Origin of the sequence: Candidatus Nanosynbacter sp. TM7-076 (assembly GCF_022828325.1) — a bacterium.
GTDB lineage: Bacteria > Patescibacteriota > Saccharimonadia > Saccharimonadales > Saccharimonadaceae > Nanosynbacter.
The window spans coordinates 57,672-170,979 of the sequence record NZ_JAJQJS010000004.1 but is presented as its reverse complement, the minus strand read 5'-3'; the positions used below and the strand labels follow the sequence as shown (position 1 = coordinate 170,979).

The window sequence follows — 113,308 nt, the reverse complement described above, 5'->3', positions numbered from 1 at the left end:
CGAGTCCGACTCCAACCGCGACTCCGACCCCGGAGCCGACACCGTCGACACCTAGCGTGACACCCGCACCGAGTCCGACTCCAACCGCGACTCCGACCCCGGAGCCGACACCGTCGACACCTAGTGTGACACCGGAACCGACTCCGAGTCCGAGCCCATCGACGACTCCTGAACCGAGTCCGTCGGCACCAAGCCCGGCACCGAGTCAGACGCCCGTGCCACACCGGCACCGACTGCCAGTGACCGGCGGCACTACCGTAAGTGTGGCCACTAGCGCAATCGCGCTTCTGGCCATCGGGGGTGTTGCCATTTGGTGGGCGCGCCGCCGCCAGGCAGCGCGCTCGGAGAACTGAGATCTCGTCGAGGGGTGTTAGTTTAATCGACTAGCGCCCCTCGACAGAGGTGCATAGATACAGAAAAGTTAGGAGGTCTTACACCCGCTCCACCACGGAGCGGGTTTTCTCTTTGATTAGACATAGACGCCTATTGATTTTATTACGTTATTATTGTAAAATAATCGGCTGGAAAATAATCGCCATAACTCTTGTTTTTCGTTGTCATTTCTGCTACAATAGTCTGGAACATTACCAAAGACAGTGGCGACTTGACGTAAAACAAGTATAAAAATGCCACCGAGGGATGAAACTAACAGTTTTATTTGACGTCTTTGGTAGTGCGAGAATCAAAGACGTTTTTTTGATTCTCCATTACCGCACGTTAACAAATTGGCACATAACAAATTAACTCAATCAAAGAAAGGATTTTTATGGCAATTTCACGCGATAAAAAACAAACTTTGGTTGCTGAACTGACAGAGCTATTAAAAGACGCTAAGGGTACGGCTTTTGCTCGATACCAAACCCTTACCGTTGCCGACCTACAAGAACTACGCAAGGCAGCTCGCGAAGCGGGCGTTACCATCAAGGTTGTTAAAAACCGATTGGTACGCGTAGCTCTTCAGGAAATCGATACTTACAAAGAAACCGACACCAGCTTATTGGTTGGTCAATTGGTTTACGCTGTAAGCACCGAAGATGAAGTTATGCCAGCAAAGGTATTGGACACGTTTGCAAAAACACATCCAGCATTACAACTTGCAGGTGGCTTCTCAGGCGAAGGCTTGGCAATTAGCGAAGCTGACGTTAAAGCATTGGCAGGTCTACCAAGCAAAGACCAACTCGTTGCTCAAGTGGTATCACAATTGCTATCACCAGTACACGACACAGTCAACGCGCTTGGCGGCAATTTGCACGGACTTTTGGACGGCATCGAAGCCAAAGCTGCTGCTTAAGTTTAGCAATCAACACTAGTAACGTTGCATTCATCGCAACAATATAATAATAAAGGAGAATATCAATGGCTGATATTAAGAAATTGGCTGAAGAACTTGTAAAATTGACAGTTCTAGAAGTTAACGAATTGAAAAATCATCTTAAAGAAGAATACGGCATCGAGCCAGCTGCTGCAGCTGTCGCTGTTGCTGGTCCAGCTGCTGGTGGTGACGCCGCTGCTGCTGACGAAAAAACTGAGTTCACAGTTACTTTGAAAGACGCTGGTTCTCAGAAGGTTGCAGTCATCAAGGCTGTTAAAGAAATCACTGGCCTAGGTCTAGGTGAAGCAAAAGCTATCGTTGACGGCGCTCCAGCACCAGTCAAGGAAAAAGTTTCTAAAGACGAAGCTGAAGCTGCAAAGAAAACTTTGGAAGACGCTGGCGCTACTGTTGAGCTTTCATAATTTGTTATATAACGCCAATTTGTTTCGTTTAATCACCGTCCGCCCTGGGCGGTGATTTTTATGTCGCCAATCTTAATATCACGAACCACACGTCAATTTCAAGAGTAAAATTTGCAACACTTTTTTATTCATATCTTATAGTGCTGTGGAAAATTGGATAAAAATAGATAACGCAACTTGATATAAATGTAAGGATATGCTATATATTAGTTAAGTATTATAAAAATAGACAAAGGAATTGCGAGAACCATGTCTGAATTACCAGAAAAGCAAATTAAGCGTCTGAGGACACTTATTCAAGAGGCGGAGACCAATTTAGCTGCCGCAAAAGAATTATTGATTAGTATTATTGGCGACGATGGTCAAGTTGTCACGCCAAAAACTTCGTCAGATAATGTAGCAGGAAAGATTATCGAAGGCGTGTTTGACGGGCAAATGATGCTCAGCCCTGATGGCAAAAATTACCCAATCCCAGCCAACTACGCTTCAAAATCGAAGCTGGTTGAGGGTGACTTGATGAAATTAACAATCGCTGAAGACGGTAGCTTTATTTATAAGCAAATTGGTCCTGTACCACGAAAGCAAGTTATCGGAACGCTCGTCCAGCACGACGGAATTTACTACGTCGAGGCTTCTGGTCGCGAATATCGTATTTTGCTTGCTAGCGTAACTTACTTCCGAATTAACGTTGGCGACCAAGTTACAATCATCATCCCTGAAGACAATCCTGACGCAACTTGGGCTGCAGTCGAAGCTGCATTGTAAGGAAGCTCTATGCTACCGAGCGAGTTTTTGCTCAGCTACGCCAGTTTTAACGCTGACAATAAGCCATTCGTCGAATGTCAAGTTGGTGATAAAATTGAGCGTTATGAATTGTTCGAACAAGATTTGTCTCTTGAGTTTGATTTTTCCGTCAAATATTGCACGGGTTGGGTGGATTTTGAGAATCGCTGTAGCCAAATCTGCCCAGATCAAGCCACAGTTGATGAAAAGTATGAAAATTGCCTAAAATGCCGCGATAAAACCGGCTTCAATCCAGCTTTTTACAACGCCAATTCGGTTTCCGCTCAACAAGAAAAAATCAATCAAAATCCGCACTTTGTTTACTTGGCGTACTTCGCGCCGAACGTCATAAAAGTTGGAATCTCGCAAGAAGAGCGCGGAATTCGGAGATTATTGGAGCAGGGAGCGCGATTAGCCATAAAATTAGAAACGTTTTCTTCGGCATTAATCGCCAGGCAGTACGAGGCGAAAATTTCCAAGCTGGACGGAATAGTTGAAACTCTGCCAGCACACAAAAAGATGGAATTGATAAAACTACCTTTTGACCGTGCAGCCGGCGAAATGGAATTGCGACAAAAATTACTTGAAATTGAGCAGAAAATTGGCGTATCGTTTCCGAAATCCGAGCTAATTCCTTGCGAAGATTATTTTCAAACCGCTGGTGTTGATTTGTCACGTGTCGTTTTAATGAAGGATTACAGTCAATTAGTCGGACACGTACGCAGCGTCATCGGCTCAATTGTCATTACTGATTACGGCGGTCAGCTGCTGGCTTACAACATCAAAAAGCTTATTGGCTATCGGACGCAAAAAGTTGACGGAGAAATTGAACTGGATTTACCAACAGAGCAATTAACGTTATTTTAAAGCCTTATTTTTACAATATATTTTTGATGAAATAGCTTGACATTTTACTCTATTATTGATATATACATTAGCTTTCACAACGTGTGTTAGCTTGCGTCAAATCGACGCACCGTTTTGCGGAGGATTTATTTTCTTCGCCCGACTCCAGAAGGAGTTATCATGGGAAAGAGCAGCTGGAGCGAGCCGATGGGCGGTTGCGACTCCGCAAGCAACCCCATCACCGTGTCGTTCGGTAGCGGCAACGCCGAGGGAGAGACTCGGCTCGGTGACGGTGACCGCAGCGGTGGTGTGGGTATCGGCGGCGGACTCGCCGACGGTGCGACGCACTACTCGTTCCTCGAGAGCGACAACCACGACCACTACGGACCCGGCAACGGATCCAACAACAACGGCACCCACCGCGGCCAGTACACCACCGGCCCCGGCCACTAGACCCATCGCCCTGGACATGACCTGAAAAATGTCTTATCCTGAGTATGATATAAAACTACTCACTTACCTAGAGGATTCACTATGTCAGAATGGACAGAAAAAGATTTTGAGTCGTACACCCAATCTGATTGGGAACTTATTAAAACAGTCAAGCAGCTTGCCGATGAAAATCTTGATAATGTTAAGATTTTAACACGTGCCAATGATATAGCATTGGCAATTTTTGGTATGTTGTGCGTACGGCTGCGCGATAATGGAGAAGAGGGTGCGGACGACCTCGGTATGTCGTTACAAGAATATATAGGAACAGTCCTAGCCAACGCAAAGAGAAAGAAAGAAGATGACGGCTGGGCCGCTGAATACGCTAAGCCGATCGATCAATTTATCGAATACGGTAAAAATAAATTTGGCGAATAAATTATCACCTATAGACATGAACAATTACTCAAATTTTGTATTTCCGTCTGTAGTTTTTGAAGCATTTCCAATTCTGAAAAAATTGGTCTATGTTCGACAATTCGCACCACTGATACCGCTTAGTCCAGATACGACTTTTCATCTATTCGGCGGTAAGGATGGATACTTTCTTATACTAGTTATGACCGACTATGCCGACCCAATAGATCAGAGTCGAGAACTAAAGAATATTTCTGGTGAATATGCGTTTGAATTTACTAAGCTTATCAAGCCGTACAGTAACAATGAGCATATTAAAATAAGAGAAAACGACGAGATACTCGAAGATCCAACCGTGTCAGACCCTAATAGTTACTACCGTTTTTATGTCGCCGAAACAAAACACAAAATCGATCTGCGCTATCCATAAAAAATGCCGTTTTCTGCTATAATTATCTCATGAGGAGCATGAGGGGATGAGTCAGGCGCTATATCGTAAATATCGCAGTCGCAGTTTGGATGAAGTTTTAGGTCAAGATCACGTGACTAGTATTTTACGTCGAGCGTTAGAGCAGGGAAAAATTGCTCATGCGTACTTGTTGACCGGACCGCGTGGCGTGGGAAAAACATCGGTGGCGCGAATTCTGGCGCACGAGATTAACCACTTGCCGTATGATGACGATTCTTCAAACTTAGACATCATTGAAATTGACGCAGCCAGCAATAACGGCGTTGACGACATTCGAGCTTTAAGGGAAAAGGCTCAAGTCGCGCCTGTTTCTGCGCCGAAAAAAGTTTATATCATCGACGAAGTTCACATGCTGTCAAAATCAGCATTTAACGCGCTATTAAAAACCCTGGAAGAACCACCAGAGCACGTGGTGTTTATTTTAGCTACAACTGACGCCGACAAACTTCCAGCCACCATTCTTAGCCGTGTCCAGCAATTTTTCTTCCACCCAATTCCGACGGAAATTATGACGCGCCAGTTAATGAATATAGCGAAAAAAGAGGGATTTGCAATTGAAGAGGATGCCGCCAGGTTAATCGCTGAACGTTCCCATGGCGGATTCCGTGACGGCATTAGTACGCTTGACCAATTGTCGATTTTAGCAACATCAGACCAGCCACTGACGGCGAATATGGTTACCGAATATTTGGGACTGAGCGACGCGACAATGCTCGGCAATTTACTGGATTCATATCCATCCGACGACAACGAGAAAGTCTTAAACATCTTCCAGGAATTAGAAAATAGCGGCGCGAATTCAGTTGTTGTGTCGCATCAATTATTGTCGATTGCTCGTAATAGGTTACGAAAAAATCCGAATCTTATTGGGTTGGTTCAGCAACTGATCGAGGTAGATCGACACCCGCACCCAGACTTGAAATTATTGACGATATTTATGAATAGCAATTCTCAGCAGACAGAAAAGCCAGTCGCGACAAAGAAAAATATAGCTCAAGCCACGACTCAAAAACCTGCCGAAAAACCAACGCCAATTAAGTCCGCTGAACCAACCAAACCGACAGAAAAGCCGATTGAAAAAGAAGAAAAACCAGTCGAGCCAGCGAAAAAACCCGCCGCAAAACCAAAGAAAACCGACGCGCCGCTAGAGCTAAATTGGGAAAAAGTCATTGAAAGAACGAAGGAAAAATCCCTCGGGCTAGCGTCATTGTTGCAGAAAAGCCAGTGGTCGTTTGACGGTGAAAAATTGACAATTTACGCAGGTTCCGCGTTTTACAAGAAAAAGCTGGACGACGCGAAAAACAAACCGTTAATTTCAGAAATTATCTCAGAAGAAACCGCGATGGATTTGGAAATTGATATAATTGGAGAGAAGAAACCGCCAGAGGACGAAAAATTGGCGGAAATTGCAGAATTAATGGGTGGCGGCGAAGAAGTTAAGCTGGAGGATATTTAATGGCAGATAAAAGTGAAGAAGTAAAAGGAAAGATACCGCCACAAAATTTGGACGCGGAAAAGAGTTTGCTTGGGGCGGTTCTAATTGACGAGGAAGTTTTGGCGGATGCCGCAGAAATTACTCACCCTAGCGATTTTTACGACAAGAATCACGGATTGATTTTTGCCGGAATGATGCGGCTATTTGAAAAACACAAGCCTGTCGACCTTCTGACCTTAACCGACGAGTTGAAACGTAAGGATGAGCTGGAATTGGTTGGCGGCTCGGCATATCTGACAGAGCTAACGAACTACGTCCCAACGGCGGCGCACGCATCGGCTTACGCGGAGATGATCGCGCAAGCAGCGGTTCGCAGGCGTCTGATAAAAGCGAGTGGCGACATTTCAGAGCTTGGATATGACGAATCGACGACCACGCAGGAATTATTAGAGAAAGCCGAAGCCGAGCTTTTCAGCGTATCAGACCAATCAACCAAGCAAGATTTGGTCAGTCTGGAAAGTATTCTGACGGATAGCTTTGATCGAATTGAAGAGCTCAGCAAGAATAAAGGTTCTCTCAGAGGAGTCCGCACTGGCTATCGCGATCTGGACAATATGACCGCTGGCTTGCAAAAATCAGATTTGATCATTCTGGCGGCGCGTCCGGCCATGGGTAAGACGACGCTGGTGACAAATTTGGCTTATAATGTGGCGACTATTGAGAAAAATCCAGTTCTATTTTTTAGTCTAGAGATGAGTAAGGAGCAGCTGGTCGACCGTATGTTGGCGGATGCGTCGGGAGTTGATAGCTGGAATATTCGCACCGGAAACCTGAGTGATGAAGATTTTGCGAAGCTGTCTGAGGCTATGGGTGAAATGGCTGAGGCACCAATTTACATCGATGACACGCCAGGATTGTCAGTTTTGGAAATGCGCACTAAAGCGCGCCGAATTGCCCATGAGAATCCATTAGGACTAATCATCGTCGACTATTTGCAGCTTATGCAGGCCAACGGAAACCACAACGGGAACCGCGTTCAGGAAGTTTCGGAAATTTCCCGTGGATTGAAGCTTATTGCTCGCGAGCTGAATGTGCCGCTAATTGCCCTGAGTCAGTTGAGTCGTTCTGTCGAATCGCGCACGCCGCCAATTCCGCAACTAGCCGACCTGCGTGAATCCGGTTCTATTGAGCAGGACGCCGACATCGTGAGCTTTATTTATCGCCCTGGATATTATGAGCCAGACAACCCAGAAGTTCAGAATATTACAGACCTCATCATCGCTAAGCACCGTAACGGTCCAGTCGGTAAAGTTCAATTATACTTCCACCCAGAGCGCCTACGCTTTATGAGTCTGGATCGCAAGCATGAATAGAATTGTGTTATAATCATACCAATGAAAAAGCAAAAAGTTACCGATATATTCCTTTACCGATGGCGCTACGTTTTCGGCTATACGTTGCTGGCGCTGTTGTATGTAGGGGCTATTATAATTTCCGCGTTGCACGTGCCGGGAGGTTTGTCGCAAGCAGAAATCAACATGGTCAATACGACAAATCACTTGAATTTTAGCGTCGAGGGAATCGCCGTCACAAATCTTCCATTTCACCTTCTTCAATTACTATTCTTTAAGCTATTCGGCGTCAGTTTATTAACAATTAAAGCGCCCGCCGTAATCCTTTCAATCGCCAGCTCCGTCGCAATTTTCTTCCTCTTAAAGCGCTGGTTTAAGCCATCCACAACGATTCTATCGCTATTAATTATGGCAACAACTGGACAATTCTTATTCATCGGTCAAAGCGCAACTGTCGGCATTTTATACATTTTCTACACCGCGCTAACTTTGCTTTTTGCCACGTTAATTCTCCAAAAAGCCCAGAACGCTTCCATTTGGCGAATCAGTTTGGCCATCACCACGGCACTCAGTTTCTTCACTCCGTATTTTTGGTATATCAATCTGGGACTTCTGATCATCGCCTTTTTACATCCGCATCCACGCTATTTCCTCGTCTCCCGAAAACATCGCAAGTCTTGGATTGTGCCGTCCGCTATTTTATTCGCGATTGGTTGTGTGATCGGTTTTCTTTGCTATAAATCGCACACGCTATTTTACAACCTCATCGGCATCAACAGCCTAAGTTTTGACATCGTTGCAAACCTCAGGACTTTATACTACACATACATCCGCATTTTCCCATCAGTCGTAGGTAATCAGATCACACCAATCATGGACGTCAACGCAATGGTGTTGATCGGACTAGGGCTATTCCGCAGCTTTCAAAAAATCTCCAGCGCCCGCTCGTTTATGATTTGGTCGTGGCTAATCTTAGCATTGGTGCTACTCATCTTCCAGCCAAGCCTCACCCCGATAATCATCATCCCGCTATTCATTCTCTTGGCGGTCGGATTGGAATACCTAATGAACATGTGGTACGGACTTTTCCCGCGCAATCCATACGCTCGCGGTACCGGACTGGTTCTTATATCAATGCTAATCATCGTTATGGTAGCAGGCGGCAGCTTCCGCTATATCGATAGTTATCGCTATTTCCCAGAAGCAGCCTCACGCTTCAATAAAGATTTGTCTCTACTCCGTAAGAATACTGCGCCAACCGATTCATTCTCGTTATTGGTCAGTAAAGAAGAATCGCCGATTTACGAAGCGCTTAAAAAACACAATTATCACCAGATATCAATTATCCACGCAGCCCCAGCAAACGTCGGACAGACTTTATGCGTTAGCCACAGCGCAAAGTCTCAAATTCCGCAGACTTACTATGGACACCTGTCGTCAGTAATTGTCAATGATCATAAAGACGGCGACCGCTTCTACATCTACACATCCGACCGCAAATAGGGTATAATTGTAAGTGTTAAATAAGGAGGAATATGGCGTTTGATCAGGTAAAAATGCTGCAACAATTACGCAAAGCACAGAAACAATTAGGTAAAGAAATCATCGAAGTTGAGGCTGGCGATGGCGCTGTGATCGTACAAATCACTGGCGAATTAAAGATTAAGTCTGTAAAGATTGACCCAGAAATGGTTGACTTGGAGAATATCGAAGAGTTGGAGCACTGGATCGAAATCGCAGTTCGCGACGGTATGACAAAGGCTCAGGAAGTCGCTGCTGAAACTATGAAGCCATTGATGGGCGGCCTAGGCAACTTGCCATTCTAAAGTCATGTCAATCGACATTTTACCAAAAGCTCTAACTGCTTTAATTGATGATTTTGGTAATCTACCTGGAGTTGGACCGCGTACGGCTGAAAGATATGCCTATGCGGTTTTACGCCGCAATCCCAAATCCGCAAAGCAATTAGCGCATTCATTAGACCAATTGCACGACCGAGTAAAAACCTGCCCGAAGACGTTTGCGTTGATCGACTCAGATGACGACGTGTCGCCTTTATACGCAGATTCGAACAGGAATAAGAAAGTCGTTTGTGTAGTCGAGGAGCCGCTAGACATCGTTGCTATAGAAAGAACAGGACAATTCCTAGGTACATACCACGTGCTGGGAGGCGTTATTTCACCAATTGACAATATTGGACCAGAGCAATTGCATATCCCAGAACTAATTGAGCGTATAAAAACAGATGACGTTCAAGAGATTATCATCGCTACGAACGCTTCAGTTGAGGGCGAGTCGACCGCGCTATTCCTACAGCGCTACATCCAAGAAGCTGGATTAAATACGACCATCACACGCTTAGCTAGAGGTATTCCAGTCGGCGTTGACCTTGAGTACGCAGACCAAATCACACTGACGCACGCACTAGAAGGTCGAAAACAATTATAGGCTCAACGGCTTCATTGCCAATAAAAAATACCCGCCATCTCGGCGGGTATTTCGTTGCTAGCTTAGCTGATTACATTTGGCGGCGGCTAGCGATGTAAGCGATAGTAGCTGTAGTTAGTCCACCTAGGCCTAGTGCTGACATGATCGCGTCACTTGCACCAGTCTTTGGCAATTCTGGGCTAGGTGTTGGCGTTGAAGGAGTGTTTGGTGTAGGAGCAGGAGTTTCCTTACATTCGTCCAAGTTGGTCTTGTGAATCTTTTCGTTAAACTCTTCCTTTTTAATCTCCTTAGTGTACTTCTTACCACCTTCTTCAATTACACAGACTGTGATCTTAGCAGGAGTTTCCTTACATTCGTCCAAGTTGGTCTTGTGAATCTTTTCGTTAAACTCTTCCTTTTTAATCTCCTTAGTGTACTTCTTACCACCTTCTTCAATTACACAAACGACCATTTTTGGCTCTGGCTTAACTGTAACAGTTTTTTGACAGTTAGGGTTTTGCCTCTTAACTTCACCAGTTTCTTTACCGTTTACAGTAATAGTAACTGTGTAGTTGCCTTCTTTTGCGTAAGTGTATTGAATTTCTGATGAGTTAGTTGTCTTGATGTTGTTATCACCGAAGTTGTATGTGTAGCTGGTGATAGATGCGCCACCCTTGGCAGTTGCCTTAACGCTGAACTTAAAGGTGTTACGAGAAATTTCAGTTACTTGCAAAGCGTCACATGTTAGAGCAGGCTTTGCTGGAGGTGTTGTTGGGTTACCCCAAACTGGGTTACCACAGTCTTTAATCACACCAGTGATAAATGAGCCGTTATTGTCAAACCATGCGTAAATATTGTAGCTCTTAGGTCCGTCAACGAAGCTCTGACCAGTTGTGTATTGGTAGTAAGTATATCCGTTTGAGGTCTTGTAGCTACGTTGTGGCTGAGGTTGACGAGTACCAGCTTTAGACTGTACGGTTATAGCGTTTGTAGCTACAACACGACCGTCAACTGTAATGTTACCATTTGCGTCAACTACGCCTTCGCGCATATTTGATCCGCCCTGAACCATAGTCTCAGTAACGTACCACTCTTTGTATAGCTCTTTAATTTCTGTACGGCTGTATGCTGTTTGCAATTCTGACATAGAATGTGTACCACAGTATACAACGTTAAAGCTGTTACAGCCGGCAGCCTGTGAAGGTGATGCCAACCAGATTCCACCGAGCATAGCAAACCCCAAAGAGATAGCAATGCCGATTTTCTTAAATTTGTTCATAAAAACTCCTCTTTTCCAGCCCTATCTTCAGGCTTTATGTCCTCATACTAGCACAATCTTTATATTTTGTCAATAATAATTTATAAAAATGTTTATGTTTTTCGATTGCGCAGTATTTTTAATAGTCCACCACATATTATACCACTTATGTAATTAAAAACAATGTATATTATATTAGAGTAAAAATCATTTGTTATAATAAATAATATGCTAGATTCAGCTAAACAATTCATTCAATCCGCAAACAATATAGTTATTATTCAAGCCGAAAATCCCGACGGCGACAGCCTAGGTTCAAGCTTGGCGCTAGAAGAAGTCTTAAGCGACCTAGGGAAGACTGTCACTTTATATTGTCCAGTAGACATACCGAAATATCTTCATTACATTCGCGGTTGGAATCGAGTGCAGAACGACTTTCCGTTTCAAGCCGACGCCGCAATAATTGTCGATACAAGCGCGGACGTACTTCTCAGTAAGGTATTAGAAACTCCTGGAGCGCGACATTTCTTGGAAACTCACCCGACTCTGGTTATCGATCATCACACAGCTGAATCGACACTTAGCTTTGATCATATTATGCTATCAGAAACCGTCGTGGCGACCGGAGAATTGCTATATAAACTGTTCAAGCATTCCGACTGGAAGATAAATCCTCAGGCGGCCGAAGATTTATTGATAGCTATTATGAGCGATAGCCTGGGGCTTACTACGCCAAACACTACGGCTCAGACTTTTCATACGGCAGGAGAACTTACAGAACTGGGCGCGTCTAATGCGGAAATTGAAGAGCGACGACGTGAATTTATGAAGAAATCGCCAGAAATTTTGGCGTACAAGGGAAAATTGATCGAGCGAATCGAATATTTATTAGACGGACAATTGGCGCTAGTACACGTGCCGTTTGAGGAAATCCAAGCCTACAGCGACGCTTATAATCCTGGCGCGTTGATTGGTGACGAGTTGAGGCTGGTTGAAGGCGTGGCGCTTAGTTGCGTTATTAAGACTTACCCTGACGGCAAATTGACTGCGCGGCTACGAGGTAATTTACCAATTGCTGACACCGTAGCTGGATACTTCGGTGGCGGCGGTCATCCGTACGCGGCAGGATTCCGCGTATATGAAAGCTATGACGAAATCGTAAGGGAATTAGTTACGGCGACGGATAAGGCTCTACGAGAAGCAGAATAGTATTGACATTTTATTCTATTAGTGATATAAATGAATACAGCTTTTGTTGACGAGTAAATCCTTGTCCGAAAGCGAACCTTGACAAGCAGCCTAGCACAGGATGAGGTTTTATTCCTTTTTTGAGGAGAAAATATAAAGAGGAATGGAATCTCATCCTGTGTTGAAAAGAGCAACGCTTAACCACATTCACGTGGGGATGAGAAGAGAGGTAGAACGATGGAACTCATCGATGCTCGAACGGGTGAGTGCAGGGGAAATATCCTGATTCTAGGCAACCCAGCCGAGAGCCCAAGCCGACGCCTGCTCACGATCCACGTAGATCAAGAGAATTGGGAAATGCTAGAGGCTATCACTAATTTCCGAAAGGAATTAGTCAAGGCCTTTAGGGACGATTATGGCTATGAATCTCAGAGGCTACTAGATGTACTAAACTCTGTCGACGAATGCATAATCACCATTGCAGCCTATGGACGCACAGATCGGCAACTCTCGAAAGATAACGAGAGAGTTTCCACGAGAAACCTATCCGCTATTACAGATAGGCTCAGCAATATGATTGTTGGAGATTTTTCTCCGCTAATCGTACATGCCGAAGGTGAAAGAGTAAAAAAGGAACATTCCATGAGTATGGTTCCACTCTACTCCTTTGCTTACGTCAACGCTGTATGGCACTATGCGCTGAATAGCACTAGCTATGCGCTGAGGGTGCAGGACTTCAGAAATACTCTCCTCGTGATGGCAGACAGCTTAAGACCAGATGCCAACTGAGAGAGCCTGGCTCACAATAGCGACAAGTTGTTCTTTTTTATAAAGGCTGCTTGTCGCTATTCCTTGGAAATTATTAGGTCCCGAATGGGGCTGTTTTTTATACCAATTTTGAAAAACTGACCAGAGTGCCGTACAATAGAACTAATGATAAAGCTCTATAACACGCTCACTAGACGGAAAGATGAACTGACGCCGCTTGACGGAGAAACGGTCAAATTTTACACCTGTGGTCTAACAGTTTATTCGCAACCGCACATCGGCAATTGGGTTGGCTATATTTACTGGGATGTGTTGGTGCGATTGCTACGCTGGCAAGATATTCCCGTTATTCGAACGCAAAACATCACTGATGTTGGACATTTGACCAGCGATGACGATAACGGCGAGGACAAAATGGAAAAAGGTGCGCGCCGTGAAGGGAAGACTGCCTGGGATGTGGCGGAAAGATATATTTCCGTTGCAAATCATGAAGCCTACGACGTACTGAAATTGATAAAACCAGATTACTTGGTGCGGGCGACGGATTATATTCAGCAGCAGATTGACTTCGCAAAAGGACTGGACGAAAAAGGATTTTTATATAAAATCGACGGCGACGGCATGTATTTTGATACGTCGCTTTTGAAGGATTACGGTAAATTAGCGCGGCTGAACGTAGCTGGGCTGGAGGCTGGCGCCAGAGTGAGCGTTAAAGGAAAGCGCAATATTACCGACTTCGCCGTGTGGAAGTTTTCACCAAAAGACGCCAAACGCGATATGGAATGGGATAGTCCGTGGGGAGTCGGTTTTCCTGGATGGCATTTGGAATGTTCGACAATTGCCCGTGAAACGCTCGGCGACTCCATCGATATTCACGCAGGCGGGATTGATCATATTCCAGTTCATCACACGAATGAAATTGCCCAGAGCGAAAGTCTGACTGGAAAACAATTTTCTCAGATTTGGCTACACAATAATCACATAAAAGTCGACGGTCGAAAGATGAGTAAATCTCTGGGAAATATTATTACGCTGGAAGATATTATTTCGCGAGGGTTTAGTCCGATGGCGTTTAAGCTAGCGATTCTCAGCAAGCATTATCAAACGGAGGGAAATTTTACCTGGGAAATCCTGGAAGCAGCGCAGGCGCGATTAAATCATTGGCGAGATTATGCGGTTCTGAGACATCAGACTCACGACACACTGGAAGATGACGACGATAAAGACGAGCAGGACGATTCAGTTTCGTTGCTAGCGGGACGTCAGGCGTTGGTCGAGAAATTGAACGACGATTTGGATACTCCAGGCGCACTGGCGTTGATTGATGAAGTATTTTCAAAGTTGGATCATACGCCACTCGATAAAATTCATCGGCAGAGTTTGGTGCAGTTTATTGATGAGATTGACGAGATTTTAGGGCTGGATTTGGGCGAGTCCACGCCTGATATTACTGACGATTTGAAGAGGTTGATTATTCAGCGACGTCAAGCACGCGCAGAGAAAAACTGGGAAGAATCCGACAGAATTCGCGATGAACTTCTTCGGGCTGGCGTTGCCGTTCGTGATACGCCAAGCGGCAGCGTTTGGACATGGAAATAGCCCGCTAGATTCAACGGGCTATAATTTTTTCTGCGTCAACTAATCTTCGTTTTTCAACTTTTTAACTAATTTATTAAGCGGTTTTTCGTTCTCAACACGCTTAGACTTGACCTGCTCTAAGTAATTGTCCAGCAAAACTTTCACGACGCCAGCGGCTGGAATAGCAACCAAACCGCCCAATAGACCGCCGACATATAAACCAATTGTCACCGCAACCAAGACAGTCAGAGCCGACAGCTCAACCTTCTTTGATTGGATAGAAGGAGAAACGAAGTTATTCTCAATCTGTTGGTAAATCACGAAATAAATCGCGTAAATAACGCCAGCTGTCATATTATTGAAGAACAGCAGTAACGATATCAACGCGCCAGCAATCGTTGCGCCAAACATCGGAATTAACGTCAACACAAATGTCGCCATAACGGTGAGCATTGCCAAATTGGAATTTATGACAGGGAATGTCAAACTCAGCACAAACACCACGAAACCTGATAATATCGCATCAATTCCAGAAACCGTCAATTGTCCAGAAACATAACCTGTGACCACGTTATACATTCGACCAACCAGCTTCTTATGACGCTCCATTTTTTCTTCATCGTTGTATAGTCCCCACAAACGCTTCACCCAAGTTGGACCCTCGAGAAGCATCAGGAATGACAGCACCAACACCAAGAATAGCGAGCCTAAGAACGACGCCAAAGAACCAACGCTGGATAATAAATTCGTGCCGACGCTCGTAGCCCAAGACGAAGATTGCTGCTTGATGTTTTCCATCATCGAATCGACCTGCGGGCGCAAATTGTTCTTATCAATGAAATCATTGACGCCACGCCACTGTGAGCTTGCTTGGTCGATTATACTCGGAATGCTCTCGACGAATTTGGCAGATTGTTGGACAATTGGCGGAATAACAAACCAGACCACACAACCCAAAAGCAAAACCAGCGTCGTGTACGCCAGCGCCGTGCCGCCTAATCGGCTTTTTCCAGGCAATTTTTTAGCAATTGCTGCAACTGGACGATTCAGCGCCAACGCCAAGAACAGGGAAATACCCAATAAAACCAGCGCATCCTTCGCGGAATAAATTGCCAAACCAGCCAGACCAAAGCCCATCACGACCAGCCAAAATCGTACAAATGTTTTCGTGTCTATCTCTATACGTACTTTCATAATTAAACTTTACCAGCTTTCCGGCGTGTTCGCAACGCCGACAGAGATAATTTACTATCATAAGACATCGCGCCGTAGCGGAAAACGCGCACCGATAGCCACATAACAAACACCGCCGTAGCAACCAAAATTGCCGTACCGAGCAAAGCTTCCCAAATTGGCAGGTTTCCTATTGCGTTTCGTAATAACAATGGAATCGGCGCGGTGAATGGAAATAGCGACAAGAACTTAACGAAGAAATAATCAGGGAAGGAAACAAACGCCGTGATTCCGTAAAATGGACCAATGAATAGCATAATCACAATTCCAAACCACTGGCTAGCTTCTTTGGCGGTCGGCATCATCGCACCCAAAGTCACCAACATTCCCGTGAATAAAGTGAAGCTGGCGGAGAAAATTATGATCGCCAGGCCAATTCTCACAGGATCAAACACGAGCGTACTCAAGTCCAGATTAGGCAATTGCAACTTCGACCCAAATGCCAAATAGCCCGCCAAAACCGGCAAAACAATCACCAAAATCTGAATCAAAGCCAACACCATCAAAGACAGAATTTTACCCGTAATCAAAGTGTCGGTTTTAACGGTCGTAAGCAGCATTTCCACCGTGCGATTTTCTTTTTCCTCGGTAGTGCTAATAAGCATTTGATTGCCAAAAATACTGATGAGAATGAACAAAATAACCAAAAACATTCCCGGCACAATCATCTCATTAATGCCGCCGTGCTCTTTTCCGTCCAGATATGTGGTTGATGACAATTGGACTTTGTCGCGTAAAATTGCGACCTGAGCCGGGCTGACGCCGCTTGCTACTGATTGACTCAATAAACTCTGTGCCACCGCGCTGTATTTTCCGTTTTGAAATAACCCGACATCTTTACCGTAAACTTCAACCTTTTGCTTGCTTAAATCTTTTGGAAAATAAACATACGCGTCAACTTTATTATTTTTTACGTCATCAATTCCAGATTCTTTCGATTTGGCGGTTTTAGCTTTAATCGCTGCCAGCAATTCTGGCTTTACTAACTTCGAATCGTCCGTGACTTCCAATGAAAATTCTTGCTTTTCCAGATTTTTTGACGCTTCAATAGTCGTGCTTTGTGACCAAAACATAATGCCATACAGCACGCCAATCAACAGAGGAAAACCCAAAGCCGTCAGCCAAAATGTCGGTTTTTTCAGTGTTCTAAGTGTTTCAAATTTGAAAACCGTCCCTAAATTATGCATTTTACTCATCGCTCAACTCCTTCGCTTCGCCGCCGTAAACTTGAACAAAAATATCGTCCATTGAAGCGCCGCCAAATTGACTTTTTACTTCTTCCAACGTGCCGTATGCCGCCGCTTGACCGTCTTTCAATAAAATCAGACGATCGCACAATCTTTCAACTTCCTCCATCTGGTGCGTAACGTAAATAATTGTTGCGCCAGCTTTTCGCTGCTCCTCAATTATATTCATCAGCAATCGGCGATTCACCGGATCAAATCCTTTGGCCGGCTCGTCCATAATCAACAGTTCGGGATCACCCATAATTGTTACGCCGAGCTGGATTTTCTGCTGCTGTCCGCCAGATAATTTATCAAGTTGCGTATTAGCCTTATCACTCAAATTGACGCGCTCCAAAAACTTCAGAGAGAAATCCTTAGCTTCTTTGCGACTCAAGCCTTTCAATTGACCAAAGTAGAGCATCACGTCTAAGACTTTTTCTTTCTTATACAAACCGCGCTCCTCAGGAAGATATCCGAGGCGAATTTGGCTCTCCACCGAATATGGCTTGCCGTTTATCAATAAATCGCCCGCGGTCGGCTGATATAGTCCAAGCAGTGCGCGCAACGTCGTAGTTTTTCCCGAGCCATTACTTCCCAAAAAACCAAAAACTTCGCCGCGAAAAACATCAAAACTCAGATCTTTAATAACAGTTTTATCACCGAAACTCATCTTAAAATGACGGATCTCAACCATTTTTTTATTATCTGGCATACGCCTCCTTTTCTTTAAATAAAATTATAACACTTAGCGCGGGAAAAAAGATATAATATAAATATGCGACTGCTAGTAATTGAGGACGAACGAAAAATTGCAAGGGTCATAATCGAATCTTTGAAGCGCGAAAAATACGCGGTTGATGCGGCGTACGACGGAGAAGAGGGATTTAATTTGGCGGATAGTCAGCCGTATGATTTGTTGATTGTTGATCGAATGTTGCCGGGTTTAGAGGGCACGGAAATTGTTAAAAAATTGCGCGAAAATGGAAAAAATCTGCCAATTCTGTTTCTGACAGCGCTGAGCACGACCGAAGATAAAACGCTCGGGCTGGACGTGGGAGCCGATGATTATTTGACTAAGCCTTTTGCAATTGATGAATTGTTGGCGCGCGTGCGAGCCTTGCTCCGTCGGCCGCCAATTCAGCAACCAGACATCTTAAAAATTGACGATTTGAAAATTGACAAGCAGCAGCAAGCCGTAACGCGAGCTGGAAATAATATCGACCTCACGAGCAAAGAATATGCGCTGCTGGAATATTTGATGCAACATCCGAATCAGATTCTCAGTAAAGAAACACTGATTGATCACGTTTGGGATTTTGACGCTGATATTTTGCCAAATAATGTCGAGGCGTACATAAAAAATCTGCGCCAAAAAATCGACAAACCATTCAAAAAACAATTGATAAAAACCGTGCGCGGCTTCGGTTATAGGATTGAATCATGAAAATTTTTACTTCAGCAACAATTAAGTTGGCGGGCTGGTATTTGATGATTTTGATGATCGTTAGTCTGCTATTTAGTAGCATTATTTTTCAGGTAGCGCGCTCGGAAGTTGATGCACAAATCCATAAAATTATCGTTCAAAGGAAGGGCGATTTTCCTGCAATCAATTTGTCGGAAAGAATAGATAATTCAACTCGAAATCTTTTGATTAGTTTGGGCTATATAAATCTTATTGTTCTGCTCGCTGGCGGTTGGTGTTCATATTTATTGGCGAAAATCACTTTGCGGCCGATAGAAACCGCTCACAAAGCCCAATCGCGATTTGTTGCCAATGCCAGCCATCAACTCCGAACACCTTTGGCAATTATGAAAGCAGAAACTGAATTTGCGCTAAAAAATCGGAAGGCGAATAAGGCGGAACTTACAGAAACTCTGGAAAGCAATTTGGAGGAAATAAATAAATTGACCGAACTCACGGCGATGCTTCTGGAACTGTCGCGAACGGAAAATAAGTTGGCGCTGGAAGATAAAAGTTTTAATTTGACGGAATTGATATCCGAACTCGTTCGCGAACGAAAAGCCGAAGCGCGAGTTAAAATGAATTGCCCAGAACACATAAATATTCCGCTTCATCACACTGCGACGCGAGAATTGTGCGCGATTTTACTCGACAATTCATTGAAACATAGCCCGAAAAATTCTGTGGTAAAAATTCGCATTATCCCATCAAAACAAAACATTACCGTCAACTTCATCAACGACGGCACAATCTCGCAACAAACTCTGCCGCACGTCTTTGAGCGATTTTTCCGCGGCAACCAACATACGAAAGGCTACGGATTAGGATTGCCATTAGCGGAGCAATTGACAAAAGCACTGGGCGGACAAATCTCTGTTAGTACCTCGAAAAACTCAACCATTTTCACAATTTCCTTGCCGATTCTGTAAATTTTCAGCTATTTTTCAGAATTAGATGTTGTAATAGGATTGTTGATTGGCAAATTGCCGATCCGAAAGGGGAAGTATGAGTACAACATTTTTAAGCAAAAAAGGATTTAAGGAACTTCAGAAAGAAATTTCTGGGCTAGAGATTTCAGAGAAAGCACTCACGTTGGAATTGAAGGAAATTGGGCGCGCCAAATCGCGTGATGACAAATTACACCGCAACGATGTAATTACGCAGCTGGAAAATATTCAATCAAAAATCTTTATGAAGAAGGATATTTTGCGTCACGCCAAGCCACTACCAAGGAAACGCGATCGATTGAAAATTGCTATCGGCTCAGTCGTGGACTTGGTGGATCAACAGGGAAAGATTTTCCGATATACGCTAGTTCATAGCCTGGAAGCCAACCCTCTGGACGGGCGAATTTCCGTGGATAGCCCGCTGGGAAAAAGTCTGCTAAATCACAAAAAATCTGAAACTGTTTCCTGGAAAAATGGCTTGGCAACCAAGCAGCTACAGGTTATCAATATTAGCTAATCTCAATTGTCCACCACGACAGTTTAGCTCTCACTGGCAAGTGGGAGCTTTTTTATATTTTTAATAGTATTTTATTTTCGTTTCTGGCAGGATTCGAACCTATTTCCAGACTATGACACAGCATTGAAAGATAAATCAGAGCAAAGCCCTGTTTGGCGGGTTGCTCGCGTCCCGACCCGCCGAAGGTCGCTGCTGAGATTTTAGTGATTTCCATTTAAATCTTGCACTTAATAAATAGCATTACCCCTATAGTGATACTTATGTTATTGCAATATAATAAAATCATGAGTAAACTCCACCTACACATCGCTAACGCCAACCAAATTTTCACCGATGCCGAAATTGCCATATTCAAAAATACAGCGCAACAAGCCGAGACTTTTATTTCGAGCGAGTTCGCGCAGTTCGATTACGAAGTTGATGTAATTATCACTACACCTTCGTTTACGCTGCCAACTATCGCCGAGGATGGAATCGCTGGCAAAACGCTTCATTCGCGCTTGATTATGATTTCTGTCGATAAAAGCCAGCACGGAGTTAGCGAGGATTTTATTTTCGAAACGATTTGCCACGAAATGTCACATTCGCTGCGTTGGGAAAAACTGCCTGAATATGCCGAAACTATGTTTGATGGGATGATTTTGGAGGGCTTGGCGGTCGCGCTAGAAGAGGAAGCAATGATTAAACTCGGACGGCGAAACCAACAATTTTTCTTGAGAGAAATACAGAAAACTACTTCTCAAGCTGAAATTGATAAGATAATTACCGCACTACAAGACAATTTTGAAGACAAGGTTTACGATTATACCAAAATATTTTTCACCGGCGATGGTGTTTTACCGCGCTGGGCGGGATATAAACTTGGGTATTACTTTGTGAAGCAACACCTACATCAAACTAGTCAGACTATCGCACAGGCGACTTTGGCAAGTTACAAGGATTTTATCCTATAAATTGAAGAATCCCCGTCGCGATATGTGTAACAACGGGGATGAGACGTAGTTTCAAACTACGCTTTTTGTGATCGCACTATCCGCGATGCGAAGGCTACCCGCCGCAGCCGATGCTGCGACATGCTATAATTACACCAAGAATATTCATAAATTTAGCGACAAAAAATAAACGGGGGATATTATGTCAAAGCTAAACGTAGACCAGAAAAGCATCCATGCACTCTTATCAGATAGAAAGGCGGACTACATCATACCAGATTACCAGCGTCCATATGCGTGGGATGAGGATAGTTGTCAGACTCTCTGGGATGATATATTTTCTTTCGCAATACCAGATAATGACGCCACAAAGTTTGACACGAACGACGAGTATTTTCTTGGCTCGATTGTGACTTTTGAAAACGACAAGAAACAGAAAGAAGTGATCGACGGTCAGCAGCGCCTAACCACATTCATGCTTCTCCTTCGAGCTTTTTACGATCGATTCACCAAAATGCAAGACCAAGGATCAAAAGACTTTTCTGAACGTATCGCCAGCTGTATATGGAAAACAGATGAAATGGGCAAACCAGATAAAGATCACCTGAAAATAGATTCTGTTGTCGCCACCGATAAAGATAAGGAAGAATTTCTGTCAATCCTAAGAACAGGCATCGTTACCGACAACCAAACTAGCCGATACGCCAACAACTTTAGATTTTTCCTTGAAAAAGTCGAGGAATTCATCAATAGCTTCCCAACTTTTGCAAAGAACTTGCCAGCAAGAATTCTTAATAACTGCATCTTAATGCCAATTGAAGCCGAATCTCAAGACACCGCTCTTCGCATTTTCTCAACATTAAATGATAGAGGTCTTCCGCTTTCGGATTCCGATATCTTTAAGGCTCAATTCTATCAATATTACAAGCAGAAAAGTGAAGACGACAGAAACGAGTTCATTAAAGACTGGAAAAAGCTCGAAGAAACCTGCGAAAAAATCTTCCACCCAACTACTGGCACGCCTATGGATGATTTATTTACGAGATATATGTATTTTATTCGCGCCAAGCGAGACAATAACAAATCTTCCACGACTGAGTCGCTCAGAAGATTCTATGAGCGTGATAAATATTCCGTACTTAAACAAGATGACACTTTTGAGAATCTTAAAGATCTTGCTCAATTTTGGGAAGATATTACCGATCAAAATCGTGAACGTTTCAGCGAAGAGGTTTTAAAGAAATTATTCATATTAAACTATGCGCCAAATAGCATGTGGAATTATTTCATATCTGTATATTATTTAACAAATCGCGATGAGGATGGAAAATTAAATAACGAAGAGTTTAAGGCATTTCTCGATCGTACAATTGTATTTATATGGGGATATGCAATGGTACATCCCGGAGTGAACGCATTAAGAACTCCTATTTTTGCCGAGATGCTAAATATAGTCAATTTGAATAAAGTTACATTTTCAGATTTTAAATTCGACAAGGAGCAAATACACAGAACATTTTCCGAGTATACCTTCAAGAACGGCAGACCAATCACCAAATCTATGCTGACGCTCCGCATGATGCTTAATGAAAAGCAGTCATTGCCGCTTCTTTCTCAGCAGTTTGACATTGAGCATATTTATTCCAGAAAGCGACAGGAAAACGAGAAAGGATTGTCTAATAATCGACAAATCGACCTCCTTGGTAATAAATCTCTTTTAGAAAAACGAGTCAATATTCGCGCATCCGACTATAGGTTCGAAGATAAAATTAAATATTACCAGGGTTTTGACAATAGTAGAGGACAGCGCATAGGCGGAACAGAAAATCTTGAACTCAAGAATATAAGCAATGTTTATAAAAAATTCGGAGAAAAAGAAATTGTTGAGAGGACTAATTTGTTTATTGACGATTTTATGAATTTACTAGATAAAAATGGCTTGATTGCTTAAAAACAAAAAATCGCCCAAAAGAGCGATAATTTATGTCTGTCAAATTTGGCTGGGACGGCAGGATTCGAACCTGCGAATGCTGGGACCAAAACCCAGTGCCTTACCACTTGGCGACGTCCCACTATTGCCAGGACAATGACGATTATAGCACGCCAGCCAGAAAAAATCCACACATCCTGATATAATATAACCTAATGAGAAAGCAAATTTTTGAGACTTTAAGATTGGAAAAAATCGTTGGCGGCGGGCAAGCTATCGGAACACTTGACGATGGTCGCAAAGCGTTCGTCTGGGGAGGACTGCCGAAAGAGCTTGTAACGATTCGCGTGACAAAGAAAAAATCACACTTCGTCGAAGGAATAGTGACGGAAATTATCGAGAAAAGTCCAGAGCGAATTACGCCGAAGGATGAAAATAGCTATTTAAGCACCAGTCCTTGGCAAATAATGCCGATGTCCAGCGAGCAGTCGCACAAGGCATCGCTAATCGAAGAAGCTTTCCGGCTTCATAGTGTTACGTTGCCAGGTAAAATTGACATCTTTACCGACGGCGTAGAATTTAATTATCGCAATAAAGTCGAGTTCAGTTGGTTCGGTGACAAAACGGACGACGACGAAAAAGAAACTTTGGACTTGGCGTTTTTCAAGCGTGGCGGCAAAGGGAAAGTCATCGTTGACGGAACCAGCTTGGCGCATCCGAGCATAAATAAATTGGCAATTGAAATCCGTGACCTCTTACGAGAAAAACCAATCGTCGCGCGCCAATTAAAAACACTCCTGATTCGCTCAGATCAACAGGGAAACGCCGTCTGGCAATTGTACGTAAAAGATAAGATAGAAAACCTGATTTCCGACGATGAAGCCAAATTACTATCAGCCGCGGGCGGCGAAATAATCTATTCCGACCCCAAAAGCCCAGCCAGCAGAATTACCGAACGCTTAAACAAATTCGGCGACACGACACTGAGCGACACGATTTTAGGCGTCGCCTTCAACTACGCTTGCGAAGGATTTTTCCAAGTCAACATTCCCGTCTACGAAAAAGCCCTGAGCGATATGAAAGCGTGGATTAATTGCAATGAAAAAATGCCGACGCTCGATCTTTATTCTGGAGTTGGGACAATTGGCTTGACGATTGGAGGCGATGACGTGACGCTCGTGGAGATTAACGAGCATGCCGTTGCGGAGATGCAGAGGAATATTGCCAAACTGAATCGACCGAATGCCAAGGCGATTTTGGCGCCGAGCGAAAAATCTCTGGAATATATAACGGGCGAGCAAATTGTCATCGTTGATCCGCCGCGCGCTGGACTTCACGCGGACGTTACTAATAGACTGCTGGAAACTGAGCCGCCTCGGATTATTTATCTGAGCTGCAATCCTGTCACGCAAGCGCGAGACGTCAGTTTGCTTCAAGAAAAATACGAAATCGTGCATCATCAAGGCTACAATTTCTTCCCGAGGACGCCGCACATTGAGCACCTTGTGGTTTTGGATAAGAAAGCGTAATCTATAGCCATGAAGACTAGAATATTAAAGCAAGCTACGTTTAGAGGAATTATTCCTTTTGTTATAATGTCGGCATTAGCTCTCATAATGACATATCAAAAAATTGACCCGTCACAGATTAAGGGGACATTCTTATCTGGCATCATAATATCCATAGTCGCAGCCGCATCTGTAATATACGACATTGAAAAATGGTCATTACTCAAACAATCTGCCATACATTTTATCGTCATGATATTGACAATTTTCCCTTGTTTGTTGATAAGCGGATGGTACGAATTGAGTTCGTTCACAGACTATTTGAAAGTATTCGGAATATTTTTACTATGCGGTTGCGTTTTCTGGACTATAGGATATCTCGTTTTTGGCAAATTACTGAATAGATAGACAAATTCCTACCGAACAATTCGCCGACCAGCCCAGCGAGCAATGAATAGCTGGGATAACATCGCTACGACAATTGCGCCAGCAGCTGGCCACATTATAAACAAATTCGGCACGGTAAAGTCGAAGAAATCTCTCAGAAAGCCAAATCCAAAACTACCAGCCGCCACAATAATCACCGACAGAAGATAAAGCAGACGAGCACGCTTAGCGGATTTATCGATGGTTACGTCAAGCATAATCCCCACCAAGAACACCAAATATACACCAAACAAAGTTGCAGTAAGCACCGTCATCGTTGCGACTTCTGCTGCGTGGCCAGGGAACATAACAGAGGTAATCCAATAGGTGAACGCGACAGCCACGCCAGTAATCAAGGCAATCGGCGTAACAGCCAGCAAAGTATCATGCCAAAATCGCTTCGGATTTATTCGATGCTTCGGAACGGGCGGAAACAACGTCCACATAAGAGTCGGCATCGTCACCAGAAAAATATTCATAAACGTAATGTGGCGCGGCGAATACGGATAATTCATGTCAATAAGAATCGTTGCAAGAAGAAGCGTCACGCCGTAAATAATTTTATGGAAAAATAGAACAGCGATGACTTCGATTGCTTGCATAATTTGATTGCCAAGCTTCATTCCCATCGGCAGAGAAGTGAACGAATTGTTGAGCAATATAATGTCAGAAACTCGGCGCGAAGCTGGGGCGCCCGCGTACATTGCCACACCGAGGTCAGCCTTTTTCAGAGCCAGAGCGTCATTCACGCCGTCGCCAACCATACCGGTGAATTTTCCGGATTGCTGGAATCGATTGATCAAGCGCTCTTTTTGGTCTGGCAAAACTCTGGCGAAAATCGTGTAAGTATCGGCAGCCTTATTAAATTCATCTTCGCTAAGCGCCGCCAAATCCTCACCTAAAATCGCCTTTTCTGGATGTTTAATTCCAGCTTCCTTAGCGATGTATTGAACTGTGCGCGGGTTATCACCAGAGATTACACGAATAGTTACGCCTTGGCTCTGCAAAAAATCCACCGTTTCAACAACGCCATGACGCAGGGAATTACGCAGAACAACCGCACCAATTGCCGTTCCAGAGCCGTTTTTCAAGTCTTTCAATTTGGTTTTATCATCCGAAAATTCAGCCAGCATCAGCACGCGCAAGCCATTGTCAGCCCAATCATTCAGCTTCTTCTGGATCTCCTCATCTACCGGCGCCAACTTCGACACAAACTCTGGAGCGCCCATCATTAACGTTCGAATTTCGCCATTAATATTCGCCCTCACGCCAGCCATTTTACGCGCCGACGAAAACGCCATCACTTCCAAAACTTTCGTATTTTTTGGCGACGTAGCTTCCGCCAAAATTGCACGACCAGTGATATTTCCGCCGCTGGCTTCATGAGCAATTAACGCCGCAAAACTGGCGATGCCAGAGTCTGAATAGTCATTTTCATCATCAAAAGCCTCGACCCGCTCCAACGTAACTTCATCGCTAGTCAAAGTGCCTGTTTTATCTACAGCCAGCAAATTCAAAAGCGCCATCGCTTCAATTGCTGACAATTTTTGCGGCAAGACTTTCGCCTGGGCTAATCGCAATGAGCCGAACGCCAAAAGCAGAGAACTCGCCAACAATAAACCTTCCGGCACAACTGTAACCGCTGCTGAAGTTATGGTTTTTAAGATGACGACGACATTATCGCCAGAGAAATAATAGACGATAGCGATAAGTAGCGACAGAACAATTGCGCCGTAAGTCAAGAAGTAAATTGCGCGCCAAATCGCTAATTGCAGAGGTGTGAGTTCTGGTTTGTAACGCTTCAGGACTTGACTAATCGCGCCAGCTTTCGTGTCGTCACCAATCGCAATTACTCGCGCCGTACCTTCACCAGCCAAAACCGTCGTCGCCGCCAGCACAACATCGCCGTCCTTTTTCTCAATCGACGCGGACTCGCCAGTCAACATACTTTCATTCAGCTCCAAGCCTTTCGACTCGATAACTTTCGCGTCCGCCGGTAGTTCATCGCCAGCCTGAATAAGAATCTCATCGCCAATTTTAAGCTCATCATAACCGACCTCGACAACATTTCCATCTTTCAACAATCGAGCTTTCGGCGCGCTCATCAGTTCCAATTGACGTAAAACTCGCTTAGCCCTTAGCTCCTGAATAATTCCAATCGTCGAGTTCACGACAATCACCACCGAAATAAACCACGCATCACGATATTCGCGAACATAAACCAGCGCGCCAGCCAGCAAAAAAATCACCACGACGATAGGGGAAAGCAGATTCCGCTTAATAATATCCAAGTAGTCGCGCATTAGCTTGTCCGAATCCTTCTGTAACTGAACCTTGCGCCGACTCGCCAATTTCCGTACGCGTCAGAATCGAATTGATATATCTCGCCATTTTTCACTTCAGAAATCAAAACCAAGGCAGGATTATACGGCGCCAAAGTTTTATAAAAATGTAAATCTTCATCCGTAACGTGCCTTCTTCCAGGAAAAACCTCGCGGAATTTGCGTTTGCCAATGTCTTCAAAATATCGCGGCTGACCTTTTGGTGGAAGAAACAATTCCGCACGCATACCCATTCGCGAGATTATCTTTTTAACGTCAGATAAAATCAACGGCGACGTCGCCTCTAAATACATCATCAGCTGCTTTTTATTCGTCAAAAACACCGACGCCTTAGCCGTGCGACTAACATCGGCGTGCCACAAAATTATCGATTGAACATCAATTGGAAAACCAAATTCTTCCTTAGCAATTCGCTCCAGCGCCAGCTCGTCATACGTCGCCTTATTCATAGATAATATTTTACCATTTTTTTATGAGGTGCGCGAGATGGCAAAGATGTGAAATCTAATAGCCAACCTGTCTGACCGATTCGACTGATTGACGGGAAATATCCAAGTGGCTTTTACCCTTAAACGCGTCTTCTGGATGTTTTTCATTCCAAGCGTCGACATTTTCTTCAGTACAATCTTTAATGGCGTGATTAACACAAAACTCAAGTCGCTTAATACTTTGGGCATTTTCAAGATAATCAATAGAGGACTGGACTGATCTTCGATATTCTTTTTCATTCAGCCAGTAGACTTGATAACTCAGAAAGATCAACGCAATTGTCAGCACAAACATATATATATGACTAAATCTTATCTTTTTTAAGTTTTTCATTTACGCCCTCCTTAAAAAATATTATAAATCTTAGCCTCAGAGTCGCTCCAAAGAGCGACTCTGAGGCTCATCTCAGGGATTTCTCCTCTCGAGGAACGCGTAATAGCGAGCCTGTCCAGCAGGCTTCCACAGCCACGCTCCAGGAGGACACGACGCCCAGGCTTCGTCATTCCTGGACCCTACGGCAACCCAGGGGCTATACACCCCAAAGGCATATCCAAACGTCCAGACTGCTGCGCAACTGACACTAACACGGTAATACCCCGTGCCGGAATGACAGCTAGCGTGCCCTCTGAGGTCAGGCGTCACTTCCGCATAGCAGTTGCCAGGATATGCCTTGGCGCTACTCTGAGTCACGAATAGCGACCCAGCGGCGAGCATGACGATGGCAAGTACGGAAATAATCCTCTTGCTCATGATTCTCCTTCCAGGATAGAAATCGCTAAGGTACTGTGCGTCCCTTAGCTAACTGAAACGCGCAAGGAACTAGCACGATACCCTAATATTACACGCTCTATTAAAACTAGTCAACATGGTAAAATAAAACTATGGATTTCAATACTCGTTACGCTAAATTAAACGATAATCAACGACAAGCAGTCGACTACATTCACGGATCGCTTTTGGTAATTGCTGGGCCAGGAACGGGGAAAACCGAGCTTCTAAGTATGCGCACTGCCCAAATCCTGAAACAGACCGACACTTTACCTAACAGTATTTTGTGCTTGACGTTTACTGAAAGCGGCGCCACGAATATGCGCCAACGACTTCGCCAGATTATCGGTGAGGACGCGTATAAAATTGCGATTCACACGTTCCACAGCTTCGGCGCAGAAATCATCAATCAACATCGCGAGTATTTTTTCCGTGGCGCCGACGCTCAGCCGGTTGACGAATTGACGCAATATCAAATTATCTCTGGAATACTCGAAGGACTTGATTGGCGAAATCCATTAAGCGCGAAAAATAACGGGGAATTCGTTTACATTAAAGACCTCATCCGCATTATTTCCGAGTTCAAGCAAAGCGGCTTAACGCCGTCAGAATTACGGGCAATTATTGAGGACAATCAAAGCACAATCGCTGAAATCGCGCCAGATATTCAGCAAGTATTTTCCGCCAAAATATCGAAAAAGACAATCGAAATGTTTGCGCCGATAGCTGAGAAAATTGCCAATTTAGCCGCCAAAAATCCTGACGAGAAAAACTCAAAATTGCCAGCCTCAATCACGCCATACGCCAACGTTTTGGCGCTGAGTATCGTGCACACCACCCAGGAAGCACTTGACGAAAACTCAACCAAGCCACTGACTGCTTGGAAAAATAAATGGTGCGAAAAAAATGCCAATGGCGAATTTGTCCTGAAAGATTTTACCGCCGCAGAAAAATTATCCGCCGCAATTGACGTTTACGAAAAATACGTAAATATTTTATCCGAGCGCTCGCTATTTGATTACGACGACATGATTTTATCAGTTATTCAAGCCTGCGAATCTCACCCAGAACTGCGCGCAAATCTCCAAGAGCAATTCCAATTCATCATGGTCGACGAGTTCCAGGACACAAACTTGGCGCAATTACGATTGCTGTTCAATTTGACCAGCGAGAACGACGACAATCCAAACATCATGGCGGTTGGTGACGACGACCAAGCAATCTTCAGCTTCCAAGGCGCAGACGTGGGCAACATCCAGCGTTTCCGCCAGCATTATCACGACCCAAAAATCATCGTTTTGACCGACAATTATCGTTCCGCCGAGAACATTTTATCCTCAGCGCGGGACGTCATCACTCAAGGCGCAGATCGACTGGAAAACACAATTGACGGGCTATCAAAACAATTGACCGCACACGCAAATAGCGAAGGCTCAAAAGTCGAAATCCAAGAATTCTCATCTGTTAGCGAAGAGCGAGCGGGAATTGCCAAACAAATTGCCGAGCTGATAAAAAATGGCGAGAAACCAGAAAACATCACGATTATTGCGCGCCACCATAAGGAACTCATTGAAATTCTTCCGCATCTTTATAAGGAAAATCTTTTTGTCAATTACGAGCGTCACGACGACATTCTGGAGCAAGACATAATTCAGATTCTGGACAAATTAGCGCGAACTGTCGTGGCGATTAGCCAGAATAATTTGGACGTCGCCAATAGCTTATTGCCGGAAATTACGGCTCATCCAGCGTTTGGATTTTCTGCGCTGGACATCTGGAAATTGAGCCTTCAAGCTTACAAAAATCGGCAATTGTGGCTGGAAAGTATGCTGGCGAACAGCGTATTTAAGGAATTTGCGGAGTGGCTTTTGGAGCGCGCTAAGGACGTGCCGAATCTACCATTGGAAGAGCAATTGGACAATTTATTAGGCTTAACTAACGATGAAAGCGGCGACCTTCAGGTCAATTCTCTCGCCAATTTCTATTTCTCGCCAGAAAAGCTAGATAAAAACCCAGAAGCGTATCTGACAATTCTGGAAAGTTTGCGTACTTTGCGCCAAAAACTTCGCGATCGAATCACCGATAAAAATCCAACACTGGAAGACTTTTTGGAGTTTATTGACCTGCATATTTCGACAAAGACTCGCTTAACACAAATTCGCACGCACGCAAGTTCACTCAGCGGCGCTATAAATTTGATGACCGCGCACAAATCCAAAGGCCTGGAATTTCCGCACGTTTTTGTGATTGGGGCAATTGACAGCGCTTGGGGCGAAAAAGTTCGTTCACGTAGCCGAGCTATCCGATATCCCGCAAATCTCCAACTTCAGCCAGCTGGCGCTACTTATGACGAGCGACTTCGGCTGTTTTTCGTGGCGATGACTCGCGCCAAAACCACATTGACCATGACTTATTCCCAAACCAACGATTCCGGCAGCGACACGATAATTGCCAGTTTCTTGACGAATTGCACACCAACCATCATTCCAACCAGCGACGATCCGGCTGAACAAATTGAACTCGCTGAAACCGACTGGACGACGCGACTAACTTCACCGATTGTTCCGGAATTAAAGGACTTATTGGCGCCAGCACTGGAAACATACAAACTTTCTGCGACACATTTGAATAACTTCCTCGACGTTTCACGTGGCGGACCGCAGAATTTCTTATTGAACAATTTGCTGCATTTTCCATCCGCCAAAAATTCCGCCGCGGCTTACGGAACCGCAATTCACAGCAGCCTTCAGCAAGCACATTGCTCATTCAGCGCCGATCATCAATTGCCAAGCACCGAACAAATTCTCCAATTTTTCCAAAAATCCCTCGAGAGCCAACATTTGCCAGCCGACGATTTTCAATTGTATTTGGATAAAGGGAAGTCGGCTTTGACCGCATTCTTAAACGCCAAATCTTCAGATTTTCACGACACGGACTTGGCGGAATTGGACTTTTCAAACCAAGGCGTAATTATAAATAGCGCCAGATTGACTGGTAAACTTGACGTCGCGGACATCGACAAGCAAAATAAAACCATCTTCGTAACGGATTATAAAACTGGCAAGCCGTCACATTCCTGGAAAGGTTCGGCCGATTACGAGAAAATCAAACTTCATAAATATCGTCAGCAATTGATGTTCTATCAGCTGCTGGTCGAGCATTCACGCGATTATAGCAATTTCACGTTTACTGGCGGGCGATTACAATTTGTCGAGCCAGACATGAAGACCGGCGATATCCTCAGCCTGGAAGACATGTTCTCCAGAGAAGAACTGTCTGAATTTACGCAACTGATTGAGATTATTTGGCAAAAAATCACCACGTTAGATCTGCCGGATATTTCTGGCTATTCGGCGGATTATAAGGGAATGTTGCAATTCGAAAAAGACCTGTTAGCAGGCGAAATATAAAAATTATTCTAGTACATTGTTGCATTTTTTTATAATTAGTGTTATTATAATAAACGCTTTTGTTGACGGAGATAACTTCTCGGCTTGGTGTCGCGAATGACACCAAACCCAGGTCATGCTTCGCACAAAAGCATGGCTTGAAAGAGGGGTTAGTTCCTTTCTATTGCCGCAACCGCGGCGGGAAGGGGGTGAAACCCTTGTCTTGTGTGAAATGTGCCCACATGGGGTACACTGGCACGAAGACGTGCCCGAGCTGCAATGGGACCGGGAAGCGGTCCCTCGGGTATTCTTGCCACACTTGTGGCGGTAGTGGACAAGTCTGCCTCCAGTGCGGAGGAAGAAACACTTGACAAGACGGTCGCAGATCTTGATCTGCGAAACCGCTGACTCCGCGTCAGCAAGAGGGCGTCCGTCCGCCCCTGGCATGATTCAGCCAGCCGGTAATCCGGAAAAGAATCAAAGGGTATGTGGACCGAGAGTCCCTCTCTCTCGCACGAGAGAGAGGAGAGGGTTCGACTCCCTCCATGCCCGCCATCCGGCAATTAAAAAACCTAACGCTGTCGAGCGCCTCAATGGCGGCGTTCAGGTTCATCAATATTTCCTGCTAGACAATGACGCCTAGCAACGTGAGCCGGCACGTGGAAGTATTGATGTTTTCTAATTTTCGGGCTCGCGAGATTCACTCGTGGTAGTCGATTTCAGCGTTGAAATCAATTCCGAGCAGAACCGCTTGAGCCCGCCATCCCCCTCATTCTCAAAGACGAGAGTGAGGGGTTTTCTCCTTTTTGTGATAAAATAACAGAGATGACATCGTTTTGGAATGATTTACCGCAGCCATTTTTCATATTGGCACCAATGGAAGCCGTCACCGACGTCGTGTTTCGTCATGTCGTGAAACAGGCTGGCGCGCCAGATATATTTTTCACCGAGTTCGCAAATGCCACCGGTTGGGTTCACGCTGGCGACAAAGCCATAGCTGGGCGACTAATTAAGACCGACGATGAGCAGCCACTGATTGCGCAAATCTGGGGTGGCGAGCCAGGGGACATGGAAGCTTTCGCGAAGCACTGCGCGGAACTTGGTTTTAACGGAATTGATATCAATATGGGTTGTCCCGCCAAATCTGCCATTAAAAGCGGTGGCGCGGCTCTGATTCGTCGGCCCGACATAGCGATAGCTGCAATTGATGCCGCCAAAAAATCTGGATTGCCTGTTAGCGTAAAAACTCGGCTGGGCTATACTTATGTCGATGAATGGCGAGAGTGGCTGACGACAATTCTCAAACAAGACATCGTGAATCTGACGATTCATCTGCGCACCAAAAAAGAGATGAGTAAAGTTGCGGCGCATTACGAATTGATTGACGAGATTGTTAAGCTGCGCGATGAAATTGCCCCACAAACGCTCCTGACTATCAACGGCGACATTCGCGACCGAGAGCATGGGCTGGAAATTGCCAGAAAACATCCTGGCGTGAATGGAATTATGATCGGGCGGGGCGTTTTCAGCGATCCGTTTTGCTTCCGTGAATCGAAAACTGACGCAGATAATCATAAAGAAGAACTGTTGGCGCTTCTTAATTATCACTTGGATTTGTTTGATTCTTACCAGCCGATTTTAGGGCGACCTTTTGAAACTCTAAAACGTTTTTTCAAGATTTATATTCGCGATTTTGACGGAGCAAAGGAACTTCGGGAGAAATTGATGCACACCACAACGACCGACGAGGTACGATCAATACTTGCACACAACGATCATCCACATTATACTTATTGACATGACAACAAAAAAACAAAAACTACAAAAACAACAGGCCATAGACACATGGATTGTCATAGCATTATGGGTAAGTGCTATCTGGTTCTCGCTCGCACGCGGATTCATTACTGGCATCGGCGGTTGGGTACTAGCACTACTTGGCCCGTGGGCGCTTATCGTTAGCTGTATCTGTCTTGCAATCATCTCCCGACAAATGAAAAAACGCCATGCATCAAAAGACCATCTCACCACAATAGTACGTGTTTCCTTTATCGTCATGTCAATCTCATTATTTATCTGCGGCCTTGCAATGCCTGATTTTAGCGACATGGAGACCTTTTCAACATTATCCGTGTATACAAATAACGCTATTTCATTTAAAACATCAAAAACTATCGCCATTATCTCAGGGTTTGTAGTGGTTCTGTCTCTATTCGTGGCTGTTACTTTTGGTATCGCTGAAGATAAAGAATAGACGACGGAAGACGTCGCTATTTAGATTAGTATTAATTAGAGTCTTAGTACTATACGCAAATTGATTGAAAAAGTATAGTTATTATGATATAATATAGGTATGTCTGAATATCTAGAAAGTAAACTATCTTATATTCACCCTTCAGATGTTACAACATCTAACCTGAAAAATAGTCCGGAAGGTATAATACTCTTATCGGATGTTTCAAAACCAAATCAAACTCCCCTCGATGTCCGAGTGGATAAGGTACCAAAATATGCAGAAGGTAGGGAAGATAGTGTTTACCAAGTCCAGTTCGGAGACATGACAATATCAGGACAAACAGATAGTTCTCCAAAAATAATTCAACCAGTAGCGATAAAGGCGGTCGACTCATTAAGTCGCGCTATCCGCGAATATAATACAACAAAGTATCTTAATAGCAGAGAAGAAGGAAGACGACTAACATTCCAGACTCTAGGTTTTACTAGATAGGGGAGTAATTATAGCGTTATTACCGAATTTGAATCAGGGGTTGTCACCTACGACAACACTATTCTAAATGAAACTTACAAACCTACTGAGTCAGAAATATCAGAAGCTCTGACCACAGCAGCCTTGACGTTAGTGACATTAAACGATTTCGGTCTAATGCACGGAGATTTTCAGGTAAAAAATACCGCGAGAGATATCAATAATAGAGTTCGCATAGTAGATTTAACAGAAATGCGAAAATTTAATAGTCCAGATGACGCGCTCAACGACATTATGTTATATATGGAATCGCTCTCTAAGTTTGGTACTAGATTTTCTCCCGTAAGCCCTCAGCAATTTGACGAGTACTTCTTAAAAACATATGAGAAGAATACACCTGACGTCTTCCCGGAGAGTAAACGCCTAGAAGTGAAGATGGCAATTCACGCCCTACGCGACATGCTAGACGTCACGCTTATTACGCCCCAGTAGTAGAATATTAGCGTCGTCGCTTACGCCTATGAAGATCCGCCACCTTCAATCGCACCATATGACGATCGATAAGCTGCTTGGCTTTCTCGCGCTCAACTTGATCGCCAGCCTCATCACGCGCCTTAATAGCACGCTCCAGAGCCTTCTGAGTTTCCGCCTCGATGATGTCATCGCCGTGATCAGCTTCATCAACCAAAATTTGCACCGAAGAATAGTCAATTTTTACCACACCACCAGAGATTGCGAAATATTCCAACTGATTATCAGAATCTTCTTTATGTCGACGCACGGTAATCACGCCGTCCCGTGCAATCGTCACTAGCGGCTCGTGGCTTGGGAAAACGGAAATTTCGCCGTCAGTAGTCGGAATTGACACCGAATAAACTTCTTCGTCAACCTTCGTACCGACAAGTGTGACTAATGACAATTTCATGGCTATTTAGCTTTCTTTTCAGAATGTTTTTTAGCCTCGGCAGATTCAGCTTCAGCGTCGCGAGCAACTTGGTTAGCCAACGTACCCTGAACCATATAGAACCAGTTTTCAGGCTTATCATCGTATTTACCAGCCAAAATGTCGGAAGCGTCGCGAATAGTATCTTCCAATTTAACGTAAACACCCGGATTTCCAGTAAACTTCTCAGCCACGTGGAACGGCTGTGCCAAGAATCGCTGAATACGACGAGCGCGAGCAACAATCTGCTTCTGATCATCTGACAATTCTTCCATACCCAAAATAGCGATGATATCCTGAAGCTCTTTGTATTGCTGCAAAATTCGCTGAACCTCGCGCGCCACGCGGTAATGCTCTTCACCGACAATTTCCGGATCAAGTGAGTTTGAACTCGAATCCAAAACGTCAACCGCTGGATAAATACCGATTTCCGTCAATGCGCGGTTCATCACAATTGTAGCGTCAAGGTGAGCAAAGGTCGTCGCAGGAGCTGGGTCGGTCAAGTCGTCAGCTGGCACATAAACAGCCTGAACAGAGGTAATCGAGCCTTTCTTCGTTGAGGTAATTCGCTCTTGCAAAGCACCCATTTCCTGCTGGAGGTTTGGCTGATAACCAACCGCACTTGGCAAACGACCAAGCAATGCCGACACCTCAGCACCAGCTTGAGTATAACGATAAATATTGTCGATAAATAGCAAGACGTCTTTACCTTCGTCACGGAAAGCTTCAGCCATCGCCAGACCCGACAATGCCACGCGCAAACGTGCTCCAGGCGGCTCGTTCATTTGCCCGAAGACTAGCGAAGTCTTATCCAAAACGCCAGCCTCTTCCATTTCATAGTAAAGGTCATTACCTTCACGCGTTCGCTCACCAACACCAGCGAAAACAGAGTTTCCAGAGTGGAACTTAGCGATATTGTTAATCAACTCAGTGATAAGAACAGTTTTACCGACACCAGCACCAGCAAATAGACCGGCCTTTCCACCCTTAGCAAGTGGCGCAATCAAGTCGACAACCTTAATACCAGTTTCCAAAATTTCAGTCTTATTTGACTGCTCAGAAAGCGCTGGAGCAGGGCGGTGAATTGGGGCGGTTTTGCCTTTTGGTTGTGGCTTTTCGTCAATCGCTTCACCAACAACATTAAACATTCGTCCTTGGGTTTCCGCGCCGACTGGAACGGAAATTGGAGCGCCAGTCGCAACAACTTCTGCACCACGACTCAATCCATCTGTCGAAGACAGGGCAATTGCTCGAACGGTGTGCTCATCCAGGTGCTGAGCTACCTCCAGCACCAAATTCTTATTGCCGTTTTTAACGTGCAACGCGTCGTAAATCGCTGGAAGTTCAACGTCTCGCGGAAATTCCACATCAACGACAACGCCAACGATCTGAATAATTTTACCTAGATTTTTACTCATTTACAGCTCCTGTTGTATTATCAGTGATATTACCTTGTGCAGTTAAGAAGCCATCAACAAATTGACGAAGGTGTTCTGGAGACTGAATATCATCAATTGACTTAATGCCTAGTTTTTTGCATTGTTCATTCATTCTCTCAAGAGCAGCCATTGTGCCTGGAAGTCTATAATACACACCAGTCTCTCGATCAATTTGCAGACCACCTTCACCAGGTATAGTTGGTCGGTATGTGGAGCTAGTGTAATACTCATCAGGGACTAGACTTACCAACCATCCATACAAGGTTGGTGTTATGCGCTTATCTAAAACTTTAAATGCAAAATGCTTTGCAAGAAATTGTTTCACTTGTTCAATTGTAACCATTGCAGCTCCTTCATTTTTACTCATAATTGCTCCTTTACTTCAAGATCTCCTTTATCATTGTTCCATCGCCTCCACGCCACCAGAAATTTCAGCAAGTTCCTGAGTAATCGCCCCTTGACGAGCCTTGTTCATAGCTAGCGTCAAATCGTCAACCAAATCGCTGGCATTATCCGTAGCATTCTTCATCGCCATCATACGCATAGAATGCTCACTGGCTCGAGCGTCAAGTAACGCCTGCAACAGTCGCGCACCAACCAGGCGATACGCTACCGCGTCCAAAACCTCTGGAATACTCGGCTCATATTTGGCGTCAGAAATCGTGTTAGAAACTTCACTCGGATCAACCAAGATTTTCGTTCCTGCTGGCAATAATCTATCCAATTCAGCAGTCTGAACCATACTATTCACAAAACGCGTATAGACAAGCGTAACGGCGTCAACTTCGCCATTTTCAAACATATTTACTGCCGTATTCAAAATCGTATGGAACGTCAATCCAGACGGCTGATCTGGCAAATCTTCATACGTACCGATGATTTTCGTATCTTTAAGACGCGTTGCGAATTGCGAAGCTCGCCGACCAATCGTCAGGGTTAAGTTCTCAATTCCGCGCTCGTCATCACGCTTTAACAGCTCCAAATACTTCTTCAAAACGTTGGTGTTGTATGCGCCAGCCAGACCTTTGTCGCTGGCCACCACGATAATCAATCGCTTATTTATCTTTCGCCTAACGAACAGCGGGTGATTGTCGGTTGCGCCTTGGCTCGCCAAATAAGACAGCAATTCTTCCGCCGCCATTGTGTACGGCGCAGAAGCTTTGTCCGCCTCTTGAGCCCGACGCATTTTACTAGCCGCCACCAATTGCATAGCCTTGGTGATCTGCTTGGTTGAGTCCACCGAACGAATGCGATTTTTCAGCGCGCGAGTGCTCGGCATGAATTACTCCTCAAATCCTTTCGCTATTTCTTTTGTAGCTTCATCAATCAGCTTCAATTGCTCATCCGAAGGCTTGTCGCCCTTGTTCAACTCACGCATAGCATCTTTAGAATTTTTCCAGAGATAAGTCAATAGAGCAGACTGCGCATCCTTAATCTTAGAAACTGGAACTTCGTCAAACATACCGCCAGTCACCGCGTGAATGCTGACAAATTGTTCCCAAACGCTCATTGGTTGATATTGTGGCTGCTTCAGAAGTTCAGTGAGTCGCTGACCGCGGTCAATTTGAGCCTTTGTTGCGTCATCAAGATCTGAGCCGAATTGAGCAAATGACGCCAATTCGCGGAACTGAGAAAGACCAAGCTTCAAGTTTCCGCCGACAGATTTAACGGCTTTCGTCTGAGCTGCGCCACCAACACGAGAAACTGATAGACCGGCTGAGATGGCTGGACGAATGCCTTGATAGAACAAGTCGGTTTCCAGGAAAATCTGACCGTCGGTAATAGAAATCACGTTGGTTGGAATGTAAGCGGAAATGTCGCCAGCCTGCGTTTCAATGATTGGCAGAGCCGTCAAGCTTCCCGCGCCAAGTTCATCTGACAATTTAGCCGAGCGCTCCAACAAGCGTGAGTGCAAATAGAAGACGTCACCTGGGTAAGCTTCGCGTCCTGGTGGACGGCGCAACAATAGCGACATCTGTCGATAAGCCACCGCGTGCTTTGTCAAATCGTCATAAATCATCAATGCGTGACCACCGTTATCGCGGAAATATTCACCCATGGCTGTACCAGCGTAAGGCGCCAAATAAAGTAGAGAAGCCGCGTCAGACGGACTGGTCGCAACGATAATCGTCTGATCCATCACGCCTTCTTCTTTCAATCGATCGACCAATCGAGCAATCTTCGACAATTTCTGACCAATCGCCACATAAACGTTCACCACGCCAGTCTTTTGACGAGCCTGGTTGATCATCGTATCGATAGCAATTGCCGTCTTACCAGTTTGACGGTCACCAATGATAAGCTCACGCTGACCACGACCGATCGGGAACATCGCGTCAATCGACATAATACCAGTCATCAGAGGCTCGTGAACTGACTTACGACCCATCACGCCAATAGCAGGACGCTCAATTAAACCACGTTTCTTCGTTTTAATCGCTGGACCGTCGTCAAGAGGTCGACCTAGCGGGTCAACCACTCGCCCTAATAGTTCTTCGCCGACAGGAACGTCTAGCACCGAACCTTTGCGGCGAACGCTAGCGCCAGCCTTGACCTTATCTTCACCACCAAGAATCACCGCGCCAATTTCATCTTCCATCAAGTTCAGGGCAAACGCTTCAACCGTGCCGCCGTCAGTTTCAATTTCCAGCACTTCGCTATAACCAGCACTACTTAAGCCATGCACCCAAGCCACGCCGTCGCCAACGCGAATAACCACGCCGGCATCTTCCAAACCTTCTGTCGCCTCCAGCTGCGCGATTTTTTCCCGCAGGCTTTTGGCTAATTCTGTCACATCAATCTTGCTCATTTTTCCTCCTAGATTTTCTTCGCCCGCAAGTCGTTTAACTTCTTCGAAACCGTTGCGTCCAGTGTTGCGGTCGGCGTTTGTAGCTTAAATCCGCCAATCAACGTCGGGTCAATTGATTCTCTTAGCGACACTTTTGGCTTTCTATTTTTATCGCTCGCCGCAGTCGCCAGAAATTGCTCTATTTTACGCCTTGTGTTGTCATCAAGCGCTCTCACACTCTCGACCGACGCCACAATCTCACCGTTATCAGCCAATTCTGCCTCAATATCTCGCACCAACAAATCAACTTCACGTTCGTGCTTTTCGTAAATCAAAAGACCAGCAATTTCTTCCAACACCGCGTCATTGCCAGCTAAAATTTGTTCAGCTGCGTACTTTGCCAACTTTCTCCTGGACACTAATCTCATCTATTCAGCCTCCTCAAGTGCTTCCGAAATCAGCTTCGTATCTTTCTTCGCATCAATTTTCTCGCCCAAAACCTTGCCAGTCGCTTCAGCCACCAACTCTAATGTCGAATTGTGCAGATCTTTCTTAGCGTTTTCAATCTCTTGAGCAATCGTATTATGCGCTTCTTTAATCAAAGCTTCAGATTTGGCGGTCGCTTTTTTAGCCGCTTCTTCAACAACTTCGGTCGCTTCTTCTCGAGCAGACGCCACGATGTCGCTAGCTTGCGCTCGCGCTTTTCGCATCATTTCGGCGGTCATTTCTTCGGCTCGGTCGGCATTTTCCTTGGCAGATTTTGCTGCCGCGTCAGCCGCTTTCAGGTCTTTTTCTCGCTTGACGAGCATTTCCATCATTGGCGGATAGACAAACTTGCGAAGAACAAATAGCAAGATTAAAAATGCTACCGTCTGAAACGCCAACAGCGCCCAATCAATACCTAGCGAATCAAACAGACCAGCTTTTTCCGACGCGCCAGAATTGGCAAATTGTGTTAATATTTTCTCCACAATTTACTCCCGAAAACTACATAACTTTGCCGACGATTGCTGCGACGAAACCGATAATAGCAATAGCGTCGATGAATGAAATACCCAAGATCATCATTGTGCGTAGGTCGTTGATTTTTTCTGGGTTACGACCAGCGGCGTTCATAGCTGCTGCGCCAACGATTGCAGCGCCGATTGCAGCAAATGCAGCTGGGATTGCGTAGGTAAGTGCAAATGATAATGCTTCCATTGTTAATATTCTCCTTTTAGTTAATTATTACCTAATTTAATCACTCTCTGATATCGCTAATTTATTAGTTTCAACAGAGGAGTGAACTTCATCAATTGGCTCGTGCGAATCATGGTGAGCCAGCCCCAGAGAAATAAACACAGTTGATAGCATAAAGAAAATATACGCCTGAATACCGCCAATAAATAATTCAAAGAGATAGAACGGCTGCAGAGCCACAGGTGACAAAAACTTCGTCATGTAAGCGATGATTGCCAAGAGAATTTCGCCAGCTAAAACGTTACCAAACAGACGGAAACTCAGCCCCAGCATTCGCGAAAACTCAGCCACTAACTCCAAAATGCCGACAAATGACATAATTGGATCACGCAGCGGGTTGATGAAATATCGCCCCAAATTGCCCTTAAAGCCCAAATACTTAAACGCGTAAATCTGAGCCGCGACAATCGTTACAATTGCCAAGCCGAAAGTCATATTAAGATCCGCCACACCACCGCGGAATAGAGGAGTGTGATGCTCGCCAATTGTAATTGGACCAACGATCGGCAAAAGCCCCAGCCAGTACTGCGCGACGATAAAGAAAAACAACGTAATACAAAGCGGAGCAACCTTACGCGCCCATTTTTGGTCTGGAATGACTTGGCAAACCGTATTATAAAGTCCGTCGAACGTCCACTGAATTAGTCTTGTAATAAAATTATGCTTCTTTTTACCTAAAACCGCCGCACGAGTACGGAACATTACCCACAACAGTACGATCAATCCCAAGAATCCCATCAAGTGTGAATTCGTAATAGATACGCCAGCGACATTGAAAACTTCGTCAACCTTTACTGAAATATGCGGACCCGCGCTTGCCATATAATCGATCATTTTTTCAACTCCTGCTGTTTAATTTTAGCAATTTGCAAAGCTACGAGAATCACCGAGATAATCGCGCCAGAAATAATTCCAGCAAGCAACCACCTCATCTTCATTCCGCTGACATTATCCAGCCACAATCCCAACAAAGTCAAACCAATTGTCGGCAAAAACATTCGCCACATTGTACCAATCATCGTCCTTGCCAAAATCATCATCGCGCCAGAATCGCCTGTATCATTAGCCGAAATGTCAGTTTCTTTTACCATTACTTTCCACTATATCAATCTGTTATACTATTTTGCAAGATGCCACGACGAAATTATTCAAAAAATAGTCAAAAAACCCAAAAAACATCATTGATGTCAATTTCAGGACTGACTAATTGCCAGAAAAAACGTCGCTTCTCAACAGAGATAAAAGCGCGCCAAGCAGCAGAAATCCAAGAATTAGCGAACCCGAATTTGTCGATCGATATATATCACTGCGAATGGTGCAAAAATTGGCATTTGACATCGAAGAATTCTAAATAGACGTAACCGTTATGTTATAATTGGAAGTGTTATTAAATAGGGGAATATATGAGCGAAGACACAACGAACAACCATCAAGACACAAAAGTTGTCGTATACAACACTAGCTGGTGTGCGTTTTGCCACACGGAAATGGAATGGCTGAAGAAGCTGGGAATTGACTTTGTTTCCAAAGATATCGAGGCTGATCCTGGCGCAAAAGAGGAATTGCTAAATAAAAATGGCGGCAATTTCCAAGGCGTGCCAGTAACAGATATCAACGGGGAATTAGTGCTTGGTTTTGATCGACCGAAACTACAAGATTTGCTACGAAAAAACGGCTTGCTGTCCGACTAATTTTCTTAAAACGATTCAAGATTTTCCGTCAAATTCTGGCGGAAAATTTTTATTCTGTGCCAATTTGCACAACTTTTCCGCCAAGTTTTTCGCGGAAATAATTATCGTGGCTGACGTAAAGAATCGCGCCGGAATACTTGACCAACGCCGTTTCCAACTCTTCAATACTCGGCAAATCCAAGTGATTCGTCGGCTCGTCTAAAATCAGCAGCTGCGGGTCGTTCGCCAGCATGGCAATAATCTGAAAACGCGCCTTTTGACCGCCAGACAAGCGAGCCAGCGGCGTCATCCGATCAGCGTCCGTGAACAAATAGTCAGCCAAAAGTTGCCGAATTTTCGTATCAGAAATCGACAAATCACGACTCATATACAATTTTTCAATCGCTTTTTCTAGCGGATCAGACAAATATCGCTCGTCAATTTCTTGCTCATAAACACCAATTCGAACCTGCGGATCAAGGAAAATATCGCCAGAATAAAGAACAGGACCGCCGTCAAAACTCTTGCCCGACGCCAGAATCATCCGAATCAACGTAGTTTTACCGGCGCCATTGCGACCTCTAATTTCAATCGCTTCACCTTCGCGCAAATCAATATTCACATCTTCAAACAATATCCGCTCACCAATCCCAACCGCCACATTTTCCGCACGAACCAACACGTGCTGACTGCGACTGGATGCGTCTTTCATACTCAGGCGAATATTACGCGACTTGAACTTTCCGTAACGCTCGGCCGATTTATAATCCAATTGACCAACAGATTCTTTGTCAATCCAAAACGTCGGCTTTTCCATTTCTGACAATTCCTCCAGCTCCGCTCGCGCCTCATTTTCCAAGCGCTTAAACTTCTGAATCGTGCCAGGATTACGCGACTTTTCCTTAAGCCTTTGATAGTCCAAAACTTTTTGTTTCAGGTTAACAATTCGCTTCTCAATCTGCTCAAAATTGTTCATTCCAGCTGTCGTCGCTTGAGCGTTCTGCTTCAAGTACGCGTCGTAATTTCCGCGGTAACTCACGGCTTGACCATCTTTGATCTCAACTATTCGATCAACTTGCCCAAGTACATCACGATCATGCGTAATGATTAGCATCGCTTGATGCGGCTGCGAATTCATCCAATCAATAAACTGCTGTTTCGCCACATAATCCATGTGGTTTGTCGGCTCATCAATCAGCGCCAAATGCGCCTCCGAGTGCATAATTTTAACAATTTCCACCAGCCTTTTTTGACCGCCAGACAGGGAAGAAATCTTCCGATCACCAAAACCGTCTAATTGAAAATTGCTAAGCTCTCGTTCAATTTTTTCTTCAATTTGATAAAATCCTTTTTGGTCAAATCGCTCCAGAGCCTGTGTATATTCCTCAATTTTTCGCATATTATCGCCCATAGTCAGCGGATATTCATCGATAATTTTCTTTAGCTTGGAATATTCTGGAAGTCCGCTAAGAATATACGCCATGACCGTTTGATCACCCAAACCGTGATGCTCCTGAGCTGTAGTCGCAACCGTAATGCCACGGCGAAAAATAACCTCGCCAGTATAATCAGTGTCTTTTCCGCTCAATATTCCAAACAGCGTCGACTTGCCAACACCGTTACGACCAACCACACCAACTTTCTCGCCATCGTCCACACTGAACTTGACGTCTTTCATTAACGTCTTATCGCCAAAACTTTTCTCAGCAATGTGAATGTCGGCTATCATGCTTGAGATATTGTAACATAAGTCATATTTCAGCCGCACAAAACTAGCCTAAATATACTGTCGCGTTAAGTTTTGCTATAATATAATCCATGTCAAAGCCAAAAGCTAAAAAACCAGCCACACAGAACATTGTCAATCGTCGTGCACGGTTTGATTATGAACTTGGCGAAGAAATTGTAGCTGGCTTGGTTTTAACTGGAATGGAAGTACGAGCCGCCAGAGAAGGCCACGTCCAGCTTAAAGGCTCATTTGTTAGCTTAAGAAACGGCGAATTGTGGCTAAATAACGCCAGCTTTTCACTGCGATTAAACGTTCGCGGAGAAGCGAATAGTCGCTCAATCGATACTTCGGCGCGGAAATTGCTAGTCAGCAAAAAACAGCTAGCCAACTTCACCGAAGCAAAAAAACAGGGAATGACAATCGTCCCGACCAAATTGTTGACCAATGGAAAGTTTATTAAAGTTGTAATTGCGCTCGGAAAAGGTAAGAAAAATTACGACAAGCGCCAAACCATCAAACGCCGCGACCAAGATAGGGAAACTAAAAGACTTATCTCTAATAGATAGCCGCACCGATTACAAAATCAGCCTGAGATTTATTGATTTTCGCGCGCGTCAATTAGCTTTTGATAGAGCTTTTCAAGCTTCTTCACTTGGCTTCGCTCCGTAAACTTGTTGGCTAATTTTTTACTTTCAGTGCTAAATTCTGCTTGTTTTTTCGGACTTTTTAGAATTGCAATTACTTTTTCCGCTACACTTTCTGGATTATTTTCTGCAAAATAGCCGTTAACTCCGTCCTTCACGACCTCTGAGACTTCCTTGTCAATAATAACAATTGGCTTTCCGGCGTGAGCAGCTTCGTGAAGAACCCAGCCCTGCGTATCTTTAAGCGAAGGAAAAGTAAACACATTCATCACTTTATACGCCACGCCCAAATCTTCTCGTGGCATAGCGCCAGTAAATATAATCCTATCCGCAAAATCCGTCTCGGCTGCCATTTTTTCCAAAGTTTTTCGATATTCAAAATCACCGACAAACAGCAGCTTTGATTTCGGACGAGCTTCGGCAATAAACTCGCTAAACGCCTGAATCAAAATTGGCAAATTCTTTTCCTCGCCCAAGCGCCCCACAAAGCCAAACACTTCATCTTTTTCGTCAAGACCCCATTGTTCGCGGAACTCTGCGACTCGTTTAGCGCTCGCCCGCGGAAGAGCATTCACGCCGTTTGGCATTAAAGTAACATCGTAGGTGTAATCTTCGGTCTGCCAAGATTCCAATTGATCGCGGCTTTTACGTGACAGAGCAATCACCGCATCCGCCTTGCTGTATAAAATAGTTATGACGCGCTCAATAATATCTTTATTCCATTTCGTTACGCCATTACGCGGACGATATAATTTGGCAACTTCCAGCAAATCCTGCCCATTCAATTTTACCGACAACGGAAAAACCACTCCCGCCAACGCCAAAACTCCTGGCAAAACCGCAGGATAATGATCGACGAATTCATATAGATCCGTACAATGCTGAATAATCAAAGGAATATTATTTTTCTTCGCTGCCTTCACGCCCAATAGCCCAATTTGCGACGGCGTAAAAATATGAACAACGTCCAGATGCATATTGGCAATTTGACGCTGCACCACAGGAGGGAAGAACACCGACGTGTCGTAATCATCAAAGAACGCGCCCGTAATTGAGCGGAAACGAATTATTCGACTATTTTCATCTTCGTGAAGAAGTTCGGCTTGCTTGGACGGACTAATAGACTTTGCTGGGCAAAAAACATAGACCTCATGCCCCAAAGCTTCCAGCTCGCGCTTTAATGATTCAACAACGTAAACGATACCGTTAATGGACGGTCTGTAACTGTCCGTAAAAAGTCCTATCCTCATAATAGCCCCATTATACCATTTATATCAGCGATCGATAAAATTCGACTAATCGCTCGGCGCCAGCACTGCTGTCAAAACGCTCAGCAATTTTCTCAGCCGATTGACACTGCTGGCTATAAAATTTCTCATTTCGCCTCAGTTTATCTACTTGATTCACAAAGTCACCATCAGACGAAGCCATTACCGCCCCATCTCTAAATGTCGTGTCATAATCAGAAATATCTCGCAAGACAACAGGTAATCCTGCGGCAGCGGCCTCAACAACAACCAAACCGAAGGTTTCCTGCTCGCTCGGCAATACAAACACATCTGCCGCACGGTAATAGTCAGCAACCTCATCGAGCGGTATCACACCAGTAAATTTCAAATTCTTTGGCGGATTATTCATCATTCTTTGCATAGCACCACTCTCAGCCGCAATCACTCCAAACGGCACGCCGCCGACCCATACAAACTCCACATCAGGCATCTTTTCTGCCATATCAAAAAACACATCGATACGTTTACGTGGCTGCACTTGACCACTTCCAACGACCACAAAAGCATCATTGCTAATGCCAAGCTTTTGTCTAGCAGATTTCTTCTTCGCCGGTGAATTGGCATATTTTGCCGTATCTATAGTGTTATATAATATAGAAATTGGCTTCTTGACACCAATTTTTTCCAGTTCATTCTTTGTATAATCAGATACCGCTAAGACCAAATCAGCTTTATTGTAAAACCATCGTAAATACGCGCGAGCAAGTGGCTCTAGCAACTTCGCGCCCTTAATACTGCCTATAAAAGAAGCTGGTACAACATGAGCAGACACGACCTTCTTTCCGCCAGATTGACGCATTTTTTTCATCGAATACAGTCCAGTAGTTTGTACATGGACGATATCCGCGTCTAACCGCGCCTTATTCACCGCAATATCAATATCATCACGATCTTTAAGTGCATTTGTCATCTCTACAAAGGCCGTATGCACACCGTGACCCTGAACGGTGAATTCGCTCTCAGAAATCATATCAACAATTAGTTTTTTATCGTCTTTCTTACTCATACCTACAGTATAGCAAATAATTATTCCGCCAATATCAATTCGGCAACCAATTCTGGGCTATCCAACACCGACAAATGTCCCGTATCAAGCTCCACAAATTTATCAATTTTTACGCCATCGGCGGCGTTCACAGGAAGCGAAATCTTGTCCCGTCGCCCAACTATCAATCCCGTAAATTCGCGCTCAGAAATAATAATTTTATTGTCTCGAGAAATGTCCCGCGCAATTTTCGATTGCCCCAAATATTGCCACCGCGTTACTCGCGTATTTTTCGTCAGCCACCGTATCAAATCCACGACATTTTTTCGTCTATTATTCACCAAACACAGCCCACGGAACACCGAAAAGTAATAGTTCAAATAAATATATTGATTCATCCGACGAGTGCGGTAAAAGAACGACGAGGAAATTCTCGACATAACCGAAGTTTTCATCGGAGGGCTGATGTACCAAATTTTCTGGCATCGCATTTTATTTGCCGCCAAACATCCCAGCGAATGAGCAACAACCTCGTCAATTGACACGCCTTTACCGCCAAAAGCCGACATCAAATTCATCGCCCAATTTTCAACGTCGCTCATTTTCATATTTTTTATCAATTGACTTCTGCCGTGAGAAGGCAAGTCAACAAACACCAAATTCGCGTCATTTTTCAGATGATAAGCCAGCGGAATCATCCCGTGAAAATCGCCACCAATGCCGTGAATTAGCAAAATAGTTTTATTCGAGCCACCTTGATAAAAATAGCAAGCAGTTTTCACGCCTCTGACATCCATAAAGTCGCTTGATATTTCGCCCAAAAACTTATCGTACATTGGTAGCATATTCATTAAATTATATCATCACGGTATAATAAAATTATGAAGCTTTTCTCTTGGAACGTAAACGGCATTCGTGCAGTTATAAATAAGGGTGAATTCGCGAAGTTCATCGACACGTACAATCCAGATATTCTATGCCTACAAGAAACCAAAGCCACCAGAGATCAGGTTGAAATTGACCTACCGAATTATCACGAGCATTTCTATTCCGCCGCCAAAAAAGGTTACTCTGGCACGGCAATTTTCTCTAAAATCCCGCCCTTAAGCTGGCGTGACGGTTTTCCGCCGAACATCATTGAGCAATTTGACTTGACGGGTGACGAGTACGGCAATCCAGCTGACGAAGGACGAATTATTACCGCCGAGTTTGACGATTTTTGGGTTGTCAATTGCTACACTCCGAACTCAAAAGGGGATTTAAGTCGATTAGATTTGCGATATAAAAAATGGGACAAGGCGGTGTTGGCTTATCTGGAAGAATTGGAATTGTCAAAGCCAGTCCTTTATTGTGGCGATATGAACGTAGCGCATCAGGAAATTGACTTGGCAAATCCGAAACCTAACGTCGGCAAGCATGGCTTCACCGACGAAGAAAGGGAAGGTTTTCAGAACTATTTGGACGCTGGGTTTATCGACACTTTCCGGGCAGCTTTCCCCGAAAAAACTGGCGCGTACAGTTGGTGGACACACTGGGCGAATGCCAGGGCGCGAAATGTTGGTTGGCGGATTGACTATTGGCTAGCGTCGCGTGAAATCGCAAATCGCGTTACTAATCCGCAAATTTATCCAGAACAAATGGGCAGCGATCATTGTCCGGTGAGCATTGAGGTAAATCTATAATGGATATGAAATTTTGGCAAAAACAAGAGCCAGGGAAACCGCTTTTTCCAGATGTCGAATGGAATAAGCCAGAACGACGCGACCAAGCGGGAAAATTAGGAATTATCGGCGGCAACAAATTAGGCTTTTTGGCGGTGGCAGAAAGTTACCAAGAATCCCTTAAAACTGGCGTGGGCGAGGCTCGCGTTTTACTGCCTGACGCCTTGAAAAAAAATGTTCCCGCGAATATGACAGACGTTTTATTCGCGCCGACAAACCAATCAGGAAGCCTGGCAAACGAAGCGCTCACTGAAACTTTGGCACTGGAAAGATGGGCGGACGTATTGCTATTATGCGGCGACGCTGGACGGAATAGTCAAACGGCAATCGTCTACGAAGAATTGATCAAAAAGTCAGAAATTCCCGTCGTGCTGACGCGAGATGCGATTGACCTTGTACAAAATAGTTTTCAGGAAATTCTGGACAATCCGCACGTGGTTTTCATAGCAAGTCTGGCGCAAGTCCAAAAAATATTCCGCGCAATTTTTTATCCAAAAATGATTACGTTCAGCATTCAATTGTCGCAACTCGTCGAAGCGCTTCACAAATTCACCATCACATATCCCGTAGCCATTTGCGTTTTTCATGCCGACAATTTAATAATCGCCCACAGCGGAGAAGTCGTCACCCAAAAATGGGACGCACCAATGGCAATTTGGCGGGGAACCGTCGGTGCCCGCGCCGCAAGCTACTTGATTTGGTCGCCGAAAGCGCCGCTAGCAGCAATCAGCACCGCTATTTGCAAAATGTAGCCTCGCATAAATATCCGCTTGACATTACGTACAATTAGTTGTATCATACTATCAAGCTTTCACCCATGACTTGTCAAAGGGTGAAAGTAGCCCTTGGTTATGAGTAAAGCACTTCTCGAGAGGAAGTGAGTGCCGTGAAGATTGGACCTCTAATCATCATGGTTACAGCATTAGTGGCGGTCGTCGCCCTTTCCGCCGCAATCGGAGCGGCAGCTGGGATGCTAATCGCATTCCTGCTTGCCGCAGACATGTCCTCCGCGGCGCCCATTGGGGCGTTGGCCGGAGGCTTCGCTAGCCTTATGTTCCTGCTTAACGCTAAAGAGAACGGAGGGAAAGGGCTGTCGTAAAAAGCCCGCAGAGAAGACAGCTCGCCTGGAAGGCTACAAAGCCTCGGTAGCGCCTTTCTGCGGGCTGTTTTCTTTGCATAAAAAAATCGCCCAAAATGGACGATTATCACCTGAAGCTGCCTCTGGTACCGCGGGCCGGACTTGAACCGGCACGAGCTATTGCTCACCAGATTTTGAGTCTAGCGCGTCTACCAATTCCGCCACCGCGGCACAAGAGAACGCTCCAAGCTACCGTATTATTGTAACACAACCAGCGATTTCTCACAAGCACGACTTTTATTTGATATCAATTTGACGTATAATGAAATAAGTTATGTATCCGACGGATGATCAATCAAACGGTCGAGTGGGCATGCCGGTATCAGATCAGCGCCGATCTCTCACGCCGCCAACTCGCGATTCAGCAGCCTCACGAAATGCCGCTGCTGATGTTATTCGTGGGCAACTTGACGCTATTTATTCCAGAACAGAAGAACAGAATCCAGCGCCAGAAAAACCTCAGCCGCAACCATTTTCCGCTCAATTGCAATCAAAACCCGAAGTCAGGTCAGAACAGCTCAAGGCACAAATATCCAAACCTCAGCAAATTCCAACAGCACCACAGCCAGAGCTGAAAAAAGACACCGTCAATCACGCTATGCGGACGGCGCCAATTGCCCAAACCCAGATTCAGCCAGAGCCGCAAATTAGCAATTCCGCTCCCGCAAACCAAACCGCTCAAACTCAAAATTCAGCCATTCACACTCAAGTTTCAGCCGACCAATGGAAGCAATACCACAGCGCTTGGCAGAAATATTATCAGATGTATTACGAGCGTTACTACGCGGGCGACATCGCGGCAAAAAACCGTGAAATTTCTCGATTGACGAAGGAAAGTCAGACTGTCACGCCAGTAGTCAGCGAAGACGAGCCTCTGGACCCACAAAAAGCAGCCATAAAAGAACTCCGCAGTCAGATTCAGCAAAAGGTTCGCGACTCCGCAAATAAAGTGAAAAAATCCCGACATTTTGTTCCGGCGATTGCTGGATTGTCGGTGCTATTAGTCTTCATGTTTTTGCAATATAACCGCGTTATTTTCGGCGCGGTCGCAGCTTACACAACACCTGGCGCAATTAACCCACAAAACATCATCGTTGACGCCTCCACTGACGTAACCGTCGGACCTGAACCTAGGATTATCATCCCAAAGATTAACGTTGACGCGCCAGTTATTTACGGCGCCGCCAGCGACACAAAATCGCAATCAAAAGCCATGGAGAAGGGAGTAGCTCACTTTTCAATTCCTGGCGCTAGTGCCGTGCCAGGCGAAGTCGGAAATGCCGTATTTGCCGCGCACTCCAGCAACGACGCTTTTGCTGGTGGCGATTATAAATTCGTCTTCGCTCAGAATGAAAAGCTAGTCAAGGGCGATATTATTTACATGAATTACAACGGGAAACGCTACACTTATAAAATAACATCAACAGAAGTTGTTATGCCGACCGAAGTTTCAAAAGTTCAGATTAACACGGATAAACCAATGCTAACACTTGTAAGCTGTGTGCCTTTAGGAACTGCAGAGAAACGACTTCTTATCTTCGCAGAACAAATCAACCCAGACCCAAGCAAAGCCACTGCGACGTCAGAATCCAGCTCAAATCAGCAGCAAAGCAACAACTCAAATATCCCAGGAAAACCCGAGCCGACTTTGCTTGAGAAATTATTCGGCGGTCGATAAATTATCTATTAATTGAACAACCCAATCGAACCATTGTCCATATTCATTTTACTCAGGACAATTTTTCCAGAAGCGTTGGTCGTCAATCCGTAAACGTATCGCTGATTCGAGGACAAAACAGAATCCAAACCAGGCTTAACGTCTATCAACGTATGAGCGTTCGTGCCGTCAAACTCACGAATCTCCATTTTTCCCGACGCAGAAACGCTACGAATATAGAAATTGTCAAGCCACTTCACTTCCTGTGCCATACCGATATTAAACGCGCTAGACAATTCTTTACGCTCCAAATCATAAGTCTGCAATGTCGCACCGCTTTGCGCCACGATAAATCGCCCAGCATTGTCCATCGTCACGCTCGTAATCGCATTATCAGTCTTAATAATCTTTGCTGTTTTTAAGAACTCTTTTTGGCGATCCTTAGAATCTGAAATCTCACCTCTATAAATTGTCATATTTTTACCATCGGTCAAAACCACCGTGTCTTTATTGAAATAGCGAGAAATTCGAATTACTGGGGTAGAATCAGTAGCAAAAGTGCCAATCACAAACGGCTCTTTCCAATCTCGTTTCCAAATTCCTGCCACTTTTTTACCGTCAACAACAGCCGCGTAGGACAAACGGTCGTCGCCGTAAAGCTTGAAAGATTCGACGCCAGTCAAGATTGGGCTAGAAATTGTCGAGCTATCAAGGTCAACTCGCCTCAATTCGCCAGTTTCCTGCAAAGTGTAAACCGTGTGCGCGCCAGTTCCCGCAAAGCCAATTTGCTTAATTCCAAAACCGGTCATCGCCGTTACGTCGGTAATTTTCTCTGGATTTTCTCTATCAAAAACCAACCACTGCACGTTAGTAGTATTATTTTCCGCTGGATACGAATGTTTCACTAGCGCATAACGAGAATCGCGGTCCCACTCCGACACGGTAAACGTATGATTGTCAGAAGACAGGGAATAGCCAGACAGAACGCTTGTGCTTAATGCATGTTCCGTGAACTTTTCCTTATCTTTGTTTGTGTCGCGAATATCGCCAATTGTCAAAATCGGAGTTTTATCTTTAACACCAAATCCCATCAAGAAATTACCAGCTGGCGACAGAGAAACGGATTGTAATGAGTCGAACGTTTTTACTTCGGTAGTTTCGCGTTTTGTCGGAATCAATCTGGCGTAATTCAAATTCGTAACAGTATCAGATTTGATATTTAGCGTTTTTTGCCACGGTTCGTATTTATCCAATTTCATCGAAAAAGTGTGCTTGCCAGGAAGAACGGTGCTTTTCGTCGGAGTGCGGCGCAGCTCCATATCGTCAACATAAACCAGCGCTCCGCCAGGATGTGATTCGTATTGGACAAGTCCAGTTTGTTGCAATTCTTTCGTGTTTGGATCAAACGTATAGCCGAGCATCCTAAACGTCAAAAACGTAAGAAGAATTATAAGTGATAATGTCATCAGCGTGTACACAAAGGTCCGCCGCGCGAGCTCTTTAGTGCGATTCTTTTTCTGGTACATAATTACGAAAATTATAACATATTTTTACACTTGAAAAAACCTTAGGCGATTTGTACTATAATATATAGGAATAAACATTAGGGGGATTAATGGCAAGTAAAAACTACGTAGTTATCAATGGACGAGCTTACAATACCATTACCGGAATGGTGATGGATGATATTAAGATTGAAAAATCTGAAATAGAAAAAGAACAATCAATCAGTAGGCGCGGCACATCTGTGTCAAATATTCACGCCGCACACGTTCAGAAATCCAGCACATTGAATCGTCGGCACGTTAAAATGCCGCAGCGCACGCCATTGGCCGCCAAACCCCAGAAAGCTCGCGTCGACGTGAAGCAACATGTCGCCGTGAAGAAGTTTTCTACGCCAATTGTCAGCAAGCCAGCTCCTCAGAAAATTGCAATTAACCGCCCAGCCGAAACTCACCCCGTTACTCGTCGCGCTCAACAAAGACCTCTTAGTGTGGATACTAAATTGCGAAAAGAACGCCAGCCTCTGGCCATGAATAATAATCCGCTTGTCGCCGTCGCTCCGCAAAAAATAGAAAAGCCAGTCGCAAAAACCGCTCATCAATTGAAAAACGAAGCAATTGAGAAAGCTTTGTCGAATGAGATTATCAGCAATAAAAAAGCACGTCGACGCCAGAAAAAGGGCGGTGCATTACGTTGGTTGAATACGTTTTCTGTTGGATTTGCAGTGATGCTACTCGGTGGCTATTTAACATACCTGAGTATGCCAAATATCTCCATAAAAATGGCAGCCGTTCAATCAGGAATTGATGCCAAATACCCAGGTTACAAGCCAGACGGCTACGCCCTAAACGGCCCTATCAAATTCAAATCAGGCGAAGTCTCTATGAAATATGCCTACGCCGACGGAAGCTCAGGGTACACCATAACTCAGCAAAAAAGCGGCTGGAATTCGTCAGCAGTGAAAGAATTCTTCTCTGAAAAGCACAAGAATCCAAACACCACGATGATTGACGGATTGACAATTTACAGTGGCGGGAAAGAAGCGGCTTGGGTAAACGGCGGAATCCTATATCAAATCAGCGGCGACGCAAACCTCTCAAGTAGCCAAATTGAAAAAATTGCCACTAGTCTGTAACTCATCAGATAACGTGCTATAATTTACTCATGACTATTAGAACTCGTTTTGCGCCAAGTCCGACTGGCTATATTCACTTAGGCAACGTTCGCACCGCGCTATACACATACCTTGTTGCCAGAGCACATCAGGGAGATTTCATCTTACGCATTGAAGATACAGACCAAGCTCGGTTCGTCGAAGGCGCGGAAGAAATGATTCTGGAAACCTTAAATTGGCTAGGGCTAAATTGGGATGAAGGACCAATTCTTAACAATCCAAAAGAAGAGTCTGGCAATTTTGGTCCATATCACCAAACAGATCGCCGCGACATTTACATAAAGTGGGCAAAGAAAATGATTAGCGAAGGGCTAGCTTACGCCGATCCGTACACGCCTGAAGAAGTGCAAGTTTTCCGCGACAAAGCCAAGGCTGAAAAACGAGCATTTTTATATCGCGACCATCGTCCAGAAAATCCGCCAGAGTGGCGACTTGGAATGCCGCTGCGCTTCAAAGTTCCGGAAATTAAGCGATATTCTTGGAAGGACGCCGTTATGGGCGAGTTGTCGGCTGGCCCAGAAGCTTTGGATGATTTCATTCTGATCAAAGCGGACGGACTACCAACTTACAATTTTGCGCACATCATTGACGATTTCGAAATGCAAGTCACGCACGTGATTCGTGGCTCGGAATATATTGCCAGTACGCCTAAATATCTCTCGCTTTACGAAGCGCTTAAAATTACGCCGCCGATTCTGGCGCACGTGCCACACATTATGGCACCATCGGGAAATAAAAAACTTGGCAAGCGTGACGGCGCTAAAAGCGTAACCGAATATCGATCAGAGGGAATTTTGCCAGAAGCGATGCTTAATTTCTTAGCGCAACTTGGCTGGAATGACGGCACGGAGCAGGAAATTTTCAGTAAAGCCGAACTGATTGAAAAGTTCTCACTCGACCGCGTTCAAAAATCTGGCGCGAGATTTGACGAACAGCGACTCATTTGGCTGAATGGTCAATGGATCCGATCGCTTAGCCTGGACGATCTTTATTCTCGCTGCCAACCGTTCTGGGGTGAAGAAGCCAAAAACGCCGACGAATCGTATAAAAAGCGCGTTCTGGAATTGGCGCAAGATCGCTTAAAGACACTGCAAGATTTGCCAAAATTAACAAGCTATTTCTTCGTCGAGCCTGAAATTGACACAGAATTAATTGACGGAAACAAGCAACTTCGCAAATTGACCGACGACGAACGACGAGATTTACTGACAATTGCGCGCCAAGAATTCGAGAAAATTACAGATTGGACGCCAGAAACAATTCAGAATTGCCTTAACCAATTACTAGAAACGACAGGGCAGAAGCCGGGGATTTTGTTTAGTCTGGTGAGAATTGTGACAACGTGGGCGCCGTTTAGTCCGCAGCTTAACGACACACTGGCGCTAATTGGCAAGAAAAAAACTCTGCAAAGAATCGATAATTATCTACAAAAATAGTTTATTCGTGCGCCGAAAATGCTATACTAAGCATAAGCATGAATGTTGAAAAAATAGATAAATCAGGACAAAAAAAGAACGCTCGCTGGGAGTCGTTCAAAGAATGGGTAAAAAAGCATATTCTGGCGATTGTGCTCGTGGTGAGCGCGATGGTTATTGCTGGAGTTTTCATAATTGCAATTCACTCCATAAAATACGAGCAGACCGCTAGCGTGGAACTGAAATTGCCAACTAAAAAACCCGCGCCGAAGAAGTTTTATTCGCCATTGACTGGAATGGAAATCGCGAGCGAAGCCGCCGCGAAGTTGCCTGTAACTGGCGTGATGATCGAGAATAGTCCAGCCGCCAGACCGCAGTCAGGACTGAAGAAAGCTGGCGTGGTTTATGAAGCTGTAGCGGAAGGCGGAATTACTAGGTTTTTGGCTCTGTACCAGGGAGAAAAGCCGGCGCTAATTGGTCCAGTTCGAAGCTTAAGATTATACTATTTGAGCTGGGCGGCGCCGTATCAAGCATCAATAGCGCACGTTGGCGGAAGCCCCAACGCTTTATCTCAATTCAGAAACGGCAATTATCGCGACATCGACCAGTTCTTTAACGACGGATCATATTGGCGATCTCGCGACCGCTACGCGCCGCACAACGTCTACACCTCAGGAGAGAAGCTTGACCAATTGAACAGCGCAAAAGGCTATAACAATTCCAAATTCACCAGCTTCGCGCGAGCAGACGGCAAGCCAGTCGAATCACCAAACGCCACATCTGTAAGCATAAACCTCAGCGGCTCACTCTACAATACCTCATACGCTTACGACAAGGCGTCGAATTCTTACCTCAGGAGCATGGCTGGCGCGCCACATGCCGATAGGGAAGATGGGCAAATTGCCCCAAATACCGTTGTGGCTATGGAAGTGGGCGTTGAAGCTCGGGCTCAAAATTACGATGGCTACGAAGACGTCAAAACGACAGGATCCGGCAAAGCTTACATTTTCCAAAACGGCACAGTCGCCACTGCCACTTGGTCAAAAGCGGACATAAATTCGCCGCTTAAATTGACAGACGAATCTGGAAAAGACATTGCCTTAAATCGTGGACAAACATGGATTGCAGCCTTCACGCCAGGAAGGGGAAGTGTTTCATGGCAATAGATCCAGCATCTAAAACCTTGCGCGAGTACAAACAATATTATTACCGAAAAGTCATATTAGTCCTATTGTCAGCGAGCGCCTGCATCATATTAGGACTGGGAATTACACTCCACTTCACGGCAATTTCTATATTCCAGATAAATTTTTGGATTATCATTTTAATTACCGCCATCTTGCAAATCCTATTTTCAATTTCTATCGTTAAAATTATCACCGCTCCGCTTAATAAAATTCTGGCGGCACTTTCTCATAAAATTGGCGAACCAACCACCGACACTCCGCCAAATCCTAACGATAAACGCTACGAAAAAACTGGATTTAAGACGGCGCTTCAGGCAATTTATGGCGATTATCAGCCAGAGCAAAAACCAACTAGCGACAACGACAAGCCAAAAATCCCGCTCACTCAGGCCCTAAATCAAGCCAGCACCGGCGTAGTAATTCTTAATTCCAATCAGAAGATTATCTTCGCCAATTCCGCCGCCCCGATTTCCAGGAACGCAAAAGGCGAGGATTTTCTGGCGCTTGATTTTCTAAACGAACCGAGCATTTCCGATTGGCTTCACGAAATCTCCAATGAGAAAATTAAAGCTGAGCGCCGTTGGCAGCGCATTAGCACAGACCCTGACATCATCCAAAAAACGCGGATTTTTGATATCGTGGTTTCATTCGAGAAAGGCGCCGCCGCCGAAACTGTCATTTTTCTTATCGACAAGTCTGAAGGATATTTGCCAGAAGAAGAGGACCTCAATTTCATCTCATTTGCCGCCCACGAACTTCGCGGACCGATTACAGTTATTCGTGGATATCTGGACATTATCAATGAAGAGTTTGCTGGACGCTTGCAGGGCGATGAAAGGCAACTTCTTGATAGGTTGGTCGTTTCGTCCAATCGCTTGTCTAGCTACATCGACAATATTCTTAACGTCGCTAGATATGATAGGCACCACTTGAAGGTTTATCTGTTGGAAGACACTGTCGCTAATATTTACGCCTCGATTGCTGATGATATGCAGCTTCGCGCCTCGACTCAACACAGAATGCTCAGCGTAAATATTCCAGACGACCTCCCAACCGTAGCCGCTGACCACGGAAGCATCGGGGAAGTGATTGGTAATCTAATTGACAATGCCATCAAATACAGTTTTGAGGGCGGGTCCGTAACCGTTTCCGCAGAGAAAAAAGGCGACTTCGTGGAAGTGTCCGTCGCCGATAATGGAATTGGGATGCCGGCGAACGTCGTGGACAATTTGTTCCACAAGTTCTATCGATCACACCGATCACGCGAGGCTGTGGCTGGGACGGGAATCGGGCTTTACATCTGCAAAGCTTTTGTCGAATCTCACGGTGGCTCGATAATCGCTCGATCCCGCGAAAACGAAGGCTCGGTATTCTCGTTCACTTTGCCAATTTATGCTACAGTTAAAGATAAATTGCTAGAAGACGGGCAGCTGAATAATCAATTGATACGAAAGGGCGGCGGCTGGATAAAAAATCACGCTATGTATAAGGGCTAGGAGGAATTATGATAAAGACAATTTTATGCGTGGAAGATGACCGTTTTATTGGCGAAATGTACGTCAGGAGTCTGCAAAAAGCGGGATATGACGTGACGTGGGTGGTTGACGGGAATGACGGGCTAGTGGCAGCGCGCAACCAGAACTTTGACTTGATAATCTTAGATTTGATGCTACCAGAGCAACGCGGCGACCAGATTTTAGACGCGCTGAGAAACAACAATGTCGATTTGGTTCCGAATAGTAAGATTTTAATTATGACCAATTTTGAGCAGGACGAGGCTTCGCGTAAATCTGTCATGAGTCGTGTTGACGGATATCTAATTAAGGCTGACATTACGCCGCGGAATTTGATAGATGTCGTCAAACAGATGAGTAGTGATAACTAAATATTTTGACATGACGAAAAATGAAGCTTAGGATATTCACACAGAATATCTGAACTGTAAATGATTCAAGACAATAAAAAAGAGCCTCTTACGGACTCTAAAATGACATTCTTGGTGACCCCACCGGGAATCGAACCCGGGTTGCCAGGATGAGAACCTGGTGTCCTAACCGCTAGACGATAGGGCCGTAACTCCATGGATTATACCATGAAAAGGAAAGACTTGTCTACTTTTTCTCTATGTTAGACGTCGACTTTTTATGATAAGACAGTACAGCCCAAGAACAGTAAATTACAGACACAACAATAAGTAAAGGGATAAACACAACAAACGAAACCATCACAGCGCCACCAAGTGCAAGTATAGTATATTGTATATTGTAGATAAAGTAAATCAATGCGAACATCAGAGCAATCCCTATACATGTCAACGGAATAATTGTCATCCCTCCCATAACTCTATCTGTTACCCAATATTGCCTAAATATACACATTTTAATCATAACAATCGACAACACTAAGCTATAGACTATAAAAGCAATACGTATAAACTCAGGCAAGATATAATAGATAACATTAAGTATAACATCCCTAGAATTAGGGTCATCTTCTATCATTACACTTACTAATGCAATACAAAACGTCACGAAAGCAATTGTAATTCCGATGGTCCTTTCTTTATCTGCTTTCACAGTAGGCAAGGGCTCTGCAACAACTGGAGCTTCCGTAAAAGTTAATTGCTTCTTCATATCTTCAGCTCCAGGTGAAGCAATAGGCGCGTTATCCGTAAGATTACTTTGATTATTATATTGATCGTTATTCATAGAATTATTCTCCTGACTATTATATTTTCAAATTATTATCCTATCGCAATTAATAAAGGAATCAGTATTATTAAGGTTCATTATTTTTTTATTTATGCCTATTATATCCATATAATGTCACATCAATTATCGGCAATAAATAGATAGTCAATAACGCAACAGGGAAGATGATTACAGGAAAAAGTATTAGAATATCTATCGACACAAGTTTACCATATACCCAAAGCGCCGCAAAAATTATTGCCGATAGTACAGAAGAGTGGATTACCGCTTTTGGACTATCCTTTACTATCTTGTTAATGTTCTGATAATAACCCCTCTTGTACCACCTAATCATAAAAATAATTAGCAACGGAGAGAGCATCATCGATGCATTTGAAATGGCTGATATCAAAAAAGAAACGTGTATGTTATACGGTCCTGTCGATCCTCGCATTGAAACGTAATTTCCTACTAGCGTAATAATGGTAAACATTAAAGAAAAGAGCATAACACGCTTAAAGACTCTCTTTTTCTCTGTGCTGTCATAGACTGGCGCATTGCTTACGTCGGGATTGTTACTTTGGTCGTTATGTCGATCATCGTTCATAGAATTAGTATACCACGTTTATCACTTGAGATTTTCCTGAAAATTCGCCATAATAAAAGCATGAAAAAGGGCGGGATTTACTTTAAGCCTCACGCAATTTCCAGATTTTGGCTAAGGAGATTGTGTGAAGTGGCATTACTGAGCTGTTTCACAATCATTCTTTTGTACGCATGGGCGCGATTTATACCGACCGGTTATCAATTGCCAATCGGATTATCTGTCTCAGATTTGGCGGCTGGCATGGCAGGAATCGGCAGCTTAATTGTGCTGATTTTATGTTTTTGGCTTCCTAGAAAACACGAAACTGGAATCGGAATTTTCGTATATTTGTTAACCGTCGCTGTCGCCGCAATCACCATAATTACCAGTGGCGGAGTCGTTTCGCCATTCCTAGTTATGTGGATTATCGTGGCAATTTTCGCAGGATTTTTCGGCGCAATAATCTTAGGAATGATGGGACTTTTGGTTATTTTACAGATTATAGCCACCAGCGTTCAACAGGGAGTAAACATACAATTCATCATCGGCTACCTATTCTTCGGATTTTTACCTTTGATTTTTAGCCTCGTTCTATGGATTCGCCGCCAAAAAACCGACGACAACACATCCAATCTGGAGAATAGACTTTCCGCGGTTGAGAGCAAATCTGATGTAGTGATCAATGCCATCGACGACGGCGTTTTGGCTATTTCCAAAGACGGCAACATCGAACTGATCAATCCATCCGCCCAACAAATCATCGGCTGGGACCAAGGCGACGCGCTCGGACTTAACTGGAAAAGCGTCTTAAAACTCGTCACTTCAGACGGAAAAGACGTAGAGGACCTCGAGAATCCAATTTCCCAATCTTTATCAAAAAACCAGCCAACGCACAACGATAAATTATTCCTATTGACCAGCTCTGAAAAACGCATTTTAGTGTCAATCGTCAGCTCTCCAGTCGGCACAGATGGCGAAGGAATCATCGTAGTTTTCCGCGACATCACCAAAGAAAAAGCCGAGGAGCGCGAGCAAGCCGAGTTCATCTCCACCGCCAGCCACGAGATGCGTACGCCAGTTGCGTCAATTGAGGGATATTTGGGACTGGCATTAAATCCAGCCACCGCTCACATCGATGAGAAAGCCCGCGACTTCATCACCAAAGCTCACGAATCGGCGCAACATCTGGGGCGGTTATTCCAAGATCTCCTCGACATTAGCAAAGTTGAAGACGGGCGAATGAAAAATAACCCGAAAATCATCAACGTAAACGAATTTTTGAAGGATATTTTTGATGGTTTGGCGACAAAAGCTAATGAAAAGCAGCTCAATTATATCTTCATGCCAGACATAATTGATGAGGGTAAAGAGAAGTCGCTGCAACCGATTTTTTATGCCAATATTGATCCTGACCATTTTAGGGAAGTCGTCAGTAATTTGATTGAGAATGCCATCAAGTACACGCCATCGGGCGAAGTTGTCGTCAATATTACCGGCGACGATAAGCAGATTTCTGTAAGCGTGAAAGATAGCGGCATTGGCATTCCCGCCGAAGATATTCCGCATTTATTCCAGAAATTTTATCGAGTGGACAATTCTGACACGCGAGAAATTGGCGGAACTGGCTTGGGGTTATATTTGAGCCGCCGCTTAGCCGAGGCGATGTCTGGAAACTTGCGAGTTGAAAGCAAATATAAAGAGGGAAGTACTTTCTATCTGGAAATTCCTCGCATGAGTAGTTCGGAAGCCAAGCAGCGATTAGAATCTACGGAAGCTGAAAAGCCTGAAGATAATCTGGATTCGGAAAAAATTGAAATTGCCACAGAAGAGAAGACGGAAGATATCGCAATTGAAAATAATAGCGAGATTGTCGATTCAAATCCAGCCGCAATCGCAACTCCAGAGAATCCAGCTCCAGCCATACCGACCACTCCAGCAGTCCAGCCAGAAATTCCACAACCAGCCAGGAATTCTTCCGAGCCGACGCTAGCTGAAATTGAGGAAGAATTGCGAAAAAAACGCCAGCAGCTATCAATTCCTGGTCGCGAATAATAGCCATAAGAACTATGGATTTTTTGTCAAAACTTCAGTATAGTATAAATATATGACAAAAATTTTATTGGTTGAGGACGACAAAAGTTTACGCGAGATTTACGGTGTACGACTTTTGGCGGAGGGCTACGATATCGTTTCGGCGGGCGACGGCGAAGAAGCTCTAGCCATGGCAATTAAAGAACGTCCGCGATTAATCTTAAGCGATGTGATGATGCCAAAAATCTCTGGCTTTGATATGCTGGATATTTTACGCTCAACGACAGAGACAAAAGACGTTAAAGTTATTATTATGACCGCGCTGTCCTCGGAGGATCAGAGAAAGCGTGGCGAGCAACTTGGCGCTGATAAATACTTGGTGAAGTCTCAGGTAGGAATAGAGGACGTCGTTAGAGCAGTCCACGAAGCCCTGGGCGACCTTCCGGGAGTCGGCACAAATCCAGTGCCAGTTTCACAGCCAGCTCATGCATATGAGCCAGCCACTCCAACACCTCAGCCAACTCCAGCAGCGCCGCAGCCAGTTACTAGACCTGATATTTCTTCATTGTCGCCGCAACCAGCCGCCCCCGCTGCAACGCCAACGACTCCTGCAGTGAATCCGCTCATACAACAACATCCGCAACAAGTATTCGCTCCAGCGCCACAATCAATTCCAGCGCCGCAGCCTCAGCCGACAACTCTGCCGCAGCCTATGGCGCCATTTTCATCGCCCGCACCACGACCGTCAGGGCTTGGTGATCGTGTAATTCAACCTTTGCCAGCTGACGACTCTCAGAATTCTGTAGATATTTCCAAGCTTATGGCGCAAGAATTGGACAATACGCAGACTATTTCTCAACCAACTCCAGCACCTCAGCCAGCGCAAGCTCCAGCGCCACAATCAATTCCAGCGCCGCAGCCAACACCGAACCCTATTGAGCAAGCTAGCGCAATACCTCCAGTCCAAGTGCAGCCTCAAGAGCAAAGCATCCCGCATCAACCATCAGAAACTTCTCAGTCGACACAATTTCCATCGATAAATCCGCAACAATGATAAACCCAGACACAAAGCAAGAATCTTGGCGCCTCAACAAATTCGTGGCGCTTTGCTTGGGCGTTTCCAGGCGGAAGGCTGACGAATTGATAGAGAAGGGGAAGATTACTATTGACGGTCAGCCCGCCAGATTGGGTCAACAAATCTCTGACGCAAATAAAATTTCCTACAACGGCAAATTACTAGAATTGCAGTCCAAACAGCTCATCATCCTACACAAGCCAACTGGATATCTTTGTTCGCGCGCTTCTCAGGGCGACGTTCCGACAATCTACAAATTGCTACCAAAAAACCTTCACCACTTAAAACCCGTTGGTCGCCTGGATAAAGACAGTTCTGGGCTGATTCTCATGACGAACGACGGCGATTTTGCGCACACCATGACACATCCGTCGTTTTATAAAATTAAGCGATATCTCGTCACGATCGACCAGCCATTGCAACCTCTACATCGCCAAATGATCAATGATTTTGGCGTGCAGCTTCCTGACGGACGCAGTCAATTGACGCTAGAAAGACAACACGAAGGTGATGATTATCGCTGGATAGTGGAAATGAGCGAGGGAAGAAATCGTCAAATTCGGCGAACTTTCGATGCGTTAGGTTACACTGTTAAAAAACTCCACAGAACAAACTTTGGCAATTATTCGCTCGGCGACCTCAAGAGAGGCGAGTGGAGAGAAGAGAAATTCACGAATTCATAATTTACTCCGCGGCTCTTTACATTTTACGTTAAATATTGTAATATAGCTTTTATGTTAAATTTGACAGAAGGTGTAATTGTAAAATGGAAACACTAAACACACGTGATAAATTAGAATTGTCAAGGAAATTAGCCAGAATATCCCTAAACGGAATATGCGCAGATCTTAAAGCTGATACTGAGTATGGACATGACAAGATAACCGAAGTATATTCAGGAAAAAAGAGAGAACTCCCCATAGACATCACCGAGAAGCAAATATCAGATTATGCAAAATTAGTTGTTAAGCTAGAAGAAATAGCAGAATCTCTAGATCTGAAAACTTTACCCACAATAGACGGCAGTAACTACTGTCTGCATGACCTAGAAAAAGGCGGTGGCATAGTCATATTTAAAAGACAGACAGAAGGTTCTCGTGTATATATCGCAGAACAAACTAGTACTTAAAGCCGACGGAACTGTTAATACAGAATACCTTCAGCTTCGACCGTTTAATAAAGACGGTCAGATTGCTCCATTAGATTATACAAAGATAGCACGCTTATGCAATAATCGTATCAATTATCATCTCAATAACCCCAAAGGAGTTAGAGCTGTTGCATTTAATAAAAATAGAAGAGACCTCCAATATAGTTCTAAATAGCTAAAAAATGCTATAATATATAATCATGTCTAAATTACCAACAGTCGCCATCATCGGGCAGGCCAACGTCGGCAAAAGCTCATTATTCAATCGCTTGACGCGCTCTCGCACGGCCATCGTCGCCAGGGAAGCTGGAACAACTCGCGACAATGTCGTTGGTAAAGTCTCATACAAACGACGCAACGTAGATTCTGCGCCGTCAGATGACTATTCGCAATTTTGGCTCATCGACACGGCTGGACTGAAAACTGCCGAGGACGAATTTGAGGCGACCATTCAGGACCAAATCGCTGACGCGTCTGCTGCTGCCGACGTAATCCTCGTAACCGTCGATTCCACTGTTTATCCTTCTGACGCTGATCGACAATTGGCCAAAAAAGCCCTAAAAAGCGGCAAGCCAGTCATTTTAATCGCCAATAAAGCAGACTTAAAAGGCTCTCTTTCTATCGACGAATTCAAACGGCTCGGCATTAAAAACATCATAAAAACCTCCGCCGAGCATAGTATCGGCATTTCAGAGCTTCTTGATAGTATTGCCGAACTTATTCCGCCAGCCACCGAAACCGCACCTGACGATATCATCCGCGTCGCGCTAATCGGCCGCCCGAATGTTGGAAAGAGTAATCTATTCAATACCTTAGCGGGCAAGCAGCAAGCCATCGTCGCCAACGTTGCGGGTACAACTCGTGATGTAAACCGCGTTCAAGTTCGTTATCACGGTCAGACGATTGAACTGCTCGACACCGCTGGAGTTCGCCGCCAAGGAAAGCAAGAAACGGGAATTGAGAAGTTCTCAGTTCTTCGCACCATGCAAGCCATCAACGAAGCCGACGTCTGTCTGCTTCTTATGGATGTCAATGAGCTTAATGTCCAATTGGATCAGCGCCTAGCTGGAATTATTGACGAGGCGGGTAAGGGGCTTGTTCTGGTCGTCAGCAAATGGGACTCCGTCGAAGGTAAGGACGCTTACACGCACGATGAAATCGCACCACAAATCAGCTATAACTTCAAGTTCACGCCGTACGCGCCGTTAATATTCACCTCTTCCGTCACAGGGCAGAATGTTGCCAAATTGTTTGACCTGGCGCTTGATATCTATAAGCGTCGTCGTCAAGAATGTAAAACTCGCGCCTTAAACGACATTTTGCAGAAAGCCATCGCCGCACATCCGCCAGCTGGTCTGAAAAATTCACACCCGAAGCTGCGCTACATTGTCCAGACTGACGTTGCTCCGCCATGGTTTGTTATTTACGGTAGCAATCTGAAATTTGTCCACTGGAGCTATAAACGTTATCTGGAGCGAACTTTACGCGAGGCTTTCAATTTTGCAGGAACACCAATTAAAATGTCTTTCCGCGACGAAAAGCAATTAAAAGCCAATCGTGAACGCGTTGCGCGCGGTCTGGCGCCAGTCACGAAAGCCTACAAGCAGGCCAAGAACGCTGAAAAAGGCATATAATACCACATTTTTGACAAATTCTCTTGACATTTTATTCTATTACTGATATATATATATTAGCTTTCACAATGTGTTAGCTTGCGTCAAATTCGACACATCGTTGGAGGAAAATAAATCCTCCGCCCAACTGGAAGGACAGTCCCATGCTGGAAGGATTCCTCAAACTCATGCTGCTCACAGCCATTGGCGTGGCTCTCGGGTCCGCCGTGATAGGAGGAATTGCAGGAGCCTTCGTAGGAGGACTCATTGGTGAGGCGGCGGGAGTTCCCGTTACCACAACTGCTCCAATCGGAGCAGTTGTCGGAGCTGTAACAGCCGGAGCCGCTGCGTGGCGGCGCATCTGGTGCAACGGCAAGAGGGACAACCCTCCTACTGATAGTCAGGCGTAAGCCTGCTCGAAAATAGCTCGCTCGAAAATAGACTCAATTCGGTTAGAAATGCATATTTTGCATTTCCTGGATTGAATCCAGTTTTCGGCTTGAGTACGTTTTCGAGCGGGCTATTTTCTTTTATAACGAATCTTAGCTGTATTCGCTCCATAGATGTGTATCTATGCTGATGAGTCGGAAACGACGAAAGCGAACTTTTATTCAAACATCATCAATTGCGCCGACAAAACCTCACGCGTAATTTCGTCTGCATGTTCACCAATTAGCACAATTTTTGCTGGCTCTTCCGCCGCAGAATTAGCTATTTGAATCTGATTTTCCGTTGCCTCCAAATGATGCCGCGCGCCATTATCGTCAATAAAACAGCCCTTCATTCGCCTGAGTTTATAAGCACCAAAAAGTTCCGGCCAAATTTTTTCCAGAGTCGCCGCAGCAATTTTCATACCAGAAACATCCAGCACGGCATACGTCGGATTGTCTGGCACGACCAACTCGCCGTCATACTTATCAAAAAACGTTAGTAGTCCCGACGGCGTGGTTAATTTACTTAGATCAAACCGACCGTGTGGTGCGCTGAGCACCTTAGCGTAGGGTAGGGTGCGCAATTTCTCCTCGTACTCGGCGCGTTCATTTTCACCTAGCAAATCTTCTTTGGTCACTAAAATCATATCAGCCGCTTGCAACTCAATTTCATGTGCCGGCTCAATTCCACGTAAAATCTCATGTGCGTCAATAACATAAAAACTCTGCGCCAACTCGTACTTATTGAATATTTGTGCATTAATCAATTTCTCAACCAAATTCATCGTTAGCGCCACGCCAGTCGCCTCAATAAATACTGGGGCGGGGGAATTGCGACAAAAGTCAAGTAACATTCGCGTTAATGCGTGCTTCGACGAACAGCAAACACAATCGCCAGCCAAGGTCGTCACAATATCCGCCAGCTTTTCCAATCGATAACCGTCAACGTTTTCATTAGCATATTCATTCTCAATCACCCGAGAACCCTTATAGTCACTTTGTTGCAATAAGAACTCAAGAACACTAGTTTTCCCAGCGCCCAACGAGCCATTCACCAAATACAACGGAACTTTATCGACAATCGCTCGCCCATCATCAAACGGCGCATTAATGCTAAATTCCAAATCATCGTCGCGTTTTGCCATATGCTTATTATACGTCATTTTCACAAGGTGATATACTAAGTCTATGAAAGTCATCTTAGCGTTGGGAAATCCAGGCGAAAAATACACAAACACGCGGCATAATGCTGGGTTTTTGGCTATTGATAAATTTGCGTCAGAGCAGGGGAAAACCTTTTCGAACAAGCCAAAGTTTTCCGCGGATATCGCCGAGCTGAATATTTCTGGAGAAAAAATCCTGCTAGTTAAGCCAACTACTTTTTACAACGAGGTTGGAATTTCCGCCCGAGCAATCTTAGATTTTTACAAATTGACATTGGATGATTTACTAATTATTCACGACGACACGGCGCTGGATTTTGGTAAAATTCGAACCCGCAAAGGCGGACGAGACGCGGGCAGCAATGGATTAAAATCCCTTCACGCTCACGTCGGATCAGACTTTTGGCATATTCGCATTGGTACAGATAATTTGCTCAGACGTCAAGTTGGTGACGTAGATTTTGTCCTGGGTAAATTCAACTCAGACGAGCAAAAGATTCTCCAAAGCTGGATATTGCCCGAGTCAATTAACTTGATCGAGAAATTCATCAACGGAACTATCGAGCCGTTCAGTATAAAATATTAAACCAGATTCTAGCGTCGTTTTCGCGGCACAATTTTTGAAGCGCTGTTCTTCAATTGCTCTTCGGCTTGATGTAACTTTGTAGTCGCAGCTTCTTGTAGATTGATCGATCGGGCTTCCAATATGCTGCTACCAACCGCCAAACTCACGAACAACAAGCCCAAGCCACCCGTCGCCCATTCCGGCAATTCCAAGTGGAATAATTTGGCAATCATCATCACGCCGAGCGCCATAATTGCCCAGTGAGCACCATTTTCCAGATATTTATATTTGCTAAGCGCGCCTGTTCGCAACAAATATACGGTTAGCGATCTGACCCAAATTGCTCCAGCGCCCAGTCCAGCCACGATTAGTAGCACGCTGTTGGTGATGGCAAACGCACCAATCACACCGTCAAAACTAAAGCTGGCGTCCAGAACTTCCAAATATAACAAGCTAGCAAACGCCGCCCAACCAGTTTTAATCTTAACGGATTTTGCGTCATCTTCATGGAAAAATGAACCAAATAGTTCCAATCCAATATGCAGCACAATTCCAAGCACTGCCGAAATCAACACCAAAGATTTATGCGGCGCCTCGACCGTAAAATACAAAACAGCCGCCACGCTAAGCATTATACACACCTTAAAATTCTCAAATCGCCCAGCCTTCGCCAAAATCGGCTCAACATGTCGCATCCAGTGAACACGCTTGTTGTAATCGATAAAATAGCTAAGCCCAATCATAATCAAAAACGCACCGCCAAATGCGTCAATCATCGGCGACGCCTCGTGCAGGATTTTGCCGTACTCAACAGGTTTATGTAGCGCCAGATTAACAACATCCATAAATCCGTGGCCGCTCGCAATCATCACAATAGCAATTGGCAATATAAATCGAACAACAAACACCGCCACAAATATACCAGCCGTCAGGAAGACTTTCTGCCAGATTTGACTCATTCCCGCCAAAACCTTGCTATTTATCACCGCGTTGTCGAAGCTAAACGTAACTTCCAAAACCACCAAAATAGTGAATAGCCAAAGACCGCTAACGCCCATATGGCTAAAAATCAAACTGCCCAGACCTAAGGTCAATAGGACTGAAAACCAGAAAATCCGAAACGGATGATGTGAATGTAAAAGATGTTTCATATTGATTTAGTATAGCATAAGCATGGAGTATAATTTTATATATGGCACAAAAATCGCCAGATAGTCGCATAAAAAAGTTTTTATCAGCCAACAGCGAATTGATCGGTTGGGTAGTTTTTGGCGTCCTTATAATTTCTATTTATCAATTCAGCTCGCGATTCGGCGTTATGTTATTAAACGGAGAATTTGCAGAATGGTGCAATAAATTACTTCCGTCATTACAAGATTTCATCACACTGACGTTAAGCGTAATTGTCGAGGCGGCCCCGTTTTTAATTTTAGGAATTATCATATCCGCGCTTATCAGGTACTTTTTATCATCAAAAGATGTCTTCAAAATATTGCCAAAAAACGCCTTTCTTCGACGAGTTACACTCTCTATGATCGGGCTAATTTTACCCGTATGTGAATGCGGCAACGTGCCAATTGCACGCAGCTTAATAGCAAATGGACTGAAACCCGCCGACGTTATTAGCTTTCTTTTCGCCGCGCCAATCTTAAACCCGATAACCATAATCTCAACCATGACCGCCTTCAGTTTTGACACCCGAATGGTTTGGTGGCGAATTATTTTTGCGCTAATTATCGTACAAATAACCGCTTTTATCGTCAGCTTTTTAAAGGAAGATTCCGTTATTAATCCAGAGTTCGAGAAACTTTGTGACTCTCATAATCACAGTTCAAAATTGTCAAACATATTCAGCTCATCACGTAATGAATTCTGGCAATTATTTACTATGTTGGTCTTAGGTGCTAGCATCGCATCCGCCACACAAATCTTCGTTCCGCGATTCATCATAAACGCCGTCGGCGGCGACATTTTCCTATCAGTCATATCCATGATCACGCTAAGTTTCATCATTTCGATATGCTCCAGCATCGACGCATTCTTCGCACTGGCTTACGTGCGGAATTTCACGACAGGCTCAATTTTATCTTTCTTACTATTCGGACCGATGATAGACATTAAAATGATTACGCTGTTAAAAACAACTTTTCGCTGGAAATTTATTGCAACAATTACCTTAACTGTATTCATCTTATCTATAATTGTCGGGCTGGGAGTCAACTTATATGTACGCTAACCTTGCAAAATCAATTGGCGGAATTGTCGTTTGTGTATATATTTTGCTATTAGCTTGGCGCGATCAACTCGGCTTTTACGTTCATCCACGCTATCACACATTCGCGATCGTAATTAGCGTAATCGGCGTTATACTTTTGCTTATTGATATAATGTTGCAATTAAAAAATAAGTCCGCTAAAAACAAACCTAGAATTAGCTTGAAAAAAATTGCCCCGATATCTTATTTTGCGATAATTATATTATCAGTCGGATATATATTACCACCAAAGCCACTCTCTCCAAGCAGCCTCGCGCAAAAAGAAAGTCCTGCGATTATTGAGCCCGAAAGTCGCTGCGAAACACCTCAGACGAAAGAGAACTCTTCTACAATCTCAATAAATCGCTGGAAAACCGCAATAAATTCCTGCAAAGAAGCCGCTTATTTTAACGGCAAAGATATCACCGTTACCGGATTCGTTTCAAATGATCTGTTAAAAAACTATGGCTATAATTACTTCAATATTGCCAGATACGTTATAAGTTGTTGCACTGTTGACAGCGTGCCTATGAAAATCCTGGTCGAGAAAAACTTTTCGACAGACTACACAGATGGAACATGGCTAATCGTCAAGGGTAAATTGTCACAAAAAATCGTTAATAGCCAAGCCGAATACGTCATAACCGACGCACACATCACAAAAATCAACCAACCCAAATATCCTTATGAATTGCTCGGAATATAAGCCTATTGCACACTTGTTGCAATAAGTTATAAACTATTGATAGCACTATGCTAAATGAAATATTTGAACGTCACAATCTTCGCCTGACAAAACCTCGCCAGCAAGTATTTGATATCCTGCGAAATTCAGACGTACCTCTTACGGTCGGTGATATTGCGAAAAACTGCAAAAACATTAACCGTGCCAGCATTTACCGCACACTGCTAATGTTCGATAATCTAAACATTATAAACACCATAACTATTAGCTGGAAGAATTATTACGAGTTAGCGGAACCGTTTATACCACATCATCACCATCTATACTGCATCAATTGTCAAAATGCCGAGCCCATACAATCACAAGAACTCGAAAAACTCATAGATCTCATCGGTAAAAAACATAATTTCATAGTCACAAAACACCACTTTGAGCTGGAAGGTATTTGCGGAAAGTGCCGACATATTATAGAAAATAAATAATTTTTCCCAACAAAAAAGCGCCAGGTAAGGGTGGGCATCACCTGACGCTTTTTTACCCTTCAACCCACCCGAGCTACCGTATCAGCGAAGCGTCGCGACTAAAACTCCAAAAGTCCGCGCCTGACTATTGTCAACACCAATTAGTGCTCGCCTCAACGGATGTCGCCTTTGAAAAAGGGCAGTTAAAGGGGTTAGTATGCGCGTAACGTTGAACCGCAAAAAGTGGAGGGTAAGAATACTTAATGCCATTGCGCGCAACCTAACATATAGTTAGAATAGGGGGTATAAGGTGCGTTTGGTTAATGATTACTTAACCAATCGTCCTTGATTATAGCAAACATTTGACAAAGTGTCAATACTTTTTACCACATTTTTTATGGAAATCAATAGAATTACACCAGATGAGCATATTTTCTCCCAGAGATTAGCGCATATTGCCAATCCACCAAAAAGCTTATGTTATATGGGAAAATTGCCAGAAGCAAGCGCACCCGTCGTATCAATCGTCGGATCTCGCAAGCCGTCTGCCTACGGAAAAGAAGTCACCGAGCGATTAGCAACAGATCTGGCAAAAGCCGGATGTGTAATCGTGAGTGGGTTGGCGCTAGGCGTGGATTGCATTGCCCAAAAAGCTGCGATTGAAGCTGGCGGAACGGTCGTGGCGGTCGTCCCAAACGAGCTTCCTGATATTTCACCGCGGACCAATTATCAACTAGCCATGAGCATCATAGAGCGGGGCGGCGCGGTCGTTTCAGAATGGATGAAGGGCGATAATAAAATAGTCAATCGTTGGAGTTTTTTGGAGCGCAATCGGCTGGTTAGCGGGCTAGCTGACGGAATTATTATCACCGAAGCCGCCGAGCGAAGCGGCACACTAAACACCGCCTCTCACGCACTGAACCAGGGAAGAGATTTGTTTGTAGTTCCCGGAAACATAACCAGCCCACTGTCGGCGGGTTGTAATACTTTATTAAAACAAGGGGCGTATTTGGTGACGGACGCCGACGATGTTTTGTCAATCATCGCGCCAGAAAAATTACAAAAAAACAACGATCAAGAGTTAGCAGCCAGCGCAACAATTGAAGAAGCGATTATCATAAAACTCATCTCAGAAGGACTTCGTGACGGCGATGAAATTCAACAAAAATCAGGATTATCCACATCAGATTTCGCCACGGCGTTAACTATGCTGGAAATCAACGGTGTTATCAAGCCTCTCGGGGCGAACAACTGGACATTACGATAGTTTTATTATATAATGCTAATTTATGAGAAGCCCCGACAATTTACATCCAGAAAGTGACATTACAGACAAAAAAAGAGAAGAGCCATTTTTTAGCATAGAAGGCATACCCCCAACACTACTTAGCCTCATCGGAACTGCCGCTGCGTGCATTGGAATAAAGGACCCCACTACATTTAAAGGATTTGCCGCTTTCGTTATTGGCAGTGTGATGGATGCGCTAGACGGCAAACTAGCCAGAGCAACTGGAGGAGAAACTAAACTAGGTAAAATTGTTGACCATACTGGAGATAAAATCAAAGTATTCTATACGATATGGAAGATGTATGAAGCAGACACAGCCCCAAGATCGATACTTGGTGGCATTGCCGCATTTAACGCTATCAATGCAGCGTGTTCAATAAAAACTCATATAGACAACCCCGACATGTCACAGGCGCCTGAAAAAAGTGGCAAGATAGCCATGGCCATGGAGGTTGTATCTCTAATATTATATTCTGCCGGTAAATTTGCTGAGCTGCACGGCTTAAGAAAAACTAGCAACACAGCCAGGGCACTAGGTGGGCTGGCAGCAGCAACTGCTATAATTCCTGCAACACTATCGACAGCAAGCTATATCAGACGAGCAAGCGGCAATAACCACAACCCAGAAAAGCACCAAAATACGGCAGTTAATCGCAGTCTTGGAATAGCGGCACTACTTGGTCGCATTGGAGAACCTAGCCGTCAATAGAGATTGTTATTGTAGCTACATAGTGATTTGTTATAATATAAAGTTATGAAAAATCTCGTTATCGTCGAGTCACCAGCCAAAGCTAAAACCATCGAGAAATATCTCGGCAAGGATTTTCACGTCCTGTCCAGCGTGGGGCATATTCGCTCGATTGTTAAAAAGACGAAGGATGGAACGCCGCCGATTGACGTGGCTAACGATTTTTTTGCAATTTATGAAGTTGATCCTGAGAAAAAGAAAGTTATCACCGAACTAAAGAGAAATGTCAAGGCAGTTGGCAAGGAAAATGTTTGGCTCGCAACCGATGAAGACCGCGAAGGAGAGGCCATTGCTTGGCATTTGTGCAAGGTGCTGGATCTTCCTATTGAGACGACTAAGCGAATTGTCTTTCACGAGATCACCAAAGATGCCATAACTAATGCAATTAAGAATCCGCGAACCGTGGATATGAATTTGGTTCAGGCGCAACAAGCCCGACAAATTCTTGACCGACTGGTTGGCTTTGAACTTAGTCCAGTCGTCTGGCAAAAAGTTCCTGGCGGAAAGTCGGCTGGTCGCGTTCAGAGTCCGGCAGTGCGATTACTAGTCGAGCGCGAACGAGAAATTATGAAGTTTGAGGGCAATTCTCAGTTCAAAGTTACCGCCATTTTTATTCACGACAATCAAGAATTCAAGGCCGAGCTTAATCAAAAATTCGACACAGAAGAAGCGGCGAACGAGTTCTTAAATAGTCTGAAACCCGCCGAATTTGTTGTTAGCGATATCTCAAAAACCCCCGGAACGCGCAATCCAGCGGCGCCATTTACCACGTCAACCTTGCAGCAGGAAGCCAACTCTAAGCTTGGCTTCAGCTCCAAAGCAACCATGGCTTCGGCGCAAAAATTATACCAAGACGGAAAAATCACCTATATGCGTACCGACTCCGTAAATTTGAGCGGTCAAGCCATCGCGGCGGCTACCGATTTTATCAAGCGTCTTTACGGTCCAGATTACTCAACGGTTCGCAAATTTAAGACCAAATCCGCGTCCGCCCAAGAAGCCCACGAAGCCATTCGCCCGACGGATATCACTCTGGAAACCGCGTCTAATAATAGCTATGACCAGAAATTGTACGACCTGATTCGACGCCGAACTTTAGCGTCGCAAATGTCGCCAGCGAAGCTAGAAAAAACGACTATCACAATTGACATCAAGGGCGATAATTTACCTAAGAGCAAAAAGCCCGCTCAGTTTGAGACGAAGGGCGAAGTCATTACATTTGATGGGTTTTTGCGCGTTTACGGTGGCAATAAAGATGAGCTTCTACCGAAGTTACAGTCTGGCGATGAAGTCAATTCTCACGATATTACGGCTCGTCAAACATTCACTAGACCGCCAGCTCGTTACACCGAAGGTTCGCTAGTTAAGAAGTTGGAGGAGCTTGGAATTGGGCGTCCATCCACATATGCCACAATTATCGACACCGTGCAGACTCGCGGCTACGTTGAAAAGGGTGACAGCGAAGGTCAACCACGTGATGTAATTGTCCTGAATTATAACGGCGAGGAAGTTAGCCGAAGTGTTGCCCAGGAAAAAACTGGCTCGACACGCGGCAAACTTATTCCAACGCCAAGCGGCGAACTGATTGCCGATTTCCTGACGGACCATTTTACGCAAATTGTCGATTACGATTTTACCGCCAACGTTGAAACGGAATTTGACAAAATTGCCGGTGCTAATCTGGAAAAAAGCGCAATGCTGCACGGATTTTACACGCCTTTCCATAAATTAATCGAGCAATCTGGCGGGATCGACCGAAGTAAAGTCGGTGCTAATCGTGAAGTGGGAATTGACCCGAAGACGAATAAGCCGATTATTGCGCGATTTGGGCGATTCGGTCCAATGTTGCAACTTGGCGAAACCGACGGCGACGAAAAGCCACGTTTTGCGCCGCTGCCAAAGGGCGCGAAGATTGAAACGGTAACCTTAGAGCAAGCACTGGAAATGTTCAAGTTGCCACGCATCGTTGGTCAAACAGAAGACGGGCAAGACATTAAGGCAAATATTGGACGATTCGGTCCGTATATTCAAGTCGGCAAATTGTTCGTTTCCATTAAGCCAGAAGACCCGCACAGCATTACTTTAGAAAAGGCGCGTGAACTTTACGCCGCCAAATTAGAAGCCGAAGCTGCTAAGAATATTGCCGAATTTCCAGATGGAATTAAGGTTCTCAATGGTCGATTTGGTCCATACATCACCAACGGCGCCAAAAACGTCAAAATCCCTAAAGCTACAGATCCGAAAACTATTACTCACGAAAAAGCTCTGGAGTTATTAAGCGCCACAACAGCAAAGCCAACTCGCAAACGCGTAGTTAAAAAAGCTGCCAAAACATCCGCTAAAAAGAAATAGCGTTTTCATACTATCCAATAATTCCGGATAATAAAAACTCTTCATATAATCTATTGCAAAAAACGTAAAATAAATGCTATAATTTATATCAGCAATTATGGCATTTATCTATTGACTTTTGTCAAATGCAATTGTATAATTAAAAACATATTTTCAATCAATATAAACTGTGGTGAGGCAGAGAGGATGTTTCTAGTAGCATGAGCGAGACAGCAAAAACCGAGCAAAGCGCCAAATTAAATTCTGTCGTCGATACTATTATTTCTAAGATTCCGCAAGAGCGCGAAAAGGAAATTATTTCTCGACGATTTGGTTTGTACGACCGAAAAGAAACGTTAGAGTTAATTGGCGATATGTTCGGCATTACTCGCGAGCGCGTTCGTCAGCTAGAAAAAGCAATCTTAACGCGTCTACGTGCAGCTGTCGCCGAGGGAGAACTTCCTTCGGTTATTGCTATGGAAAAAGAAATTACTTCGAGTTTGTCTGAGATGGGACGAGTTGCACGCATGCAGGATTTGGCGTCACATTTTCTCAGTAAAGAAGCTACTGCAATTGACCGCGCTCGTGTGGCGTTCATTTCTGAGCTAGCAGAAAATATCACGATTGTTACAGAGAATGACGATTACTATCAAGCGGCAGCAATTGACACTCTCGGCAATGAAAAGCAAATTAGAGCACGAGTCGAAGAGGTTGTCAAAACGATCAAAAAACACGGCGAGCCCGTTACCGCGGAAGAATTGCACAAAAAATTGGACTACGAACATCCTTCAAACATTGCAGCCTTGGCTACCGTTAGTAAAAAATTGGCCAGCTTAAACGATCAGTGGGGACTAGCCAAATGGCCAGCGGTCAACCCAAAGAACATTCGCGATAAAATCTACGTTGTTTTGGACACGAATGGCTCACCGATGCATTTTTCCGACATCGCCAAGGGAATTCGGGATAGCGAATTTAACCGCCGAAGCGTCACGACGCAGGCAATTCACAATGAACTTATTAAAGATAAGCGCTTTGTTCTAATCGGCCGCGGGATTTACGCGCTTGCCAGCTGGGGCTACAGCCGCGGAACTGTAGCAGATATCATTACCGATATTTTGAAGAATTCCGAAACTCCGCTTCACCGCGATGAAATCGTCCGTCAAGTCCTCGACAAACGACAAGTCAAGGAAACTACTATTCTATTAAACCTTCAATCAAAACCGCAATTCAAACGCGTCGCTAAAGCCACGTACGTTTTTGAAGAAGCCGCTTAAGCTAAGTTGCAAACTTCTTTCAGAGGTGAGATAATTTACACATAATGCAGATTATTTCTTGGATCATCAGCACATTATTGCAATGGTACGTTTGGATGCCAATTGTGGCAGTCCTGATGTTTTTGACGTGGCGGAATTATCGAAAGATAGAAGATTTTACCCCAGTTGAGAGTGTACTTTTGATTCTGGAAATCCCACGCACCAACGACAAGCAAGAGCTTGCCGCCGAGCAATTATTCGCTTCACTGCACGGAATTCTTCGCGACAATAAAGAATTGCGATTATCTGGCGGGCACCAGGAGCATATCAGCTTTGAAATCGCCTCAGTCAATGGGCAAATTCGCTTTTACGTTTGGGTGCCAAAAACCTTGCAAAGTTTCGTCGAAGGACAGATCTATTCTCAATACCCAACCGTTCAAATTCACCAAGCCGACGAAGATTACACTGAGCACGAGCGTGACCACGAAGTTGCTTACTCGACAGAATTGACATTAACCACAGATGAATTTCTCCCGATTCGCACCTTCCAAAACTTCGAAGTCGACCCGCTGGCGGGCATTACAGGCACGTTGGCAAAATTGGAAACCACCGGTGAAGAATTGTGGATTCAGGTGCTAGTCAGACCAATCCCAGATGACTGGCAAAACGCCGCAGATCGATATATCAATAGTATAAGAAACGGACGAATGTTCTCCTTGCCAGGGTTCGGCGGCAGCATGCAGTGGCTAATCGGCGTACTTGGCGCGTTATGGCAACCACCAGAGCAGGGGGTCGGGCAATCAACAAAAATTGAGCTATCAGACCGCGATAAAACTCGCATTTCTGAAGCAGAGAAAAAAGCAACCAAGCTCGGATATGAAGTAAAAATTCGCTTGGTTTATATGGGCGAAAGTCAGACAAACGCTAAGCTTCGCATGCAGGCGCTCGTCGGTACATTTAAGCAGTTCAATTCGACAAATCTCAACGGATTTCACGCCGTCAAGGGCGCGTTTGGCAAAGAATTTATTGATAAATATCGCAAGCGTTCGTTCATCGGCGACGGTTTTATATTAAATATAGAAGAATTGGCGTCAGTTTTTCATTTGCCACACACCAATGTTGAAACACCAAATATAGTCTGGGCGAGCTCCAAAACCGCAGAACCGCCATCCAAATTGCCAGTCTTAACCGGCGAAGACGTCAACGATGACCAAATTTCTGCCTTTGGCGTCACCAACTTCCGCGGCATCAGCCACCAATTCGGTATGTTGCGCTATGACCGCTCACGCCACGTTTACATAATCGGGCAAACGGGTGCCGGAAAAAGTGGACTATTAGAGCTCTTCGCCTTAAGCGACATTTTCCATAATCAAGGATATGCCATCATCGACCCGCACGGCGACTTCGCGATCAACAATATGAAATTTATCCCCGGCAGCCGATTGAACGACGTGATCTATTTCAATCCAGCCGACACCGCGTATCCTCTGGGATTCAACCCGCTCGAGGTCACGAACCCTAATCAAAAAACCAACATTTCGTCAGAAATCATTGGCGTTTTGAAGCGCATTTTTGGCGATTCGTGGGGACCGCGGCTTGAATATATTTTGCGGTACACTATTTTAGCTTTGCTGGACCGACCAGAAGCGACGATGCTTGATATTACTCGTATGCTAACAGATAAGGAATTCCGAAAAGAAACGCTGACTTATTGCCAAGACACCGTGGTTCTACAATTCTGGAATGTCGAATTTGCCAGCTGGAATGACAAGTTTGTCGCCGAGGCAATCGCGCCAGTCTTAAATAAAGTCGGAGCTTTCACCGCCAACCCAATCATTCGCAATATCATCGGGCAGCCGAAATCCACGTTCAATATTCGCCAGATTATGGACGAAGGAAAGATTCTAATTGTCAATCTGTCCAAGGGCCTTATCGGTGAAGATAATGCCGCCATACTCGGTTCGTTTTTGGTTACGAAAATCCAACTTGCCGCCATGTCTCGAAGCGACATTCCTGACGTGCGCGATCGCCGCCCATTCTATCTTTACGTCGACGAGTTCCAGAACTTCGCCACCGATTCGTTTGCGACTATTCTGTCTGAGGCTCGAAAATATGGACTTAACTTGACCGTTGCCAACCAGTACATTTCCCAGATGAGCGACACAGTTCGCGATGCGGTTTTCGGAAACGTCGGCACCATGATTTCTTTCCGAGTTTCTGCTGACGATGCACCGATTCTTGCCAAGCAATTCGAGCCGAACTTTGAAGCAATCGACCTACTTCAAATGCATAATCGTAATTTTGTTGTCAATATGGTTATCGGTGGCGAAAAAACTCCGGCGTTTTCTGCTCGCACATTGGAACTTCCGCCAAGCCAAGCTGACAACACGCCACACATTATTGAGCACTCGCGTCGCATGTATTCGCGAAACAGGGAAGATGTTGAGAAAGAAATTGACGCCGCAATAAAGCCTGTTCGCAATCAAAAAAAGCAACCCGCCAAACCTCAGTCGCAGCCCGTAAACAACGCTCCAGCGGTCAATAGCCAACCGAAAAAGTCGCAACCCGCAGCAAACGACGGCGAAGTTGTTTTGCAAATTCGCGGCAACGATAATACACCTACAGAAACTGCAATCAACACAGTTACACCGCTAGCTTCAGCCACGCCAAAAAGACGACGCCGCCGACGGAAAAAGAGCACTACCGCCGCCTAAAAACTATTCGTATCGCCACTGGCGCATATCGGAATTGTAAACATCGGTAATTCGCGGAGAAACCAACGTAGAAGTCGGTCCAGATGGCACCGATACGGCGTTTTGTTTAGTCAGAAAGGTGAGTAGTTTCTGGTTTTGATATCGTAGGTTTTTCGGTAATGGCTGACTAGCCACAACCTCGGCTCGCGGCGTAGACATCACAAAACCCCACTCACCAAATGATGGCACATTGACCGAAAACGCCGTCACATATCGCTCTGGATGAGATGATTTGACGGTGTTTGCCACCATATAAAAAGCGTGCGGAGAGAAAAATGAAGACGTCGCCTGTGTCACCATAACTCCGCGCTCCGTTAAAATATTGCCAATTTGACGATATAATTGCTCGGAATACAACTTGGCTAATTTTTCATTCGACGGATCCACCAGATCAATCAGCACGACATCATATTTATCCTTGGTAGAGAAGGCGAATTGGAAAGCGTCTTGATTGACAATAGAAACGCGCGGATCATGCAACGAGCGCTGATTTACATCGGTGAGAAGATGATTAGTTTTCGCCAGATTAGTCATCACCTCATCAATATCAACCAACGTAATATGCTCAACACTGGGATATTTCAAAACGTCCCGAGCCAACAAGCCATCGCCGCCGCCCATAATCAGCACACGCTTCGGATTGGCGACCGAAGACAGAGCAGAAGCGGACAGAGTTTCGTGATAACGCGCTTCGTCAAGGCTGGAAAACTGCAGATTGCGATTCAAAAACAACCTCGTGTCATTCTTATATCTAGTCAGGACAATTTTCTGATACGGCGTCTGCTGCTGCCACATCACCGGATCTTTATACGTTCGCTTGTCGATTCCGTGCTCAATTTCTGTCGCGAAAATAAAGAATCCCACCAGCAACATTGTCGCAATAACGCTAATTGTCATCACAATTTTCGACGCTTTCATTTGCTTAAGAATCAGAACCGCAACGCCAATATTCAAAGCCGCCACCAGATACGCACTGCGCATCAAACCAAGATACGGAAGCATAACGAGCGGGAATAATAGCGACGCAATTAGCGCCCCAAAATAATCGAGTGCTAAAATCTTGCTAAATAATTTCACCGAAGACTTGCGCCCGAACTCCTGAAACATTTTCATTAAAAGCGGAATTTCCAGCCCGATACAAATACCAATTGCCAGACTTATGACGGCAAAAATCAGCCAATGCGAACGCGTAAAAACGAAGCCCAAATACATCAGCATCACCGAATTTCCGCCAATTAATCCCAGAATAATTTCGTTTGTCGCGAAACTGGTCGCTGGATGGAGCTTGATGTAATTGACCAGCAGCGAGCCAATTCCCATGCCAAACAGCGTCACACCCGTCGCCAAGCTGAAGCTCAAAATCGAATCGCCCACCAGATATGACGCAGCTGCGCCTAAAATTAGCTCGTAAATAATTCCGCCAATTGCTACCAAAATTGCCGCCGCAAATAAAGCAATTTGCTCCCGTTTTTTCGTACTTGATCGTGACATTATAACTCCTTTTATTTACCAAGCCCGCCGCTGCTGCCGCCGTAAACACTGCGCGATCCACCGTGACCTCCGCCACTGCTACTATCAGAATTGTTGTCAAAAATGAACGCAAACAAAATAATAGCGATAAATATGACAACGACAATAATCGTCGTCCAGTCAATCGGCTTAATGGTCCTGCCAAACATTTCCTTTTGTTCTTTGTCGCTCAACTGAATCTTACGATAAGCGTCGTACTCGCGATTATTATACTTCTCAATCGTGATCAACTGACGGTTTTTCGGCGCGCTAGTATCCTTCAAAGTAGCGTACGCCATCAGTTCTTTCGGGAAAACTTGGTACGTGTTTTTGCCCTTGATGTTCATAATTTCACCAATTCCAACCTCGTCAACCACCACAACGTGATCCTTGCCGTCCTGCTCAGAAACGGTGAATGATTGACCTTTTTCCAATTGCGTTGGATCAATTGCCTGAGTAAAACGAATCGGCTCGTACAGAGAAACGGTTTGATCGCTGTGATCATATTCCACCCAGCTATCATAATCAGCCAGCCCTGTAATCTCCCACTCTTCCCAATAGTAAAATCGCTTGTCTTTCTTATCCCATTCGCGAAAAAGCAAACAGCCAACAACTCGCAAATTCGTCTTCTTGCCGGTCAAAATCTGGTTAATTTTAAGTCGCGCCTTGGTTCGTTTCATATTACAATGCCATTTCTCTCATAATTATGTTTTTTGCACCCAGCAGCCGTGCAATCATCTCTTTTATTTGTTGCAATTTATCATCATCCAGTATTTTACAGGTTGTCATCGCTATATACGCCACGCCGCTTTCCGGCCACGTATGAATCGCGATATGCGACTCCGACAAAAGCAGAGCAGCGCTGATTCCTTGCGGGGAAAATTGATGCGTTACCGATTCCAAAGAGTGCAAGTCCGCCAATTCCGTAACATTTCTTAACATTTTCTGCAGCTCATCCGCATCATTAAGCAAGGCAGGATCAACTTCGCTCACTTTTATAGTTATAGATTGGACCGCAGACGCATGCATATTATAGTAATTATATCACCTCTGGAGCGTCAGGAGTAAAGATGAAACGCGACTCTTAGGGGTATCGGTATTTAGATTGTTGGGGAATTATAACCAAATAATACAGAAAAAATCCCTGAATCTCAGGCATATGGAGGAGCTACCAGCAGAGGCGGATACAATCGTGATCATATAAATATAGTAGCTAGCCCAGCCGAGACTGGCAGATACAATACGGCTACAATAGCTGATTTTAATGGGAATATAAGCTTAAAGAACATTTCACAAAGAAGAGAAGGAGAAATAAAAAATCTCTCCCAACAACGAGAAGAGATTTCGAAAGCTTCGGATGGAGGCGCAAATGTTGTTCCATCATCCACCAATAGCGATAGCTATGTCGGCGGCGCGCCAGTTTCCGCCGGTCGGAGCTCTGATGGTGCTAATATAGCACAAGAAGCCCAAAATGTCAATGAAGGCAATGTGTTAGCTTATGATATTTCAGGCATAAGAAAATCGACTGGGCGCGGACTCGATGGTTCCGCTATTAGCGCAGATGCGCTTGACCAGTCGATTGACAACTCCAGTATACCAAACAATCCTCAAGATGTCAATGACGAAAACAACCACATTACATCCTCATGGAGCCAGCAGAGACGAACCCATACACCCTGAAGAAATAGAAAATAATATCTCTAAATAAAAGGTATTCAATGCAATGACACTAGATTTGCCAACCAGAATGTCAACGGCGATGGTAACCATGCCAGTGCTGCTCAGTTGCCAGAATATGGCCAAAATAATACTTGCACAATACTATTAAGTGAGATACACTGTAGTTACAGTCCCTTAAGTAAGGATTGTATCAATATCTAAATTGTTCTAGGTTTCTATAATAATCTGGCGGTAAAAATCCGCTGTAAAGTATATGAAATACTGGAGCAAAGCACTAATCCGCTCACTTGTTGGGCGGATTATCTTTTTTATGAGTAAAGTATTTACGCTTTCAAATATTCTATTTTGGTTGTATAATTGCATTAAATTATCTCAAAAAAGGACCATCATGACTCAAAAATATTCATATTCACCAAAAAAATATTCACTAGGACTAGATATCGGGACATCTTCAATCGGCTGGGCGGTATTGGACTTAGATAAAGAGCGCATCCATGATTTAGGGGTGCGCATTTTTGAGCGACCAGAAGTACCAAAAACCGGCAAGAGTCTTGCCGAACCGCGCAGGATTGATAGATCCAATAGACATCGACTAAGGAGACGTCGACAAAGGCTTAATTATCTCAAGCGGTTCTTTATTGATAACAATTTGATATCAGAGAGTCGCATAGGTGATATGCTTAGCCCAACTCACCCCAAAAAGTGGAGGCCAATCTATGATCCCTACGCTCTACGTATCAAGGGTTTGAATGAAAGACTCTCGCCAGAAGAGCTATTCGTAGCTCTTTATCATATAGCAAAGAGACGTGGATATAAGAGTAATCGTATATCTGTAGAAGAGCAGGATATTGAAGGATCTCAAGTGTTATCAGCTATTTCTGAAAACAAACTACTTTTGGAAAAGTATAAGACAAAATCGGTAGCCAAAGTACTTACGCTTGATGAAAAATTCAAGAACAATAAACGCAATAAAATAAACACATATAAAAATTCATTTGTTCGTAAGAATTTTGAAGATGAAGTGATGCTGCTTCTTGATTCTCAGAAAAAATTTGGCCTTAAACTACCATATGAAAAGATACAAACCTTGTTGTACGGTGATATAAAAAATGGCAACTACAATGGTATATTTTCACAGCGACCATTCATGACAAGTGAACTGATTAAAAAGATGCGTGGTTATTGTGAATTCGAGCCAGAAAAGCCTCGCGCACCAAAGGCTAGCTATAGCTTTGAGCTATTTCGTCTCGCCCAAAATCTATCCCATCTTCGCATTGTAGTCGATCGAGAGACTCGACAGTTGTCTGAGGATGAGATCGCAAAAATAATCGAGAAAGCAAAGAACGTCAAAGTACTAAAATATGAGCATATTCGTGACATACTTGGATATAAGGACGACCAAAGCTTTAGTTTTGCTCAGGGTATGATACGTGGCAAAATTAAAAATGACGACAAAAAGAACGGTGAAAGTAATAAATTCGACTCAATGATATTTTACCATACTGTCAAAAAAGCTCTCGAACAACATCCAAAAGATTGGGACATACTAGCTACCAATAATTTTGAGCTATTAGATACAGCAGGGTTAATGCTGACGGTAAATAAAGACGACTCAAGTCTGCGTACAGAACTATCCAAATTAAATATAAGCACCTATGCCGTTGAAGCACTTTTACCAATCAACGTTAGCGGCTTTGTCCATTTGTCATTTGACTCTCTCCATAGAATAACCCCATGGCTACTAAGAGGATTAAACTATAGCGAAGCGGTTGAAAAGGCTGGCTACAGCTTTTCTCAAAGTCTTTCTGGCAACAAGAAGAAATTACCGCCATTGTCAGAGAAACAAGCAGCACAAATTACTAACCCTGTTGTCAAGCGTGCAGTGTCTCAGACTATTAAAGTAGTTAATGCAATTATCAGGAAGTATGGCATGCCATACAGTGTAAAAATAGAAACAGCAAGTGAGCTGGCAAAAAATGCCCAAGAACGTAATAAGATAAAAAATATTCAAGACGAGAATGCTGAATATAACGAAAAAATTAAGCAGAAACTTATCACTGAATTTAATATACCAACACCAACAGGACTACAAATTACTAAGTTTAAATTACGTGAGCAGCAAAACGGTGTTAGCCTTTACTCAGGCAAAGAAATAAATCTTGAAAATCTTTTCGCCGATGAACATTATGGCGAGATAGATCACATTATACCATTTTCACGCTGCGGCAACGATGGATTAAACAATAAAGTTTTGGTTTTTGCAGACGAAAATCAAGAGAAAGGAAATCTGACACCATACGAGGCGTGGGGTGGAGATGATAAAAAATGGACACAATTTGAAGCGCGCGTAAGAGCAACCGCTGGATTGCCAACCGCTAAAAGAGACCGCCTTCTGTCAAAAAGTAAACTAGTTGAAGATTGGAATGTCCGCGCACTCAACGACACTCGATATATTTCACGTTTTTTACGTCAATACATTCGTGACAATTTAGATTTTCCTAAAATCGAAGGCGAGACTGGTGCGCAGAGAGTCTTCTCACCAAGTGGATCAATCACTTCATATTTAAGAAGGGTGTGGCATGTTGGCAATAAAAATCGCGATGATAATAATTTGCACCATGCGGCTGACGCCTGTATTATTGCCGCGACAAGTCCAAGCATTATTCAAAAAATATCAAGTCTTAATAAATACTACGAATTATTCAAATATACTGATAAAAACGAGATTGTCGATAAACTAACAGGAGAGGTTCTTGATCGTAATCAATTTGAACAGCATATAGCAGATCTTGAGCCCTGGAATGATTTTGGTAAGGAGGTGCGAAAACGCAGTAAACCGTATAATACACCAAGCGAACTCCATAATGAACTAACTGGTCTAAAAAACTACGACGAAGAATTTCGTTTGAGCACACTGCCTATATTTGTTTCACGCATGCCTAAACGCTCCGGAAAAGGCTCGGCAAATGATGCGACTTTCCGATCACCTAAAATCGTAGCAGGTTACATTGACGAAAAAGGAAAACCCGCCATTGCACGCAAACATCGAGTGTCGCTCCATTCTGTAGATCTTAAAAAATTATACGATTCACCAATTCGTGAAACAGATCCTAAACTGTACAAAATTCTGGAACAGCGACTCAAGGATTTTAATGGTGATCCAAAAAAAGCATTTGCCGAGAGCGTTTACAAACCAACAAAAGACGGTAAGCGTGGCAATATTGTACGCAGTATAAAAATATATAACACACGAGATTCAAGAAGTGGATTCTTAGTTAACAAGCAAAGAGCCTTTGTGAATAATGGTAAGACTATTCGTCTTGATGTTTATAAACGTAAAAACTATAAAGATATATACGAATATTATTTTACTCCAGTCTACACTCATTTGATAAACACTCAAAGGATTGAGGTTTTGCCAACACCTACTGGCCGGAGTAAGAACGAAAAGGCAGATTTTGATACTATCCGAACAGAGGGTAATAAGATATATGCGACACTAGAGAATGGATTTATAAAGCAATTCTCCATATATCCAAATGACTACGTGCGAATATATTTTGATAACGAGATCGTTGAAGGATACTACGTAAAATACAACACTAACGACAGTAGTTTAAAACTTATAAAACACAGTGACACGAGTAAAAACGATAGCGACTTAATCAGTAAAGTAGCTAAAACCGCCACCCTCATTGAACGTTACGACATTGCCGTCCTCGGCGATAACTACAGGTGGCTATAAATGGCCTGGCGTGTTATAGCTATCGAGAATCCTGCAAGACTTAGCTTGCGCGACAACCAGCTAGTAATTGCGCAAGATGTCGAAGCAACCTTACCAATCGAGGATATCGACTCGCTCATTCTGGACGGCTATGGTATCATCACAACCACAAATCTACTCACAGCACTAGTGACCAATGGTACGACGACTATAATATGCGATGAAAAGCATTTACCCGCCAGTGTACTTTTGCCATATTCACAGCATTCACGTCAAGCCAAAGTCTCGCGTCAACAATTGTCCATGAGTCAACCCTTAAAAAAGCAACTATGGCAACAAATTATTATCAGTAAAATCACAAATCAAGCAGACGTCTTGCGATCTCGCGGGCTAGACGACTCCACTTTGCGGTCTTTTACTAACGATGTTAAATCGGGCGACACCAGCAATCGCGAGTCAATCGCTGCTCGCATATATTTTGACCAGCTACTCGATGATGCCACGCGACGTAAGCCTATTTGGCATAATGCCGCGCTCAATTATGGTTACGCGATAGTGCGCAGTCATATAGCTCGGCATGTCGCCGCTCGTGGGCTCGTTGCCTCACAGGGAGTTTTTCATCACAATGAGCTCAATAGTTTTAATCTAGCCGACGATTTGATTGAGCCGTACCGTGCCGCTGTCGATTTATATATCTTCGAAAAAGTTGCACCACTTCATGTCGGCGACCGCGACGCCAGCCTTACCAAGCATGATCGCGAACTTATTATTGACATATTAAATTATTATGTTATAATCAAAGATAAGAAGTTTACTATAAAACATGCGGTTGAGCGGACGGTTGAAAGCTTTATCGAATGTATCGAGGTAAGGGAGGCGCGTAAGCTTCTTTTGCCAAAAATCGCCCCCCTAACAGGGAAGGGATGTCATATAAAATCATGAGGGTCGCGGTATTTTTCGATTTGCCGACCAATACTAAAACAGAGCGTAAGGCCGCAACACAGTTTCGTAAATTCTTATTGGACGATGGTTTTGATATGCTCCAATACAGCATATATACGCGGCTATGTCCAAATCGTGACGTTGCAGAAAAACATATGATGCGAATTAAGAGACACGCTCCGGACAGCGGTTCAGTGCGATTGCTTTATTTAACAGAGCATCAATTTACACACATGCATGTTATTGTTGGCGAAAAAACTACTCAAGAAAAGTCCGTTCCAGCTGGGCAATTAGCATTTTTCTAACCAAAAATCCCCCTCGTAGCAGAGGGGGATTTAAGGAAGTATTATATCAATATCTAAATTGTTAGGGAACTATAACTAAGGTTTCTGCCCTTGAAAAAAAAGACGAATTATATCAATATCTAAATTGTTAGGGAACTATAACGCGATGAGGTTAGTTCTGGTAGCGGTCCATATTATATCAATATCTAAATTGTTAGGGAACTATAACCTGAGCAATTAGCTCTTATAGAGTCATCAGATTATATCAATATCTAAATTGTTAGGGAACTATAACCATACTTTTTTTATTTTTTTATACTTTTTATTATATCAATATCTAAATTGTTAGGGAACTATAACCATTGTAAAAGAAATTCTGCACACGGCGCTATTATATCAATATCTAAATTGTTAGGGAACTATAACCTAGACCACGCAAGTATTCTTCACGTTGGCATTATATCAATATCTAAATTGTTAGGGAACTATAACCAAGATCATAAACACTTTTGTATTCCTCTCATTATATCAATATCTAAATTGTTAGGGAACTATAACATTTGGCGAAGGCGTTCGTATCCGCGCCAGATTATATCAATATCTAAATTGTTAGGGAACTATAACTCGTTGTGTGTCCGCGTCGCCTATGATGAATGAATATTTAAAAGCCCGAAAGCGCGACTTTTCTATTTTTGCTTAGTCTTTTTTATTGATATTGACCAGCAAAATTATTATGATTATCAGTAGCAATACTGAGATTAACAATTCCCCCATCGTAAATGAGTGAAAAATAATTCCATTATCAAGTATTTTAGTTCCGTTTGCCATATTATCCTCCTGCCCTCATTTTAGCATAAAATACGTTGTTTATTTTACGCGCTCATTTATGTATTTTAGCTTATCAAATGTATAAATTATTACGAAGTCGAAGGACACCATAACAATATAGCCAACTAAGCGTATTGCGGAATCTAGCAAATAGCGACAAACTGTAATCGCATGGTTTGGGCATCCATGCGACTACTTCCGCCTCCTGAAAATGGCCGTAGCGTAACTGGTGAGATAAACTGGAGGCTTGAGCAGTCGCTTAAAAAGTAGTATGATGGCTGGGCAGTTGTTGTGATTTGCAGCTGTCATTGCATGAAGGCACCTCAAAAACGAGATGTCTTTTTTGACGGCTTCGAAAAAAATAATAAATATACTCCAAATACAAGCTTAATTGCCGAGTCAATATATGCTATCACTTCTAAAGGTATAGCAATAAAAATGTATCCTACAAAAATATTAATGGCGCAAATAAGACCTAAATATATCATTGATTTTCCATGCACAAAATAATACAGGAAAAAATGCAGTGCAGTTGCCATCAGCGCTCCCAGCCAAATCAATCTCCAATTTTCAGTCGCAAAGAATGGTCCGCCCAGCAAAACCATTAAGATAAATAATAAAATAACGGCATATAAAGATACTTTCTTTTGAAATTCACTCGAAGAGCCATCAGACAGCCTATTCAACACCTTTTTATTCATGTTGATTGAGAAAAAACTAATAATATACCCAATGCTAAATACTTGCATATTTATTATTTGCTTTCCTCCTGTTAAAGTAGCTATTGAAATAATCGCCGCTATTACAATTAGCCACAATCCACACGCTCTCTTATAATTGAATTCCAACTTTTCATCTTTATTATAATTTAAAAAAGTCATAAATATCTCCGATAAAATTATCACTCTTATTATATCACCGCAACGATAAAGCCTAAAAATCGTAAGCATTTATTATCAACATATGATAAACTAATCTCATGGAAACGCTTATATTTATAGTTATAGTAGCCGCCGTAATTATTTTTCTGGTAATCAAAGTAAGACAGGGGACTGACGGCGACACAAGCCCAATTAAAACCCCAATAAAGAAAGAATATGTATACATCAAAAAATCTTGCGCAATGACGCCAAGTGAATTATCGTTTTACAAAACACTACACGAAGCGGTAAACGGATGTGTAATTATACCTCAGGCTCATTTAAGCATGTTTTTGGATCATGAGATAAAAGGGCAAAGTTGGAAAGCGGCTTTCGCGAGAATAAACGGTAAGTCTGTAGATTTTCTAATTTGCACCAATGATATGAAACCTCTCATAGCTATTGAGCTTGATGATAGTACTCACAACCAGCCCGATCGAAAAACGCGCGACGATTTTGTCAATTCGATCATGGCCAATACTAACATGCCCCTACTGCGATTTAAGGCAGGCGAATGGAATAGTGAAATAATTAAGCACAGAATCACCCAAGCTCTTTCGCAAAATTAGCGATTAAAAAACAATAGAACAAAATACGAACTAATTATGAGTTAATTTTTAAGTGTACATAAAGCCGAATCCGGCTGAGTATTTATATTGATAAATTTTGCGCAATACAAATATAAATTATAAATCCGAGCCAATGCAGATAAACCAATATACAACATAAAACGCACCAAGCTGACAAATAGGGCGGTCTATAAAATAGTAAACGATAAGTAGGTTGATTTGGTGAAAATGAGATAAATTTATCGCGAATAAAGACGATGGAATAGTCGTGTTTTAGATATAGTTTTAATGTCGCACAATGTACCTTTTACGCAATAATAAATACCATACAAAGATGAATATACATATGTCTGCATATATTCGCTAACACCTTATAAAACGAACTTTTTCTGATAATTCGGCTAGGGAATCTCTACTACATACAACCTCATAAAACATACTGTCTTTTATAAAAAAATACACCAACAAAATACGAACTTAAAAATATTTTTTTAATTCCAACACTACACATGCCGGAGTGCTACATTGATATTTTTACATCAATATAAACTCTGAGTATGCGCGCCGTAAGCTCGTTAAGTTTTCCACAATGCATTTTATATTATTTGACATTTTTATATTTTTATTGCCCTACTCCCCTAGCTTATCATTTTGCGATTATTTGACTTTTGCATATTTTTATATTGTTATATATATTTTCTACACCATACAGAAATAGAACAAAAAGAGAACTTATTCTATCCAGAAGAGAAGTTGACCGCCCCTACTTATAGAACGACCTTTGATCTACCCTAACGTCTATATACCCTGGCTTCGTGCCATTGTTGTCCAAATAACTCAAAGTAGCTATCGCCTGTTTAACCTGAGCCTGAGCAGACCTATCCACCGTCATACGAATCTGGGTTTCCCTGCCCTCAACCTTAAACCAGACTTGACGCACAGTATTAGCCGGCAGAATAACCTCTGAAACATTCATTTTATGTTGCGAAAATTCAGACACGGCTTGACCAAGGAAGCTCAAGAATTGACGATTGATAACTTCTTGACCGCCTCTAGTCGGTAGGCCACTTTCATCACGAACAGCAACCGTAGGCGCAGCAAAATAATTCCGCTCAAAAGTAACGCCGCTATCATCAACAAAATAAATCTTATCCCCGGAAGACCACTGAGCCACTGGCTGCCTAAACGTCAACTTAACAGCTGATCGCGCTAGAAAATCTCCCTCCACGCGAATGTTTTTTACTTCAGGAGCTTTCTGTAAAAAGAATTGCTTTAGGTCATTATTATTGAGGAAGAATCGAAACCTCTCCGCTGGATGAGCGCTGTAATATTCATTAAGAACGCTCACGTATTTATTAGCGTTACTGGAACTTTTTGCGTCGGGAGTTTGGATTGAAATATTAATTGTCAATTGGAACAAAAGAAATATCACAACAAGCAGGCTTATCGCAGTCGCAAACATTTTCCGCATTACACGGCGACGTTTTTTCACCAATTCGTGCGTCTCGAGTCTCTCAGAAGTCTCCAAAGGAGAGGATGTTTGGCGGCTATTAAGCGTCCTGTTCCGACGATACGATTGGGCGGGCAAATCATCGTAATTCTCAGTTCGACGACGCGCTGCGATTTCTCGACGGCTTAGATTCTCGTCCGATTTTTTCTTAGAGAAGGGGAATTTCACTTTCGCCTACCCTGCCTTCGCACTGTAGTAAGAATAATCTTCGCCATATCTTTAGCCGCGTTTGGCTTGGCAAATTTACCAAAGTTATCGCCCAGACCTTTAAGAATTTTCTGAGATTTTAATACGCCAATTATTTTTCGTGCCAAGATTTGGTTGTCCTTATCCAACTCGTCTTCGGAAACTATCAACGCCGCCAATGCGTCCTGGTAAACCTTAGCGTTTTTCAATTGATGCCCGCCTGTCAAATGACCGTTAGGGATGATGATTGTCGGTTTATGTAGCGCCGCCAATTCCAAAAGAGTAGTCGCCCCTGCCCTGGTCACGACTATATCCGCCGCCGCCAAAACTTCCGCCATTCCGTTATGAACAAACGCCTGCAGCCGCCAGCCTTCTCGCTCGTCAGTTTGCTCGAGAATTTCTTCATATTGCTGATTTCCCGATATCAAAAACACTGAATTCTCGGAAAGCAGGTTTTCCCTAATTGCTACAATCGCGGAATTAATTCGGCCTGCTCCGAGTCCACCGCCAGTAATAACAACCAACGGTTTGTTGACGTTAAAGCCCAATTTTTCCTTCAATTCTTTCCTCTCAGCCTCAGAATATGGATGGAATTCTGGCGCAACTGGAATGCCAACATATGAAGCTTTTTCCGGTGGATAATTGTAATATTCAAGCGGCGCGCCCGTGCCAATAGCTTTTGCAAAGGGACTCAATAAGCGATTCGTCAAACCTGGATGCGCGTCAGAATCATGCAAAACCAACGGAATTCTTAATAGCCGAGCCGCATAACCAACCGGCAAACAAACATATCCGCCCTTAATAAAAATAACATCTGGACGCCACTTCATAAGCTTAAACAAACTCTGGAAAAATCCAACCATCACCTTAAAACCGTCGCGCAAATTTGGAAATAAAATTGACGGATGTAAATGAAATGAGATGCTTTTTCCGTGATATCGGCGTAATTTTCCAGCAATAATCAAATCGACTGGAATATTTTCATCGAACTTAGCAAAAATCCCGCGCGCGCTGGCACCAAATTTTTTATCACACCAAAAACGAAGCTCGTGATCACCAGTTTTCTGTAATTCTCTAAATACGGCTACCACTGGCGTAACGTGTCCGCCTGAGCCGCCGCCGACCGCTAAGATCTTGGCCACTTTCACCCTCCTCTAATGCTTTATGTGACGTATATTTGGAAATTTGGAAAACTAAACCGAGCGCTGCCGCGATAAACAACATACTTGTACCACCATAACTTAATAATGGCAATGGAATTCCGGTAAGTGGCGCCAGCCCTGTCATTGCGGCGATATTCAGTATCACGTGAGAAGCAATCCAGCCAAAAATTCCCGCCACAATTAGTCGCAACGTCACGTTTGGAAGTCTCGCGGCTACGTGCAAAATTGACAATAATAAAGCTGTAAATAGCGCCAATATAGCCATTAAACCGACAAAGCCAAACGTTTCTCCCATGACAGCAAAAATTGAATCGTTAGTCGCCTCTGGAAGATATCCTGTCGCCTGAACGCTTTTGCCAATTCCAAGCCCCAGAAGCCCGCCAGAGCCAATCGCAATTCTAGCCTGCTGGATGTGATAATTCTTGTTCTCCTGACTACTCGTCCCTTTATGGCTATCGCCTTGCACGAAAGTCATCACGCGCTCAATTCGGTGTGGCGACGTAAAAATCATCACCAAACCACAAAGCGCAACAATCGCCAGAATCTTCTTGAAAATCTTCCAATCAATTCCAGCCACTAAAATCATTGATAAGATAATCGCTATCAACGAGATTCCCGTTCCCAAGTCTTTTTGTAAAAACACAATCATCAGCAGCGATAATCCGGAAATAATGCCCAGCGGAATGATAGTTTCTTGGATATCGTTCAATTTTCCCTGTTGTGAGCGACGCCCTAAAAATCCCGCCAAAAACAATAGCACGCCATATTTAAGTAACTCTGCCGGTTGAAAGCTACCTAATCCTCCCAGATAAAACCATCTATACGCGCCGTTAGTTTCTTGCGCAAACGACAAATGAAGTACTGCGCCTGAGAGAAATAGTAAAATACATAGCGCAAATCCAGCGTAGAGAATGTATTTTGATCTCTCACCAGTAAACCATTTGTACGGCGTAAAATAAAACGCAGAAAAAGCCACGACAGCAATAAGCACACTCGTCAGCTGCTTACCAAAGAAATACGTATCGCTATAATTCGTGCCGTAAGCATAATTCATCACGTTGGCACGTTGTGGCCCCAGCGCATACATAACAATCAGCCCAAGTAGCAACAAAAGCCCCATATAAAGCACAATCTGGTACATTGGCCGATGACTTCGAACCGGCTGAGCGATAGATTGACGATTTTTGGCGACCGAATTACGCAATATGACCTCCAGCGAGCGCCAGCATCACACCGATAAACGCCATCACGCAGCCAATAACCCAGAAGCGCATCGTCACTTTAGTTTCTGGCCAACCAATCGCCTCCAAGTGATGATGAATCGGCGCAGACAAGAAAATCTTTCTCTTAAACAGCTTCTTGCTGACGATTTGAGCCAAGCTTGATCCCGCCTCAATTACAAATAGCAGACCAATCACAGGAAGTAAAAGCAAAGAGTCGGTCAGCATTGCTACAACACCTAAGCTGGCGCCATAAGCAAAACTTCCAACGTCACCCATGAAGAATCGAGCTGGATAAATATTGAACCATAAATAGCTCAAGAGTACTCCGACAACCGTAAAGCAAAATCCCGCCAACAGAACATGTTGCTGTAATAAAGCAATCACACCAAACGCACCAAAACTAGCACTTAGCAATCCACCAGCCAGACCATCCATTCCGTCAGAGATATTAACGGCGTTACCGGTAGCCACCACTGCAAACGCAAATAGCGGAACAATCATCCACCCAATATTCACATCCCCCATGAACGGAACATGGAAGCTTGTTACGCCCAGTTTAGCAAAGAAAAACCAGCCAAGCACTGCACCGATCAGCGTAATTAGTGCAAACTTCACTGGACTACGAAGTCCCGCCGCGCCGCCCCCAAGACCACGCAGATTGATGATATCGTCAATTATCCCAACAACTCCACCACCAACCAACGCCGCCAGAGGAAGCCAAGTCTGAGCTCGGTCTAGATTGAAGAAAATTGTCACCACAAATATTGAAATCACACCAATCATCCCCGCCATGGTTGGAATATTTCGCCGCAATTTTGCGGCTTGGAATTTGGCAAAAACCTCTAGCTTTTTTCCATCAGTGCTTTCCGACCTTTGGCGCTTCCAGAAGCGATATCGATAAGCGAAAAACGTATAAATTGGCGTTAAAAACATCGCTAGTAAAAACGCGCCGACGCTGAGTAAAAATACGTGCGTCAATTCGTTGGTCATTGTTTGTAAAGCTATTCCCATATTTATTCCTTTGGTGCTATTTTCATATAATCAATCATCCAGTTGGATATATCTGTAAAAATTGGTCCAGCGTGAAGATTTCCTTGCAAATTAATCCCCTTGCCCGGAGCCGCTACACGTACCATTATGACATATTCGGCGCCATTTTTTCCACCACCATAACCAATATATACAGCAATCGTTTCCTTCTGGGTGTAAGCGCCATTAACCACCGCTTCAGAAGTACTAGTTTTTCCACCGATTTCATAGCCAGATTTGTCGCTTTTTGACAAGAATGAAGATCGGCGCGCCGTCGTTAGCATCGTTCGCATCTGCGATGATGTGCTGCCGCTTACGGTTTGGCGAATGACTTTATTTTCCGACGATTTCAGATTGCCAGATTCGTCAATTGTGCCAACGAGAATAGTTGGCTTGTAATATTGACCGCCGTTAACTAGCGATGAAAATCCAGCTGCGACCTGAATCGTAGTCAAATTCATACTTTGCCCGTAAGTCATAGCCGAATAACGAACCTCATTTCCTTCAGCGCTATCTGGCGGATAAATATAACCCGAAGTCTCACCCAGCTCAATTCCCGTCTTCTGACCAAACCCAAATTTGTCATGATAATATTCATACAAAGTCTGACGAGCCGGCAAATTAATCTGTGAACCATTTCCTAATTTTCGAATCGCAGTAATCGTACCAACGTTGAGCGAATTATTAAACGCGCCTTGAATCGTCATTGGACCGCCCAAACCTCTCAGAGCGTTACACATCGTGCGGTCAGCGACTTTAATACAATCGGTATTATTATACGTGCTAGATGGCGTAATAACACCCTTGTCAATTGCCGTAGCAAAGCTAAAAGATTTGATAACCGAACCCGGCTCAAATGGCACCATCGACGCGCTATCCATGAACACCGACCCGTTTTTCTGCTTAGTAAAATCTGCTGGATTATAAGTCGGATAATTCGCCATTGCCAAAACCTGACCGTTTTTCGGATTCATAACAATCACACTTCCCTCGGTGGCGCCAGCCGCTTCGACTCCCTTTTTCAGCGCCAATTCAGTCTGGCTTTGAATATTCCTATCCACCGTCAGCGCTAAATTATCACCAGGCTTCGCCTCGATTCGCATATTATTTTTTCCAACCGTCAAAGGTATGTTTCTAACGTCAGTTACAGATTGCAATAGCCCGTCCCGACCTTTAAGTTGCTTATTCAAAGAACCTTCGACGCCATATTGACCTTCGCCAGCCGCATTCACAAATCCAAGTACGTGCGCACCCAGTTCGCCCTCAGGATAATTTCGAATAGAGCTTTGTTGATACAACACGCCCGCAAAGTTTTTCTTTTTCAATTTTTCCGCTTGAGTCCTGGTGATATTTTTCGCCAAAACTTCATAACGCGACTTTTTATTATTAAGCCTTTCAGACACGTTTTCCGTCATTTCACCGCCAGCAATTTCCCTCAAACTATCAACAAGCTGATTCCGCTCTTTATCGTCAATCGACTGCGGATCCGCAATCACCGTATAGACCGCCTGATTAAGCACCACAGGAACTGGCGTTTTTCCGTCCATCATGTAAATTTTCCCGCGCTCCGCAGGAATGATAAATTGACGCTGCTGACTCGCTCGCGCCAACTCCGTATATTTGCCATATTGCAAAATCTGCAATTGGAATAATCGCAACACAAAAGCCGCCATCACTACTAGTAAAGCGATGGCTAACCAACCAGTTCTTGAACGAATAAGCCGCTGCATATTGCTTATCTTATTATATCACTATTGAGCGTAATGCGTTTCGGTTGTTGTCATTGCCGAAGCGACATTGCTATTCTTCACCTTCTCTAGCGCCGTCAGACGCGCATTCTGCACTTCCAATTCTGACTTTTTTGCGCTTAGTTCGGTGATTTTTGTATCCAGACTCTGAGCTTCATAGCCGTAAGCTGTAAGTCTGGTTGCCTGAGTAAGATAAATCAAGCCCAGTACTGTAATCATCAATGCAACTAGCACTGTATGAGCAACAGGACCAAGTTTGACCTGAGACTGAAAACGTGTAGAATTCTGATTTCGGCGCAATTGACCGTGTGAACGTCGTGAAGTGAATGTGGTGGTGTTTGTCATTTGTCTCTATCTTTTATGTTTATATTTGTGTTTAGCATAACAAACCAGCCCGCCCGTTAAAGACAGGCTGGTCTTTCTAAGGTATATTCCGGAATACGCTTTAGTCTAGCCGCGGCGTACTGAAACAGCCTCTGGCTTGTCTGTATTCTGGAATTCTACTTTGATGTGGATTGGCATAATAGCCTCCTTCTTTTTTGTTTTATTTTTTCACGGCGTATCGAAACTTTGCACTTCGACTACGCGGATTGTGAACATCTTCAGTTCCAGACACCGGTTTTTTCTCTGGAACAATCAACTCAGCCTCATATCCAGCCATCGCTTGCTCAGAAAAGTAACGCTTAATCAACCTATCTTCCAAGCTATGAAAACTAATTATTCCTACTCGCCCACCCTTATTAAGTAAGCGTGGCAAAAGTGGCAATAATTCTTCAATCAGCTTAAGTTCGCGATTGACTTCAATGCGTAGCGCCTGAAAGGTACGAGTCGCAGGATGATGCTTCATACTACCGCGACCAACGGTTTGCTTGATCAGATCAGCCAGCTCAGTCGTTCCCTGAATTGGTCGAGCTTTTACAATTGCCTGTGCAATTCGCCTTGCTCGCCCGGAATTTTCCTCGCCGTAACGAATAATCAGCTGCGTCAAATCATCAACCGAATATGAATTGACAATATCTGCCGCTGTGATTTCCGTCCGATTGTCCATCCGCATATCAAGCGGACCGTCAAATCTGAACGAAAAACCTCTCTCTGCTCTGTCAAGCTGCGGTGACGACACCCCCAAATCAGCCAAAATCACGTCAAACTTACGTCCCTGCTTGACCAAATCTTGCGCTGCGCTCACAAAATCTTTGTGAATTAAAGTTACGCCTTTTTCAGCCAAATCACCCAATGTCTTAATCGCGTTTTCGTCGCGATCTACTAACACTGAACTCAAGTAATTATCCGTCCTATTTAAGAATGCCCTGGCATGGCCGCCATAGCCAGCCGTCAAGTCAAGATATGACTCACCTTCGACTGGCTGCAGCTTGCTAAGGGTTATCTCCAAAAGTACGGGAACATGAATCGGTTCGCTCGCTTGGAGTTCTTCCGACTGTGGTGGATGTTCTTTAATACTCATCATTATTCCATTATACAGAAATAATGCTCGAGATCACCTAACTGGATATTTAATTCTGGCTTTTTTGTATTTGTGTTTTGTTTGTTTTTGTTGTCTTAGAGTGGAAATTTATTGATTGTCAGTAACAACCATGTTTTCCAAAGAGACTTATGTGTGAGGTGGAGTTTTTTTGGGAGGTGTTTGAGGAAGGTGCGTTGCCGTTTTTAATGTGGAGCAAATTGCCACATGCCATTTTCAAATACCCAGATAGTTGATCTCGAGAGGTTTCTAATTGTTAAAGTGCTTAGCTAATCTACTATTCCGCATTCTCGGCCGCTATTAGCCGAAAATATTCCCCTGCTCGCACAGCAACGACCTCTCTGTCAATTCCAGCGTAGTCGAGCAAATGCTGCTCAATCGTCACTCGTCCTTGTTTTTGGTCGAGCGCCGATGCGGTTTTACCTCGTCGGAATTTAACGTTCAGGTCGGCAACTCGCTCATCCAGAATACTTCCTGTTAGAGCGCTTTCCACTTCCCGATCCCAGATTTGCTGTGGATACAAGTGGAGATATCTGCCAAACCCGCGAGTTAGCACGACGCCTGATGCAAATTCTGCCCTGAGTTCAGCCGGAATTGTCAAGCGTCGCTTGTCGTCCAACTTACGCTCAAAGTAATCTGTCTGCACGTCGTCCTTCCTTCGTGGTAGATTAGTTGTTTTTTACAGTGGATGTTTGTTTTTGTTGGTGATTTTCCATCAACTTTCGTTCCACTGACTCCACTATACTACCCACAGCTACCCACTTGCAAGCCCTTTTTATGACTTTTTACCCATTTTTGCGTCAAATAAAAACTTTTCCACATTTTTGTGGAAAAGCCTAGTGTCGGGTTGATGCAAGTCGACGCTATTTAATAGTTTTAGGCAATGGATTGGTACTTAAAGTTATTTCAGACCAGCCTACAGTTGAAAGGCAAACTAGTATACGCTTTTAACAATAAAAAGAACACCGGCGAACCGCTCAATTAAGGCGATTTAGTTCCGGTGGTTCTTAGCGTCAGTATAGTAAATAATTCTCAAGGAATCAATAGCAATAAGCTCCAGTACTCTATTCAAGAAACTACTAATGAGGTCTAAAGACCACGTCCCTATATCTCTCGGCAGATTCCCTGCTCGCCTGCCTCAAAACCTCGTCAATCGCTAGCGCGTCAGGAGAAACTTCCAGCGCCCTACGGTTAATTCCGTATAGATATAAATTGTCCAAATCTCGCACGCGACTCAAAGCCACATAACCCATGCCTTCGACAAACGCCTTTCTCAGGTCAATCTTAGCCGCATCAAGCGTCATTCCCTGACTTTTGTGAACCGTTATAGCCCACGCCAAACGCAGCGGAACCTGAGAAATACTTGCTCGTTTGCGCTCTCCGTCCCGCAATTCCCAAACATCCGGTACCATCGTCACCCGACGACCATCTCGAAACTCAACAACCGGATATTCCGTCAACGGCTCAAAATCCACGACCGTTCCAATGCTACCATTGGCATATAATTTTTGCGGCGAATTTTTAACCGCCATCACTAACGCGCCCAGCTTAATCACCAAATTTTCTGGCGCCAGAACCGACCTTTGCAGATTCTCTACATAAATTTTCGAGCCCGTCGTCGTTTGCTGATACGAACGCTCTTCTCCTGGTAATTCCGCCAATTTTTGAATATTGATATCATCAACATCAACGTTTACAGTGTGCAGTTCTGTAATGTCGCCATCTGGCGGCTCGATTTCCGTGCGCGCCAGCAACGCCTCGACGTGACGTCGCCTAACATCGCCAGTTCTTAGAGCGGTCAAAATATCTAAAAGCTGCTCATCATTCTGACGATATTGTCGCTCCAAATATAAAACCGCCGGCTGAAGTTCTTGCCAAGCATCAGAATAAACCACAAATCCGCCGCCCTGCTCATTTGGGCGATTCACTGGCGGCAATTGGAAAAAATCGCCACTCATCACCAGCTGAATACCGCCAAACGGCTGATCATTTTCCCTGACGGTTCGTAAAACTTTATCAATCATATCCAGCCGAAAATCGTGAAGCATTGAAATCTCGTCAATAATCAACACGTCAGTTTTAGAAATCACATCACGCCGTGTTTTTGACAATCGTTCAAAAAAATTGTTCGGCAAATGATCACTCACGCCAATACCACTCCAGCTGTGAATCGTATTGCCGCCAAGATGCGTCGCCGCCAGACCAGTTGTCGCTGTTACCGACACCTTTTTACCGCGTTTTCGTGCCTGCGCAATAAAATTATTCAACAGGTGAGTTTTACCCGTTCCAGCCGCACCAGTCAGCAACGCCGACCGACCGCTCAGCATAATAGCCAACGCTAATTCTTGATCCATTTTAGCCTCGTGGCGGTTCGCCTTCTGGCTCGCCGAGCAGCTTCTTCGACTTAATTTCGTAACGCTTGCCCGTGATTTTACTCTCGATATAATCCTCATTGATGAGATTTACGAACATATCTAAATCATTGCCGTCCATGATAATAATCGCGCCGTTATCATCGCTCATCAGCTCCAATTGCATCTCATCGGCATAGTCCAAAACATCTTCCTGTTTAACCGCGCCGATTTCCAATTTCTGCAATTTATTAATCGTCTTTTTGCGCTCCTTCACCAACGCATTAAGATCCATTCCCTCCGGAAAACTTAGCTTATATTCCTTCTCAATTTCCGCTACTTTTTTATCAGCAATCACCTGCTTTTTATATTCATAGCCGAACATTCGCTCAAATTTTCCAGGATTAAACGCAAAAATATCTTTACCAACAATCAAAACTTGATTATCATCCGGAACCTTAAAACCAACTTCCGCATTAAATAAACCAAACTTGCCGTCAGAAAATTCCCAAGCCAACGCACTCTTCAACGTCTGACCTTGCTGAATCAACTTAACCGTGTAGAATATTGCGTCAGGGTTGTTCGGATCGGTAAATCGCGCCACAATTCCCTTCATACGCTTGAACTCGTGTTCAGTTTCTGAAAACTCCACGATGTCATGACGCTCATGTTCAATCAAATGAATCAGCGTTTCAGCTCGCCCAACCTTTTCCAGGTCAGTCCTCAACAGAACATTATCTTCCGATTCGCTCAATTCATAATCACGAACGCTCAATCCAGTACCCGCACCCAAATTGACCTGATTGATGTAATCAAACAAGAACAACGGTCTGAGCTGCTGCTCAACATCGCCTTTTATCGGCATAAAATATGGCGTGTAATTTTTGCTAAATAAGAACAGTTCTATCTGTAAATCATTCTTTTTTGCGTCATTTTGATTTGCCCACAAAAAAATATCAGTCGTTTCCCTCACTTCTTCCATTTTTCTAGTATAGCAATTTTTATCAGATGTCGCTAGCAGTTATTTAGCCAATCTCTCGCCTTCACGTGCTCGATTAGCCCATTCGTCAGCCAATTCGTTTCCTTCATCGCCCTCATGACCGCGCACCCAACGCAAATCCGCTTGAGAATTCGAATATAGTTCGTACAATTCACGTACAATATCCAGATTTTTAATATCACCGTTTTTCTTTGTCCAGCCACGCTTTTCCCAGCTCGGAGCCCATTTGGTAACAACATTAATCCAAAACTCACTATCAGAATAAATCACGCAAGGCGCGCCATTAGCATCTTTCAGTGCCGCGATTAAGGCTTTACCTTCCATGCGAATATTGGTAGTATCACCGTCTTCCGAACCCAAAATCCACGGCTGAAGATCACGAATAACCGCGAAGCCGCCCAGACCAGGGTTTGGCGAAGCAGAACCGTCAGTATAGTAAGTTGTCATTAGTGTAATTATATACTAGTCATAGCACTTTTGGCCATATTGCGACGCTTTTTCTCTAGTTTCCTGTAAGCACGCTTAAACTCACGTACACGCTTACGACTCTGGTTTGTCAGATGCTTCTCTTTAGCGCTGTTGTCAGGAATATTAAAGTAATCTTGTTTACGCTGCCAAATATCAATTGCCGCACCAGCCGTCTCGTCGGTCATACTCACCAAATCGCCATAGATTTTATGCAATTTAAAGAAGTAATGAGCCGCCTTCTTGCCAGCCCGAGCTAATAAACGAGCGGGTGGTGTGGAAAATTGCAGCTCAAACGGAGCATACGGAATTCTTCCGTCACCCGTTTCGTAAAACCCCGTAATCTTTGCGTCAGTAAAACCACTACTGCTATTTTTAAAACTAAACATTCTCATGTCAACGTCCGGTATTTTATCGAGAATTTTCTGACGAATCTTTTCCTGAAAATCTAAAGAACCTTTAATCACAAAACACTCATTTTTTCGACCTGGAGCTGGATACGGAGTAATTTTACCGCTATCAATAGCTCTAATTACAGCATTCGCATATGAATCAGCCAATTGTTCATTGTCATTACAAATTACTGTCATACCATATAGGTCAATGGGGTGAAATTCTCCCACATCTTTTAGAGGCTGAGAATGTGTATCGTAGTAACCTATAAGTTGTAACAATTTTTTACAATATGAGCCACGACCCTTGCCTCGAGCCCTTACTCCTAATTCTGACCCATTTGAGGTTTTTACAGTACCAGATCCAAAAAACGTACTATGTAAAGAATTAGTATTTACGGCAGGCTTCAAATTTGATTCTCCCAGCATTTCAGAAAGCGCACCGTTAAAATTCCCTATAGCAAAATCAAATCGTGCAGGATCAGTTGAATGCCTGTTTCCAAAATGTAACGACACGATCCTATCAACCTCATTCATAGTTGAATCGATATCATTACTCAGGGCATCCTTGCGGTATAAAGCATCTCCAATATTACGCCCCGCCATAATGTCAATTTCATCTTTCAGCTCGGACTCTAAGTTATCCAACCCACTAATACTACACACTGGAATTAAAAAGTTTTCGGCAAATACTGCACATTTATACGCAAATGCACTATGATAAGGAGCACTTTTTAGATTAGCTAGAGTTATAGCCCCAGCAATCATCGCGGTTTCCAGACCTAGGCCCTGACCCTCGTCTTTTGTTGAGAACATCTTTATTAAGTTATCAATATGTGGCGCCGGAATTGGTGGGTTTTCAGCCCACGGGCTCTTACTGTAGCCATCACCGTCTACGTCTAAATCGTCAGGGATCACTTGATTATCCTCAAGCTTTAGCGCCCTTCCCGCCAGTGAATCTTCATCAATACCGTCAATATACGATAAAAATGCATCCTGTAAGACCTTATAGTCTTCCAATATACTTATAACTACGTCTTGGTCAATCTCTTTAGGTACACCATCAAGAGCCTTCCTAATGTAGTCAATCCGCCGCCTACCCTCTATATCTTCTGGCATCTCTATAATAATATTCGCGGCAAATCTGCGCGACGGAGTTAAATGGTCTCCGCTAAATGTTTCCACCAACTCCTTAGCCAGACATTCACGGTTAGAAAGGATTTCGCCTTGACCACAAGGGCTGGTAATATTGTCTGGTGAGTGTCTATTTACTTCTTTACTTGTCATAATCAGCTTGTGAATTATATCACAAACTATAAAACTTTGCAAGTATAGTTGCCTCTCTAGGATGTCTAAATAAATAAATTACGCAAAATAAATCCGCATCAATTCGCGCGCTACCCTGTCGGCATCGTGACGAATAAGACTACGTTGGGCCGCCAACGGATCGCTGCTGGAGTTCGTATTGACCCACACATCATCAGCAATCAAACGCTTGCCCGACGCATAATAATGCTTTTTCTTCAGCAATTCCTTATCCCACTCGACCAAATATTCACCGTCGTGAGCATATTTCTTTATTAATTCCTCTGGCGGGCGATGGTTATTGTAAAGCACATAATCCATATTCACCCCTGAAAATCGCTCAATTTCATCCGCAAAATCCGCCACAGTAAATCCATCAGTCTGCGTTGGCTTGGTGACCAAATTACAAACATAGACTTTCTTTGCCTTCGTTTCAGCAAGCGCCCGAGTAACGCCTCGAACCAACAGCGCTGGCGCCAAACTACCATACAAAAGCCCCGGCGCAATCACCACCAAATCGGCATCCAAAATCGCTTGACGGGCTCGCGGGTTAATCGTAGCTGGCGGTTTAAGTTCTAACCACGGACGCTCGCCACGCGGAATCTTTAGCGACTCAGCCGCGTGCTGACCATCAACAACCGTACCGTCTTTCAGCTTAATCGACATTGTTGTATCGTCCAGAGTAATCGGATAAACTCGACCATTGACGCCCAAAACTTCACTAGCCAATTCCACTGCATCAGCAAAACTTCCTGTCATCTTCTCAAGTGCCGCCATAAACAAATTGCCAAACGCATGACCTTTCATACTACCCTCACCGAACCGGTAATTGAACAAATCGCGAACTTTCGGCGAAGTACTTAACGCCACCAGGCATTGCCTGACGTCGCCCGCCGGCAACACGCCCAATTCATCACGCAACACGCCAGTTGAGCCGCCATCGTCAACCATATTGACCAACGCTGTAATACTGTGTGTATATTTTTTCAATCCAGAAAGCAGCGTGAAACTTCCCGTTCCGCCGCCGATAACTACAACTTTTACTCCAAAATAATCATTATTCGAACCATTTGTCATGCCTGAATTATAGCACCTTAGAAAGTCTAAACCAACGTGCCTTTTGGCAACGCCCATTCCAAAAAGGGCTGCTGCTGACAATCAATCGCGTTAATAATATGCGTGGCAATTTTCGCAGGATCGTTGAAAAACATATAGTCAGCCGGAAGATCACGCCCATTCCAAAACGGAGTTTTCATAGCACCAGGCAAAAATAGTGCGACTCTGACTGGAAGTTTTTGCTCATCTGCCTGCATCCCCAAACTTCGCGCCAAACCCGCTTGAGCGTGCTTCGTCGCAACATACACAGCTTCATCTGAGCGCGCTTTAACACTACTTGTCGACCCGATAATCGTCAGTACAGACTTACGATTCTGCGTTGACATCTTACGCCAAGCCCATTGTACCAGCGGCAACGCGCCCGAAAAATTAACTTCCGCCATACTGCGAACGCTCGGCTGATCTTCAAAATTGCCGCGCCAGCCATATCCAGCCGCCCACACAAATTGATCAATATCATCGCCGTTTAAGATCTGCTCGATTCGCGCCGACGCCGGCTCTACTTGATCCGAATAATAAACATCCAATGGAAAACCTTCGCCGTGCTTCTGCGGATTATGAGTCTTGCCCAGAACCAGCACACGCTCGCCACGTTCCCGCAGCTGCTTCGCCATTTCCAAACCGAGCCCACTCGTCCCACCAAGAATAATATGCATATGGCTATTATAGCAATGGCAATATTAAATGTAAATTCCGTATCTAAGCCTCGGCCAAGCTTCCGCCAGCTCCTCGGCTGAAAATTCCTTGACAGAATCCAGCTCCTGTAAAGGCGTTTCCAAACAAAGCCCAACAGCCACGGCAGCCACTCGTCTCATGAGATATTCCGCATTATCTGAAGAAAAATAAGCATCATTGTCGAAATCCCCTTTCATTCTGCCGAAAGACTGCACACCCATCTTATCTCGCCAGCTTCGCAACTCAACCCTCTATCATACGGAAACTGAGATGGCGATTGTATGGACGTAGACCGGCTAGGGAGACGCTTCTCCGCTAATCCATCGTGTCCCGAATATTTATCATCACGACTAGCCAATATTATGCCCATGTCAAAAATCCGACCTTTTTAATAGCCAATCTGGTCAATAGCGTAAATAGCGAATTCTCATCGACTTTACTGAGGTCACCGACAATATTCTCGATTTTAACTATGGCGCCGTAATTATCAGTTTTCTTCATACGTTAAACTATTTGCGCCACGCAACTTCTGCCACTTCAAATGCACTTTATATCGAAGCGGCGCGCCCGACTCGCTCTCTTGGAGGCGCAACTCTTCAGGATCCATAAACATCACTTCGTCCGCATCAACGCCCGCTGAAAAATCAAAATTTTCCGTCCACACACGACAAGAAAAGCAAATTTGATTAGCATCAATTCGCTCAATATAAATCTCGTCCGACGCGTCAAAAAGCTGATAGCGAAGATTGCCCTTATATCCAACCTCCTCATATAATTCCCGCTTCAAAGCCGACTCAAAAGTTTCACCATAATCCATTCCGCCGCCAGGAAGATCCCAAAGCGGCCGCCCATCTTCTTTAACAACCAAAATCTGCCCAGCGTCGTTGTAAATCAGAGCTTTTATGGAAACGCGATACAGACAATCCAGATGGTCCGTTCCATCTAAATTCTGTGTAACGATACGTCCGTTGGTGATTTTTGTCATGAAAGTCATTATACTACACCCGAGCGCTAGATAGCTAATACCATTTCACCTACAGTATACTCTGTCTTTCCAATATCTCTTTCCAATATCCATTTACTAACTACTCATTGGGTGTTAATAAGTTAGGAATTACCTAAATTACCTAATTGTGATACTCTTTTATTTTTCCTGCATATTCAGTCAAAAGATTCTTTGAATAAATTTTTTCATTTCTTGAATCTCTAACTTCTTTCCAAAGAATAGCAGCTACTTTTAACTTATTCGAATAGTTGCGACTATTTTCGTCTGCACAGAAATCCTTTAAAAATTGATTCCATTGACAAACCGAATTATCATATTTAGCATAATCCGATTTTCCATAATAAACTTTCAGCATATCTTGAATCGTAAAACTCAAATCATTTTCACTTTTTACTTTTCTCCAAGCAGTAGCCATATCAGCAGTAAATTTAAAAGGTGCAATACCTGTTACGGCAGAGAAATATTCTCTAAATTTTGTATTAAAGGAAAACCCACATTCAAGTAATGGCATATATAGAGTAATATTTTCAACTTGCTTTGTTTCGTTTTTTATTGATGATTTTTTAATTAAATTACCCTTAAAGTACTGCTCAATAATATAATTAAGTTCTTGTTTTGTACCTCTATGTTCTAATGCTAGCGACCTGCATATCTGTGAAAGTTCTTCACGATACCAATAGTATTGATTAAACTCATCAAACGATGTGATTTTATCAAACTCAGGTCTACTTTTTGTCAATCTTTTATCTCCTCAAAACCAATTTGCTTTTTTCACGTCCAATATCTACAACTCCTCAACCTTCACTCGCCTCTGTTCGGTCGTATCTCGCTCGCGAACAGTAACAGTGTCATCTTCCAGCGTCTGAAAATCGATAACCACGCAGTGCGGCGTACCAATTTCATCCTGACGGCGATAGCGCTTACCAATGTTTCCATTGTCATCCCACATAACGCGTCCAGGATTTTTCTTAGATAGGTTGGCGTAAATTTCACGCGCCTTCTCCACCAATTCTGGCTTGTTTTTGAGCAGCGGCGAAACGGCAAATTTAACTGGCGCCAAATGCTCTGGAAGTGCCAGATAAACACGCTTACTGCCGTTCTGCTCGTCCTCACGATACGCACTCGACAACACCGCCATCAGCGCACGCTCGACGCCAAAACTCGGTTCAATCACGTGCGGTACAAACTTCTCATTCGTTCCCTTGATCGTATATTCCATACTCTTTCCGCTGACGCGCTGAATGTTCATCAAGTCAAAATCAGTCCGATACGCAATTCCCATCAACTCTTCCTTGCCAATTGGAAAATCATATTCAATGTCAATCGTCTTCTTGCTGTAATGCGCCCTGTCCTCCGGCGGAACGTCCAGCTCGTGAATATTCTTAGGGTCTAAGCCCAACGCCTCCAAAAACTCATGCGTCGACTTCAACAATTCATCAAACGCTTCCTGCCATTTTTCTGGATTGACAAAATACTCAATCTCCATTTGCTCAAACTCGCGACTGCGAAAAACAAAATCTCGCGGCGCAATTTCATTGCGAAACGCCTTGCCCTGCTGAGCAATTCCAAACGGCAAGTCTGGATAAAAACTATCAACAACGTTCTTAAAATTGGTAAAAATTCCCTGAGCCGTTTCTGGACGAAGATATGCAACGCTGTCTTCACTTTCAGTGGCGCCGACGCTCGTCTTAAACATCATATTAAACGTGCGAGATTTACTCAGTGGATTTCCGTCTGGGCTTTTGATACCCTTCTCTGCAATCAACTCGTCCATTTGCTCCATCGTCAAGCCGTCAGCGTCAATGCCATTATCCTTAAGAATGTGGTCAGTACGATAACGCCGATGATTAACCGTGTCTTCGCACAATGGGTCAACGAACGTATCAACGTGCCCACTCGCTTTCCAGACTTTCGGATTCATCAAAATCGCCGCATCGACGCCATATATATCGTCGCGCTCATCGACAAACATTCGCCACCATAAATTCATAATGTTGCGCTTCAATTGAACGCCAAGCGGACCGTAATCCCACGTTCCAGACAAACCGCCATAAACATCCGAACCCTGATAAATAAAACCGCGACGCTTACACAGGCTAATAATATCTTCCATTTTTGCTTGACTCATCAAAAAACCTTTCTCCATGTTGGCAACATGGCGATTCACATTATTTCCTAAATTATACCATTTTACGAGCAATTTTACACCGCGGCGTGCTGCCTGGCGGCCAACCAACAATCGTTTATAACCTCAGTTATTCCGCCAATTTGCGCCACATTCGCGAGCGGTTTTGCCTGAATTAACCTTAACAATTTAATTGCGTCTGCGCCCAAATCGCCCTGCTCTGCCAATTTCAAACCTTTTTCCGCGCTATCGTACATATATTTTTTATCAGGAAGCAGCGCCGCAGTCGTTACGTCCGTTCGAAGATTCAGCTCATCTCCCAGCAAACTCGCGTATTGCAAATAAAACCACGTTTCAATCAATTTTTGGTTTATCGCGGGATTATTCAATTGCTCTAAAACTTGACTCAGCACATAATACCACTCTGGTTCGTCAATATTTTCACTCGCCGCAGAGACCAGTTTCATCACCGAATACGCAAATTGCATCCGATCGTAATCTTCCAAAATATGCCGATAAAAAGCCGACAATCGAGCGGAAGTTAATAGCCCCAAATCGCCCCGACCAGAGCGAATAACCACATCACAAATCGCGAATAATTCAATTCCGCCCGCCAATTTACTACGCTCGCGTCGCACACCTTTGGCAATCACACTGCGTCGACCTTTTGGCGTTAATAATTGCAAAACTCGGTCAGCTTCGGCGTAATTCGTTCGCCTCAAAACAATTGCCTTTACTCGTTCACTCTGCCCCGTCATTTAGAACCTCGCGAAAAATCGCCCGCGCCTCATTCGGACGCATCGACGTTTTATTCAAAATCGCCTTCACGCCAAGCGGACGCAAATCGTCCATTTTAACGTCGATATTCGTACAAACCACAATCGGCAAACTTGCCAAATCCGCGTACGATCGCAGTTCATTCAACAGAGCAATCGCCGTTTCTCCCGCCAACAACATATCCAAAATTAAAGCATCGGGTTGCCAATCGTCAATAATTTCAATCGCCTGACCACCAGAAACCGCCACTCGACATTCCGCGCCGACATCCGCGGCAAACTTGCCCAGAATATCCGCCCAATTCTTATCGTCCTCAACAATTAACAGTTTTTTCATATCAAGCTCAACTGCCGACTAATTGGCATTTCTACATAAAAAGTCAGTCCATCACGGTGACGGATCAGACCGATTCGCCCGTTCATCGCCCGCGCAAATTGATTCGCCACGTAAATCCCCAGCCCGCTACTTTCCGGCCTTGTTCGCACGGTTTTTCGCGTTTCCATTTCATCAAGCAAAAGCTGATATTCCTTCAAACTCATCATCGGTCCAAAATCCCGCACGCTCATTCTCACGGCATCTTTTGTCGCCTTAACCGAAACCTTAACTTCCGACCCGTCCTCCGTATACGCCAGCGCGTTATTCAAAAAATTCGCTAAAATTCGCCCCAAAAGTGTTCGGTTCGCTAATATCAATTGACTATTTCGACCGCTCTTAGGCCAGCTAACTTTTCGTCCGTAAAGCATTGCGTTGAACTTCGTTTCCATCGCTACTTGCTGACATAAAGCCAACGGATTGACCGGTTCAAGCGGAAATAACGACGGCGTTAAATTAGCTGAATTTGCCAAATCAATCGTAAGTTGCAATGCTTGCTCAGAAGTCCGAATAATTCGTTGCTGGATCTGAGTTTTATCGGCAGAACTGGTTAAATCGTCGTCCAGCAATAATGCCAATTGTCTAATCAAAGCCAGCGGCGTTTTCAGCTCATGTGCCGCCACCAAAACGCTCGGCAATCCCCCAAAATCAGCATCACTCCACTCTTTACCTGCCATACAATTCTAGTATAGCAAATATGTGCTGGGTTTTTCTATTCAGAGATTTTTACAGTGCTCAATATAGTCTGGAAATCTGGCTTAAATGTATCTGCGTCGGTTGAAAAACGAATAGTTTTATCGCGAACTTTCATCAAAACCACAGAGCCGCGCAATTCTTTCTCAAACGTACCGTCAATCCGAGTCGCTGATATTCCGTTAAACTCGGTACTACTTGAGGTCAATTCACCCTTCTTTAGTCGCGATTGATACTCATTCAGCACCGTATCCATATTCTTATTGATAATCTCTAGCCTCAGCGCAAACCGACTATTTTTATTAGTTGTCGAAGGAACTGAAATAGGGTGAAGATAAGCTTTGTAATCGCCCCTGTCGCTGCCGTCATTCCCTACATATACACTCCAAGTCTTTGGATACATGAACGATACTCGACCATATTCAGCAGGACCAACAAATTCAATACGCGGGTTTTTTGCTTCTTCAGAAAATTTCTTCTGGTCTGATTCGGCTTGTTCACTCTTCCCCTTAGCAACTTCAATCGCAACTTTACTATCAACGCTGCTTTTTTCTCGGGAGTATTGCATGTACGCCCAAATTGCCAAAGATCCAGCAATCAAAAACAGTATCAGACAGCCGATTGTGCCGACCATCCAGCCATTAACTGAGCCACGCTCACTCTTATCTCTCGTCATCATATTGTAAAGTATAGCTTATGCTTTAATTGATGTAAAGATCTTACTCAGCGTTGAAATCCTCACTAAGAACCTCGATATCATGTCGCATATCTTCCAGAGTGGCAGTAATTTTTTTTGATAACTCTCTCGCCTCAATAAATCTCTGTTTCGCCTCATCCAGATTAAAATCATCGCCTTGAAACCACGCGATTCGCTCGTTCAATTCAGCCATCATTTGCTCAATCGTCATATCGTTGTTCACTATTCTCAATCCTCGCTTTCATAATTATATCTTTTGTTGTAATCTCTACAATATTACCAATCTGTAAATCGCCCTTGATCATTGCATAGCCACGACGCAGCGCCATTTCCGGATCATACTCAGCGATGACTTTTTGTTGCGACAATGTTGCATTTACAGCCGTATCCACACGACTTGACCACTGTTTTAGCGCTTCTTTTTGCAACATTGTTGCATTAAGCGATTGCTCTTCGATAGCTCTACAAATTGAATCTTTCGCGTCAATTAGCCTGTAATGCAAATGCCGAACCACTTCTCGCTTATCAGGAAACAGCAATTGCGCAGCGTTACTCGGCGTGGCTGCGCGAACGTCCGCCGCCAAATCGCACAAACTCTCATCAATCTCATGACCAATTCCAGTCATCGTTGGAATGCGACTACTCGCCACCGCCCGTACTAGTTTTTCATCGTTAAAACTCGCCAAGTCTTCCGCACTGCCACCGCCACGAATCAAAACAATTACATCTGGAGATTCTGACATTTGATTAAAATATGAGATTGCTCGAACAGCTTGATCTGCGGCATTCACGCCCTGTACATTAACGTTGGCGACCACGAATTTCACGCCGCCCCAACGTTCGCTAGAAATCTTCATAAAGTCAGCATACCCCGCCGCTTTCGTGCTGGAAATAACAGCCACCCTCTGAGGATATTGCGGTAATGGACGCTTTCTTTCAGAATTAAACAAACCCTCAACTGTCAATTTTTGCTTCAAAAGCTCAAAACTTCGCTTCAAACTTCCCTTGCCTAATGGGCGAATTTCTTGAACGTTCAAGCTAAAGGCGCCATTATCCCTAAGTGCCGGCATTGCCCGAACAACGACCTTCATCCCATCTTCAATTGGCGTGCGTAAATTGCTAAAACCAACAAAGCACCGAACCAGCCCATCGTCATCCTTCAGATCGAAAAAAGCGTATTTCGGAGGATAAGACTTGAGGCCAGAAACTTCACCCTCAACTTCAACCATCCCAGCAAAAGCCACGTCAAAAGTTTGATTGACAACTGCTATGAAATTGCTAACGCTAAATCTGGGAATCATCTGGCTTGCCGTATTTAATCAGTGCGTGTTGATAGAAAATATAGCCAAAGATAATCGTGCCAGTAAGTAAAATTGCT

Annotated in this window: 113 protein-coding genes, 4 tRNA genes, 1 CRISPR repeat array and 1 other annotated feature (1 of these 119 running past the window's edge); of the genes, 57 read left to right on the top strand and 60 right to left on the bottom strand. The window is 44.0% G+C overall.

What is annotated here, in order from left to right:
• Positions 1 to 569: 569 nt before the first annotated feature.
• Positions 570 to 707 (top strand) — a sequence feature (ribosomal protein L10 leader region).
• A gap of 59 nt (positions 708 to 766) precedes the next feature.
• From rplJ to recR, 12 genes are all read left to right on the top strand, one after another.
• Entirely contained in the window at positions 767 to 1,291 is a 525-nt protein-coding gene (rplJ, locus tag LRM47_RS04105) for a 50S ribosomal protein L10 (RefSeq protein ID WP_243822898.1), read from the top strand.
• 65 nt (positions 1,292 to 1,356) lie between these two features.
• Complete coding sequence (gene rplL, locus LRM47_RS04100) at positions 1,357 to 1,734, top strand: 50S ribosomal protein L7/L12 (protein ID WP_129632638.1); 378 nt, start codon at positions 1,357 to 1,359, stop codon at positions 1,732 to 1,734.
• A gap of 249 nt (positions 1,735 to 1,983) precedes the next feature.
• Positions 1,984 to 2,499, top strand: coding sequence for a hypothetical protein (locus LRM47_RS04095; protein WP_129632640.1), 516 nt, complete (start codon positions 1,984 to 1,986; stop codon positions 2,497 to 2,499).
• A gap of 9 nt (positions 2,500 to 2,508) precedes the next feature.
• The gene (locus tag LRM47_RS04090) at positions 2,509 to 3,384 is read left to right on the top strand and encodes a DUF2797 domain-containing protein (protein WP_243822897.1); all 876 of its coding nucleotides are present in this window, start codon (positions 2,509 to 2,511) and stop codon (positions 3,382 to 3,384) included.
• Between the two features lie 159 nt (positions 3,385 to 3,543).
• Entirely contained in the window at positions 3,544 to 3,816 is a 273-nt protein-coding gene (locus LRM47_RS04085; RefSeq protein ID WP_243822896.1) for a hypothetical protein, read from the top strand.
• An 81-nt stretch (positions 3,817 to 3,897) separates the two neighbouring features.
• Positions 3,898 to 4,233, top strand: coding sequence for a hypothetical protein (locus LRM47_RS04080; protein ID WP_243822895.1), 336 nt, complete (start codon positions 3,898 to 3,900; stop codon positions 4,231 to 4,233).
• Between the two features lie 16 nt (positions 4,234 to 4,249).
• Complete coding sequence (locus tag LRM47_RS04075) at positions 4,250 to 4,642, top strand: hypothetical protein (protein ID WP_243822894.1); 393 nt, start codon at positions 4,250 to 4,252, stop codon at positions 4,640 to 4,642.
• Positions 4,643 to 4,688: 46 nt separating this feature from the next.
• Complete coding sequence (gene dnaX, locus LRM47_RS04070; RefSeq protein ID WP_243822893.1) at positions 4,689 to 6,137, top strand: DNA polymerase III subunit gamma/tau; 1,449 nt, start codon at positions 4,689 to 4,691, stop codon at positions 6,135 to 6,137.
• Entirely contained in the window at positions 6,137 to 7,489 is a 1,353-nt protein-coding gene (dnaB, locus tag LRM47_RS04065; protein WP_129632652.1) for a replicative DNA helicase, read from the top strand. The genes dnaX and dnaB overlap by 1 nt, the downstream gene beginning before the upstream one ends.
• A gap of 21 nt (positions 7,490 to 7,510) precedes the next feature.
• Positions 7,511 to 8,971 carry a glycosyltransferase family 39 protein gene (locus LRM47_RS04060; protein WP_243822892.1) on the top strand — a complete coding sequence of 487 codons (1,461 nt, stop codon included), beginning with the start codon at positions 7,511 to 7,513 and terminating at the stop codon, positions 8,969 to 8,971.
• 32 nt (positions 8,972 to 9,003) lie between these two features.
• Complete coding sequence (locus tag LRM47_RS04055) at positions 9,004 to 9,294, top strand: YbaB/EbfC family nucleoid-associated protein (RefSeq protein ID WP_129635271.1); 291 nt, start codon at positions 9,004 to 9,006, stop codon at positions 9,292 to 9,294.
• 4 nt (positions 9,295 to 9,298) lie between these two features.
• Positions 9,299 to 9,916 carry a recombination mediator RecR gene (gene recR / locus LRM47_RS04050; RefSeq protein WP_232736512.1) on the top strand — a complete coding sequence of 206 codons (618 nt, stop codon included), beginning with the start codon at positions 9,299 to 9,301 and terminating at the stop codon, positions 9,914 to 9,916.
• A 70-nt stretch (positions 9,917 to 9,986) separates the two neighbouring features.
• On the opposite strand, the gene LRM47_RS04045 is transcribed toward recR, so the two are convergent.
• Complete coding sequence (locus tag LRM47_RS04045) at positions 9,987 to 11,174, bottom strand: PKD domain-containing protein (RefSeq protein ID WP_243822891.1); 1,188 nt, start codon at positions 11,172 to 11,174, stop codon at positions 9,987 to 9,989.
• Positions 11,175 to 11,381: 207 nt separating this feature from the next.
• Here LRM47_RS04045 and LRM47_RS04040 point away from each other — a divergent pair, with 207 nt between their 5' ends.
• The 3 genes from LRM47_RS04040 to cysS all read left to right on the top strand — a co-directional run bounded on the left by LRM47_RS04040 (position 11,382) and on the right by cysS (position 14,708).
• A complete protein-coding gene (locus LRM47_RS04040; RefSeq protein ID WP_243822890.1) occupies positions 11,382 to 12,362 on the top strand; it encodes a DHH family phosphoesterase in 981 nt (326 codons plus the stop codon).
• A 216-nt stretch (positions 12,363 to 12,578) separates the two neighbouring features.
• Positions 12,579 to 13,130, top strand: a complete 552-nt coding sequence (locus tag LRM47_RS04035) for a hypothetical protein (RefSeq protein ID WP_243822889.1) — start codon at positions 12,579 to 12,581, stop codon at positions 13,128 to 13,130.
• A 144-nt stretch (positions 13,131 to 13,274) separates the two neighbouring features.
• Positions 13,275 to 14,708: a cysteine--tRNA ligase gene (cysS, locus tag LRM47_RS04030; protein WP_243822888.1), complete on the top strand. Its 1,434-nt coding sequence runs from the start codon at positions 13,275 to 13,277 to the stop codon at positions 14,706 to 14,708.
• 39 nt (positions 14,709 to 14,747) lie between these two features.
• Here cysS and LRM47_RS04025 read toward each other — a convergent pair whose 3' ends face one another.
• Genes LRM47_RS04025 through LRM47_RS04015 form a run of 3 tightly spaced genes read right to left on the bottom strand, consistent with a single transcriptional unit; the run spans position 14,748 to position 17,858 of the window.
• Positions 14,748 to 15,881, bottom strand: coding sequence for an AI-2E family transporter (locus LRM47_RS04025; RefSeq protein WP_243822887.1), 1,134 nt, complete (start codon positions 15,879 to 15,881; stop codon positions 14,748 to 14,750).
• A gap of 2 nt (positions 15,882 to 15,883) precedes the next feature.
• A complete protein-coding gene (locus LRM47_RS04020) occupies positions 15,884 to 17,116 on the bottom strand; it encodes an ABC transporter permease (protein ID WP_243822886.1) in 1,233 nt (410 codons plus the stop codon).
• A complete protein-coding gene (locus LRM47_RS04015; protein ID WP_243809466.1) occupies positions 17,109 to 17,858 on the bottom strand; it encodes an ABC transporter ATP-binding protein in 750 nt (249 codons plus the stop codon). Before LRM47_RS04015 ends, LRM47_RS04020 begins: the two co-directional genes overlap by 8 nt.
• 63 nt (positions 17,859 to 17,921) lie before the next feature.
• Between LRM47_RS04015 and LRM47_RS04010 the strand changes: the two genes are divergently transcribed.
• From LRM47_RS04010 to LRM47_RS03990, 5 genes are all read left to right on the top strand, one after another.
• Positions 17,922 to 18,590: a response regulator transcription factor gene (locus LRM47_RS04010; RefSeq protein WP_243822885.1), complete on the top strand. Its 669-nt coding sequence runs from the start codon at positions 17,922 to 17,924 to the stop codon at positions 18,588 to 18,590.
• Positions 18,587 to 19,537: a sensor histidine kinase gene (locus tag LRM47_RS04005; protein WP_243822884.1), complete on the top strand. Its 951-nt coding sequence runs from the start codon at positions 18,587 to 18,589 to the stop codon at positions 19,535 to 19,537. Before LRM47_RS04010 ends, LRM47_RS04005 begins: the two co-directional genes overlap by 4 nt.
• Before the next feature lie 76 nt (positions 19,538 to 19,613).
• Positions 19,614 to 20,072, top strand: a complete 459-nt coding sequence (locus LRM47_RS04000; RefSeq protein ID WP_243809470.1) for a GreA/GreB family elongation factor — start codon at positions 19,614 to 19,616, stop codon at positions 20,070 to 20,072.
• 284 nt (positions 20,073 to 20,356) lie between these two features.
• Positions 20,357 to 21,025, top strand: a complete 669-nt coding sequence (locus LRM47_RS03995; protein ID WP_243822883.1) for a DUF2268 domain-containing putative Zn-dependent protease — start codon at positions 20,357 to 20,359, stop codon at positions 21,023 to 21,025.
• Between the two features lie 181 nt (positions 21,026 to 21,206).
• Entirely contained in the window at positions 21,207 to 22,955 is a 1,749-nt protein-coding gene (locus LRM47_RS03990) for a DUF262 domain-containing protein (protein ID WP_243822882.1), read from the top strand.
• A 46-nt stretch (positions 22,956 to 23,001) separates the two neighbouring features.
• On the opposite strand, the gene LRM47_RS03985 is transcribed toward LRM47_RS03990, so the two are convergent.
• A tRNA-Gln gene (locus LRM47_RS03985) sits at positions 23,002 to 23,076 on the bottom strand.
• 73 nt (positions 23,077 to 23,149) lie between these two features.
• On the opposite strand from LRM47_RS03985, the gene LRM47_RS03980 reads away from it, so the two are divergent.
• The gene (locus tag LRM47_RS03980) at positions 23,150 to 24,463 is read left to right on the top strand and encodes a class I SAM-dependent RNA methyltransferase (protein ID WP_243822881.1); all 1,314 of its coding nucleotides are present in this window, start codon (positions 23,150 to 23,152) and stop codon (positions 24,461 to 24,463) included.
• Between the two features lie 9 nt (positions 24,464 to 24,472).
• Positions 24,473 to 24,850 carry a DUF3021 family protein gene (locus LRM47_RS04200; RefSeq protein WP_353524835.1) on the top strand — a complete coding sequence of 126 codons (378 nt, stop codon included), beginning with the start codon at positions 24,473 to 24,475 and terminating at the stop codon, positions 24,848 to 24,850.
• 8 nt (positions 24,851 to 24,858) lie between these two features.
• Here the strand turns inward: LRM47_RS04200 and LRM47_RS03975 are convergent, their stop codons facing one another.
• From LRM47_RS03975 to LRM47_RS03965, 3 genes are read right to left on the bottom strand one after another with little or no spacing between them, the layout of a single operon-like run.
• Positions 24,859 to 27,171 carry an HAD-IC family P-type ATPase gene (locus tag LRM47_RS03975; RefSeq protein ID WP_243822880.1) on the bottom strand — a complete coding sequence of 771 codons (2,313 nt, stop codon included), beginning with the start codon at positions 27,169 to 27,171 and terminating at the stop codon, positions 24,859 to 24,861.
• Positions 27,171 to 27,659 (bottom strand): hypothetical protein, encoded by a 489-nt coding sequence (locus LRM47_RS03970; protein WP_243822879.1) that lies wholly within the window; start codon positions 27,657 to 27,659, stop codon positions 27,171 to 27,173. The genes LRM47_RS03975 and LRM47_RS03970 overlap by 1 nt, the downstream gene beginning before the upstream one ends.
• A 55-nt stretch (positions 27,660 to 27,714) precedes the next feature.
• Positions 27,715 to 28,032: a hypothetical protein gene (locus LRM47_RS03965; RefSeq protein ID WP_243822878.1), complete on the bottom strand. Its 318-nt coding sequence runs from the start codon at positions 28,030 to 28,032 to the stop codon at positions 27,715 to 27,717.
• 548 nt (positions 28,033 to 28,580) lie between these two features.
• On the opposite strand from LRM47_RS03965, the gene LRM47_RS03960 reads away from it, so the two are divergent.
• The 6 genes from LRM47_RS03960 to LRM47_RS03935 all read left to right on the top strand — a co-directional run bounded on the left by LRM47_RS03960 (position 28,581) and on the right by LRM47_RS03935 (position 35,055).
• Positions 28,581 to 31,877 carry an ATP-dependent helicase gene (locus LRM47_RS03960; protein ID WP_243822877.1) on the top strand — a complete coding sequence of 1,099 codons (3,297 nt, stop codon included), beginning with the start codon at positions 28,581 to 28,583 and terminating at the stop codon, positions 31,875 to 31,877.
• 461 nt (positions 31,878 to 32,338) lie between these two features.
• Positions 32,339 to 32,411, top strand: a tRNA-Ala gene (locus tag LRM47_RS03955).
• Positions 32,412 to 32,681: 270 nt separating this feature from the next.
• The gene (locus LRM47_RS03950; protein ID WP_243822876.1) at positions 32,682 to 33,653 is read left to right on the top strand and encodes a tRNA dihydrouridine synthase; all 972 of its coding nucleotides are present in this window, start codon (positions 32,682 to 32,684) and stop codon (positions 33,651 to 33,653) included.
• A gap of 1 nt (position 33,654) precedes the next feature.
• Positions 33,655 to 34,110, top strand: coding sequence for a hypothetical protein (locus LRM47_RS03945; protein WP_129745260.1), 456 nt, complete (start codon positions 33,655 to 33,657; stop codon positions 34,108 to 34,110).
• Between the two features lie 99 nt (positions 34,111 to 34,209).
• Positions 34,210 to 34,584 carry a hypothetical protein gene (locus LRM47_RS03940; protein ID WP_243822875.1) on the top strand — a complete coding sequence of 125 codons (375 nt, stop codon included), beginning with the start codon at positions 34,210 to 34,212 and terminating at the stop codon, positions 34,582 to 34,584.
• A gap of 231 nt (positions 34,585 to 34,815) precedes the next feature.
• Complete coding sequence (locus LRM47_RS03935) at positions 34,816 to 35,055, top strand: hypothetical protein (RefSeq protein WP_243822874.1); 240 nt, start codon at positions 34,816 to 34,818, stop codon at positions 35,053 to 35,055.
• A 7-nt stretch (positions 35,056 to 35,062) separates the two neighbouring features.
• Here the strand turns inward: LRM47_RS03935 and atpC are convergent, their stop codons facing one another.
• The 10 genes from atpC to LRM47_RS03885 are packed head-to-tail and all read right to left on the bottom strand — an operon-like array spanning position 35,063 to position 42,063.
• Positions 35,063 to 35,488, bottom strand: a complete 426-nt coding sequence (gene atpC / locus LRM47_RS03930) for an ATP synthase F1 subunit epsilon (protein WP_129632721.1) — start codon at positions 35,486 to 35,488, stop codon at positions 35,063 to 35,065.
• A gap of 2 nt (positions 35,489 to 35,490) precedes the next feature.
• Positions 35,491 to 36,924, bottom strand: coding sequence for a F0F1 ATP synthase subunit beta (gene atpD, locus LRM47_RS03925; RefSeq protein WP_243822873.1), 1,434 nt, complete (start codon positions 36,922 to 36,924; stop codon positions 35,491 to 35,493).
• Positions 36,917 to 37,312, bottom strand: a complete 396-nt coding sequence (locus LRM47_RS03920) for a hypothetical protein (RefSeq protein WP_129745556.1) — start codon at positions 37,310 to 37,312, stop codon at positions 36,917 to 36,919. The genes atpD and LRM47_RS03920 overlap by 8 nt, the downstream gene beginning before the upstream one ends.
• A 30-nt stretch (positions 37,313 to 37,342) precedes the next feature.
• Positions 37,343 to 38,224, bottom strand: a complete 882-nt coding sequence (gene atpG / locus LRM47_RS03915) for an ATP synthase F1 subunit gamma (RefSeq protein WP_129632730.1) — start codon at positions 38,222 to 38,224, stop codon at positions 37,343 to 37,345.
• Between the two features lie 3 nt (positions 38,225 to 38,227).
• Positions 38,228 to 39,754 carry a F0F1 ATP synthase subunit alpha gene (gene atpA / locus LRM47_RS03910; RefSeq protein WP_129745558.1) on the bottom strand — a complete coding sequence of 509 codons (1,527 nt, stop codon included), beginning with the start codon at positions 39,752 to 39,754 and terminating at the stop codon, positions 38,228 to 38,230.
• A gap of 8 nt (positions 39,755 to 39,762) precedes the next feature.
• Positions 39,763 to 40,161, bottom strand: coding sequence for a F0F1 ATP synthase subunit delta (locus LRM47_RS03905; protein ID WP_243822872.1), 399 nt, complete (start codon positions 40,159 to 40,161; stop codon positions 39,763 to 39,765).
• Positions 40,162 to 40,704, bottom strand: a complete 543-nt coding sequence (gene atpF, locus LRM47_RS03900; protein ID WP_165000031.1) for a F0F1 ATP synthase subunit B — start codon at positions 40,702 to 40,704, stop codon at positions 40,162 to 40,164.
• 16 nt (positions 40,705 to 40,720) lie between these two features.
• Complete coding sequence (locus LRM47_RS03895; protein WP_039327198.1) at positions 40,721 to 40,933, bottom strand: H+-transporting ATPase; 213 nt, start codon at positions 40,931 to 40,933, stop codon at positions 40,721 to 40,723.
• A gap of 36 nt (positions 40,934 to 40,969) precedes the next feature.
• Positions 40,970 to 41,794, bottom strand: coding sequence for a F0F1 ATP synthase subunit A (gene atpB, locus LRM47_RS03890; RefSeq protein WP_243822871.1), 825 nt, complete (start codon positions 41,792 to 41,794; stop codon positions 40,970 to 40,972).
• A gap of 8 nt (positions 41,795 to 41,802) precedes the next feature.
• Complete coding sequence (locus LRM47_RS03885; RefSeq protein WP_129743885.1) at positions 41,803 to 42,063, bottom strand: hypothetical protein; 261 nt, start codon at positions 42,061 to 42,063, stop codon at positions 41,803 to 41,805.
• Between the two features lie 39 nt (positions 42,064 to 42,102).
• Here LRM47_RS03885 and LRM47_RS03880 point away from each other — a divergent pair, with 39 nt between their 5' ends.
• On the top strand, positions 42,103 to 42,327 hold the full coding sequence (locus LRM47_RS03880) for a hypothetical protein (RefSeq protein WP_129743886.1): 225 nt from the start codon (positions 42,103 to 42,105) through the stop codon (positions 42,325 to 42,327).
• A 48-nt stretch (positions 42,328 to 42,375) separates the two neighbouring features.
• A complete protein-coding gene (locus LRM47_RS03875; RefSeq protein WP_129632750.1) occupies positions 42,376 to 42,663 on the top strand; it encodes a glutaredoxin family protein in 288 nt (95 codons plus the stop codon).
• Positions 42,664 to 42,712: 49 nt separating this feature from the next.
• On the opposite strand, the gene LRM47_RS03870 is transcribed toward LRM47_RS03875, so the two are convergent.
• Complete coding sequence (locus tag LRM47_RS03870; RefSeq protein ID WP_243822870.1) at positions 42,713 to 44,371, bottom strand: ABC-F family ATP-binding cassette domain-containing protein; 1,659 nt, start codon at positions 44,369 to 44,371, stop codon at positions 42,713 to 42,715.
• Positions 44,372 to 44,460: 89 nt separating this feature from the next.
• Between LRM47_RS03870 and smpB the strand changes: the two genes are divergently transcribed.
• On the top strand, positions 44,461 to 44,937 hold the full coding sequence (smpB, locus tag LRM47_RS03865) for an SsrA-binding protein SmpB (RefSeq protein WP_243822869.1): 477 nt from the start codon (positions 44,461 to 44,463) through the stop codon (positions 44,935 to 44,937).
• Positions 44,938 to 44,966: 29 nt separating this feature from the next.
• On the opposite strand, the gene LRM47_RS03860 is transcribed toward smpB, so the two are convergent.
• Genes LRM47_RS03860 through LRM47_RS03850 form a run of 3 tightly spaced genes read right to left on the bottom strand, consistent with a single transcriptional unit; the run spans position 44,967 to position 48,140 of the window.
• On the bottom strand, positions 44,967 to 46,265 hold the full coding sequence (locus LRM47_RS03860) for a glycosyltransferase (RefSeq protein ID WP_243822868.1): 1,299 nt from the start codon (positions 46,263 to 46,265) through the stop codon (positions 44,967 to 44,969).
• Between the two features lie 19 nt (positions 46,266 to 46,284).
• Complete coding sequence (locus tag LRM47_RS03855; RefSeq protein ID WP_243822867.1) at positions 46,285 to 47,310, bottom strand: glycosyltransferase; 1,026 nt, start codon at positions 47,308 to 47,310, stop codon at positions 46,285 to 46,287.
• A 20-nt stretch (positions 47,311 to 47,330) separates the two neighbouring features.
• Positions 47,331 to 48,140 (bottom strand): alpha/beta fold hydrolase, encoded by an 810-nt coding sequence (locus tag LRM47_RS03850; RefSeq protein ID WP_243822866.1) that lies wholly within the window; start codon positions 48,138 to 48,140, stop codon positions 47,331 to 47,333.
• A gap of 30 nt (positions 48,141 to 48,170) precedes the next feature.
• Between LRM47_RS03850 and LRM47_RS03845 the strand changes: the two genes are divergently transcribed.
• Positions 48,171 to 48,971: an exodeoxyribonuclease III gene (locus LRM47_RS03845; protein WP_243822865.1), complete on the top strand. Its 801-nt coding sequence runs from the start codon at positions 48,171 to 48,173 to the stop codon at positions 48,969 to 48,971.
• Positions 48,972 to 48,976: 5 nt separating this feature from the next.
• The gene (locus LRM47_RS03840; RefSeq protein WP_243822864.1) at positions 48,977 to 49,762 is read left to right on the top strand and encodes a carbohydrate kinase family protein; all 786 of its coding nucleotides are present in this window, start codon (positions 48,977 to 48,979) and stop codon (positions 49,760 to 49,762) included.
• Between the two features lie 97 nt (positions 49,763 to 49,859).
• Here LRM47_RS03840 and LRM47_RS03835 read toward each other — a convergent pair whose 3' ends face one another.
• Positions 49,860 to 50,030, bottom strand: a complete 171-nt coding sequence (locus LRM47_RS03835) for a hypothetical protein (protein WP_165000220.1) — start codon at positions 50,028 to 50,030, stop codon at positions 49,860 to 49,862.
• A gap of 202 nt (positions 50,031 to 50,232) precedes the next feature.
• Positions 50,233 to 50,319 (bottom strand) — tRNA-Leu (locus tag LRM47_RS03830).
• 103 nt (positions 50,320 to 50,422) lie between these two features.
• On the opposite strand from LRM47_RS03830, the gene LRM47_RS03825 reads away from it, so the two are divergent.
• Complete coding sequence (locus LRM47_RS03825; protein ID WP_243822863.1) at positions 50,423 to 51,826, top strand: sortase; 1,404 nt, start codon at positions 50,423 to 50,425, stop codon at positions 51,824 to 51,826.
• 8 nt (positions 51,827 to 51,834) lie between these two features.
• On the opposite strand, the gene LRM47_RS03820 is transcribed toward LRM47_RS03825, so the two are convergent.
• A complete protein-coding gene (locus LRM47_RS03820; protein WP_243822862.1) occupies positions 51,835 to 53,331 on the bottom strand; it encodes a PEGA domain-containing protein in 1,497 nt (498 codons plus the stop codon).
• Positions 53,332 to 53,420: 89 nt separating this feature from the next.
• Here LRM47_RS03820 and LRM47_RS03815 point away from each other — a divergent pair, with 89 nt between their 5' ends.
• The 5 genes from LRM47_RS03815 to LRM47_RS03795 are packed head-to-tail and all read left to right on the top strand — an operon-like array spanning position 53,421 to position 58,969.
• On the top strand, positions 53,421 to 54,443 hold the full coding sequence (locus LRM47_RS03815; RefSeq protein WP_243822861.1) for a DUF4367 domain-containing protein: 1,023 nt from the start codon (positions 53,421 to 53,423) through the stop codon (positions 54,441 to 54,443).
• A 29-nt stretch (positions 54,444 to 54,472) separates the two neighbouring features.
• Positions 54,473 to 55,918, top strand: a complete 1,446-nt coding sequence (gene gltX / locus LRM47_RS03810; RefSeq protein ID WP_243822860.1) for a glutamate--tRNA ligase — start codon at positions 54,473 to 54,475, stop codon at positions 55,916 to 55,918.
• A 38-nt stretch (positions 55,919 to 55,956) separates the two neighbouring features.
• Entirely contained in the window at positions 55,957 to 57,063 is a 1,107-nt protein-coding gene (locus tag LRM47_RS03805; protein WP_243822859.1) for a DUF3048 domain-containing protein, read from the top strand.
• A complete protein-coding gene (locus tag LRM47_RS03800; protein WP_243822858.1) occupies positions 57,054 to 58,580 on the top strand; it encodes a sensor histidine kinase in 1,527 nt (508 codons plus the stop codon). Before LRM47_RS03805 ends, LRM47_RS03800 begins: the two co-directional genes overlap by 10 nt.
• Before the next feature lie 8 nt (positions 58,581 to 58,588).
• Positions 58,589 to 58,969, top strand: coding sequence for a response regulator transcription factor (locus LRM47_RS03795; protein WP_243777638.1), 381 nt, complete (start codon positions 58,589 to 58,591; stop codon positions 58,967 to 58,969).
• A gap of 112 nt (positions 58,970 to 59,081) precedes the next feature.
• Here LRM47_RS03795 and LRM47_RS03790 read toward each other — a convergent pair.
• The 3 genes from LRM47_RS03790 to LRM47_RS03780 form a co-directional block, all read right to left on the bottom strand.
• Positions 59,082 to 59,156, bottom strand: a tRNA-Glu gene (locus LRM47_RS03790).
• 39 nt (positions 59,157 to 59,195) lie between these two features.
• Complete coding sequence (locus tag LRM47_RS03785) at positions 59,196 to 59,792, bottom strand: hypothetical protein (RefSeq protein WP_243822857.1); 597 nt, start codon at positions 59,790 to 59,792, stop codon at positions 59,196 to 59,198.
• A gap of 88 nt (positions 59,793 to 59,880) precedes the next feature.
• Entirely contained in the window at positions 59,881 to 60,381 is a 501-nt protein-coding gene (locus tag LRM47_RS03780) for a hypothetical protein (protein ID WP_243822856.1), read from the bottom strand.
• A 60-nt stretch (positions 60,382 to 60,441) separates the two neighbouring features.
• Here LRM47_RS03780 and LRM47_RS03775 point away from each other — a divergent pair, with 60 nt between their 5' ends.
• From LRM47_RS03775 to der, 5 genes are all read left to right on the top strand, one after another.
• Positions 60,442 to 62,412: an ATP-binding protein gene (locus LRM47_RS03775; protein ID WP_243822855.1), complete on the top strand. Its 1,971-nt coding sequence runs from the start codon at positions 60,442 to 60,444 to the stop codon at positions 62,410 to 62,412.
• 52 nt (positions 62,413 to 62,464) lie between these two features.
• On the top strand, positions 62,465 to 63,445 hold the full coding sequence (locus LRM47_RS03770) for a response regulator transcription factor (RefSeq protein WP_243822854.1): 981 nt from the start codon (positions 62,465 to 62,467) through the stop codon (positions 63,443 to 63,445).
• Positions 63,442 to 64,149 (top strand): pseudouridine synthase, encoded by a 708-nt coding sequence (locus LRM47_RS03765; protein WP_243822853.1) that lies wholly within the window; start codon positions 63,442 to 63,444, stop codon positions 64,147 to 64,149. The genes LRM47_RS03770 and LRM47_RS03765 overlap by 4 nt, the downstream gene beginning before the upstream one ends.
• 83 nt (positions 64,150 to 64,232) lie before the next feature.
• Positions 64,233 to 64,595, top strand: coding sequence for a hypothetical protein (locus LRM47_RS03760; protein WP_243822852.1), 363 nt, complete (start codon positions 64,233 to 64,235; stop codon positions 64,593 to 64,595).
• A 221-nt stretch (positions 64,596 to 64,816) separates the two neighbouring features.
• Positions 64,817 to 66,250: a ribosome biogenesis GTPase Der gene (der, locus tag LRM47_RS03755; RefSeq protein WP_243822851.1), complete on the top strand. Its 1,434-nt coding sequence runs from the start codon at positions 64,817 to 64,819 to the stop codon at positions 66,248 to 66,250.
• Positions 66,251 to 66,836: 586 nt separating this feature from the next.
• Here der and LRM47_RS03750 read toward each other — a convergent pair.
• On the bottom strand, positions 66,837 to 67,805 hold the full coding sequence (locus LRM47_RS03750; RefSeq protein ID WP_243822850.1) for a GTP-binding protein: 969 nt from the start codon (positions 67,803 to 67,805) through the stop codon (positions 66,837 to 66,839).
• A 43-nt stretch (positions 67,806 to 67,848) separates the two neighbouring features.
• On the opposite strand from LRM47_RS03750, the gene pth reads away from it, so the two are divergent.
• Complete coding sequence (gene pth, locus LRM47_RS03745; RefSeq protein ID WP_243809527.1) at positions 67,849 to 68,409, top strand: aminoacyl-tRNA hydrolase; 561 nt, start codon at positions 67,849 to 67,851, stop codon at positions 68,407 to 68,409.
• Positions 68,410 to 68,417: 8 nt separating this feature from the next.
• On the opposite strand, the gene LRM47_RS03740 is transcribed toward pth, so the two are convergent.
• Complete coding sequence (locus LRM47_RS03740; protein ID WP_243822849.1) at positions 68,418 to 69,539, bottom strand: DUF475 domain-containing protein; 1,122 nt, start codon at positions 69,537 to 69,539, stop codon at positions 68,418 to 68,420.
• Positions 69,540 to 69,580: 41 nt separating this feature from the next.
• On the opposite strand from LRM47_RS03740, the gene LRM47_RS04195 reads away from it, so the two are divergent.
• The 8 genes from LRM47_RS04195 to LRM47_RS03690 all read left to right on the top strand — a co-directional run bounded on the left by LRM47_RS04195 (position 69,581) and on the right by LRM47_RS03690 (position 80,122).
• Entirely contained in the window at positions 69,581 to 70,624 is a 1,044-nt protein-coding gene (locus tag LRM47_RS04195; RefSeq protein WP_353524834.1) for a permease, read from the top strand.
• The gene (locus tag LRM47_RS03720) at positions 70,614 to 71,348 is read left to right on the top strand and encodes a TIGR03943 family putative permease subunit (RefSeq protein ID WP_243822845.1); all 735 of its coding nucleotides are present in this window, start codon (positions 70,614 to 70,616) and stop codon (positions 71,346 to 71,348) included. The genes LRM47_RS04195 and LRM47_RS03720 overlap by 11 nt, the downstream gene beginning before the upstream one ends.
• Before the next feature lie 47 nt (positions 71,349 to 71,395).
• Positions 71,396 to 71,809 carry a Fur family transcriptional regulator gene (locus tag LRM47_RS03715; protein ID WP_243822844.1) on the top strand — a complete coding sequence of 138 codons (414 nt, stop codon included), beginning with the start codon at positions 71,396 to 71,398 and terminating at the stop codon, positions 71,807 to 71,809.
• 376 nt (positions 71,810 to 72,185) lie between these two features.
• Positions 72,186 to 73,055 (top strand): DNA-processing protein DprA, encoded by an 870-nt coding sequence (gene dprA / locus LRM47_RS03710; RefSeq protein ID WP_243822843.1) that lies wholly within the window; start codon positions 72,186 to 72,188, stop codon positions 73,053 to 73,055.
• 22 nt (positions 73,056 to 73,077) lie between these two features.
• A complete protein-coding gene (locus LRM47_RS03705; protein ID WP_243822842.1) occupies positions 73,078 to 73,785 on the top strand; it encodes a CDP-alcohol phosphatidyltransferase family protein in 708 nt (235 codons plus the stop codon).
• Positions 73,786 to 73,830: 45 nt separating this feature from the next.
• Positions 73,831 to 76,176 (top strand): type I DNA topoisomerase, encoded by a 2,346-nt coding sequence (topA, locus tag LRM47_RS03700; RefSeq protein WP_243822841.1) that lies wholly within the window; start codon positions 73,831 to 73,833, stop codon positions 76,174 to 76,176.
• Between the two features lie 200 nt (positions 76,177 to 76,376).
• On the top strand, positions 76,377 to 77,429 hold the full coding sequence (locus LRM47_RS03695; protein WP_243822840.1) for a sigma factor-like helix-turn-helix DNA-binding protein: 1,053 nt from the start codon (positions 76,377 to 76,379) through the stop codon (positions 77,427 to 77,429).
• 44 nt (positions 77,430 to 77,473) lie between these two features.
• Positions 77,474 to 80,122 carry a type IV secretory system conjugative DNA transfer family protein gene (locus LRM47_RS03690; RefSeq protein ID WP_243822839.1) on the top strand — a complete coding sequence of 883 codons (2,649 nt, stop codon included), beginning with the start codon at positions 77,474 to 77,476 and terminating at the stop codon, positions 80,120 to 80,122.
• 3 nt (positions 80,123 to 80,125) lie between these two features.
• Here the strand turns inward: LRM47_RS03690 and LRM47_RS03685 are convergent, their stop codons facing one another.
• Genes LRM47_RS03685 through speD form a run of 3 tightly spaced genes read right to left on the bottom strand, consistent with a single transcriptional unit; the run spans position 80,126 to position 82,699 of the window.
• Positions 80,126 to 81,652, bottom strand: coding sequence for a polyamine aminopropyltransferase (locus LRM47_RS03685; RefSeq protein WP_243822838.1), 1,527 nt, complete (start codon positions 81,650 to 81,652; stop codon positions 80,126 to 80,128).
• An 11-nt stretch (positions 81,653 to 81,663) separates the two neighbouring features.
• Positions 81,664 to 82,350 (bottom strand): hypothetical protein, encoded by a 687-nt coding sequence (locus tag LRM47_RS03680; RefSeq protein WP_243822837.1) that lies wholly within the window; start codon positions 82,348 to 82,350, stop codon positions 81,664 to 81,666.
• Position 82,351: 1 nt separating this feature from the next.
• Positions 82,352 to 82,699, bottom strand: coding sequence for an adenosylmethionine decarboxylase (gene speD, locus LRM47_RS03675; protein WP_243822836.1), 348 nt, complete (start codon positions 82,697 to 82,699; stop codon positions 82,352 to 82,354).
• 1,039 nt (positions 82,700 to 83,738) lie between these two features.
• On the opposite strand from speD, the gene cas9 reads away from it, so the two are divergent.
• Genes cas9 through cas2 form a run of 3 tightly spaced genes read left to right on the top strand, consistent with a single transcriptional unit; the run spans position 83,739 to position 88,321 of the window.
• A complete protein-coding gene (cas9, locus tag LRM47_RS03670) occupies positions 83,739 to 87,095 on the top strand; it encodes a type II CRISPR RNA-guided endonuclease Cas9 (RefSeq protein WP_243822835.1) in 3,357 nt (1,118 codons plus the stop codon).
• Complete coding sequence (gene cas1, locus LRM47_RS03665) at positions 87,096 to 88,016, top strand: type II CRISPR-associated endonuclease Cas1 (protein WP_243822834.1); 921 nt, start codon at positions 87,096 to 87,098, stop codon at positions 88,014 to 88,016.
• Positions 88,013 to 88,321, top strand: a complete 309-nt coding sequence (gene cas2 / locus LRM47_RS03660; RefSeq protein WP_243822833.1) for a CRISPR-associated endonuclease Cas2 — start codon at positions 88,013 to 88,015, stop codon at positions 88,319 to 88,321. Before cas1 ends, cas2 begins: the two co-directional genes overlap by 4 nt.
• Positions 88,322 to 88,361: 40 nt before the next feature.
• Positions 88,362 to 88,924: a CRISPR direct-repeat array (repeat unit 36 nt; unit sequence ATTATATCAATATCTAAATTGTTAGGGAACTATAAC).
• 527 nt (positions 88,925 to 89,451) lie between these two features.
• Here cas2 and LRM47_RS03655 read toward each other — a convergent pair.
• Positions 89,452 to 90,009 (bottom strand): DUF6609 family protein, encoded by a 558-nt coding sequence (locus LRM47_RS03655; protein WP_243822832.1) that lies wholly within the window; start codon positions 90,007 to 90,009, stop codon positions 89,452 to 89,454.
• 98 nt (positions 90,010 to 90,107) lie between these two features.
• Between LRM47_RS03655 and LRM47_RS03650 the strand changes: the two genes are divergently transcribed.
• Entirely contained in the window at positions 90,108 to 90,617 is a 510-nt protein-coding gene (locus tag LRM47_RS03650) for a DUF2726 domain-containing protein (RefSeq protein ID WP_243822831.1), read from the top strand.
• A gap of 763 nt (positions 90,618 to 91,380) precedes the next feature.
• Here LRM47_RS03650 and LRM47_RS03645 read toward each other — a convergent pair.
• The 26 genes from LRM47_RS03645 to LRM47_RS03520 all read right to left on the bottom strand — a co-directional run.
• Entirely contained in the window at positions 91,381 to 92,295 is a 915-nt protein-coding gene (locus LRM47_RS03645) for a cell division protein FtsQ/DivIB (RefSeq protein WP_243822830.1), read from the bottom strand.
• Positions 92,292 to 93,455: a UDP-N-acetylglucosamine--N-acetylmuramyl-(pentapeptide) pyrophosphoryl-undecaprenol N-acetylglucosamine transferase gene (locus LRM47_RS04170; RefSeq protein ID WP_243822829.1), complete on the bottom strand. Its 1,164-nt coding sequence runs from the start codon at positions 93,453 to 93,455 to the stop codon at positions 92,292 to 92,294. The genes LRM47_RS03645 and LRM47_RS04170 overlap by 4 nt, the downstream gene beginning before the upstream one ends.
• Positions 93,388 to 94,680: an FtsW/RodA/SpoVE family cell cycle protein gene (locus LRM47_RS03635; protein WP_243822828.1), complete on the bottom strand. Its 1,293-nt coding sequence runs from the start codon at positions 94,678 to 94,680 to the stop codon at positions 93,388 to 93,390. The genes LRM47_RS04170 and LRM47_RS03635 overlap by 68 nt, the downstream gene beginning before the upstream one ends.
• A complete protein-coding gene (locus LRM47_RS03630) occupies positions 94,673 to 95,710 on the bottom strand; it encodes a phospho-N-acetylmuramoyl-pentapeptide-transferase (RefSeq protein WP_243822827.1) in 1,038 nt (345 codons plus the stop codon). Before LRM47_RS03630 ends, LRM47_RS03635 begins: the two co-directional genes overlap by 8 nt.
• A 2-nt stretch (positions 95,711 to 95,712) precedes the next feature.
• The gene (locus LRM47_RS03625; RefSeq protein WP_243822826.1) at positions 95,713 to 97,458 is read right to left on the bottom strand and encodes a peptidoglycan D,D-transpeptidase FtsI family protein; all 1,746 of its coding nucleotides are present in this window, start codon (positions 97,456 to 97,458) and stop codon (positions 95,713 to 95,715) included.
• A 21-nt stretch (positions 97,459 to 97,479) separates the two neighbouring features.
• Positions 97,480 to 97,821 carry a hypothetical protein gene (locus tag LRM47_RS03620; RefSeq protein ID WP_129634729.1) on the bottom strand — a complete coding sequence of 114 codons (342 nt, stop codon included), beginning with the start codon at positions 97,819 to 97,821 and terminating at the stop codon, positions 97,480 to 97,482.
• Positions 97,822 to 98,020: 199 nt separating this feature from the next.
• Positions 98,021 to 98,941: a 16S rRNA (cytosine(1402)-N(4))-methyltransferase RsmH gene (gene rsmH, locus LRM47_RS03615; RefSeq protein WP_243822825.1), complete on the bottom strand. Its 921-nt coding sequence runs from the start codon at positions 98,939 to 98,941 to the stop codon at positions 98,021 to 98,023.
• 292 nt (positions 98,942 to 99,233) lie between these two features.
• Positions 99,234 to 99,602: a division/cell wall cluster transcriptional repressor MraZ gene (locus tag LRM47_RS03610; RefSeq protein WP_243822824.1), complete on the bottom strand. Its 369-nt coding sequence runs from the start codon at positions 99,600 to 99,602 to the stop codon at positions 99,234 to 99,236.
• 433 nt (positions 99,603 to 100,035) lie between these two features.
• Positions 100,036 to 101,310 carry an ATP-dependent DNA helicase gene (locus LRM47_RS03605; protein WP_243822823.1) on the bottom strand — a complete coding sequence of 425 codons (1,275 nt, stop codon included), beginning with the start codon at positions 101,308 to 101,310 and terminating at the stop codon, positions 100,036 to 100,038.
• A 1-nt stretch (position 101,311) separates the two neighbouring features.
• The gene (locus LRM47_RS03600) at positions 101,312 to 102,289 is read right to left on the bottom strand and encodes a Kiwa anti-phage protein KwaB-like domain-containing protein (RefSeq protein ID WP_243822822.1); all 978 of its coding nucleotides are present in this window, start codon (positions 102,287 to 102,289) and stop codon (positions 101,312 to 101,314) included.
• Positions 102,290 to 102,328: 39 nt separating this feature from the next.
• Positions 102,329 to 102,754 carry a ribonuclease H family protein gene (locus LRM47_RS03595; protein WP_243822821.1) on the bottom strand — a complete coding sequence of 142 codons (426 nt, stop codon included), beginning with the start codon at positions 102,752 to 102,754 and terminating at the stop codon, positions 102,329 to 102,331.
• 8 nt (positions 102,755 to 102,762) lie between these two features.
• Positions 102,763 to 104,451 carry a hypothetical protein gene (locus LRM47_RS03590; RefSeq protein WP_243822820.1) on the bottom strand — a complete coding sequence of 563 codons (1,689 nt, stop codon included), beginning with the start codon at positions 104,449 to 104,451 and terminating at the stop codon, positions 102,763 to 102,765.
• A 78-nt stretch (positions 104,452 to 104,529) separates the two neighbouring features.
• On the bottom strand, positions 104,530 to 105,546 hold the full coding sequence (locus LRM47_RS03585; RefSeq protein WP_165000139.1) for a gluconeogenesis factor YvcK family protein: 1,017 nt from the start codon (positions 105,544 to 105,546) through the stop codon (positions 104,530 to 104,532).
• A 26-nt stretch (positions 105,547 to 105,572) separates the two neighbouring features.
• Complete coding sequence (locus LRM47_RS03580; protein ID WP_243822819.1) at positions 105,573 to 106,241, bottom strand: SDR family NAD(P)-dependent oxidoreductase; 669 nt, start codon at positions 106,239 to 106,241, stop codon at positions 105,573 to 105,575.
• A gap of 24 nt (positions 106,242 to 106,265) precedes the next feature.
• Positions 106,266 to 106,457 (bottom strand): hypothetical protein, encoded by a 192-nt coding sequence (locus tag LRM47_RS03575; RefSeq protein ID WP_243822818.1) that lies wholly within the window; start codon positions 106,455 to 106,457, stop codon positions 106,266 to 106,268.
• A gap of 163 nt (positions 106,458 to 106,620) precedes the next feature.
• Positions 106,621 to 106,761, bottom strand: a complete 141-nt coding sequence (locus LRM47_RS03570; protein WP_243822817.1) for a hypothetical protein — start codon at positions 106,759 to 106,761, stop codon at positions 106,621 to 106,623.
• A complete protein-coding gene (locus tag LRM47_RS03565) occupies positions 106,748 to 107,245 on the bottom strand; it encodes an NUDIX hydrolase (protein WP_243822816.1) in 498 nt (165 codons plus the stop codon). Before LRM47_RS03565 ends, LRM47_RS03570 begins: the two co-directional genes overlap by 14 nt.
• 142 nt (positions 107,246 to 107,387) lie before the next feature.
• Positions 107,388 to 108,005, bottom strand: coding sequence for an SAP domain-containing protein (locus LRM47_RS03560; RefSeq protein ID WP_146555028.1), 618 nt, complete (start codon positions 108,003 to 108,005; stop codon positions 107,388 to 107,390).
• A 45-nt stretch (positions 108,006 to 108,050) separates the two neighbouring features.
• A complete protein-coding gene (locus tag LRM47_RS03555; protein ID WP_488192381.1) occupies positions 108,051 to 109,412 on the bottom strand; it encodes a glycine--tRNA ligase in 1,362 nt (453 codons plus the stop codon).
• Between the two features lie 56 nt (positions 109,413 to 109,468).
• Positions 109,469 to 110,149: a DNA repair protein RecO gene (gene recO / locus LRM47_RS03550; protein ID WP_243822814.1), complete on the bottom strand. Its 681-nt coding sequence runs from the start codon at positions 110,147 to 110,149 to the stop codon at positions 109,469 to 109,471.
• A complete protein-coding gene (locus LRM47_RS03545) occupies positions 110,133 to 110,504 on the bottom strand; it encodes a response regulator transcription factor (RefSeq protein ID WP_243822813.1) in 372 nt (123 codons plus the stop codon). Before LRM47_RS03545 ends, recO begins: the two co-directional genes overlap by 17 nt.
• Positions 110,501 to 111,217, bottom strand: a complete 717-nt coding sequence (locus LRM47_RS03540) for a sensor histidine kinase (RefSeq protein ID WP_243822812.1) — start codon at positions 111,215 to 111,217, stop codon at positions 110,501 to 110,503. The genes LRM47_RS03545 and LRM47_RS03540 overlap by 4 nt, the downstream gene beginning before the upstream one ends.
• A 35-nt stretch (positions 111,218 to 111,252) precedes the next feature.
• On the bottom strand, positions 111,253 to 111,912 hold the full coding sequence (locus tag LRM47_RS03535; RefSeq protein WP_243822811.1) for a hypothetical protein: 660 nt from the start codon (positions 111,910 to 111,912) through the stop codon (positions 111,253 to 111,255).
• A 40-nt stretch (positions 111,913 to 111,952) separates the two neighbouring features.
• Positions 111,953 to 112,141 carry an exodeoxyribonuclease VII small subunit gene (locus LRM47_RS03530; protein WP_129637104.1) on the bottom strand — a complete coding sequence of 63 codons (189 nt, stop codon included), beginning with the start codon at positions 112,139 to 112,141 and terminating at the stop codon, positions 111,953 to 111,955.
• Positions 112,131 to 113,231: an exodeoxyribonuclease VII large subunit gene (xseA, locus tag LRM47_RS03525; protein WP_243822810.1), complete on the bottom strand. Its 1,101-nt coding sequence runs from the start codon at positions 113,229 to 113,231 to the stop codon at positions 112,131 to 112,133. Before xseA ends, LRM47_RS03530 begins: the two co-directional genes overlap by 11 nt.
• Positions 113,215 to 113,308, bottom strand: the 3' end of a protein-coding gene (locus LRM47_RS03520; protein ID WP_178143240.1) for a lysylphosphatidylglycerol synthase transmembrane domain-containing protein. 974 nt of this gene lie beyond the right edge of the window; the window shows 94 of its 1,068 coding nt (coding positions 975-1,068); the start codon falls outside the window, past its right edge; its stop codon occupies positions 113,215 to 113,217. Before LRM47_RS03520 ends, xseA begins: the two co-directional genes overlap by 17 nt.

What these genes read in the sequence shown, in the direction of transcription:
- LRM47_RS03715 (WP_243822844.1), top strand. Translation starts at nt 71,396, where the DNA reads ATGCTAAATGAAATATTTGAACGTCACAATCTTCGCCTGACAAAACCT.
- LRM47_RS03695 (WP_243822840.1), top strand. Translation starts at nt 76,377, where the DNA reads ATGAGCGAGACAGCAAAAACCGAGCAAAGCGCCAAATTAAATTCTGTC.
- LRM47_RS03885 (WP_129743885.1), bottom strand. Translation starts at nt 42,063, where the DNA reads ATGGTAAAAGAAACTGACATTTCGGCTAATGATACAGGCGATTCTGGC.
- atpG (WP_129632730.1), bottom strand. Translation starts at nt 38,224, where the DNA reads ATGCCGAGCACTCGCGCGCTGAAAAATCGCATTCGTTCGGTGGACTCA.
- LRM47_RS03600 (WP_243822822.1), bottom strand. Translation starts at nt 102,289, where the DNA reads ATGGAAGAAGTGAGGGAAACGACTGATATTTTTTTGTGGGCAAATCAA.
- LRM47_RS03570 (WP_243822817.1), bottom strand. Translation starts at nt 106,761, where the DNA reads ATGAAGAAAACTGATAATTACGGCGCCATAGTTAAAATCGAGAATATT.
- LRM47_RS03775 (WP_243822855.1), top strand. Translation starts at nt 60,442, where the DNA reads ATGAAAAAGGGCGGGATTTACTTTAAGCCTCACGCAATTTCCAGATTT.
- LRM47_RS04060 (WP_243822892.1), top strand. Translation starts at nt 7,511, where the DNA reads ATGAAAAAGCAAAAAGTTACCGATATATTCCTTTACCGATGGCGCTAC.
- LRM47_RS03690 (WP_243822839.1), top strand. Translation starts at nt 77,474, where the DNA reads ATGCAGATTATTTCTTGGATCATCAGCACATTATTGCAATGGTACGTT.
- LRM47_RS03855 (WP_243822867.1), bottom strand. Translation starts at nt 47,310, where the DNA reads ATGAGTAAGAAAGACGATAAAAAACTAATTGTTGATATGATTTCTGAG.
- LRM47_RS03825 (WP_243822863.1), top strand. Translation starts at nt 50,423, where the DNA reads ATGTATCCGACGGATGATCAATCAAACGGTCGAGTGGGCATGCCGGTA.
- LRM47_RS03980 (WP_243822881.1), top strand. Translation starts at nt 23,150, where the DNA reads ATGAGAAAGCAAATTTTTGAGACTTTAAGATTGGAAAAAATCGTTGGC.
- LRM47_RS03815 (WP_243822861.1), top strand. Translation starts at nt 53,421, where the DNA reads ATGGCAAGTAAAAACTACGTAGTTATCAATGGACGAGCTTACAATACC.
- LRM47_RS03765 (WP_243822853.1), top strand. Translation starts at nt 63,442, where the DNA reads ATGATAAACCCAGACACAAAGCAAGAATCTTGGCGCCTCAACAAATTC.
- LRM47_RS03805 (WP_243822859.1), top strand. Translation starts at nt 55,957, where the DNA reads ATGAATGTTGAAAAAATAGATAAATCAGGACAAAAAAAGAACGCTCGC.
- LRM47_RS03575 (WP_243822818.1), bottom strand. Translation starts at nt 106,457, where the DNA reads ATGAAAGGGGATTTCGACAATGATGCTTATTTTTCTTCAGATAATGCG.
- LRM47_RS04015 (WP_243809466.1), bottom strand. Translation starts at nt 17,858, where the DNA reads ATGCCAGATAATAAAAAAATGGTTGAGATCCGTCATTTTAAGATGAGT.
- LRM47_RS04000 (WP_243809470.1), top strand. Translation starts at nt 19,614, where the DNA reads ATGAGTACAACATTTTTAAGCAAAAAAGGATTTAAGGAACTTCAGAAA.
- rsmH (WP_243822825.1), bottom strand. Translation starts at nt 98,941, where the DNA reads ATGATGAGTATTAAAGAACATCCACCACAGTCGGAAGAACTCCAAGCG.
- LRM47_RS03530 (WP_129637104.1), bottom strand. Translation starts at nt 112,141, where the DNA reads ATGACGATTGAGCAAATGATGGCTGAATTGAACGAGCGAATCGCGTGG.
- rplJ (WP_243822898.1), top strand. Translation starts at nt 767, where the DNA reads ATGGCAATTTCACGCGATAAAAAACAAACTTTGGTTGCTGAACTGACA.
- LRM47_RS03835 (WP_165000220.1), bottom strand. Translation starts at nt 50,030, where the DNA reads ATGGGCGCCGCGGAGGACATGTCTGCGGCAAGCAGGAATGCGATTAGC.
- pth (WP_243809527.1), top strand. Translation starts at nt 67,849, where the DNA reads ATGAAAGTCATCTTAGCGTTGGGAAATCCAGGCGAAAAATACACAAAC.
- LRM47_RS03935 (WP_243822874.1), top strand. Translation starts at nt 34,816, where the DNA reads ATGCGAAAATTTAATAGTCCAGATGACGCGCTCAACGACATTATGTTA.
- LRM47_RS03720 (WP_243822845.1), top strand. Translation starts at nt 70,614, where the DNA reads ATGTACGCTAACCTTGCAAAATCAATTGGCGGAATTGTCGTTTGTGTA.
- LRM47_RS03620 (WP_129634729.1), bottom strand. Translation starts at nt 97,821, where the DNA reads ATGACAAACACCACCACATTCACTTCACGACGTTCACACGGTCAATTG.
- LRM47_RS04020 (WP_243822886.1), bottom strand. Translation starts at nt 17,116, where the DNA reads ATGAGTAAAATGCATAATTTAGGGACGGTTTTCAAATTTGAAACACTT.
- LRM47_RS03650 (WP_243822831.1), top strand. Translation starts at nt 90,108, where the DNA reads ATGGAAACGCTTATATTTATAGTTATAGTAGCCGCCGTAATTATTTTT.
- LRM47_RS03750 (WP_243822850.1), bottom strand. Translation starts at nt 67,805, where the DNA reads ATGGCAAAACGCGACGATGATTTGGAATTTAGCATTAATGCGCCGTTT.
- LRM47_RS03920 (WP_129745556.1), bottom strand. Translation starts at nt 37,312, where the DNA reads ATGAGTAAAAATGAAGGAGCTGCAATGGTTACAATTGAACAAGTGAAA.
- xseA (WP_243822810.1), bottom strand. Translation starts at nt 113,231, where the DNA reads ATGATTCCCAGATTTAGCGTTAGCAATTTCATAGCAGTTGTCAATCAA.
- LRM47_RS03780 (WP_243822856.1), bottom strand. Translation starts at nt 60,381, where the DNA reads ATGAACGATGATCGACATAACGACCAAAGTAACAATCCCGACGTAAGC.
- LRM47_RS03625 (WP_243822826.1), bottom strand. Translation starts at nt 97,458, where the DNA reads ATGCAGCGGCTTATTCGTTCAAGAACTGGTTGGTTAGCCATCGCTTTA.
- cas1 (WP_243822834.1), top strand. Translation starts at nt 87,096, where the DNA reads ATGGCCTGGCGTGTTATAGCTATCGAGAATCCTGCAAGACTTAGCTTG.
- dnaX (WP_243822893.1), top strand. Translation starts at nt 4,689, where the DNA reads ATGAGTCAGGCGCTATATCGTAAATATCGCAGTCGCAGTTTGGATGAA.
- LRM47_RS03655 (WP_243822832.1), bottom strand. Translation starts at nt 90,009, where the DNA reads ATGACTTTTTTAAATTATAATAAAGATGAAAAGTTGGAATTCAATTAT.
- LRM47_RS03785 (WP_243822857.1), bottom strand. Translation starts at nt 59,792, where the DNA reads ATGAATAACGATCAATATAATAATCAAAGTAATCTTACGGATAACGCG.
- LRM47_RS03860 (WP_243822868.1), bottom strand. Translation starts at nt 46,265, where the DNA reads ATGAGGATAGGACTTTTTACGGACAGTTACAGACCGTCCATTAACGGT.
- LRM47_RS03740 (WP_243822849.1), bottom strand. Translation starts at nt 69,539, where the DNA reads ATGAAACATCTTTTACATTCACATCATCCGTTTCGGATTTTCTGGTTT.
- LRM47_RS04005 (WP_243822884.1), top strand. Translation starts at nt 18,587, where the DNA reads ATGAAAATTTTTACTTCAGCAACAATTAAGTTGGCGGGCTGGTATTTG.
- LRM47_RS03845 (WP_243822865.1), top strand. Translation starts at nt 48,171, where the DNA reads ATGAAGCTTTTCTCTTGGAACGTAAACGGCATTCGTGCAGTTATAAAT.
- LRM47_RS04025 (WP_243822887.1), bottom strand. Translation starts at nt 15,881, where the DNA reads ATGAAAGTACGTATAGAGATAGACACGAAAACATTTGTACGATTTTGG.
- LRM47_RS03535 (WP_243822811.1), bottom strand. Translation starts at nt 111,912, where the DNA reads ATGATGACGAGAGATAAGAGTGAGCGTGGCTCAGTTAATGGCTGGATG.
- LRM47_RS04200 (WP_353524835.1), top strand. Translation starts at nt 24,473, where the DNA reads ATGAAGACTAGAATATTAAAGCAAGCTACGTTTAGAGGAATTATTCCT.
- cas2 (WP_243822833.1), top strand. Translation starts at nt 88,013, where the DNA reads ATGAGGGTCGCGGTATTTTTCGATTTGCCGACCAATACTAAAACAGAG.
- LRM47_RS03840 (WP_243822864.1), top strand. Translation starts at nt 48,977, where the DNA reads ATGAAATTTTGGCAAAAACAAGAGCCAGGGAAACCGCTTTTTCCAGAT.
- LRM47_RS03630 (WP_243822827.1), bottom strand. Translation starts at nt 95,710, where the DNA reads ATGGGAATAGCTTTACAAACAATGACCAACGAATTGACGCACGTATTT.
- LRM47_RS03880 (WP_129743886.1), top strand. Translation starts at nt 42,103, where the DNA reads ATGCCACGACGAAATTATTCAAAAAATAGTCAAAAAACCCAAAAAACA.
- LRM47_RS04090 (WP_243822897.1), top strand. Translation starts at nt 2,509, where the DNA reads ATGCTACCGAGCGAGTTTTTGCTCAGCTACGCCAGTTTTAACGCTGAC.
- recO (WP_243822814.1), bottom strand. Translation starts at nt 110,149, where the DNA reads ATGACGGGGCAGAGTGAACGAGTAAAGGCAATTGTTTTGAGGCGAACG.
- LRM47_RS03565 (WP_243822816.1), bottom strand. Translation starts at nt 107,245, where the DNA reads ATGACAAAAATCACCAACGGACGTATCGTTACACAGAATTTAGATGGA.
- LRM47_RS03680 (WP_243822837.1), bottom strand. Translation starts at nt 82,350, where the DNA reads ATGAAACGAACCAAGGCGCGACTTAAAATTAACCAGATTTTGACCGGC.
- dprA (WP_243822843.1), top strand. Translation starts at nt 72,186, where the DNA reads ATGGAAATCAATAGAATTACACCAGATGAGCATATTTTCTCCCAGAGA.
- rplL (WP_129632638.1), top strand. Translation starts at nt 1,357, where the DNA reads ATGGCTGATATTAAGAAATTGGCTGAAGAACTTGTAAAATTGACAGTT.
- LRM47_RS03555 (WP_488192381.1), bottom strand. Translation starts at nt 109,412, where the DNA reads ATGGAGAAAGGTTTTTTGATGAGTCAAGCAAAAATGGAAGATATTATT.
- LRM47_RS03850 (WP_243822866.1), bottom strand. Translation starts at nt 48,140, where the DNA reads ATGAATATGCTACCAATGTACGATAAGTTTTTGGGCGAAATATCAAGC.
- cas9 (WP_243822835.1), top strand. Translation starts at nt 83,739, where the DNA reads ATGACTCAAAAATATTCATATTCACCAAAAAAATATTCACTAGGACTA.
- LRM47_RS03870 (WP_243822870.1), bottom strand. Translation starts at nt 44,371, where the DNA reads ATGATAGCCGACATTCACATTGCTGAGAAAAGTTTTGGCGATAAGACG.
- LRM47_RS03820 (WP_243822862.1), bottom strand. Translation starts at nt 53,331, where the DNA reads ATGTACCAGAAAAAGAATCGCACTAAAGAGCTCGCGCGGCGGACCTTT.
- LRM47_RS03545 (WP_243822813.1), bottom strand. Translation starts at nt 110,504, where the DNA reads ATGAAAAAACTGTTAATTGTTGAGGACGATAAGAATTGGGCGGATATT.
- LRM47_RS04095 (WP_129632640.1), top strand. Translation starts at nt 1,984, where the DNA reads ATGTCTGAATTACCAGAAAAGCAAATTAAGCGTCTGAGGACACTTATT.
- LRM47_RS03895 (WP_039327198.1), bottom strand. Translation starts at nt 40,933, where the DNA reads ATGGAAGCATTATCATTTGCACTTACCTACGCAATCCCAGCTGCATTT.
- smpB (WP_243822869.1), top strand. Translation starts at nt 44,461, where the DNA reads ATGTCAAAGCCAAAAGCTAAAAAACCAGCCACACAGAACATTGTCAAT.
- LRM47_RS03975 (WP_243822880.1), bottom strand. Translation starts at nt 27,171, where the DNA reads ATGCGCGACTACTTGGATATTATTAAGCGGAATCTGCTTTCCCCTATC.
- atpB (WP_243822871.1), bottom strand. Translation starts at nt 41,794, where the DNA reads ATGGCAAGCGCGGGTCCGCATATTTCAGTAAAGGTTGACGAAGTTTTC.
- LRM47_RS04035 (WP_243822889.1), top strand. Translation starts at nt 12,579, where the DNA reads ATGGAACTCATCGATGCTCGAACGGGTGAGTGCAGGGGAAATATCCTG.
- LRM47_RS04080 (WP_243822895.1), top strand. Translation starts at nt 3,898, where the DNA reads ATGTCAGAATGGACAGAAAAAGATTTTGAGTCGTACACCCAATCTGAT.
- LRM47_RS03950 (WP_243822876.1), top strand. Translation starts at nt 32,682, where the DNA reads ATGACATCGTTTTGGAATGATTTACCGCAGCCATTTTTCATATTGGCA.
- LRM47_RS03905 (WP_243822872.1), bottom strand. Translation starts at nt 40,161, where the DNA reads ATGAGATTAGTGTCCAGGAGAAAGTTGGCAAAGTACGCAGCTGAACAA.
- LRM47_RS04055 (WP_129635271.1), top strand. Translation starts at nt 9,004, where the DNA reads ATGGCGTTTGATCAGGTAAAAATGCTGCAACAATTACGCAAAGCACAG.
- LRM47_RS03540 (WP_243822812.1), bottom strand. Translation starts at nt 111,217, where the DNA reads ATGGCAGGTAAAGAGTGGAGTGATGCTGATTTTGGGGGATTGCCGAGC.
- LRM47_RS03760 (WP_243822852.1), top strand. Translation starts at nt 64,233, where the DNA reads ATGGAAACACTAAACACACGTGATAAATTAGAATTGTCAAGGAAATTA.
- der (WP_243822851.1), top strand. Translation starts at nt 64,817, where the DNA reads ATGTCTAAATTACCAACAGTCGCCATCATCGGGCAGGCCAACGTCGGC.
- LRM47_RS03875 (WP_129632750.1), top strand. Translation starts at nt 42,376, where the DNA reads ATGAGCGAAGACACAACGAACAACCATCAAGACACAAAAGTTGTCGTA.
- LRM47_RS03940 (WP_243822875.1), top strand. Translation starts at nt 34,210, where the DNA reads ATGTCTGAATATCTAGAAAGTAAACTATCTTATATTCACCCTTCAGAT.
- LRM47_RS04075 (WP_243822894.1), top strand. Translation starts at nt 4,250, where the DNA reads ATGAACAATTACTCAAATTTTGTATTTCCGTCTGTAGTTTTTGAAGCA.
- LRM47_RS03590 (WP_243822820.1), bottom strand. Translation starts at nt 104,451, where the DNA reads ATGACAAGTAAAGAAGTAAATAGACACTCACCAGACAATATTACCAGC.
- dnaB (WP_129632652.1), top strand. Translation starts at nt 6,137, where the DNA reads ATGGCAGATAAAAGTGAAGAAGTAAAAGGAAAGATACCGCCACAAAAT.
- LRM47_RS04045 (WP_243822891.1), bottom strand. Translation starts at nt 11,174, where the DNA reads ATGAACAAATTTAAGAAAATCGGCATTGCTATCTCTTTGGGGTTTGCT.
- LRM47_RS04010 (WP_243822885.1), top strand. Translation starts at nt 17,922, where the DNA reads ATGCGACTGCTAGTAATTGAGGACGAACGAAAAATTGCAAGGGTCATA.
- atpC (WP_129632721.1), bottom strand. Translation starts at nt 35,488, where the DNA reads ATGAAATTGTCATTAGTCACACTTGTCGGTACGAAGGTTGACGAAGAA.
- LRM47_RS04195 (WP_353524834.1), top strand. Translation starts at nt 69,581, where the DNA reads ATGGCACAAAAATCGCCAGATAGTCGCATAAAAAAGTTTTTATCAGCC.
- LRM47_RS03965 (WP_243822878.1), bottom strand. Translation starts at nt 28,032, where the DNA reads ATGAAAAACTTAAAAAAGATAAGATTTAGTCATATATATATGTTTGTG.
- LRM47_RS03800 (WP_243822858.1), top strand. Translation starts at nt 57,054, where the DNA reads ATGGCAATAGATCCAGCATCTAAAACCTTGCGCGAGTACAAACAATAT.
- LRM47_RS03945 (WP_129745260.1), top strand. Translation starts at nt 33,655, where the DNA reads ATGACAACAAAAAAACAAAAACTACAAAAACAACAGGCCATAGACACA.
- LRM47_RS03995 (WP_243822883.1), top strand. Translation starts at nt 20,357, where the DNA reads ATGAGTAAACTCCACCTACACATCGCTAACGCCAACCAAATTTTCACC.
- LRM47_RS03605 (WP_243822823.1), bottom strand. Translation starts at nt 101,310, where the DNA reads ATGGATCAAGAATTAGCGTTGGCTATTATGCTGAGCGGTCGGTCGGCG.
- atpD (WP_243822873.1), bottom strand. Translation starts at nt 36,924, where the DNA reads ATGAGTAAAAATCTAGGTAAAATTATTCAGATCGTTGGCGTTGTCGTT.
- LRM47_RS03990 (WP_243822882.1), top strand. Translation starts at nt 21,207, where the DNA reads ATGTCAAAGCTAAACGTAGACCAGAAAAGCATCCATGCACTCTTATCA.
- LRM47_RS03595 (WP_243822821.1), bottom strand. Translation starts at nt 102,754, where the DNA reads ATGACAACTTACTATACTGACGGTTCTGCTTCGCCAAACCCTGGTCTG.
- gltX (WP_243822860.1), top strand. Translation starts at nt 54,473, where the DNA reads ATGACTATTAGAACTCGTTTTGCGCCAAGTCCGACTGGCTATATTCAC.
- LRM47_RS04040 (WP_243822890.1), top strand. Translation starts at nt 11,382, where the DNA reads ATGCTAGATTCAGCTAAACAATTCATTCAATCCGCAAACAATATAGTT.
- atpA (WP_129745558.1), bottom strand. Translation starts at nt 39,754, where the DNA reads ATGAGCAAGATTGATGTGACAGAATTAGCCAAAAGCCTGCGGGAAAAA.
- LRM47_RS03960 (WP_243822877.1), top strand. Translation starts at nt 28,581, where the DNA reads ATGGATTTCAATACTCGTTACGCTAAATTAAACGATAATCAACGACAA.
- LRM47_RS03770 (WP_243822854.1), top strand. Translation starts at nt 62,465, where the DNA reads ATGACAAAAATTTTATTGGTTGAGGACGACAAAAGTTTACGCGAGATT.
- LRM47_RS03705 (WP_243822842.1), top strand. Translation starts at nt 73,078, where the DNA reads ATGAGAAGCCCCGACAATTTACATCCAGAAAGTGACATTACAGACAAA.
- LRM47_RS03685 (WP_243822838.1), bottom strand. Translation starts at nt 81,652, where the DNA reads ATGTCACGATCAAGTACGAAAAAACGGGAGCAAATTGCTTTATTTGCG.
- cysS (WP_243822888.1), top strand. Translation starts at nt 13,275, where the DNA reads ATGATAAAGCTCTATAACACGCTCACTAGACGGAAAGATGAACTGACG.
- LRM47_RS03970 (WP_243822879.1), bottom strand. Translation starts at nt 27,659, where the DNA reads ATGAATAAGGCGACGTATGACGAGCTGGCGCTGGAGCGAATTGCTAAG.
- LRM47_RS03580 (WP_243822819.1), bottom strand. Translation starts at nt 106,241, where the DNA reads ATGCATATTATTCTTGGTGGGACGAGTGGGCTCGGTTTGGAAATGGCG.
- LRM47_RS03795 (WP_243777638.1), top strand. Translation starts at nt 58,589, where the DNA reads ATGATAAAGACAATTTTATGCGTGGAAGATGACCGTTTTATTGGCGAA.
- topA (WP_243822841.1), top strand. Translation starts at nt 73,831, where the DNA reads ATGAAAAATCTCGTTATCGTCGAGTCACCAGCCAAAGCTAAAACCATC.
- recR (WP_232736512.1), top strand. Translation starts at nt 9,299, where the DNA reads ATGTCAATCGACATTTTACCAAAAGCTCTAACTGCTTTAATTGATGAT.
- LRM47_RS04085 (WP_243822896.1), top strand. Translation starts at nt 3,544, where the DNA reads ATGGGAAAGAGCAGCTGGAGCGAGCCGATGGGCGGTTGCGACTCCGCA.
- LRM47_RS03585 (WP_165000139.1), bottom strand. Translation starts at nt 105,546, where the DNA reads ATGACAAATGGTTCGAATAATGATTATTTTGGAGTAAAAGTTGTAGTT.
- speD (WP_243822836.1), bottom strand. Translation starts at nt 82,699, where the DNA reads ATGCATGCGTCTGCGGTCCAATCTATAACTATAAAAGTGAGCGAAGTT.